Below are 115,343 nucleotides of genomic sequence, written 5' to 3'. Positions count from 1 at the left end.
ACCACTGTGACCCCGCGTGTGGTTGAGCCGTCCACCGTCACCCCGAACACCCCGTCCAACACCGCGCACGCGACGCCGACCTCCTCCACAACTCCGGTTGTTCCGGAGCCTGTGAACCCGCAGTTCTCGGTGGAGAAGCTCGGCAACCAGGCCGGCATCGAGCTGAAGCGCAACGAGGACGGCCAGTACGGATACTCCGCCGAGTACACCATCCGTGTGCGCAACACCGGCCCGATTGCCGGTGAGCACGCGAAGGTGTGGGACGTGCCAGTCCGCGGCGTTGGCTTCGACATCGACTCCGTCACCGTCGACGGCACTGAGGTCAAGCCGGAAAACAGCCGTTACCTCATCAGTGAGGAAGCTGAGCTCGCCGTCGGTGAATACAAGGACTTCCAGGTCGTGGTCAACGGCACCGTCTCCGATCAGGCCGCGAACGCGCTGCCGGCAGCCGTCGGCCAGTGTGACGCCGTCACCACGCAGAACCCGGGCGCGGGCTCCGGCCTGGTCAACACCATCGAGATGGAAGGTGACTCGGACGGCCGCGAGAACAACATCGTCTGTGAGCCGGTTGAGCTGCGCCGCCTGAACATTGAAAAGCGCATCGACGGCCGCGAGAACGCCCCGGTCACCCCGGGCGATGAGATGGAGATCTGGTACCGCGTCCGCAACACCGGCAACGTGACCCTGTCCGGTATCACGCTGGCGGACCAGATCAAGGAGGACAACCCGGACCTCCAGAAGGAGATCGACGCCGCGATCGCCAAGATCGAGGCCTTCGACCTCGCGCCGGGCGAAGTCAAGGACATCACGTTCCCGGTCACCGCCCACGCTGGCGAGCACACCAACGAGGTGCGCGCCCAGGTGCCGGAAACCACTATTCCGGGTACGACCCGTCCGGAGACCTCCATCCCGGAGACCACCGTCCCGCCGGTGACCGTCCCGGGCACCACCAACCCGGAGACCACGGTGCCGGGCACCACCATCCCGGGCTCGACCGTCCCGGCGACGACCATCCCGGGCACCACCGTGCCGGGCCGTTCGGTCCCGCCGACCACGGTCACTGCCACCGCGCACGCGGGCTCCCCGTCGCTGGCCATCAAGAAGTACATCAACGGCTACGACAACGGCACCCAGGTCGCGCCGGGCGAGGACATGGAGATCCTCTACCGCGTCTCCAACACGGGCTCCGTGCGTATCGACGGCATCCGCCTCGCCGACGAAGTCACCGAGGCCGCCGACGAGAACACCTCCAAGGCGCTGCAGCGCGACATCGACGCCAAGCTCAACGGCATCGACCAGTTCGCGCTGGAGCCGGGCGAGGTCCGCGAGTTCCGCATCACGGTGCCGGCGCCGGCTGGCGGCCACGTGAACGTCGCTAAGCCGATCGTGCCTCCGGTGACCGTGCCGGGCACCACGATCCCGGGCACGACGAACCCGAACACCACCATCCCTGCCTCCACCGTGCCGTCGACCGTGGTCACCGTGACCACCCCGTCGGACGATGCCCGCTCGGATTCGCCGATCCTGGACATCAAGAAGTACATCAACAACCTCGACGACGGCGACATCGTCAACCCGGGCGACGACATGGTGATCACCTACCGTGTCTTCAACAAGGGCAACGTCGACGCCAAGGGCGTGACCGTCGCCGACGAGGTCACCGAGGGCTCCGACGAGACCAAGACGGATCTGACCAAGCAGATCGAGGCCGAGCTGGCCAAGGTCGAGCCGTTCGACGTCCCGGCCGGCGGATTCCACGACGTGGAAATCACGGTCAAGGCGCCGGCAGGCGGCCACGTGAACGTCGCAAAGCCGAACGTTCCGCCGGTGACCGTGCCCGCGACCACGATCCCGGGCACGACGAACCCGCGCACCACGATCCCGGAGACCACCGTCCCTGAGCGCGTGGTCACGCAGACGACCACCCCGTCCGACGACGCCCGCTCCGACTCCCTCAAGCTGGAAATCCTCAAGGACATCTTCAGCCTGAAGGACAACACGTGGCACGCCGCGGATACCGAGGACGACGCCGCTGTTGTGGACGCCAACGGCCAGATGCGCGTGCGCTACACGGTCACCAACACCGGTTCCGTCACGCTGGGCGGCATCGACATCGTCGACAACGTCACCCGTCTGGACGGGGGCGACCAGCAGGCGCTCACCGACGCGCTCAACGCCGCGCTCGAGGCAGAGGGCCGCGGCTTCACCCTGAAGCCGGGCGAGAAGAAGGTCGTCGAAATTACTGTCGACGCACCGAAGGGCTACCACGTCAACGAGGCCATCGCGACGGCCCCGGCGGTGCCCACCACCCAGACGCAGGTCTCCTCGGTACCGGGCACCACCGACGCCACGACGACGGTGCCGGGCTCGCTGACCACCACCGTGGTCACCACCGAGAAGACGCCGAACGTGCCGACGAACACCGCACAGGCAACGCCGACCACCTCGGCGACCACCCCGGTGCCGCCGCCGGTCACGGAGACGACGACTGCGCCGGCGCCTGAGCGGCCGCAGTTTGCCGTCGAGAAGCTTGGCGCCCGTGCGGGCAACGTTGCGCTGACCCGCAACGACGAGGGCACCTACGACTACTCCAACGAGTACGTCATCCGCGTGCGCAACTCCGGCCTGGTCAACGGCGAGCACGCCACCATCTGGGATGTGCCGCTGCGCGGCGCCGGCTTCACGGTCACCGAGGTGGCCGTCGATGAGAAGGCTGTGGCAGTGGAGAACGGCCGCTACAAGGTCGCCGACGCTGCAGAGCTGCCGGCCGGCGAATACAAGGACTACAAGGTCACCGTCACCGGCACGCTGGCTGAGGCCGCGGCGAACAACCTGCCGGAGGCTGTCGGCCAGTGCACCGCCGAGGGCGCGAACCCGGGTGCGGATTCCGGCCTGGTCAACGTCGCCAACATGAACGGCGACTTGGACGGCCCGGCGAACAACGTTGTCTGCACTCCGGTTGAGCTGCGCCGCCTGAACATTGAAAAGCGCATCAACGGCCGCGAGGACGCTTCCGTCACTCCGGGCGAGAAGATGGAGATCTGGTACCGCGTCCGCAACACCGGCAACGTGGAACTGAACGACATCGCACTCGCGGATCAGATCCGCGAGGACGACCCGGAGCTGCAGGAGGAGATCAACGCGGAGCTGGCCGAGAAGGCCAAGCCGTTCAACCTCGCGCCGGGCACCTTCCAGGACATCCGCATCGAGGTCACCGCGCCGGAGGGCGAGCACGTCAACGAGGCTCGCGCCGAGGTGCCGGAGACCACGGTTCCGGAATCCACCCGTCCGGGCACCACGATCCCGGGCACGACCGGCCCGTCCACGTCGGTGCCGCCGGTAACCATCCCGGGCACGACACTGCCGGGCACCACCCGTCCGGGCACGACGGTCTCCACCACCGCGCGCGCGAACTCGCCGCTGCTTGAGGTGAAGAAGTTCATCAACGGCCGCGACGAGCACGCCCTAGTCAACGCCGGCGAGGACATGGACATCACCTACCGGGTGACCAACAAGGGCACTCTGCCTATCGACGGCATCCGCCTCACCGACGAGGTGAAGGAAGACAACGCCGAGCTGCAGCAGGCCATCGACGCCCAGCTGGGCAAGGTCGCTCCGTTCGCGCTCGAGCCGGGCGAGTCCATGGACGTGACCGTGACGGTGAAGGCCCCGGCCGGCCGCCACGACAACGTCGCGGGCGTGACCGTGCCGCCGGTGACCATCCCGGCCACCACGATCCCGGGCACCACGAACCCGCACACGACTGTGCCGGGCACCACGGTGCCGTCGACAGTGGTGACCGTGACCGCGCCGCCGGATGACGCCTCCTCCGACTCCCCGCAGCTGGAGATCCTCAAGGAGATCAAGCGCGCGGATGAGGGCGACGACGCATGGCGCGACGCCGAGACCGAGGGCGACGCCCTGCCGATCGGCGAGGGCGAGACGATGGAGCTGCGCTACACGGTGACCAACACCGGTTCCGTGAAGCTGGACGGCGTCGACATCGTGGACAACGTCACCCGCCTGGACGGCGGCGACGCCGACGAGTTCACCGCCGAGATCAACAAGGCGCTGGAGTCTGCAGGCCGCGGCCTGTCCCTGGAGCCGGGCGAGTCCGTGGAGATCGTGATCGAGGTCTCCGCGCCGGCGGGCTACCACGTCAACGAGGCGATCGCGACCGCACCGCCGGTCACCGCCACCGAGACCGTGGTGTCCTCCGTGCCGGGCACGACCAACGAGACGACGACGGTTCCGGGCAGCTTCGTCACCGAGACCACGGTGGTGGAGCGCACCCCGAACACGCCGACGAACAAGGCGCAGTCCACCCCGACCACGGGTGTGGCACCGTGCGACTGCGAGGTCAAGACCACCACGATCATCCCGGCGCCGGTGACCACCACCGTGTCCGGCGAGGTCACCACGGTCACGCCGGACCCGGTCACCTCCGAGGTCACCATCACGGAGACTCCGGAGCCGGTCACCTCTGAGGTCACCACTACGGAGACCCCGGAGCCGATCGTCACCACTGTGGTGCAGACGCAGGATCCGATCACGGTCACTCGCACCACGCCGGTCACCACCGTGCAGACGGTGACGCCGGAGCCGCAGACGGTGGTCACCACCGTTGAGGGTCCGGAAGTGACCACCACGCCGGATGTTCCGGGCCAGGTGGTTGTGGTTGTGGACGACTCCGGCAAGACCGTCACCGAGGTCGCACCGACCCCGGTGGATGGCTACACCCCGCCGGTGACCGCGACGGCAACGTACACGCTGCCGCCGGTGGTCACGGAGACGCTGCCGCAGATCACGGTCACCGAAGTGCCGACCACCCTGGTCACCACCAAGGCCACCGTGGATGAAGGCACCGACATCCTCGGCCGTTGTGTCGCCAACGCGGTGCGCTCGCCGATCCTGTACATGGTGCCGCTGCTGCTGGCGGGCCAGGTGCTGGGAGAGGTCGCTGCCCCGTACGTCAACGCGGTGAACGAGCAGTTCAACCAGATCTCCGCGGAGATCCAGGATGAGATCCGCCGCAAGACGCCGAACTTCGGTTACGGCCGCCGCGGCCAGGAGAACGAGCAGGTCGCCGAGCTGCGCGCGAAGGCCGAGGCCGCGAACCGCATGCTGCAGGAGCTGGCAATGCGTCCGGACGTGCAGCAGTACGGCCAGTGGGCAGCTATCGCCGCCGGCGTGGTTGTCGCGGGCTCCGTCCTCTACGACTGGTGCTCCAACGAGGCCGGCGAGGCGTTCACCGCCATCGGCCCGAAGAAGTCGACCTCCGTCGACGAGGTGCGCGTGGGCGGTTCCTCCCTCGGGGGTGACCGCGTGACGACGGTCGTCCCGCCCGTCACCAACACCCCCGGCCGCGACGAAACCGCCGAGGACGCAGGCGAGGCCGCTGGTGAGGCTGGCTCCGAGGCCGGCTCCGCTGACGGCTCCTCCGCGGGTTCCTCGGAGGGCAGCTCGAACTAACGCTCCTCTGAGCTAGGCGCGAAACCCCGGCAGGCTGGAACCCCAGCCCGCCGGGGTTTTCCGCTGCGCGGCCAGTCGAAAAAGTTTAAGCCCCGGGCGCATGCTTTCGCAGAGGCGACACCGAGGCGTACGGCTCCCTAGTGTACTCGCAACCTCGACGGCAAGGCGTATCTCTCGGAGATGGGAGCGTCTCACCTGTTAGCGACTCGACTGGCGGGCGTCGGGACATACCCCGAGTAACAAACCCCTATTAAGGCCCAAAAATGGCCATACTAGGGAGGGCTTACTAGGGGTTTGTGGAGATGGGGGACAGGGCAGGCAAAACCAGCCGCCAAAACCACCCACCCAGAACCAGCCACGCCCCGTTAGGGTGGTGGTGTGTTTAGGGAACGTGAGATCGTCGTAAGGCAAACGAAGGCCCTGGGCCGCGACACGTTCGCGATCGAGGGCCCGGGCGGGGAGCTGCTGGGCACGGCCAGGCAGACGCTGAAGATGAGCGACCTGGTCAAGGCGTCGCGCGGGGTGGAGGTGTTCGACGCGGCCGGCGCGCACGTGCTGAGCATCGAGGACCCGGTGAACTTCATCCGCGACAAGTACGTCGTGCACCAGGTCAACCCGCCGCTGGAGCTCGCGCGGCTGACGCAGCGGTTCGCCTGGATCGGCGCGAAGTTCGACGTGCAGGTCGCGGGCTTTCCGGACGTGCAGATCCAGGGCCAGGCGTTCCAGCTGAACTACACGCTGACCAGCCAGGGCCGCCCGCTCGCGACCGTGGACGCGGAGTATTCCGGCATGGGGCGGATGCTGATGGGCAAGTCCAGCTACCGCGTGCGCATCGAGCCCGGCCTGGACGAACGCCAGCACGCGGCGGTGATCGGCATCGCGTTGGCCATTGATATGCGCCGCGCGAAGATGCGCAGGAACTCGGGTTAGAGGGGGCTTTTTGCTTTGCGACGGCCCCTTGCCGCCGCATCGGGGGTAAAAACGGGGGTAGTGGGGGTTTCCGGATTGCTGAACAATCTGTGGATCTTTGAACAATCCAGGGAGTTTCGGGGGTTCCTGAGGGAAAACCACCGAATCTGAGAGTGTATGAATTGTATGGTTAACCGGAACATGCAGGTAGATGCGGAATTGCCGGGATCCATGCTGGAAAACACCTTAAGGTGCATAAAATGCGGTGATAGTGGATTGTTCAACCATCCGCGAGCGTTGCCGGATTGATCGTTGAACAATGCTGACGAAACCCCGGACCGCGCCCCCGGATTGATGAACAATCCGCAGGCCAAAACGGGTGGAAACGTTGAACAATCCGGACGGAATGTTCAACGATTTAGGGTATTTTTCAGCCTGGGCCAAAGCGTTTTACCTGCGCATACTCGGTGCATAAACTCATGGATGTAACAAAGAGAAAAACACACACCAAGGAGTCACCGAGATGCGAGCAGCATTCCGAAACACCATCGCCGCAGCAGTTGCCGCCGCCATCGCGGTTTCCGGCGCGAACGTCGCACACGCCCAGCAGGACGTTGAGCTGGCACCGGTGCTGACCAACACCGCCACCCTCGTTGACTCCGACGGCGACGGCCTGCCCGACATCTGGGAAGAGCAAGGCGTCGTCCTCGCAGACGGCACGGAAATCCCCCTGCCGGACTGGGGTGCCGACCCTAACCGCCCGGATGTCTTCCTCCAGCTGAACTGGATGGCCTCCGAATACGACACCCTCGGCTGCGACACGTCTGCTGCCCGCGAGTGCGCAAACGCCAACCGCACCTCTTACGCCCCGTCGACGCAGAGCCTGGATGATTTAGTGGACCTGTTTGCTGACCACGGCATTAGCCTGCACATCGATGCCGGCGAGCACTACACCAACATCCCTAACTACTCCGACGTCCACGGCGGCGAGACGCTGGAGTACCGCGACTCGTACTTCGACCCGAGCAAGTTTGAGGCGTTCCAGCTCATTAACACCATCAACAACCTTGGGGATCGCGCCAACATCTTCCGCCCCGGCGTCCTGGGCGACCGGATGCGCGCCGGCTCCAACGCCACGGGCCTGTCGCTGGTGGGCGACAGCTCCTTCTACGTTGCCAACCCCGGCGGGCGTGCGAACGACGAGCAGGTGCGCAACACCATCCTGCACGAGTTCGGCCACACCCTGGGTCTGCGCCACTGGGGTGCTCAGCAGTACGTCACCGACATCGCTGAAGGCTCCCCGATGCAGGCCGGTTACCAGTCGGTGATGAACTACGACCGCCAGTTCGACTACTTCAACTACTCCGAAAAGCCGTACTTCGCCGACACCCCGGCGGGCAAGGTCCTCGTCCCCGCCGACTGGGACTCCCTGGTACTCGACAACCCGCGTATCGGCGCGTACGCCGAGTCCATCGGTGCCCGCGCAAAGGCTGAGGTCGAGGAGATCGAGCAGCCGGAGGAGGTCGTCGAGGTGGAACAGCCGGAGCCCGTCGAGGTCGCCGAAGAGCACCCCCTGACCGCGCTCGTGCCGGCGGAAGAAATCCCCGCCCAGCCGGGTGAAGTCCCCGCCGAGCAGCCCAAGGCTGAGCAGAAGGTGGAAGCCAAGGCCAAGGCCGAGGCCCCGAAGCAGGCTAACAACCAGATCAACATCGCAGCCATCATCGGCGGCGTCGTCGCAGCCCTGGCAGTCCTCGGCATCGGCGCAGCATTCCTCGCAATGCGCTAAGCCCGCCAACTAAACACAGTGCGTCCCGCAACCGGGGCGCACTTTTTGCGCGCGGTACCATCTGCCCATGACTAAGGCGCAGCGCTGGGGATTTTTCGCGGTGGTCTCGCTCGGGCTGCTCATGATCGGCCTGGACAACTCCATCCTGTACACCGCGCTGCCGGCGCTGGAGCATTCCCTTGACGCCTCCCCGGAGCAGGGCCTGTGGATCATCAACGCCTACCCGCTGGTGCTCGCCGGACTGCTTTTGGGCACCGGCGCGCTGGGCGACAGGGTGGGCCACCGCCTGATGTTCATCGTGGGCCTGGCCATCTTCGGCCTGGCGTCGCTGGGCGCGGCGTTCGCGCCCGGCCCCTTAGAGCTGATCCTGGCGCGCGGCATGCTCGGCATGGGCGCTGCGGTGATGATGCCGGCCACGCTCGCGCTGATCCGCCTGACGTTTCCGGACGAGCGCGAGCGCAACACCGCCATCGGCATCTGGGGCTCGGTGGCGGTGGCGGGCGGCGCGCTCGGACCGGTGGTCGGCGGCGCGCTGATCCAGCATTTCTGGGTCGGCTCCGTCTTCCTCATCAACGTGCCCATCGTCATCGTCGCCCTCGTGCTCACCATCGCGCTCGCACCGGAAAACCTGCCCAACCTAGACAAACAGTGGGACGTGGTCTCCTCGTTCTACGCTCTAGTCGCGCTGTCTGGCCTGACCATGGCCATCAAGCAGGCCGCCAACAGCCCCGCCATCACCCTCGCGGCACTCGCCGCCACCGCCGTCGGTTCCTGGCTGTTCGTGCGCCGCCAAAACCGCCTGGACGACCCGCTGCTCACCTTCGACATCTTCCGCTCCCGCCTGTTCACCGGCGGCGTCCTCGCGGCGGCCGGCGGCATGTTCGTCCTGGCCGGCGCCGAACTCATGACCACGCAGAAGCTGCAGCTTGTCGACGAGCTCACGCCCCTTCACGCCGGCGCCACCGTCGCCGTGATGGCCCTGTCCGCCATCCCGGCCTCCACACTCGGCGGGGCATATCTGCACAAGGTCGGCTTCCTGCCGTTGATCGCCGGCGGGTTCCTCGGCGCGGTAGTGGGGGCGGTGGCGTTGGCGGCCGGATGGACGTCGATAGGCATGGTGCTTCTGGGCCTGTCCGCGGGCTCGGTGATGAGTGTCTCCTCGATCGCGATCATCGGCTCGGCCCCGATGCACCGCTCCGGGATGGCCGCGGGTGTGGAGGAGGTGTCCTACGAGCTGGGCACGCTGGTTACTGTGGCGCTGACGGGGTCGCTGCTGCAGGCGGCGCTGGACCGCGGGGTGGACTACACGGACGCCTACAACGGTGTGATCGGCGTGCTGGCCGCGGGTGCGGCGTGTTTTGCTGCGGCCACCTGGTGGTGTTTCCGCGACAACCCGAAGTCTGGAGGAGTCAATGCCTGACATGAACCCCCGCGCGTGGCACCGCAAAGCCTCGCGCCCGGTGAGCATCTGGATGGCGGTGTTCATCCTCGCCGGCCTTGCGCACCCGTTCATCCCGGACGGGTCGTGGCTGCTCATCCACATTTTCACGCTGGGGATTTTGACCAACTCGATCATGTTGTGGTCCCAAAACCTTACCGAGCGCTTCTTGGGGCACAAGCTTGACGACGCCTCCCGGCCCGCCCAACTTTCCCGCACCTACCTCCTCAACGCCGGCACCGTCGCCGTGCTGGCCGGGCAGCTGATCCGGTGGTACTGGCTGACGTGGGCGGGCGCGCTGGTGGTCGCGGTGGCGCTGGCGTGGCACGCGGCGGTGCTCTTTAAACAGGTGCGCTCGGCGCCGCGCCGTCATGCCGGGGTAATCGGTTTCCTCGCCTCCGCGTGCTGCCTGCCCGTGGGCGCGCTGTTCGGCGCGGCGCTGTCTGCAGGCCTGCCGGGGCAGTGGCACGGTGCGGTGCGCCAGGCCCACATGTTCACCAACGTGGGCGGCTTCGTCGGGTTCGCGGCGATGGGCGCACTGAGCGTGCTGTTCCCGGCGATGTGGCGCACCCGCGGGCAGGACCGCGTCGGCGTGGCGCTCGCGCTGGCCGGCATCGGTGTTGCCGTGGCGGTGGCCGGTTCGCTGCTGCGCCTGCCCGTGGTGGCGGGCGCGGGCACCGTGCTGATCCTGGCGGGCTGGGTGTGGCTCTACCAAGGGTTTGTGGCCAGCGCGCTGACGGTGATGAAGGATCCCCGCGGGCGCGTGACCTACCCGGCGCTGTCCGCACTGTTCGCGGTGACCTGGCTCATCGGCGGGCTGACCTGGTACGCGGTGCGGATGTTCGGCGGGGCAGGGGAGATCCCCACGCTGCCGTTGTTGCTCGGGTTCGCGGGCCAGCTGCTGATTGGCACCATGAGCTACCTCATGCCCACCACCATGGGCGGCGGCCCGGCGGCGGTGAAGGCGGGTCTGCGTGAGCTCAACCGGGCCGCCTACCTGCGCGCCGGGCTGTTCAACGCGGCGCTTCTGGCCTGGCTGGTGGTGGGCAACTCCTATGCCCGCATCGTGCTGTCCTTTATCGCGTTCGGCGTGCTGGCGGCGTTCCTGCCCCTGATGGCGCGCGCGGTGAAGGCCCAGGTGGCGGTGATCAAATCACATCGACCTTAAAGGTCATGCCCATCGTCTTGTGCCCGGCGATGGTGCACCACCCGCGGGTGTCCTTGTTGAACTCCCCGAAGTAGGCCGTGCTGGTCTCGCCGGGGGAGAGCCGGCCGGAGTTGGCCTCCCCGATTTTCAGGTCGTGTTCTTTCTCGCCGTCGTTGACCAGGTTGACCACCAGCTTGGTGCCGCGCGGGACCTCGATCCGGTCGGGGATGTAGCGCATGCGCTCAATGCGCACGTCGGCGGTGACGACATCGTCACCGGTGGGTAGTTCGCCCTCCTGGGACTGCGTGAGCGCGGAGGCGGACGCTACCCCGATAATGCCGGCGGCGACGATCGCCCACGCAGCAGTCTGTATCCGGCGGGTCATGGGCCTCACTCCTTTCCCCTCCACCTTAAGTCACGGGTTGAGAAGCCCCGCTGTTTATGGGCGACACCTGTGGATATGGTGATAGGATTCCCGTGTCTTACCCAGGTTGTCGCAGCGTAGGGAGTAGCAGGTGGCCGACACTTTCGACCCTAACGGTCTAAAGAAGTACCTCAGCAATTCATCGGTGGCGCAAAAATGGAACAAAGTCGTTGCAGCCGTCGCGCAAGACGATGAGGCGGCGGTGGATTCCGCGCTGGTAGATGCCGAAATCCATGAGCTGTTCCAATTCGACACCGTCCCCGCCGGGCGCGAGGTGTTGCAGCAGCGTTTCGACGAGCTCCGCAACGCCACCACCAAACAACTGCGCCACGCCCGCCTGGGCAGCAACGCTGAGGCAGTGCGCGCCGGACTGGAAAAGCTTGCCACGGCGGACACCAACATCAACCCGACCATGTCTAGCGTGTGGCAGCGCTACTTCCACCGACTCACTGCGCACGAGGCTGAAAAGATTGAACGTGTATCCTCTCAGGTGATCGCCTCCGCAGGCGCGGTTGGCGCGGTGGAGGCGCAGGATCTGTACCGACGTCTAGACGGTATGCAGTTGAGCGAATCCGGCAAACAGTCCGTGATTGCCACCCTGCGGGACAACGACGTGCGCGTGGTGGGGGCGCCGGCGCCGGACGTGATGGCGAAAATTGAGCACGCCAACGCGAAAAACATCGTGGCACTGGTACGCCCGCGCCCGTGGCTGAATAACGAGGACCTGGGCTACTCCGCGTTCAAGGCGCAGCCGGAGGGCCAGGCGCCGGTCAAGCGCGCGGAGCTGGAAGACGCGATCTCGTTCTACGACTCGCGCAACCAGCAGGCCAACAAGGACGCCGCGATCAAGCTGCTCAGCCTGTGCGACACGGACGCCCAGCTTCACGACGTCATCCTGGCCTACCACCTGCACAAAGTGAACCAGGCGCGCCTGACATCCTTCCCGGAGCCGGTGGTGGACCAGTTCGTGCTCAACGGCCTAGACAAGGAAGAAGGCCACAAGCTCCTCGGCAGCGGCGGCAGCACCGCAGCCCCGCGCGTGGATGAGGAGGCGGAGCGCCGCGCCTCCGCCCACCTGGGACTGGAGGAGAAGGCGTTCGGCGAGGTCGAGCGCATGATGGAGCGGCGCGAGCTGTACGGCGCTTTCGATCGAATGCACTCTATCGACGGCTGGCAGAACCCGGTCAGCGACCTTGGTAAAAAGGTCTTGCCTGAGATGAGAAATCGACTGTTCCAGCTGAACACCGCAGTGGACAAAGGTCTAGCGGCCGTGAACAATTGGGACCTGCCCACCGCCGAGCGCGAACTGGAAAACGCCACAAACCTCTCCTACGATGCACCGCAGTTGCAGGACCTGCAGCAAAAAATGGTGCAGCTGGTGCACAACCCGCAATACATCGACCGGGAACTCTCCCGCGTGGGCCTGGACCCGGAAGGGGAGCGGGCCGACGACAGCAACGGGGTGAATAGTCCGCCGTTTTGGTCCTACGTGCTCAAGATTATGGGGCCAACCACCGTGGTGGATTACCTCAGGTCCAGCACTCGCGACAAGGGCTTCGGCGATTTCATAGATACTTACCTCGTCATCCTGATTGGTATGGGGCTGCTGTACTGGGTGGCTCGTGTGGGGCTGAAGCGTGGCAAGAAGTGGCCACTCGTTGTGGCGGCAATCGTCGTCTTTATCGCACTGTTCTTCCAGCTCTCCGGCATCGCCATCGCACCGTTCGGCTCCGAGTTCCGGCTCTCCGGCATCGCCGCCGTGGTGTACGCGTTTCGCATTAACAGCTTCCAGGGCCGGCGAAACCCCGCTTCCAACGCCGAGCGAAAGTCGTTCATCTTCCGTGCCCGCGACTACTTTGCCAACCAGGGCCTGACCCCGCAGAGCGGGTTGATCGTGCGCTACATCGGCGACGGCCGAGGCCAGATCATGCTGCCGCCCACCCCGAACAGCGACTTCACCATCAACGGCAAAGTGGAGTTCGCTGGCGACACCCGCACCCCGGAACCGGGCGACCTGTACCTCTTCGACGGCGGCGGCAACATCCAAGCAATAGCGAAGTCCGTCGGCGGCGAAAACTCTCTGCTGACGACTAAACCCAAAGAGCTGACACAGTAACTACAAAGCAGACTTACGGAAGAACCAAACAATGAGCATTCGTCAGTGGGACAATATCGCGGACACACACGTCGCAGACGAAGCCCCGGCCCAACCAGCACCCCCTGAGCCGACAGCACCGGCCGCACCCGAGAACACCAGCACCGAGCTGCGTGAACTTCGCGAGTCTCTGGACGCCCTGCAAGCCATGATGGTGCCCAAGCGCCTCATGCAAGACGTCATGGAAGGCCTCGGCGCGCTGAGCGCCCAGGTGGAAACCCAGCAGGCGGAGCGCGCCCAGCTGCACGGGGATTTGCAAGAGGCGCGCCGGGACCAGGTGGCGTTGCTGCTAAACCCGGGCGTGAAGCGTCTTTTAGCATTGCAGGCGTTTCTCAACGACCTGCCGCAAACCCCGGAGCTCGAACACGCAGGCGAGTTGCTCGTGGATGCGATCGAGGCCTTCGGCTACGAGCCCGTCGAGGCCGATCCGGGCACGGACTTTGACAAGAAAGTGCACAACAGCGTGGGTGTTGAGGAAACTGACGACGAAGCGTTGGACGGCAAAGTGGTCCGCGAAGTCAGCCCCGGCTACATCTACGCCAACGCGAAGCGGGCAGCGTTTCCCGCTCGTGTCGTGGTGCACAAGTACGTTTAGTGGTTGGTTTAGCCAAGGGGAAGGAAGAGCATGGCTGACAATAAGAAAGTCTTTGGCATCGATCTGGGCACCACCTACTCGGCTGTCGCCCACGTGGACGAGTACGGCGTAGCGCAGGTCATTGAAAACGAGGACGGCCAGCCCACCACGCCGTCTGTGGTCTACTTCGAGGACGACAGCAGCTTCGTCGTGGGCCAGGAGGCCAAAAACGGCCAGAAGCTGTACCCGGACGACACGGTCTCTTTGATCAAGCGCAACATGGGCGACCGCATCACCCTGAACTTCCACGGCAACGACTACACCCCGGAATCCATCTCCGCGCTAATCTTGCGCCAGCTGGTTGAGGTGGCGCAGGAGATGGAGGACGAGGACACCAACGCGGTTGTCATCACCGTCCCAGCGTACTTCGGCACTGTGCAGAAGCAGGCCACCAAAGACGCAGGCGAGATTGCAGGCCTGGACGTTCGTGGCATCATTGCTGAGCCGGTGGCCGCAGCCTTGTCCGCAGGCTTCGAGCCGGGCGAGCACCAGACCATCTTCGTCTACGACTTAGGCGGTGGCACCATGGACTGCACTGTCATGGAACTCAACGAAAACGGTGTGGAAGTCCTAGCCACGGACGGCGACCGCAGGCTCGGCGGCGCGGACTGGGACGCGGAGCTTTTAAACATGGTGGCGGCGAAGTTTATGTTGGAGACCGGCCTGACCGAGGACCCCACCTTCGACGACGAGTTTTACCAAGACCTGCTTTCCAACGTGGAGCAGGCGAAGATTTCCCTGTCACGCAAGAAGAAGGCGAAGATCCGCTGCTCCTACCGCAACGAGGCCTCCGCCATGATCGAGGTCACCCGCGAGGAGTTCGAGGAACGCACCCGCGACAAGGTGGAGCAGACCCTGCGCATCGTGGACCGCACTCTGGAGAAGGCCCGAGAGAAGCGCCCGAACCTGGAGATTGAGAAGTACCTGCTGGTCGGCGGTTCCTCGAAGATGCCGATGATCCCGGCGGCGCTGGAGGAGCGCTACGGCTGGGAGCTCACGCCCACCGAATACGACCTTGCCGTGGCCAAGGGTGCAGCGATCTACGGCCAGGGTGAGATGGATTTCGCCGTGGACAACGAGGAGGGTACTGAAAGCACCGACGCCGCCCCGGAGCCGAGCTCGAAGCACTTCGTGCTCGGCGGCAGCGCGGGCGGCGCTGCCACCACCCAGACCATCACCAATGTGCTGCCGAAGTCTGTCGGCGTGCTGTTCTTCGACCCGAAGCGCCAGGAAGAGTACGTCGGCCACATTCTGCACGCGGGCGAGTCTTTGCCTGCCGAGGGCACCACGCAGGCGAGGACGGTGCAGGACGGGACGACATCGCTACGCTTCCGCATCTTCGAGCAGCTGGGCGAGGTGGAGTCCCGCGACCTTGAGGCGAACGAGGAGATCTCGCCCGAGGGTGGCGCGCTGCTGGACAACCTGCCGCACTTGCCCGCGCATTCCGAGGTGAACCTGATCATGTCCGTGGACGCGGACGGCATTGTCACCCTGCAGGGCCACGAGCCGAAGTCCAACCAGTTCTTCCGCCTCGAGGCGCAGGTTTCCGCCCTGGACAAGGAAGAGGTCGCCGCAGCGAAGCAGCAGGTTGGCCTCATGATGCGCGGGGACTAGGGAATGTCGCTGGCCCCCTTCGACCAAAGCCGAATTGCCAGCTACGCCTCCCGCCCCGACATCGCGCGGACGTGGGATGCCATCCAGCGCGCCCAGGGTGGCGAGCTGGAGCGATTGCTCGTCGAGGCCCACCTGGACGACCTGCTCCAAATCACCGCAATGCCTGCCAACTCCGGCGAGGCGGGCGAGCGCGTCCGCGAGGTGACGAACGTGCTGGCCAAGCGCCGCAACCGCCAGTCTTTCGACGCCATCCGCGCAGGCCTCGAGCGCTTGGACCGCGAGGCGATGCAGCTCAACCCCTCCAACCTGTCCTTTTGGGGCTGGTACCTGCCGCTGCAGGCGGAGCAGGCGAAGCAGCGCAACGCCGGGATCGTGGAGGCAATCGTGGCGCACGCGGGTGCCCGTGGCGCGATCACGGACGCTGAGCTGCGCAAACGCCTGACGCGCTACCGCCTCAGCGACGCGGAGCTGGACCAGGTGGCGAACGAGCTCGCCGGTAGCGGCATCCGCGTGGTGGGGGAAGTGCGCAGCGACGTCACCCGTCTGATCGACGCTGCAACCGCGCCCAACCTCGTCGCCCTGTTGCAGCCCAAGGCGTGGCAGGACGGCGCCGAGTACTCGGCCTACGACGCTGCGGTGACCGGCCGCACCCCCGTCACCCTGGCGGACGCGGAGCGCGCCATCGCGTTCTACGACTCCCGCAACGACCAGCGCAACAAAGACGCCGTGGTCAAGGTCGCGGCGGCCGCACAGTCTGACCAGGAGCTTCGCGACCTCGTGCTGGCTTACCACCTGGAGCGAATGACCAGCGAGGAGCACATTCCAGCCGAGGTCGCACGCGGCTTCGTCGACGCGGGCCTCGATCCCGCCGAGGCGACGAAGCTGCAGGGTGGCGGCACTGGTTCGAGCGTCCAGGCTTCTGCGGGCCCCGTTGCCGGTTCCGACCGCGAGCACAAGATCTACCAGGAGATTGAGTCCTTGCTGGAGGAAGGCCAGCTTCGCGCTGCGCTGGTCGAGCATGATCGGGTTGTTGCCGCTGTGGGCAAGCCTAATGGTGACTATGCCAAGGATGTCGTGTTACTTCTCCTTGGAAATACGCGTCGTTTCGAGGATCTTGTCGCTGAGACAAGGAGCCACCTGAAGGAGAAGAACCTTTCTGCGGCACAGGTAAGTCTTCAAGCGGCGGAAAACATTGGGGCGGACAGGCCCGAGATGAGGTCGTTGCGTGAAACCGTCGGACGTGGCATGCGTGCGTTGGAATTCGATCGAGCAGACCAGGATTATTACAGTCCGGCGCTCGACGCAATTAATAACAAGGACCTGTCAAAGGCACGCAACATACTCGAAGTAGCGAAAACCAACGGTGCTCCCTCTACTTCTTTGGGTGGCACAGTCCTTGATTATTATCAGACCGCAAGCAGAGACGCAGCCGAAGCGCACGCGCGGATCCTTGACGGCTTACAGAAGCGCGACTTTTGGCGTGCTTTTGATGGGGTCGAAATGCTGGAAGCAGTCGATCTCACCAGCACTGACTTGGCAGGACTAAGAGGTCGTGTTGACGACTTGGGACGTGATGAAGACGTCATCCGGGATGCGATTTTCGATCAAGGTCTGGGAGAACGCACAGTTGCAGTTCGAGCTCAGGCATTAGCTCCCGCAGAGGCCGGCCCTTTACTCTATTTGTTGACGTTTTTCCCTCTGGGATTGCTGGTAGACCTTTGGCGCACCGAAAACTTCAGCAGTCCACTTGCCCCCGCAATCGCGGCCGTGGGGGTTTGGTTCGTGCAAGCCTTAGTGGCGTGGAATCTTTCTACTCGCGGCATCGCAATATCTATTCTGGCGTTCTTAATTAGTTTGGTGCTTTGGATTGGGCTTGCGCTTGATGGGTTCTACTTCACGGCAATTGCCGCAGTACTCCTATACGCGAGCGGCGCTGCAATGAGAGAGAACCACGATACCGCCAATGAACTGGAAGACTTCGTTGCGGGCCGTGAATCTCTCGTACAACAACTACGCAATGATGGCCTAGCTGGCACCACACTAGAGCTACGAGGAGAATCATTCCGACTGGGTAAATCGGAGGGCCCGGACCTCGACAGCGTCGCGGGCCGGGTAATCGTTCGAAATGCTCAGGGGAAACGAGTAAGCACTATTGACCTTGCCTCCGCCAAGGGACAGGGGGCGCAAAAATGAGAAAGTGGAACGCTTACATTCGAGCGGTTCTCGCTATAGCTATAGCGGCCTGTGTGCTGAATTCAGCCGTCATTTTCGGCAAGGAGGATTTGGAGCAGGGCGGGCCACTCGAGCGAGCAATCTTGAGCGGGGACAATTCCCTTGTGGAATATGGTAATCCTCCATATACACCGTGGGAGCTTGAAAGCGGCGAATTTCGCATCGTGCCGGGCACCGAAGGGATTGCTGCAGATCCGACTTGTGAGGATCGAATCGCCGTTGGCACTCACGTGTCGACGGAAGCTTTTGCTCAACGAGTTAGTCGGATAACCGACTCGGAGAGTCTTGTTATGCCCGAACTGGACGGCATGCTCTCAATAGGCATATTAGCGTCACCAGAGGCGGGGTCCAGTAACCCAATTGGTTCGTACCTCAGCGGGTTAGGTCATGCCTGCAAGGGAGTGGTGATGAACCCTGGCAGTGAAACGCCTTTTACCGGCATAGCTGTGAGCGAGCACGAGTTTGGGACAGTGGCGCACACGGAGGCGGGCGATATAGCCGATTATTACTCCGCTTATGCGGTACCGGGCTACATCGTTCTGGTGTACGGCTTTAATACGTCGCCCGAGTATGTCCGCGAGGTTTCGGCAGCGCAGAGTAAGGCGGTCGAGGAGTCGATTTGGCTCACTCCAGAGGGGCAGACCAGCCCGTGGACCTTTGGAATCGTGAGCTGGCTGCGTCACTTCCTGGGTGACGGGGCGAGCGAAACCGCCTCCGCCTAAACGGCCGGCTCGCCCTCCGCCGGGGCGTCCACGGTGGTGGTCTCGTCCACGATGCTGGTGGCCACCGTCGTCTCGGGGGCCGTGGTGCCCTCCGGGATGTCCGGCACGGTGTTCCACGGGGCGCTGGTCCACAGCCAGATCATGCCGGCGACCACCGCGGCGATAGCCAGGATGATGGTCACAATGCCGGTGATGATCGCGGTGCGGCGCTTCTTCGCCCGGCGCTCGCGCTCAGCCAGCGCCTCCTGCTCGCGCTGGACGTGATCCTGGGAGACCTGCTGCTGCGGGTCAACAAAAGGTGAAGCCATGATTTCAGTCCTTAATCTTCCTAGAACAAGCCGTAGTTGTTGAATACCCGGCGCATCGGGTCGAGTACGCGGAACGGGGCGATGCCGTAGTCGCTGATGGAATCGCCAGAAGGCGGCGCACCTAGCGACGACACCACGTGGCAGTGGTAATTGTGCGGCGGGCCGAGCGGCTGCTCCAGCGCGTTGAACATCTCCTGGGCGCCCAGGCTGTGCAGCATCGAGCGGGTCTCTTCGTGCACGAGCTCGGAATCAGCGCGGTCGAAGGGGCGGGACGCGCCCGAGCCGGCACGCCGGAACGCTGCGCCCAAGTTGTTCATCACCTCAGGCCAGGAGGTGGAACCGGAGCCGGTGGCGGCAAACCCGCCGGTTTCCAGGCGGTCGATCTCCTGCAGGATGTCGAACTTCGCCAGTGTCAAAGAGATGTCCGGACGGGCAGGGCCGAGGACTTCGATGACGTTCTTCAGCACGTCGGCAGGCGAGGCTTCCGAACGCGAATCGGTGGGTACCAACCCCTCCACCAGCGAACGAATCTGGGACACCGCCAGCGGGTCGTACAGGTAGATCACCGAGTCCGCGTGCTGCAAAAAGTCCAGGTGTTCGGACTTGGCGCGGATGTCGCGGGCCTCCAGGTCCTCGCCGGCGATGTCGCGGAACACCACGAAAATTTGCTGCGGGTTGGGCTGGTTAAAGCGCTTCGGGCGGCCCAGGCGGTAGATCAGCGGGCGACGCTGGTAGGCGTCCGGGTTATCAATCGGGGCGGTGGGGCTGAGCACGCGCGGGCGGGACTCGTCGCTGCCGAACAGGGGCACTTCGTAGTTCTCGCGGAAGGAGTTCTCGGTGAACTCGTCCGCCGGGTCGAACGTGCCACCGAAGTTGATGGTCAGCTGCTCCAGGAGCTTGATCGCCATGGCGATGTAGATGCTCTTGCCGGACGTGCGCGCGCCAGCGAGGGCGAACGTGATCACGCCGGAATTCTGCCAGCCGGCGGGCAGCTCGGCGCCGGGCGGGGCGAACTCCGAGTGCTGCTGGTCCGGGTCCATCTGCCGGAAGCTGTACGGGCACTTCGTGGGAATCATGGGGTAATTCGGTTGCGTCATCGTCTTCTCCTAGCTGCGCGCCGTCAGTGCGTTGTACATGGACTCGGTGGCTTTGCGCAGCTGCGTGCCGTCGCCACGCAGCACCTCGCTCACGAATGCGTCGTTGAACTCGGTGTAGGTGACGTTGTCCGGCAGCGGGCCGGCCGGCTCGCGCGTGGCCAGGATGTGCATCGGGCGTGGAAGCTGCGCCAGCTGGCCGGGCAGGTCGTCGGAGACGACCAGCACGGCGTTGGCGGCTGCGAGGCCGTCGGAAATCAGCTGGTCAGTGCTGCGGGTCCAGTCCACCTCGGCGAGCTGGGCGGCGTCCTCAAGCGCGGCCTTGAAGTCCGAGGCGCTGGTGAAGTTCTTCGCCTGGCTGCCTGCAGAGGTGCCCACGATGCGCGTTTCAAACTGCGAGCTGCTGAACAGCCCGGCCACCACCTGCGCGATGGCGTCGCGCTGCTGCTCGGTGAGGTTGCGCTGGAAGGACGCGGAGTGGTCCACAACCACCACCACCTTGCGCGGGCCTTCCTCCTGCGCGGTCGGGACGGCGGACTTCTGCAGCGACTTGGTCACCGAATGCACCGTCGAAGATGCGCCGTCAAGGTGCTCACTGCCGGTCGCCTCTGGGGCGATGATGCGTACGGACGCCCCTTCGGGCTGCAACCGCAGCACCGCAGCATTCGGCTGCTCACCAACCGCCAGCGGCGGCAGAGTGATGCGCTTGCCGGTGTCCTTCGAAACCACCGTGGCGTACACCAACGCGCCGGAGGGGAACCGCTCCTGGCCCTTGGGCGCAACGCTGATCTCGGTGGTGTCGCTCACGTCGCGGACAAGCACCGTGCCCTGGAAAACGCGCATCTTGGCACCCGTCGGTTTCTTTGCCGGGTCCAGGTCCCATGCGCAATCGGGGCGAAACTGCAGCTGCACCTGTAGGTCCAGGCCGTCTTTGGCGAGGTCATGGCCCTCGCCAGGTGCCAGGCTGATCTGTTGGCTCATGACTTAAATATTCCTTTGCTGGTTGTGGGGGTAGTCGGGCAGGGGCTGAGTGGGGCGGCCAAGCACGTTGAAAACGCGCTGCGCCCGCGGGAATTCTTGCGGCCAGCCGGACAACGAGCGGATGCGTGACTGAGCAACCTCATCGGTGGCAAAATCGGCCGGCACCCGCGCTTCTAAGGGCGTGCATCCGGCCTCCTCCTCGAGGGTGAGCAGCGCCTCCAGCACCGACAGCAAGCTCTTCGGCGCTACGCAGCGCACGTGCATCATTAGATCGAGCACGCGTCTCGACGCCTTCTGCAACACCGCCGCATCCGCAAACATCTCGTGGAAGTAGTCAGTGTCCAGGATGTCTGCGGTCGGCATTGCGGGTGCTCTGCGGTTCAGGAGTTTGGGAAACCCGGACGGGTCGTTCAGCACCAGAAGGTAGGAGAACATGTTCTGGTGCACACGTGCCTCGAAGCACTGGCGCTGCAACTCTGGGTGGCGCGGAGCCCAGCCCTGCCGCAACGTATCTGCAAACGCGCGGTTGGGAAGCCCGTTGGCTTGCAGGGTGTAGCGCTCCACGACCTGTAAATCGCCTGCGCTGGCTTCGTTGGTGATCGCCTGCGCGTCGATACGACGCAGGTCCGCCTGGAGGTCGGTGGACTGGCGCAAGATCCCCGCGACCTCATCTGCGAACGGCGCGGCGGCCTGTTCGCTGGGCAGCGGCAGGTCCAACTCCGGGCTGATCAGCCCGCCGAGCTCCTGTTCATCTGTGCCTTCCTCGATGAGCTGTGCGGTGCGTACCGCCCACCACGACTGGGGGCCTTCCGCGGTCGGCTCGGCCGGGTCCACCACGCACCCCGCGAACTGGGCGGGGACTTCGGCGCGCTGGTCCTTCGGCATCGCCACCACCGTGCACACCTCGCCGATGGGAAACGCCTCAAGCTCGGCGGCGCGCAAATAGGTGGAAAACTGCAGCGACGTGGCAGCCTGCTCGCGCGACATGGTGGACGACAGGGCGGCGATCCACCGGGCGGCGTCATCCGTGACGTCCACAAGCAAAATTGCCAAACGTGGCGGTGCGGACAACAGATCCTGGACCCGCAGCAGCACGTCAAGCTTGTCGCGGTCGTCCTCGCCGCCGCTCATGCCGCGCACCATCATCCAGGCGACAAACAGCTCTCCGTACTGGTTCGGCTTCGGCTCCGCCAGCCCCGCGGGCAACGACGAATCATTCACCGCCCGGTGGCCAAACGGCTGCAGCAGGTCGTCCGAGCGGTACCACTGAATCGGGTGCGCCTCGGCCGGTTCGGCGGGGGAGTGGTCGATGACCACGTGCGAAAACACGTTGCCCGGGCGCTTCGTGGCATCACGGCCGGAAGGCATCGCCTGCACGAACACACCGCAGCCACTATCAAGCACATAGTCGCAGCGGCGCGGCAGGTTGTTGATCTCCTGCGCGGAAAGAAAGACGTCAATTTCCTGGGGCGTAACAAGACGAGTAACCGCGTGCTGCTTCGCCATCTCGCGGTCCTTCTGGGACGCATGCTGCGCATCGCCCACCTGCCAGCCGCCACCCGAAGCCGCCTGGAAGGACGAGTACGTCAGGTGCGCCCAACGGTTGTCGGTCATACCCCCATCACTTCCCAAACATCCTCTTGAACAGGCTCTTCTTCTCCGGCTCCGGCTGCGGGGCCGGGGTTGGAGCAGGCTGCGGCTGGTTTTGCGGGAGGAACTCCACCAGGGACAACTTCCTCGGGTGCGGGTCCAGCAGAGCGCGACGCGGCATGTGCTCCGGACGGTGTTCCTGCTGCAGGAACAGGCGGATGAAGTCCTCATGGAACGTGAAACGCTGCCAGAGGGAAGGATCCAGCTTGTACCACTGGGAATTGCCGTTTTCGTCGAAACGCGGCGAGATACTCGTCTCGCCCTCCGACGCACCAACTGGCTGGTTCGGATCCATCCGCATAGTCAGCGACACAAACTGGCCGTCGGACTGGGAAAGCGGCAGGCGGCCGGAACAGTGCACGAGCACGAAGTGCGGGTTGTTCTCTTGGAACGCGTCGTGTGGCTGGTGCGAATGAATCTGCAGGAAAATCTCGCCTCTGTCCAGAGCCAGGTCATAGGAGTATTTCTCCAACCCGGGGTAATCCACCACTGCGGGATCACCGACGATCGCCTTGCCCTCTTGCATCCGCTGCGGGTACAGGGCGAGCGACGCCGCCCCGGCCTGCGTCTGCGTGCGATGCAGGTTTAACGGCAGGTTGCCTGTCTTCTTAAAGTCCTCGGCCGAGATCACCGTCTTGCTTGCGGTGGGCTGGTACTCCGTCTCGTGCGCGCCGTTGGGCTCGCCGATGAACACGTGCACCGAGCTGGCGTGCTTGGGCCAGCCGAAGCTGAGCACCTGCTCGTCCACACGCTCCAGCAGGCGCGGGTTCTCAATCTCACCCACGCGGGTAAACGGCACCGAGTTGCCGATGCGGGCGTGGCCACCGACCACACTCACCGCAGTGATGTGCATCGTGTACCAGTCATCCGGCCACGTCACATCAAACTCGTTTTTATCGGTGCTGGTGCTGTTCACCCACGCCTGCTCCGGCAGGCCGTACTGGTCTAGAAGCTCCAGGTCCAGGGTGCGCTGCTTGTCCGCGCCGTCCTCGATGCGGGACTCGGTGCGGTAAATACGCACCGTCCCGGAAAGCGGCGCCGGCCAGCTCACGTGCACCGTGCGCGGGGAGGTCTGCTCCGTCGTGGCAAAAATATCCTCGAGCTCCGCGCCGACTTCCACGGTAGCTTCTTCGGACAGGGCAGAGCCGACCAGGTTGCCGTCAACAAGCACAAAGCGCTTCGCAGCGATGCGGTAGGTGTAACCGCGCTCCTGCGGCACGAAGCGCACACCGGAACGGTTGCCCTCCTGATTCACCACATTCGCGGAGACATCGAGCTTGCCGCGCGGCTTGATGGAGCGGTACACCTCCACCTTTTCTGTGCCATCCAGCCCGGACCACTGTGCAGAGATGTGGGCGCCATCGTAGACTGGGTTTTTAATCTCCACCGGCTCAATGAAGTAGGTCTGGCCCAGCAGCCGCGGCTGGGTCTGCTTCGCCTCCTCCTCTGTCGCGCCCGTGTGCACCCACACCTGGTAGAAGCGGGCTGCGGTGTATAGCGGCTCGTCATCCACGAACGAGGTGCCCGTGGTGATCTCACGCAGCGCATCCGGGTCCAGAATGTCCGGCCACGGCGTCTCCGAGCTGTATATGCGGTAGATGCGCGCGCCGCCGCGTGGCATGGACCACTGCACGTTCAGCTGCTCACCGTCCTGGGCGACGCGGATTTCGCCGCACGGCTCCTCGCTGTCGATGCTCCAGGGATCAATCTCCACCAGCTGGTCTGCGGTGAAGGAGCGTGCTGCTTGGCGACGCACCTCCGGCCGCTCCGGTTCTGGCTTCGGCTCCTGCTCCGGTTCGGTGCGGCGCGTCGGCTTGGACTTGCGGCGCAGCTTCATCGCGTCGCTGAGCGGCTTCTTCGGCTCCTTCTCCGCGGCGGGAGCGGGCTTGGTGGAGGCGTCGAAGTGCGCTTCGGTAAACGCTTGGCCCGGGCGCAGCTCGCCCGCCTCGTACAGGGAGCGGATGTGGCGCAGCACCGACGCCCACTCAACCAGACCCGGGTAGTTGGAGTCGGTGTCCAGGTCCGGGTTGGTCACGTACTGGGCGAGCTGGATCGGCTCCGGCACCGGACGGTCCGGGAAGCGGGTGCGGGCGTCCGTAGTCCAGTCAAGAAAGATCTGGTAAAGCTCTTTTTTGTTCATTAGAAATCACCGCCCTCGTAGAAGTCAGACAGCTTTTCCTCCGCGTTAGAGGCCGTCGACTGCGCGGCAGTGGGGGCGCTGGAGACGAGCTTGATGTCTTCCAGCGACGCACCCGGGCTGCCGGCGTGCAGGGTGATAGAGCTGCTGCTCAGATCCTGGCCGCGGGCAGATTCCGCGTGCACGGTGGTGTTTTCCACCACGTCGTGCAGGTTCCGGTTCACACCCAGCGGGGTGAGGATGTCCTGGCGGAAGTAGCCCGGGGACTGCAGCTTGTGGCGCGGCTGCAACTTGGCCTTCACCGCGTCGTCTTTACGCAACGCGTCCACGACCTCCGCCCAGGTGCGGGTGGAACGGTCCTGGTTGAGGAAGCTCTCATCCGACACGCGCGATGCCAGGCGCGACAGGCTCGACGGGCTGCCCAACACGTCGTCCAGGTCGATCTGCAGCGGGTTCACCGGGTCGTTGGCGATGTCGCGCGCTGCCTGCTCCAGGGTGGTGCGCAGTTGCTCGGTGAGCCAGCCTTCGTCGAAGAAGCGGCGGCGGTACACGGACGCGGTGTGGTCGATGTCCTGCTTGTCCACCTCAACCTCGCCCAGGTTGATCGCTTCAGGCAGCGCGTTGGTGGGCTGCAGCGTCTGGGTGGCCACGTTGGAGATATCGCCGAACGGCTTCTCTAGCAGCGCACCGTAGAGGTCAGAGACCTTGATGAACTGCGGGTACGCAACCTCGATGCACCGCAGCGCAACCTGCGCCTCCGCAACGGCGCGCTCTGCATTCTCGATCTTTTTTTGCTGGTCCATCCGCAGCTTCTGCGAGCGGATGGAATGCAGCGTGGAAACCAGGATCTGCAGCATGTAGACGATCAGCCACAGGGCAAACCAGATGCCGAACATCCAGCCGTAAGTCTTGCCGGAAGCGTTGTTGAGGTTTTCCACCCACTGCCAACGCGGCGCAGCGTCACCGGAGTTGCCGATCCACCAGGCAATGAGGAACACGGCCAGCGACCAGAACGTCACCCAGCCCAACCAGCGCAAAATGCCGTGCCACGGGGACATCTGGCTCGCCTTGTGCTCCTGCGCTTTTAGGTGTTGGAGCTCCGCCTGCTTCTGGTTGAGAATGGTCTGCTGCTCGTCGTACAGGCCGCGCAAACCAGCGCCGACGTTCGCAGCAAACGAGTGCTGGTGCTTGCGCTGCCAGCGCTCGAAGTTCGCCTTCGCAGTCATGAACTCCGGGTCCGCGGCCTTGGCGTTCAAGTCGCGGTAGACCTCGCGCTGACGCTCAATGTCGTAGGGAGCGACGTTCTCGCTGCCCAGCACTTGACGCACCTTGAGCGTCTCCTGCGGGCCGAATCTCTCGCTCGGGCCCGGGATGGAATCGCTGGGAGACTGCACGATTGTGAGCCCATCCTGCTTCTGCATCGCGTTGGGGCGCTCACCGCTGGCGCGGTACGGCTTCGCGTCCACCAGCCCGGAGGCGATGCCGGCGTAATCGCTCCACAGCGGGCGCAGACCGGCGGTCAGTTCATCGTCGGACTTGTGCACCACGGTGACAGCCCGCTTGCCCTGGTCCTGGGCTACGTCGACGCGACCCACGGTCACGCTCGAATCGTTGCCGTAAATGCTGGACTGCACCGCGGCATCTGCAGAGGCGGCAAGGTCGGAGCCCAGCTCGGACCAGAACTCGCCCATCCTGCCAAACAGGTTCTTTGCCCACTGGCCGAACGCATTGCCCAGCGCCTGACCGCGGGTCTGGCGCTCGTTGCGCTGGACCATGGTCTCGCGCGGCTTGGTCACCAGGTGGTCGCGAGCGTGGGTTTCAATGAACTCCTGTGCCGCGCGCTGCGGCAGCGTGCCTCGCTCCGCGTCGCGGGAGACGTTCACCGGAGTCTTATTCACCACCACCTGCGGCAGGGGAGTGGTGGACAGATCGAAGATGGCGTTTTGCAGCTCCTGCTGGAACTTTTCGCCGGACACGCGCTGGGTGTAGCAGCGCACCAGGCGCGCAGACGAGTTTGGCTCCAGCTGCGCTGCCGGGGCGGCGTCGAAGCCGACCCACAGGCCCGCCAGGCTGGCAATGGAGGTTGCCACCCACAGGGAAAAGGATGGGCCAGCGTTCGTGGAATCGTCCGCATGGAAGATCGTCGCGCCCGAGTCCGGGGACTTCGAATCCTCCGGCGCCACCAGCAGGTTGCGGTAGCCGTTGAAGGTTGGCAGCGACTCCTCGTCGAACGACGCGTTGACCTCCGTGAACATGAGGTTATTGGCGGTGCCTGTGGGAGCCGCGTTGACCGCGTGCAGTCGCTCGGTGACCTCGTTGACGTTCCTGCTAGTGAGCAGGCCAGACTGTTCGCTTTCGCCAATGATGTTGATGCCATGCAGCTGCACCGCAGCGCCCTCTCGCGCACCAACCGCCTGCTCAAGGCGCATCTGCTGCGGTGCTTCACCGCAGCGCACCACCGTGGCCTTCGGGTCGGAGCCGCTCAGAACGTCAACGTCGATCCAGATGAAGTCGCGCAACAGGTTCAGCGCGGCCAGGTCTTCGAGCGCTTGGCGTGCCATGCGAGCGTTCGTGCCGCGCGCCGCAAAAATCGGAAAATCCATGGTGTACCCGCCTGCCTTTTAGAAGCCGCCGAAAATATCGTTGATCTGGCCGTTTGCGGAGCTGGAGCCGCCAGTGTCCTTCGAGTCCAGGAAGTCCAGACCGGTCTCGCCGTACACGGTGTCCTGCTCCGGCGGGCCAGCCTCGTAGGCCTCGCGGACCGCACCGATCAAGTCCTCGGCCATCTTCAGCACGCCGTTCGCGATGTCGATCAAAAGCGGCACACGCATAGCCACGTTGCGGTCGGAGATGTCCGCCAGCTCGCGCTGCGGGCCCCCCGGAGGGGTGGTGGAGGGCAGCCACTTCGTCGGTACCAGCTGCAGGGCGCGCTTGCCTTCCTCCTGCAGCCACGCAATTGCAGCGTCTCGACGTTCCTCCGGCGAAACCTCGGGCCCAGTGCCCTTCACGAGCGTGTGCTTGGTCTGCTCGCCGCCGATGCGGATGCCGTCGAAAAGCCACTTGCGCAACAGGTCGTAGCCGCGCGTAGCGTTGATGGCAGCCGCAGGCTCGCTTTCGGTGGCGTCCCAGTTGCGGCGCAGCGCGCGGTAGGGGTTCAGCGAGGACAGCGCGGGCGACTCGTCCGCCTTCGCCCACGCCATGGGCAGCGACTCCAGGATGGCCGGGAGCCAGTCGTAGTTCGTGCGCATCTTCGACGGCGGAGTGAGCAGCGGAGTATCGAAATCCTCCCAGCTCTGCGTCACCGGGTCGAACACGTGGATGCTATCCTGGCCGGTTGCGCGGTTCTTGTCGCCCGGGAAGATGGTGGTGCCGATCAGGCGGCCCACGTACCAGCCGTTGATCATGGCCTGGCGTTCCTCATTAGTCAGCGGGATCGCCGCGTTGATCGGGCGTGCGCGGCGCAACTGCCAGAAATTCGTGCGCGCATTCGGCAGGGTCAGCTTGTCCCACTGACGCGCCGCGGACGGCAGAATCGAATCGAACACCACCGGCAGGTAGTTCGGGTAAGCCCCGTAAATGCTAATCTCGCGCTGCTCACCGTTGGTTTCCAATGCGCCGCCCAGCGGGTTTTTCGGGTTGGAGTACGCGTTGGGGTAGTCGCGCTCCACGCGCGCCAGGCGGTCCGCCATCGCGCTATCGCCCGCGAACGGCACGGTGGAGAAGTTGAACTTGTATTTCGCGTTCGAGTCGTCTGGATACAGTGCGTGCAGCAAGCTGGAGTTGATCTGTGCCAGCGGCAGCGCCTTCGTCATCGCCTGGGCGAACTTGCCGGCGATATCCTCGCGGCGGGCCGCGCGGGTCGGCTCGTCCGGCGCGTCCAGGATGTAGGAGCGCAGCGAAGTTTCAATGAAGCGGGAGAAGGAGAAACCGGCGCGGCCCACGAACTTGCGGGAGCGGTCCAGCACGTGCTCCGAGCGGATCTTCAGCTCTACCTTGCCGTTGGTCTCATTGCGCAGGTCTGCAGAGTCCGGCACGGATGTCAGTGCGCGCGGCACCCACGGCTGTACCAGGGTGAGCAGGTCACGCGGGGCGTCGTCGGCGTCCGCTTCGGAGCGCCAGTCGCCGGCCACAATCTGGCGGGCGGCTTCCACCAGTGCTTCGTCGAAACGCAGCTGACGGTTCTCGTCCGTGATCACGGATTGGATCACGTCTTCCTCGAACTGGCCGGGGTAGTGCTTCGGCTCCGTGATCATGACCTCGTTGGCCGCGTTGCTGAAGCGGTCCGGCACCACGTCGACCCCTTCGCTCGGCCACATGCGCGGCACGTTTGTTTTCATTTGTGCTACGCCCACGTCCGGGTCGTTGTCCACGCTCAAATCGTGGTTGAGGTTGCTGTGAGCCGCCTGAATCTCCTTGTCGAAGTCCACCAGGAAATAGCGGGCGAAATCCTCCAGCACGTTACCGGCCAGGCGCGCCATGTTGCCCATCGCGATTGACCAGAGCTGTTCGCGCACGCTGCCGTAGATGCGGTCCCGGTAGCCGTCGCCGACGATCTTGCCGCGCTGGCCGCGGATCTCCGCGCCGAGCTGGCCGTCCAGGAACAGCCCCTCAGCCGGCTGGGTCTGACGCAGGCGGGCAGCAGCGTCGGAGACGTGCTGGCGGATGGTCTTGAGCAGCTTGGAGCCGAACGCCACACCGTAGCGGCCGATCTCCTCCGAGAGCACCTCGAGCACCTCGCGCTGCAGCTCATCCGCACCAGCCCATTGGTACACGGCGCGGTAGAGCGGGCCGCTGCCGTTGGTGACACCCTGCACGTCATCTGCCACCAGCTGGCGGTTGCGGTACGCGGTGGACAAGCTGGACTCCACGTCGTTTGCCCACTCCGCGCCCTTGCGGCTTTCCGGAGCCGGGACAATGTTCTTGCTCTTCATCATGTCCACGCGGCTCTGTGCCCACGCCACGGCAGTGTCGCTGAAGCGGTTTGACGCCCACGTGTGGTCTGTCTCCGTGGCGTTGGCTGCGGTCTGGTGCTCGTCCGCCGGCAGCGGCAGCGTGTTGGCCAGGCGGCGCTGGATGTTCTTCCAGGACTTTTCCAGGCGCTGGTCCAACTGATCGTCGTCGGAATCGGCGCTGCCTTCGAACTTGAAACCGCTCTTCAGAGTGTTCACGGCGGAGGAAGCGAGGCGCTGCGCGGCGTACTCGCCATAGCGGTCGCGGCCCATGGCAAGACGTCCGTAGCCGAAGGTGCCCCACGGCGCAGTATTGGAGCGGTCCTCGCTCAGACCCCAGCCGTAGAAGTCCCGGTCGTAGGGCAGGCTGCCAGAGTTGGTGAGTTGATAGGAGACGAAGTTACCCATCATCTTGGTATCCGTGGTCAGGGCGGCCAGGCCGCGGCCGAGCGCGCGGTACACCGTGGAGGAGTCGGCACCGTCAGAGATGGGGACGGCGTTCACACCGGCCGAGATACCCACTGGGAACACGCGGGTAACAAGAGTCTCGTTTAGATTGCCCTGGTAACCCAACGCTTCGTACAGCAGCTCGTCTGACTTCAGACCCGTGCCGAACTGGCTCGCCGCCAGCTCGCCGAACATGGCCAGCGCGTTCGGGCTCGTGCCCCCGAAGGAATCCGCAGAACCCGTGGTCTTGAACACGTCAGGGGTGACCATGAACAGTGCGGAACGGCCCTGGTAGTTGTTCAGGCCCAGGCCGGACAGCAGACGGCATACATCCAGCGCCATCGACGCGCCAGCGCCGCCGGCCATGGAGGAGACCACGAACACGATCGGGTCTGCCGCCTGCTCGCCTTTCGCAGGGCCCTGGCCCATTTCTCTGCGGATCGCGTCCAGCTGGGTGGCGGACCGCGGGCTGTACAGGCGATCCTTCGCCTGCTTGAGCTGGTCTTCCACGTCCGTGAGCTTGTTCAGGATCAGCATGCGACCCACGCTGCGAAACTGGCCCGCACCGGCGTCCACACCGACTTCGATATCTCCCGGGGTCGGAGAGACCCACGTAGCGATGGACCCCAGGGCCCTGTTGCGGCTGAGCTGCACGGACACCGCGCGGTCCACGAAGGAGTAGCTGGAGGAAGCACCGGTGGAAATGTACTGCCCGCCTGCATTCGGCACGTTCGGTACCGGCTCCTTATCCTCAGGCTCGGTGGGCACGTCGATGGAGACGAACTGCCACGCGTCCGGCAGTTTGCGGCCGTTGCCCTCGAACCAGACCGGAGCGTTCTCCGCGAGCGTAGTTTTGATCTGGTCCATCATGTAGGCCAGCGACTTTGCGCCAGATCCGCCACAACCGACAACGAGAACTTTATACATCAGATTGTTTCCTTTGCGTGGTGGGAGTTACTTACCGCTAAACGGACTGTTGCCAGGCCCGAAGGGGGAATTGGTGTTACCGGGACCGAACGGGGAATTGGAACCACCGCCGAAGTTCGGGCCGAAGCCCTGCGGCTGCTCCGGCGCTGCAGGCTCAGACGCTGCAGGCGCCGCCGGTTCCAGCGACTTCAGCTTTTCAATGCGGCTGAGCATCTCGGTGGAGATCTCGCCTTCCAGGAGGGTCTTCTCCTCCTCGCTCATGGGCAGGCGCGGCAGCGCGATGACCTCGTAGCGGTCGCCGCCGAGGCCTGCGACCATCCACTCGCCCTGCACCGCCAGCGGCAGCTTGGCCTTGCCCTTGATGTGGGCGCCGTCGCCACCGCTTACAGACGGCGCAACGTCCGCCACCACCGGCGACGCCGCCAGCGGGTTGGGGTTGCCGTTGCGCACGCTGAACTGGCGGCCGCCAGCGCTGAAGGAGCGGGTCGGCTCCGGGATGGAGTTGGAGTTGACGTCCAGGATGTTGATGTTCGGCTGCGGTGCGCCGTCGTAGGTGAGGCGGCCGTTGTGGTCGTCCACCACCATGCGGTAGTAGCCGAAGCGCTGGCGCGGGATGGTGCTGGTGATCCAGCGGATCGCGTACAGGATCGCAAGCGGGATCAGCAGCGCGCCGAGCAGCGCCAGGATGAAGCCGAGGGCGAAGCCGCCCTTGCTCAGCGGCACGGTGTAGGACCCCTCTACCGGCACCGCCACCGACGTCTCGTCCGCACCGTCCAGGGCAGAGATGCTCAGCGGCACGGAACCGTTGACCAGGCCGTCTGACAGCTCGTTGATAGACAGCGTCACCGGCAGGGTCTTCTCCTCGCCGGCCTGCAACTCAAGGGCGTTGTCCGGGGAGTTGTGGTCCGAGGCCACCTGCACGGTGCCGATATTGTCCGGCAGCTGCTCCGCGGCGACGGTGGAGCCTTCCGGCAGCCACACCTTGCCCGGGCCCTTCACCGGGACCTCCGTGGTCACGGTGGTCTCTTCCGCGTTGTAGGCGATGCCGCCGTTGATCTTGGGCAGGTTCTGCAGGCCCACCGACAGGGCAGAGGCGTTGAGGAACGGGGTGAGCTTGGTGCCCGGCTCACCCTTCGTGGTCACCGCGGTTTCCACCTCGAGGCGGCCGAACGCCGGCAGCTTCGCAATCTTCGCGGCCGGGATCGCCGCTGAGCCGGAGGAAAGATCCAGGTTCTCCTCCAGCACCTGCGGCTCCCCGTTCTCCGGGTGGAAGGTCACGCGCGAATTTGCGGTGCCTTGCATGGGGCGGGGGTTTCCGGAGGCGTCGACAAGCTGCAGCTCAATGTCCTGCTCGTTGTTGCGCTCGACGGTGCCTTCCTCGCCGCCGCCTACGCGCACCGCAAGGCCCGGCTGCAGCTCAGCGACGGTAAACACGTCCTGGCCAGCGGCGTTCGGGTCGATGTCCGCGAACTTCAGGGCCCAATTGCCGGCCCAGGACTGGCCGTCCGCGAGCGTCATGCGCGCGTTGGTCTTCAGCACCGGATCGGTGATGGTTTCCCACTCCACCTCAGCGCCCTGGAGGGTGGCGGAGCCGGACTCGCTCAGCTTCAGCTCCTCGCCGCTCGGAGCGGTAAGGGTGAGCACCGCGTTGTCGCCCAGATCCTCCTGTTCGATTGCGGCGAAGCGTAGCTGGCTGATGGAATCGTCGAGAGCGATGTTGAATGCGTCGTCCGCCTTGGACATCGTGCTCACAGCGTTGCCGGTGGAAAGTGCGCTGTGGAACGCGGCGAACAGGCCGCCGACATTGGAGGCTTCGAAGAACGCACCGTTCGGTGCTGCGGTGCCGCACGGGCCGCCACCCTGGGTCAGGGAGCGGAACAGCGAGAAATCGCTGGGCAGATGGGGCGCGGAAAGGCCAATGCCCACGTTGGTCACTCCGGCGGCGCGGAGGCGGTCCGTCACACCGCCGGGACGGCACAGCTCCTCCTCGGCGCCGTCGCGGCCGTCCGCCGCGGTGAGGTCGCCGTCGGTGAATGTGACCACCATGCGGCACGGGTCCTGGCTGCCGGAGCGGGTCAGGTCCTGGTACGCACCGGACAGGGCGTTGGTGTAGTTGGTGTAGTCCTCGCCCGTGCGTTCTTTGAACGCGGCGATCTCGTCCTTCGCCTTGGAGGCACTGCCACCGTCCAGGTTGATCCACTCGCCGTACTCGCCGGGCAGGGTGGCGCCGGACTTGTAGTCCTGGCCGAAGCCGGCGATGCGCACGTTCACGTCCACGCCGGTGTCTTCCTGGCGAGTGACCAGCTCGTCGATAAAGCTTTGCGCGGCGTCCACGCGGTTGCCCTCAACGTCGGTGCCCGGCTTGTTCTTGTCCACTTGGCCGTCTTTGGCCTCGTACTCCAGGCTGCCGGATTCGTCCATGAGCAGCACGATGTCGAGGGTGTTCTTCTGCGCCAGGCAGGAGCCGAGCTGCGGTAGCGAGCTCTCCTGCGCTGGGGCCTGCGCGGCGGCGCCGAGTATGCTCGTGCCCGCCACCAGGGCTGCGGTGGCCGAGGCGGCCAGGATGCGGTTGATCTGCATAGTTTTACTCCCGCTCTCCTAGAAGTTCTTGCCCACGTACAGGCCAGCGTGGATGGCGGAGAGCAGCACACCCAAGCCAAGCACCACGATGGTGGCCCAGTACAGCGCTTCTTTCCACCCGACGGAGACGAACATGCCGCTCGCGCGGGCGTCGGCGTCACCTTTGAAGTACATGCCGAGTGCGCCGATGCCCAGCACGCCGGCGAGCACCCAGGCAACCAGCGTCAGTGGCAGGTAGGACGAGTCCGTGGCCGTAGTGGAGGAGAGGAACAAAAAGACGGAGAGCACAACGCTGATAACCCCCATGACCAGGCTTGGCACCAGGCGGGCAACGGGAGCGGACGTAATGGCCAGCGCCGTCGTGCCGGCTTCGGGGCCGGTGGGTGCAGGGGGTGCGAAGGGGGACTGTGTGCCGCCGAAAGGTGATTGGGTCATGAGCCGATCTATCTTCTGTAGCTGGTAGGGGGCCTTTAGTCGCTATTACTGTATCGTCTCGCGCGACATCCGTCTCCGAATGCTGTGAAATACCTGGTATTGGCCGGAATTAATGTGTTGTAGCAGCGTATTGAGGTCAGCTTCGTTGTTTCCAAGTTGTCAAGCCTTTAAAGCTGAAATATAATCCTGATGTAACCAAGACACTTCCAGGAGAACGCGTATGGAACGCCCTCACGCGCCCCGTCCCGCCGGTGAATTGCTCAACGCGGTCGGCCACCTCAGCCTAAAGCAGCTCGAGGTGTTTCACGTGATCCAGGAAAACCCGGACGGCATCCAGGTCGCAGAGATCGGCAAAGCCCTGGGCATGCACCCGAACACCGTGCGCGGGCACTTGGAGGAGCTCCTGTCCGCGGGTGTGGTCTCCCGCCGCGTCGCCCCCGGCACCGGCCGCGGCCGCCCCTCGCACATCTACACCGCCCGCGTGGCGCGCACGAACCTGGCCTCCCACTCCATGATCGCCCTGGTGGAGGTGCTGGCCAGCACCCTGGCCGACCAGGACACCGACAGCGCGAAGCGCCTCGGCCGCCAGTGGGCGGAGCGGGTGAACACCCGCCGCCACGACAACCTGCGCGTGGACCTGGACACCGCGGAGCGCCACACATGCCAGACCCTGCGCGAGATGGGCTTCGACCCGGCGCCGCGCCCAGACGCCGCCACCGCCAAGGTGCGCGAGGTGGGGCTCAACGCCTGCCCCTTCATCGCCGAAGTGGGCACCCGCCCCGCCCCAGTGGTGTGCGCACTGCACGAGGGCTTCTTGGACCAGGGCGCCGGCGACGTGAAGGTGCAGCTCATCCCGCACGACCGCCCCGGCCAGTGCGGGGCGCGCCTGACCAAGCAGGAGGGTTAGGCAACCAGCCAGTCGTTCGGGCTGAACAGCTCGTAGTACACGTTGGCCGGGGCCTTGTCGGCGGGCAGCTGCGCGAGGTCGTCGCGCAGCGACTGGAGGAAGCCGGTGCCGCCGCAGAGGTACACATCCGCGCCGGCGACGTCGAGCTCGCCGACGTTGACGCGCTGGTCATCGCCGCGGAAGTAGGTCTTCAGCGCCCCGTCGCCCAGCTTTTCCACCAGCTCGCGGGTTTCCTGCGCCTGCGCCCAGGAGTCCTCGGTGGCGTCGGCGTGGACGTACGTCACGCGGCGGGGATCATTGTTCTGCGCCAGGTGGCGGAGAATGCCGGTCAGGGGAGTAGAGCCGATGCCGGAGGAGATCAGCACGACGGGGCGCTCGCCCGGCTGCAGCACCAGGTCACCCGCGGCCAAGGTGACGTCCACGGTGTCGCCGACGTCGATACGCTCCTGCAAGAAGGAGGAGACCTCGCCGTCTTTCTGCACCGCGATGCGGTAGCGCGACGCGTCGCCTTCGATGATGGAGTACTGGCGCAGCTGCCGTGCGCCGTCGTCGAGCTTGACGCCTATGGACGTGTACTGCCCCGGCCTCGGCTGCGTGAATTCGCCCTCCACGGTGAAGGCGGTCACCGCGCTGGAAAGCTCCGTCTTCTCCACGACCTTGCCGCGGCGGAACACGTCGCCGTCCGTCACGCCGTCGGAGGCGTAGAGGTCCTTCTCGGCCTTGATCAGCACGTCCGCCATGAGCCAGTACACCGCGCTCCAGGCCTCGGCCACCTCGGGCGTGACGGCGTCGCCGAGCACCTCTGCGATCGCGGCCATCAAGTTCTCGTACACGATCTTGTACTGCGCCTCGGTCACGCCGAGGGAGACGTGCTTGTGCGCGATGCGGTTGAGCATGATCACCGGGTCGGGCGCGGAGTCGTCCACAAGATGCGACGCGAACTTCACCACCGAGGCCGCAAGCGCCTTCTGCTGCGCCTGCTGCTTCTGGTTGCCGCGGTTGAACAGGTCGGAGATGAGCTCGGGGTGGGCGGCGAACATCTTGGAGTAGAAGGTGTTCGCGATGGTCTGGATGTTCTCGCCCACCGGCCCGAGCGTCGCCTTGACGGTCTCGGCGTGGGCGTCGGAGAGGTGGGTGTTCTTGGAATCGGGGAGCGTGTCGTTGTACATAAATCCGATTATATCCGGTGTAAATGGCTTCGCAGCGCACACCTCTACACTGGCACCATGCTCTCGTCAGTGACCGAACACCTCCAAGCCATCGTGGACGACGTCCGCGACCAAGACAGCGGCGAACTCGCCGACTACATCGACGTGCTCAAAAACGCCGACCCGGACAAACTCGCCCTGGCCATGTGCACCACCGACGGCCACCTCTACACCGTCGGCGACGCAGACTACGAGTTTTCCATCCAATCCATCTCCAAGCCCTTCGTCTACGCGCTCGCACTGGACATGTACGGCCCCGACGAGGTGCACAAACACGTGGGCGTGGAGCCTTCCGGCGAGGCATTCAATGAGCTTTCGCTTGACGACGACGGCCGCCCCGCCAACCCCCTGATCAACGCCGGCGCCATCACGGTGAACCAACTCATCGGCGGCCCCGACATCCCGGTGGAGCAGCGCAGCGAGAAACTGCGCGACTACTTCTCCCGCCTCGCTGGCCGCGACCTTGCCGTGGACCAGCGCGTGCTCGATTCCGAACTCGACAGCGCCGACCGCAACAAGGCGCTCGCCCACATGCTTCGCGACGGCGGCATGATCACCGACGACGCCCACGACGCCGTGGCCAGCTACATCGCCCAGTGCGCAGTGCTAGTCACCGTCGGCGACCTCGCCGCCATGGCCGCCACCCTGGCCAACGGCGGCACCCAACCCGTCACCGGCGAAAAGGTGCTCTCCACGGAAGCCGCCCGCCTCGCCCAGGCCGTGATGGTCTCCTCCGGCATGTACGACGCCTCCGGCCAGTGGATGGTCAACGTGGGCATCCCCGCCAAGTCCGGTGTAGCCGGCGGGCTGATCGGCACGCTGCCCGGGCAGCTCGGGATCGCGTCGCTAAGCCCCCGCTTGAACAAACAAGGCAACTCCGTGCGCGGCGTGAAAATCTTCCGCGAACTGTCCAGCTCGCTGGGGCTGAACCTGCTGTCCTCCAACTTCTACATCGCGCCGGGCATCAAGTCCGTGCAGCGGCGCGAGGGCGCGGACGTGGTGGAGCTGCAGGGCATGATCAACTTCACCGCCGCCGAGAAGATCCTGCGCGGGCTGGCGCAGCGCCGGCTGCACGGCGATAAGCTGATCTTCGACGTCTCCGGCGTGACCGGCTTCAACAAGGCCGGCCGCGACCTGATCAAGGACGGGCTGATGAAGTACAAGGACGACGGCGTCGAGGTGGCCATCTACGACCCGGACCACACCCTGTCCGACTGGACCTTCGCCGACGGCACCACCGCCCAGGCCATCCGCGACTTCACCGCCTCCTTCTCCGTGCCCGCCACCCGCGAAGAGGTCTACCGCGCGATCACCAAACCCAACAGCTGGTGGGACCAGAAAGCGGAAGGCAACGCCAGCGAGAAGGGCGGCGAGTTCCACGTCGAGGACCGCGACTTCTCCGTGCGCGAAGCCGACGACGGCAAGCGCGTGGTCTGGAACGTCGAACCCACCGACGACAACGACCACGAATGGGACGACACCTCCCTGATCTTCGACATCTCCGAGGACGACGACGGCGAAACCAAGGTCAACTTCACCCACCGCGGCATCCGCCCGCACGACCGCGGCTACGACGAGATCGCCAAAACCTGGAAGGACCGCATCGCCAAGGGCTTGCAGCCTTTGATCAACCGTGCGGAAAATTCGTAGCGTAGGGAGCGGAAAAGTCGACCGATAGCGAACGTTTTCGCAGCTAGGAGGTAGGCTCGGGCGCATGCTGGACCGCACAATCTGGTGGCACGTCTACCCGCTGGCCGCCCTCGGCGCGCCGATCCGCGAGGAGCATGACACCGCCCACCGCCTCCGCACCCTTGAGCCGTGGCTGGACTACCTGGTCGAACTCGGCTGCAACGGGCTGCTCCTCGGCCCCATCTTCGCCTCCGCCACCCACGGCTACGACACCCTCGACCACTTCCGCATCGACCCCCGCCTCGGGGACGAAGAGGACTTCGCTTGGCTTATCGACGAATGCTCCGCCCGCGGCATCCACATCATGTTGGACGGGGTCTTCAACCACGTCGCCCGCACGCACCCGTGGGTTGAGCAGGGGCTTGCCGGCGACACGGACTGGGAGGGCCACGGCGAGCTGGCCGCCCTGCACCATTCGGACCCCGCTGTCCGCGACACCGTGGCGGAGATCATGCTGCACTGGCTGCGTCGCGGCATCGCGGGCTGGCGCCTCGACGTCGCATACGCCGTGCCCGCCGACTTCTGGGCCGACGTGCTTGCGCGGGTCCGTTCGGAGTTCCCCGACGCGATGTTCTTGGGGGAGGTCATTCACGGGGACTATGCGTCGATAGGCAAGGCAGGCTCCCTGGACGCCGTGACCCAGTACGAGCTGTGGAAGGCGACCTGGTCCTCGCTGGTGGACGTGAACTTCTGGGAGCTCGCCCACGCGCTGGAGCGGCATCCTATTGATGTTTTGCCCAACACGTTTGTGGGCAACCACGACGTGGACCGCATCGCCTCCAAGGTGGGGCCGGAGAAAGCCGTCCTGGCCGCGGCGGTGCTGATGACGGTGCCGGGCATGCCGTCGATCTACTACGGCGACGAGCAAGGGTTTACCGGCGTGCGCGGCGAAAGCTGGTCCGCCGACGACGCCGTGCGCCCCGCCCTGCCCGCCTCACCTGCGGAACTGTCGCCTTTAGGGGGCTGGCTATTCACCGAGTATCAGCGGCTGATCGGGGTGCGCCGCCGCAACGCGTGGCTCACCCGCGCGACGGTTCAGGTGCTGGACAAGACCAACGAGACCATCTCGTTTCTGTGCAGCGACGGCGAGCACTCGCTGCAGACCGATATGTGGCTCACGCCCACCCCCGGCGTGCGCATCCACGCCAGCGGGGAAGAGCTCTACAGCTGGATGTTGAAGTAAGCCAGGATCTGCGCCAGCGCCTGCTGGATCATCTTGATGATGTCCGGCAGCTGCAGCGTGGTGATATTCGCCACCGGCACGTCGAAGCTCGGCGCACCCGCCGGGGCGAGGTTGATCCGCTCCGGGAACTGCGGGCGGACGTTCAAGTTCTGGGGGTTCTGGTTGTTCTGCTTCGGCTGCTGGTTCTGTGCTGGCTGGTTCTGCTTCGGCTGCTGCTGGGGCTGCTGCTGGTTCTGCTTCGGCTGGGTGTTCTGGGCCGGCTTCGCGCCGCCTTGGGTGCCCTTGAGGCCGCAGCGGTTCGCGGCTTCGTCGACACGCGAAAGTGCGTCGAGGATCTGCGGGCCGCGACGGTCGAACGCGGCGACCGCGCGGGCCTGGCGGACTTTCTGCTGGTAGTCGGCGTCGTTGGTCCAGTAGCGGGAGGCCTGGTCGCAGGAGATCGGGCCGGACGGCAGCTTGGCCAGGGTGTCGTCGATGGCGTCGGCGCCAGCGGTCGGCGCAAGCGCGACGGTGCCGGCGAGGGTGGCGGTCATTGCAAGGGTGCGGATCTTCATGCAGGCCAGTATGTCACGGATGGGGCAATTGTGACAGGTGGGATTTGCCGTGGGTTATTGACACTTCTGCAAAATTCGGGAGCGTAAGTCAGCGAGCTTTGCGGTTCTGGCTCTGAAAGACGGAACCCCGACCGCATCGACGCAATTTGGGTCTGCGTGTTTGCGAATCGGGGGCGGATTAAAGGCTACTTCGGACGCTTCTCGCAGCCGACTCCGTCGCCGTCCCGATCTAGGTGTGGGCCGTAACCAGCGTCGCCGCGGTGAATCGGGCCACCCAGGTCGTTCCACACTGCGCGACAGTTGGGGTACGTCTTAGCGGCGGGAGCAGGCCGCGGTGCGGGTGCCGGTGCCGGAGCGGGGGCTGGGCGCGGTGCGGGTGCCGGTGCCGGAGCGGGGGCCGGGCGCGGCGCGGGAGCAGGCGCAGACTTCGGTGCTGGGTTGCACGGGATGAGTTTTGGTGCGGGGTTCGGGATGAAGCCCTTCTGCATTGCCCAGCACGCGCCGCCAGCCGCCACTGCGACAAAAGCGAGCGAGCCGACGATAGCGCCCACAATCTCCAGGGTGGACGGTTCATCTTCCCGAGTCTGGGGCTGTGCCTTGGCGGGCGACGTCGTCGTGGCGGTCGTGGGTTCCGCCGCGTGGGTGGCGGGCACGGTCAGTGCCCCGGCAGTGACCGCGATGGCGGCGGTCGTAGCTACGAAGGTCTTCCTCATAAAGCAAGTATTGCACAGTTAATTGCAAGGTTTTACTACGCGCCCACGAAGCGGCGGATCAGGGAGCGGTACGCGCGCACGGTGAGGTCCACGTCCTCCACGGCGACGGATTCGTCGTGGCTGTGCAGCTGGCCCAGCACGGACCCGAGCGTCTCCTCGCGCGCGTGCAGGGCGAACCCGTAGCCGACGCCTCCCTTGCGGCGGGCAAAGCGCAGGTCCGACCCGCCGGCCGCAATGGTGGGCACGACGGGGACGCCGGGGAAGAATTCGTCGAAGGTCTGGCAGATGGCGTCGTAAAGCGGGCCGGAGGTGGGGGAGACTGTGCCGTCCTCGGTGATGAGGTGGGTGATCTCCACCTCGTCGGCGAGCTCGCCCAACGCAGAACGCAACAACGAGTCGATCTCCTCCTGCGTCTGGCCGGGAAGGGGGCGGATGTCCAGCTCCAGCCACGCCTCGGACGGCAGGACGTTGATGCCGTTTCCGGCGCGCAGCACGGTCGGGGAGATGGTCAGGTGGCTCATGGCGTGGGAGTAACTCTCCAGCTGGCCGAAAGCCTCGTAGCCTTCGCCGCGCAACAGCGCCTCCTCGGTCGCGGGGTCGAACTTCCAGGCGCGGACATAGCCTTCCCAGATCTCGTCGGCGCGCACCTCGGGCTCGATCGCGGCGACGCGCCGGGCCACCTCCGCGATCTTCGCCACGGCGAGGTCCCGGCCGTACGGGGCGGAGCCGTGCCCGGCGTCGCCGTGGACGGTCAACCGCCGCTGGCCTGCGCCCTTTTCGCCGACGACGACCGCCAGCGCGTCGGAGCCATCGGCGGCAGGGATGTGGGAGCCGCCTTCCTCGGACAGGCAGTTTTTCCAGGAGAACTTCCCGTGCTCGGCCAGCCACTTTGCGCCGAGCCCGCCGCGGGCCTCCTCGTCGGCGCAGCCCACAAACGTCAGGGAGCCGCGCGGCCGCTCCCCACGAGCAACGTCGCGCACGCACGCCGCCATCGCCGCGGTGATGTAGAGCATGTCGGTGGCGCCGCGGCCGAACACGCGCCCGTCGATAAGCTCGCCCCCAAACGGGGCGGTGGTCCACTTGTCCTCGTCCACGGGCACGACGTCGGTGTGGCCGAGGAGCGTCAGCGGCTCGGCGGAGGGGTCGGTGCCCTCCACGGTGAAGCTGATGGACACGCGTCCAGGGTGCGGCTCATAACGCTCCACTAGTACGTCTGTACCTGCGAAGAAGGCCTCCAACGTGTCGGCGTTAGTTGCCTCCTGTCCAGAATCTGCCGAAAAATAGTTGACGCATCCATTCTGGATGAGGTTCTGCAATAATGCGATGGTGTCATCAGTTAGGCTCATATCACAAAAGCCTAACGTCCAAAGTCTTTGGAGAGTCCAGGATGAACCACGACCTGCCCGGCCGCCGGTCTGACAGCACCGACCCGCGCGCCCTTCGTACCCGCAAGGCACTTGTCGACGCAGTGCTCCGCCTCCTCAACGACCATGAGGTGTCCGACCTCAATGTGTCCCAAATCGTGAAAGAGGCTGGGGTGAGCCGCCAGGTGTTCTACCAGCACTTCGCGGACCGCGACGCGGTGATCCTCGCCGCCGCCATGGACTGGGTGCTGGACGCCTACGAGCACTTCGCGGAGCGATTCAGCATCGACAAAAACTTCGAGGCGTCCGTCGTCGAGCTGGCCAGCGTCGTCGACGGCAAGAACGAGGCCGCCGTGCGCCTGATCGACTCCCCGGTGCACACCGTGTTCGACAACGAGGTGCAGCGCGTCATGAAGGACACGATGCGCGAGCAGCTGCTGCCGCGCTCGAAGGAGTGGGGAGACGCGGACGCAGAGCTCATCGACGACATGTCCCGCGTCTACGTCGCCGGCATGCAACGCCTCATTGAGCAGTGCGTCCGCGAAGGCTGCACCGCGGAGGAAATCGGCCGTCGCGCCGAAGCCGTGCGCCGTGTGCTCATTCGTGAGTAGCCTGGCTGCATGTGTGAGGTACCGGAGGTCGTCGCAAAGCTAAAAGCCCTCTACGAGCAGTCGTGCGAAATCGCGCGCTCGGGGGAGTTCGACCGGTACGGGGAGGTGCGCTACCCCAAACTCACGGTGGAGGTGGAGCAGTGGCGGCCGATCGACCGCTCCGAGCCCTTCGGCTACGTCGACGAGGCCGGCACCTACTCCGCCGTCATCTCGCGCCCGGACCTCATGGAGGGCTACCTCACGGCGCAGCTTGAGGCGCTGACCTCGAACTATCCATGTTCGGTGGATGTCGGGTACTCCGATGTGGCGATCCCGCCCGCCTACATCAAGGGCATGCCGCCTATCGACGAAACCGCGAACCTGCCCCGCCCCACCCTGGATGAGGTGCACGACGCGATTGTCGACGGCCACTGGGACGCGTTCAACGGCGCCGAGAAGCCGTTGTTCCACTTCGGGCCGCAGCGCTTCGACCTCGCGCTGGCCCGGCTGGAGCACTACACCGGCATCGAAGCCGACTCGCTGCAGCGCTTCATCCTGTTCACGAACTACGCCATGCATGTGACCGAGTTTGTGAAGTTCGGGCTGCGCGAGCTGTCTGATCCTGACTCGCGCTACACGCGCCTGGTGCTGCCGAGCGGGGAGACCGTCTCCGACACGGTCGCGCTGGAGGACCTGGAGCTGGGCTCGAAGTTCCAGATGCCGCGCTACGACCTGGTCACCGAAAACGGCGACGGCATCACCATGATCAACATCGGTGTCGGGCCGTCCAACGCCAAGACCATCACCGACTCGCTGGCGGTGCTGCGCCCGGAGGCGTGGATCATGATCGGCCACTGCGCCGGCCTGGACGCCCGCATGCGCATCGGCGACCTGATTCTGGGCAACGCGTACGAGCGCCACGACCACGTTTTGGACGACTACCTGCGCCGCGAGCTGCCCATCCCCGCCGTGCCGGAGATCCAGCGCACCCTGGAAAAGGCGGTGTCCAAGGTCTACGGCTCGGATGCGTCGCTGATGCGCACCGGCACTGTGCTGTCAACGGGCGACCGGAACTGGGAGTGGAAGGACCCGCGCGATTTGTGGGAGTGGCTGCGCGGCTCCACCGCGGCGGCCGTGGACATGGAGTCCTGCACCATCGCCGCGAACGGCTACCGCTACCGCGTTCCTTACGGCACCCTGCTGGCGGTGTCCGACCTGCCGCTGCACGCCGTGCCGAAACTGCCCGCCGGCGCCCAGGCGTTCTACTCCAACTCGAAGGAAGCCCACGTCATGTGCGCCGTGAGGGCCGTGGAGAAGCTCGCGCGGCACCCGGAGAGACTGCGCACCCGCAAGTTGCGCCGCGCGATCGGCGAGGTGCCGTTTAGGTAGGCCCTACCAGCGGGACTCGTCGAGGATCTTCTCGCGCTTCGCCACCACCGTCGCCACGACGGACTGGCCGGTGACGTTGACGGCGGTGCGGCCCATGTCCACGATCGGGTCCACCGCCAGCAGCAGGCCCACGCCGGCGAGCGGCAGGCCCAGGGTGGACAGGGTCAGGGTGAGCATGACGGTCGCGCCGGTGGTGCCGGCGGTGGCCGCGGACCCCAGCACGGACACGATGACGATAAGCACGTAGTCCGAGATGGACAGGTCGATGCCGTAGAACTGCGCCACGAACAGGGCGGCGATGGCGGGGTAGATGGAGGCGCAGCCGTCCATTTTGGTGGTTGCGCCGAGCGGGATGGCAAAGGAGGCGTACTCGCTGGGCACGCCCATGGCTTCCTCGGTGGTGCGCTGGGTTACCGGCATCACGCCCATAGAAGAACGCGTGGCAAAGCCCAGCGTGGTCACGGGCCACACGCGGCGGAAGAACTCCAGCACCGGGATGCGGTGCGCGGCCAGCACAATCGGGTAGAGCACGAAAATCACCAGCGCCAGGCCGATGTAGATGGCCAGCACGAACTTGCCCAGTGAGCCGAGCGCGTCCCAGCCATACGACGCCACCGCGTTGCCGATCAGCGCGGCGGTGCCGATCGGGGCGAGGCGGATGATCCACCACAGCACCTCCTGGACCACCTTGAGCAGGGAACCGGAGAACTCGATGAACGGCTCGGCGGCCTTGCCCACGCGCACCGCGGCGATGCCGAGCAGCAGGGAAACCACCAGGATCTGCAGCACGTTGAACTTCACGGACTCGCCGGAGACACCCAGGCCGAGGATGTTTGCGGGCACCACGGAGTTCAAAAAGCCCATCCACGAGCCTGTCGACGAAGGCTCCGCCGCCGTCGCCGCATCCACCGAGGTGTTCGCGCCGGGCTTGATCACCAGGCCGACGAGGATGCCGATGACCACGGAGAAGAACGCGGTGATGGCGAACCACACCAGGGTCTGCACGGCCAGGCGCGCGGCGTTGGTGACCTGGCGCAGGTTGGCAATCGAGGTGACCACCGCGGTGAACACCAGCGGCGGGATCAGCAGTTTGAGCAGTTTGACGTAGGTGGATCCCACCCAGTCCAGGGTGTCGGCCAGGGGTTGAACGTCCACGGCGATAAACCCGAGGATGAGGCCGATGATCAGGCCGTAGATGACCTGCGCGCCGAAGCTTGTTGCCCACTTAGGCATGAGCGGCTCCTTCTAGACAGAATTGTTCACTTGTGTAGTAAAGACGTGGATAAACTACTCCTTCGGCCTGAAAACGCAAACCGGATATATAGACAACACGGTCTGTTGTGGTGCTAGGGGATACACTTCCGGTTTAATGGAACCCCACTTCGACGACCCCGCAATCGCCATGGCGCACCGCTCCGCCGTGCGCTCCATCGAGCGGGTCGTCACCGAAACCACCCCTCCCACGCCAGACGCAAAAGAGAAAATCCTCGAGCAACTAGGAAACCCGAAAACGCTCATCATCACCGGCGCGGGCATCTCCACCGATTCGGGGATTCCGGATTACCGCAGCAAAAACGGCCGCCTGACCAAGGGCCGCCCGATGACGTTCCAGGAGTTCGCGCATTCGCCGAGACAGGTGCACCGCTACTGGGCCCGCGCATTCGTGGGCATGCGCTACATGCGCCAGGCGCAGCCCAACCGCGCGCATTTCGCGCTCGTCGAGCTGGAACGCGCGGGCCTGATCCGCGGCATCATCACGCAAAACGTTGACGGGCTGCACACCCAGGCCGGCTCCGACAACGTCATTGCGCTGCACGGGGACATGGAGCATGTCGTCTGCCTCGACTGCAAGACGCTGCACGAGCGTTCGCTTATCGACGCCCTCCTCACCGCCGCCAACCCCACCTACTTCGACTCCGTGGAAGTGGAGGGCTCCATGTTGAACCCGGACGGCGACGTGGAGCTCAAACCCGACGACGTCGCCCGTTTCCGCATGATCGCCTGCCCCACGTGCCAAAGCCACCGGCTCAAACCGCATGTGGTGTACTTCGGCGAGGGGGTGCCGAAGAAACGCAGACAGGCTGCAGATGCCTGGCTGCGCGAATCGGAGAGCGTGATCGCGATCGGCACCTCGCTGGCGGTGATGAGCGGCTACAAGTTCATCCTCGACGCGAAAAAGCAGGGCAAACCCACCGCCGTGATCAACGGCGGGCCGGGCCGCGCCGACGCCAAAGTGGATACGCTCTGGCGCGCACAGGTCGCCGACGCGCTCGACGAGATCCTGGACGGGCTCGACCTGTGATCGGCCTCATTTTCCTGCTGGCGTTTGCGATCTGGCGCTACATCGACACCGGGCTGCCCAACGCGTTCACCACCGCCTTCCCCAGCGACCTCAAGGTCTACCTCCTGGGCGGCGAGAAGGTCGCCACACACCAGCCGCTCTACGACGCCGACTTGCTTCCCGGCCTGCCGTTTACCTACCCGCCGTTCGCCGGCGTGGTGTTTTCGTGGCTGACGGAAAGTGAAACCCTCGGGGTGGTGTGGAAGCTACTCTCCGTGCTGGTGGTCCTGCTCGTGGTGCGGGCGTCCACAAGCAAAGATGCCCTCCTGCTCACCGCCGTGTTCGTGCTGTGCCTCTCGCCGGTGCAGGGCACCCTGTTTTTCGGCCAGATCAACCTGCTGCTCATGGGGCTGGTGTGCCTGGATTTCCTGCCGCGCCACAAACTCCCCGGCATCGGCGTCGGGCTCGCCGCGGGCATCAAGCTCACGCCGGCGTTCTTCGTCCTCCTGCTCATCCAGCAGCGCCGCTGGGGCGCGGTGTTTATCGCCGCGTTCACGTTCCTGTGCACCGTCGCCACCGGTTTTTCCGAGGTCACAGACGCGAAAAGCTTTTGGACCGACGCCATTTTCACCACCACCCGCATCGGCGCCGACGACAACCCGGGCGCGCAGTCCATCCGCCAGGTCCTCGCCCGCGCCGGCCACGACGAGCTGTGGCTCTGGCTTATCCTCTGCGCCCTGGTCACCGCCCTTGCGCTTTTAGCTTCTCGACGAGCTCCCGCCCCGCTTGCCGCCTCCTTCATCGGCATGACGGCCTGCCTGGTCAGCCCGTTTTCCTGGTACCACCACTGGGTGTGGGTCCTGCCGATGCTGGCCTACGTCTACAGTCGCTGGGGCGCGATCGTGCTCGCGCTGTTTATGGTGCCGTTCGCCTCGGTGAACATCTCGTTCAGTTTGTTCCACGTCCCGGAGCTGCTGTTCACCCTGGTCCCAGTCGGCTTTATGCTCTGGTACACGCTACGCTCAGGTTATGCGTACCCGTTTACTCGCCGCGACGACCGCGGCCGCCACAGCTCTGACCCTCGCCCCGTTCGCCGCCGCTGACCCGGCACCCGTCACCGGGGTGGAGCTGAACCAGCCCGCCGACCAGGTCATCGCCGTGGAGGCGAAATTCAACCTCACCTCCGACCAAGAAATCGCCATGCGTGAGCTGCGCAAGCTGCGCGGGGACATGTGGGACCGCAACGTGCCTTTCAACGGCACCACCCTGCGCCAGGCCGCCGCCAAGCACGGCCTGACCACCCGCGATGCCTATGTGGGCGCAGCCAAGTACGACGCGGGCCTGTCCCGCATCGCGCTGCAGCGCGGCGCCGAGGCTGCGAAGTTCTTCCGCCACGAGCGCCCGTACAACTCCACCTGCACGAACAACTGCGGCGACATCAAAACCGCCACGTACAAGGGCAAGGCCGCGCCGGGGGAGAACCTGCACTCCACCGCCAGCATGGACAAGGCGATGCAGGGCTGGGGCTACGACGAGGTCAACGACCTCGTCCGGGCGAACGGTCACTTCAACAACAGCAACGGCCACCTGTACAACCTGCTCAACCCGCGCATGCGCTACTACGGGTTCGCCAGCGTGGTCACCGCTGAGGGTGAGGCCAGCGTGACCTCCACCTGCGGCGTCGGCGCCGGCAACGAGGGCATCGAGGGCGAGCAGAACACCGTGCTGCACCGCCCAGCGAACGGGCGCGAAAAGCCCAGCACCACCCCGAAGAAGCTCATCTTCGGCGGTGCCGGCTCGTCCTCCTCACCCAAGGAGATCCTCAGCATCATCGCCACCGTGCTGACGGTGCTGTCAGTGCTGCAGACCCTGTACAAGTTCGTCGAGCCGCAGATCCAGCAGTTTCGCCACCTTGTCTAAGGCGTCCATGGTGTCGTCGTAGCTGCCATCCTCGCTGCGGGCGCCGATGGCCACCCCGTAGCCGTCGAACCAGCCGAACTGGCGGGTGTGCCATGAGCCGTCGGTTTTGTCGTCGGACCAGCCGCCCTTGAACGGCACGGTCTCCAGCGTGCCTAGCCCGTAGGACTGGTCTTCGGCGATGTGGTGCATCTCCATGATCACCGGGTCGTCCTCGTCCTGCTGGCTTAGGTAGTACGCGTAGCGGGCCTGCCCGGGGAAGGACCAGCTCGTGGTGCCGAAGGCTCCTTCCACTTTCACCTGGGAGCCGGACTTGGCAATCTCCTCGCGGACCATTTCTCCGGCCTTTTCGTCGCTGCCCATGCAGTCCCACAGGGCGCGGGCGGAGTCGTTGTCGGACCACTCGATGGAGGCTTCGGTCAGCTCCTCGACGTAGTCCGCGCCGTAGTCGCAGTGCTCCACCGCCGCGCGGGCGATGGGGATCTTGATGGTGGACCAGGCCGGCAGCGCGTAGAGGGAGCCGGATTGCGTCATCTCGGAGCCGTCGAAAAGCGCGACGCCCACCTCAGTGCCCGTTTCCTCCTCGATGGCGGCCACCGCCTCGTCCAGACCCTCGAAGGGGTCGGGCGCGGGCTGGGTGGTCACCTCGGTGTGCAACGGCTCGGCCTCCTCCTGGGCGGCGCAACCGGCCAGGAGCAGCACACAAGCCCAAGCGGCGCGCTTCATCTACGACCCCGCCACCTGGAGAGGCTCGCGCAGCACGTGGTCCAGGGCCACGGCGCGGGCGATGTCGCGCACCACCTCGCGGTGGGTGGGGATCAGGCGCAGCTCCGGGCTGCAGTTCGCCTCCGAGCGCACGGTGCGGGCGAACGGGGCGGAGGCCAGCGGATCGTCGATGAACGCGCTGCCCGCCACCACCACCGTGGCTGGGGAGTAGTTACTGCACAGCCCCGCCACCAGCGCACCCAAGCCGCGGGCGCGGCGGTCCAGCGCGTAGCGGGTGTCCTCACGCGAATCGGTCACCGCGTCCTTGAGCGTGCGGATATTCTCCACGCCGATGGCGTTGATCAGGCCCTGGGTGGTCAGCTCGCCCTGCTCCACCTCGATCGGCTCCACCCCGTCCGGGTGGGAGATGGCGCAGGCGATGGAGTCGTCGGCGAACAGCGCCATCACCGACGGGTTGTTCAGCGAGGCGGCGGACTGCATCTCCGAGCCCACGATCGCGCTGGAGATGGAGGAGACCTCCACCGGCACAGAGAACTGCTCGCGCAGCTGGTCGCCGATGTCCACGCCGTCCCACCCCAGGTTCGGCGCGAAGACTTTGCCGCCCTCGCGCACCGTGCCGGAGGTGGTCACACCCACGGTGCGGATGGGGCGCTCCAGCTTGGTGGTCATCTGGTTCAGCTCCGCCATCATGGACTGGATGAAGTCGTCCTCGCTGACCTTTTTCACGGTGATGTCCATGTCGCGGCACAGTAGCGTACGGCCCTTCAGGTCGAACAGCGCCACGTAGGTGGACTCAGTGCCCACCGCGACGCCCGCGTGCACGCCGGGCATGTCCGCCAGTTCTAGCGGGATGGTGGGCCGCCCGCGCCCCTTCGACTGCGTCAGGTCGTTGCGCTCTGTGACGTAGCCGGCGTCCACCAGCGCGGAAATGGCGCGGGTGACGGTGGGTTGGGACAGCCCGGTTGCCTTCACAAGATCGCTTCTCGACGTCGTTTCTTGCAGCCGTATCAGGTGCAGACACTTGGCTGCCGGTGTGCGTGGACGCGAGAAGATCATATGAATATATTTACCTGGCCCTTGATAGAATTGTCCATTTGGCCAGGTCGGATACAATCGTTCGGCATGACCAACGAACGCTGGCGCGAGCCGTCCCTTTTGGACGCTACCTGTGAGGATTTCGTCTACGACCTCGCGGAGATCAGCCCCACCCTGGCCACCCAAATCGGCATTGACGGCCACGACGGGGAGCTGCAGGACTTTTCCCGGACTACTGGGGGCGCCTGGCGGACAGGATGCGCGACCTGGTCGCTGACGTGGACGCGCTCAACGACTCCACGGACGCCTCCGACGACGAGGACGACTTCGACGACGTGGACAACCTCACCGCCGCGATCCTGCGCGACCGCATGAGCGCGGAGCTGGAGTTCCACCACCGCGGCGAGCTTCTGTGCCGGCTGAACAACATCGATTCGCCGGTGCAGACCATCCGCGACTCCTTCGCCCTGATGCCGAAGGTGACCGAAGAGGACTTCGACAACATCGCCTCGCGCATGTCCCGCATCCCGAGTGCGTTGGCGGGCTACCGGGAGTCGCTGAGCGAGGCGGCGTCGACAGGCGATGTTGCTTCCCACCGCCAGATCGACGCGGTGATCAACCAGTGCGAGCTGTTGGGCGACACCGAATCCCAGCTGGACCACCTGGGGCTGTCGCCCGATTCGCACGTGGTGGGGCACGCCAAGGAGGCGTTTTTGCAGATGGCGGACTGGCTGTCCACCGAGCTGTCGCCGCAGGCCTCCCACAACGACGGCGTGGGCCGCGAGCGCTACCAGCTGTTCGCGGAGTTCTTCCACGGCCGCGAGGTGGACTTGGACGCCAGCTACGAGTGGGCGCAGGAGGAACTGGCCACGACCGTCGAGGAGCAGCGCGCCATCGCGCACGAGCTCTACGGCGACGTCTCCGTGGCGGGCGCCTACCGCAACCTGAACCAGGACGAGCGCTACATCCTCCACGGCACCGACGCGCTGATCGAGTGGATGTCCGGCATCAACGACAAGGCCGCCGACGCGTTCCACGTGCCGGACGGCCTGCACAAAGTGGAGTGCGACATCGACCGCGCCGGCTCCGGCGGCATCTTCTACACCCCGCCCAGCGACGACATGATCCGCCCCGGCACCATGTGGTGGTCCGTGCCGGAGGGCCAGGAGACGTTCCACACCTGGCAGGAGCTGTCCACCGTCTTCCACGAGGGCATCCCCGGCCACCACCTGCAGCACGGCTACGCCCTGCTCAACCGCAGCGAGCTGAACCTGTGGCGCCGATCCGTGTGCTGGAACTCCGCCCACGGCGAGGGCTGGGCGCTCTACGCCGAGCACCTCATGGAGGACCACGGCTTCTTCGAAGATCCCGGCTACCGTATGGGCCTGCTCGACTCACGACGTCTCCGCCTCGCCCGCGTGATGGTGGACATCGGCGTCCACCTGGGCAAGACCACCCCGGAGGGCACCGGCACCTGGGACGCCCAATACGCCAAGGCCTTCCTGCGCGACAACACCGCCATGCCAGAGGCGAACCTCGCCTTCGAGCTGGACCGCTACATGGGCTGGCCGGGCCAGGCGCCGTCGTACGCCCTGGGCTACAAGGACTGGGTGGACCTGCGCCGCCAGGCGCTCGCCCAGGGAATGAGCGAGCACGAGTTCCACGTCAAGGCGCTCAAGCTCGGCTCCATGCCTATGGACATGCTCACCAACGAGGTGCTGCACCACTAGAGGCGCTTGAGGATTCTGGGCAGCCACCCGGCGAACAGGATCACCATGATCAGCCGGATCACCTGCAGCGCCACCACGGCCGGGCTGGTCGCCAGCACCAGCACGGTCTCCAGCGCGCCGGGGCTGGTGGCGAGGTAGCCCTCGTAGAAGCTCAAGCCCAGCCATTTGGCCATGAGCCACCCCATGCCGGCGCACGCCAGCATCAGCCCGGCGATGTACGCCAGGGTGGCGGGCAGCAGGCGGGAGAACCGGCGCAGCGCGGGCACGTTCAGCCCGCCGCCGCACATCCATCCGATAGCCAAAAAGCCCACGATGGACAGCAGCCGCGGCGGCACGATGGTCACGTCAACCAGCACGCCCACCAGCACCGTCAACGCCATCGGGCCAAACACTGAGGGGTTGGGGAACTTCAACAGCTTGCCCGCGAACACCCCGGCGACAATCAGCGCCGGGACCAGCAGCCACATCCACCAGTAGGGATCCAACTCAGTGCGGGTCACTGAAGTAAACTGCGACGCCACCAGCGGCAACGACACGGACACGATGAGCAGCCTCAGGTACTGGCTGAGGCTGACGTAGCGGATGTCCGCGCCCACGTCGCGCGCGATCGCCGGCATCAGCGACGCCCCGCCGGGCAACAGCGACAGCACGCCTGTTTCCCGTGAAACGCCGTGGTTGGCCAGAATTAGGCCGCCAACAAACCCCATGCCGATCACCACCGCGCCCGCCACCACGCCCGGCAGCAGGTAGGGCAGCGGGTTCATCCCCACCAGCGGCAGCGCCGCAAACACGCCGACAGTGCCGCGGGCGAAGGTGAACAGGTGCTCATTGACGGGCAGGTCTTCCTCCGTCACCAGCGCCACCGACCCGGCCCCCAGAATCCCGGCCAGGATCCACGCTGCCGGAACCCCCAGAAAAGAAAACAGCAGCCCGAGCGCCACCGAGAGAGGTGCAGCGACAAGCCAACGGTTCATGTGGGGCATAGTAGTCCCGTGATCGTTTTCCTCCTCGCCGCGTCCGCGTTCGCCGGCTGGATCGACGCGGTGATCGGCGGCGGCGGGCTCGTGCTCATCCCGGTGCTGATGTCGGCCACGGCGATGCCAGCGGCGTCCGTGCTGGCGACGAACAAGGTCGCGGCGATTTCGGGCACCGCGTCCGCCGCCGCCACCCTCGTGCGCCGCGTCGGGGTGCCGCGCATCACGTGGGTCTACGCGTTCATCGCGGGGGTCGCGGCAGCGCTAGGCGCCAGGGCGGTCTCGCTTATCGACGACTCCGTGGCCACCCCCATCATCCTCATCCTGCTCGTCGGGGTGGGCATCTTCGTGGCGCTGAACCCGAAGTTTGGGCAGGAAGGCGCCGGGGTGTTTTCCGGCAAGCGCCTCGCCCTCGCCGCGCTTGTTGTCGCCGTCATCGGCGGCTATGACGGCGTGTTCGGCCCCGGCACCGGCATGTTCCTCATCATGGCGTTCACCGCCGTGTTCACCCAGGGGTTCGTGCGTTCGGCGGCGATGGCGAAGGTGGTCAACACCGCCACGAATTTAGGCGCACTGTTCGTGTTCGGGCTCGGCGGCTTCATCAACTGGAAGCTCGCGCTCGCGCTCGCAGTCGCCAACGTCGTGGGTGCGCAGTTGGGTGCGCGGACGGTGCTCAAGGGTGGGTCGACGCTGGTGCGCGTGGCACTCCTTGGGCTCGTCGTCACGCTATGTGCGAAGTTGGGCTGGGAGTTACTCCAAAGTTAGAGACCCGTTGAGCAACCCAAAGATGGCAATCACCGCCGCGACCAGCACCACCGTCACCACGACCCACTCGAAGGCGTTGAAGAGCTTGTCGCCGTGCTTGCGGCGCGTCCAGATGTAGGGCACCAGGCCCGGCACCACGGCAAGGGCGCCGAGCAGCACGTACACCGGGTCCGCGGCGTAGATCAGCCACAGCGAGTACACGGAGCCGATCAGGCCCACGAAGAGGTGCTTGCGGTTGTCGCGGCGGGAAACTTCGGGCCCGGAGTCGTCGAAACGCGTGCCGGCGTGCGGGTGGGTCAGGCCCTTGCCCCTGATTGCCAGCAGCACCAGGTAGATGGAGGAGAAGATGTAGGGCAGCAGGTACATGATGGTGGCCAGCTGCACCATGGCGTTGTAGGACGCGGAGGAGAGGAAGAACACCACCACGAAGAACTGGATCGCCAGCGTCGATAGAAGCTGCGCGCGCACTGGGGAACCGTTTTCGTTGTGGCTGCCCATGGAGTGCGGCAGCAGCCCGTCCTGCGCCATCAGCACGATCGGCTCGGCGCACAGCATCTGCCACGAGACGTACGCGCCCAAAACAGACAGGCACAGGCCGACGGAGATCAGCACGCCGCCCCACGGGCCGACCACTTCCTCGAGCACCGCGCCCATGGAGTTGTCCGGCAGCGCCGCCAGCTCCTCCTGGCTGAGCACGCCGTAGGACAGGGTGGACACCGCCACCAGCAGGCCCAAAACAGAAAGGAAGCCGATGATCGTGGCCTTGCCCACGTCGCTACGCACGCGCGCCTGCTTCGAGTACACCGAGGCGCCCTCGATGCCGATGAACACCCAGACGGTGTAGAGCATGATGCCTTTGAGCTGGTCCGCAAACGGCAGGTTGGAGCCCCAGAAGTCCATGGTGAAGCGGTCCCAGGAGAAGCCGAGGAACGCCACCAGCACAATGAACGCCAGGATGGGCAGCAGTTTTGCCACGGTCGTGACCGCGTTCATCACCGCCGCCTGCCTCAGGCCCCGCGTCAGGCCGAAGAAGATCAGCCAGCTCAGCGCACTCACTGAGATAGCCAGCACCCAGCGGTTGGAAAAGGCCGGGAAGTAGTAGCCGAGGGTGTTGAAGAACAGTGTGGCGTACCCCACCTGGGCCATCACCGAGCCGAGCCAGTAGCCCATGCCGGAGGTAAACCCGATGAAGTCGCCCAGCCCCGCCCGGACGTAGGAGTAGACGCCGGAATCAAGATGCGGTTTCCTCACCGCCAGGATTTGGAAGACGAAGGCGACGGAGAGCATTCCCACGCCCGCGATGGCCCAGCCGGTGAGCATGGCGCCCGGGCTGGCCACGGATCCGATGTTTTGGGGCAGCGCGAAAATGCCGGACCCGATGGTGGATCCGATAATGAGTGAGACCAAGGTCCACACGGAGACAGTGCGCTTTGACATGGCGAGTAACACTACATCAGGAGTTGTCTACTACAATCATCCATTATTCAAAGCCATATAAACATCTACAACTGAGGGAACCGTAGAAATGCGCACCAAACTTATTGCACTCACGAGCGCCATCGCGCTCGCCTGCGCGTCCGTTTCCCCAGCTCAGGCCGAGGATGGGTACGAGCCCACCACCGTGGTTCCGGGGCTGACCGCCACCGTCGAACCCCCGCTGCCGCGCGGCGCGGCGTGGTACGAGGCGGACTCCATGCCTAGCTGGGCGATGATCACACCAGACGGCACCATCCGCCTCGAACCGGGGGAGGACATTACCCCCGGTGTGTACGAGTGGCCGGTGACCGCGACGTTTTCGGACGAGACCACCCAGGTCTTCCCCGTCCACGTCACCGTGGGAACTGAGACCGAGGATGAGGCGTCCCAGGAAGGCGCCGTCATCGACGCGTTTGTCCAGTACGCCCCGGAGGTCTCCCACCGCTGCTCCGCCACCGCCCTCGGCGTCGGCCTGCCGCTGCTGGTGCTGCTGCCGCTCGGGTTCGCGTCCCAGATGAGCATCCCGTTCGTGGCGCGCCAGAACCACCTGCAGCTGCAGGTGGACGGCATTCCGTTCCAGTTAGACGTGAAGCTCCGCGACCTCAACTCCAGGGACGTGGACATGGGCATCGCCGCCATTCTCGCCGCCGCGGGTCTCGCCGGTGCCGGCGCCATCATTTCCCAGTGCCAGTAGGGTCCTCCGGCCACGCGTGCTTGGGGTAGCGGCCCCGCATCTCCTTGCGCACCTGCTGGTACGGCCCTTCCCAGAAGCTATCCAGGTCGTCCGTCACCGCGAGCGGGCGCCCGGCGGGGGAGAGCAGGTGGTACAACACCTTCACGCCCGAGACCGTCTGCCCCCTTTGGCCGAACATGTGCTGCAGCTTCACGCGCTTCACCGGCCTGCCACTGTCGTACTGGTACTCCTTCGGCGCCGCCGCATCCAGCTCCGCCACCTGCTGCCAATCCAGTTGGCGCAGCATCGCCTGCCTCATGTCGCAACTGCCTATCGACGCACCTTCGGCCACCCCACGCACCTCCGGCGAATAATCGCCCTGGCTGACATCCGGCCAACCCAGAGTCTCGTGCAGGAAGTCCAGCCGCTCTTTTAGGTGCTGCTCCTCCTTGGTCAGCGGGAAGCTGGCGAAGTCCACGTCCGTCAGCGCCTCCGCCGCCTCGTCCGGGGTGAGTTTGACCGGCGTGGAGCTGAGCTCGATCGCGCCGATCCTGGCCACCTTCCGGCCCCTGACCTTGCCGTCCTCCAGGTAGGCCACCTTTTCCTCCACCACGCGGTGCTCCGGGAACGCGATCGGCTCCGCCTCGCGGATGACCGCCCCGTTGTGCGTCCGTTGCACCTCCGCGGCCGCGATCCACTCGGCGTTCGAGTTGAACTTCGCCCTTGTGCCGGACGCCAGCTGGTATTCCTCGCCCACCTTCTTGGCTATCCACTGCGGGAAAGCAGACGCGATCACCTCGCCCGGGTCCACCGGGCCCTTGTCTTCCACCAGCCTGCGCAGCCTTTTGGCGTCAGCTTCGCCCGCAAGCCTCGCGACGATCGGCGCCGCCTGGGCTCCCCACTCCAAAAGCGCCGCGCCGAGTCTTGGGTCCAGGGGCAGGCTCGCCAGTTTCTTGCCGAAGTCCGTGATCGTGCCGTTTCGTGTCGCCCCGAGCTGTTCGAGGTTGGTTTCGGCTTCGGTGAGGTCCTTTGGTTCGTCGATAAGCGGTAAGTCCGGCGACCCCCACGCCTTCATGGTCAAAAGCGCGCCGGTGAGGTCCGCGGTGAGGATTTCCGGGGTGATGTCCGGCTGCATTTTCGCGTACTCGTCGCGGGTGAAAACGCGCACGACCTCGCCGGGGCCCTCGCGGCCCGCGCGGCCCGCCCGCTGGTCGGCGCTGGTTTTCGCCTCCGAGACCGTGACCAGGCCCGTCATGCCCCGGTTGTCGCGCTTGGGCACCCTGGACAGCCCGGCGTCCACCACCTTGCGCACACCCGGCACAGTTATCGACGACTCCGCCACCGACGTCGCCACCACCACCCGGTTGTCGCCCCTCAAGGCTTCGTCCTGCTCCTTGCTGGTCTGGCGGCCGTGGAGCGGTCTCGCGTCATCCAGGAACCCGCACACCAGATCCACCTCGCGCACCCCGGGCACGAACACGAGCGTCCGGTGCTCGCTTGTGGTCTGCGCCGCGACGTGACGATAAAACTCCCTCGTCCCCTGAATCCTTTCCGCGTGAGGCGCGTACTGGATGTCCAGCGGGTGCGTCACCGCCTCCGTCGACAGGATCTGCGCGCCCATGTGGTCCGCGAACTTTTTGGCGTCGAGGGTGGCAGACATGGCGGTGAGGTACAGGTCATCGCGCAACAGGGCGACCTCCATGCACATCGCCAGCACCAGGTCGGTGTCCATCTGGCGCTCGTGCACCTCGTCGATGACCACCGCGTTGACGCCCTCGAGGCCGGGGTCCTTGAGCAAGCGGTTGAGCAGCACGCCCGGCGTGACAAATTCGACCAGCTCGCCGTCCTTGTGCTCGCCGCGGATGCTGTAGCCGACTTTGGTGCTGTCGCTCAGCTGCGCGAGCCTGTGTGCCGCGGACCGCACCGCCACCCTCCTGGGGGCCGTGACCAGCGTTTTTCCCACCTTGTTCGCGATCGCCGGCGGCACCAGCGTGGTCTTGCCCGTGCCGGGCGGCGCCTCCACCACCAGCGGGCCTTTGTCCGGCAACTGGTCGATGACGCGCGACACGGGCAAATCCCGTCCGATTTTCGCGAGGTCAAACATGGCAATTAAGGGTAGCGTGTGGGCCATGAGACGCCTCTTCGCAGCGATCGTCCCTCCGGCCGATGTTCGCGAACACCTCATCACCGCCCTGCGGCCCATCCGCGACTTCTCGGGCACAGAAGTGCGCTGGGTCGACCCCGACAACTGGCACATCACGGTCGCCTTCTACGGGTCACAGCCCAACGACGCCGCCGCGGTCACCGACCACCTGGCCCAAGCCACCGCCTTCACCCGGCCCCTGAGGTTGCACCTCCGAGGAGCCGGGTGTTTTGATCGGCGCACCATGTGGATCGGGGTCGGCGGCGACAAGGCGCCGCTGAAAGACCTGATGGCGGATTGCCAGCTCGACCCGGACATGCGCCGCCGCCAGCGCGCGCACCTCACCGTCGCGCGGACAGGCACTCGCACAAGGGATCCATGGCTTCTCGACGACCACGCCCACGCCCTCGCCATCTACACCGGCCCCGAATTCGCGGCCGATGAAGTGCTGCTGCTGGAGTCGCACCTGGGCAAGGGCCGAAGTGGCGGCCCGAAGTACGAGGTGGTGGACAAGTTCTACCTGCGTTAGTGTTCCTCCTCTTCCGGGTCGGGGAATGGGGCGTCAACCGGTTCTTCGGGCAAGGGTTCCACGTACGGCATCTCTGGGGTGAACCCGAACTTCATGCCGTATTCCTGCTCCAGGTCGGCGATTGCGGCGGTGGCCTGTTCGAGGTCCAAGTCCTGGTCGAAAGTGTCCAGGATTTTGTGGCCTTTGGCGAAAAACTCCGCTGCGCGCGCCCGGTTTTTGCGCACGGCGGACATGCTGGACTGCCACCTGGGGCCGTCAGGCGTGAACTGGTCGCGGAGGAGGCCATCTTCCACGGTGACCACGTAGGAACCGTCGGCGAACAGCCAGATGATGTCCCCGGTGTACGGGTCTGGGATGTAGAACGCCGTCCGGTCGGTCTTCATGTTGTGGTGGTGCTGGCACAGGGGGAACAGATTGTCCGCCTCTGTTGGTCCGCCCTCGTCGTACGGGATGCGGTGGTCCAGCTGGCACTGCTCGGCGGGGCGGTTGCACTCCGGGTAGATGCAGGTGCGGTTGCGGGCGTACACGGCGTGGCGCATTCCCTCGCTGGGGACGTAGCCCCGCAGTCGTTTTTGCAGTTCGGCGTCGAGGTCGCGCTCGTCGATGAATGTGTCGGCGATCCAGCGCTCGAAGGCGGTGGCGGCCTCCGGCTCGGTCCAGCCGCAGCCGGGGATGAAGATCGGGTCGCCGTTTCCGCGGTTCTTCGGGCTGTACACGTTCAGCACCGGCGTGATCTCGATGCCGATGGCTTCTCCGGAGAGCAGCTTGATGGCAGCGTCGGAGGTGCTGATGCCGAGTTCGCGCGCAACTTCGGCGACGTTGGCTTGGATCCTCCGGCCGTCCAGTGAGTTGGTGTCCAGCTGCACGATGGCGCGATCGCGGTACTCGTGGACGCCGAACTTCTCTGAGTTGTCCTGCTCGCGCTTTTCTCGTTTGCGCTTGTCGTAGGCGCGGCCTTTGTCCATGCGCTTGATCGCGGCACGGATGCGGTCTGTGACGGTTTTACGCTGGGGAACAGCCTGGTCGTGGCGGGTGGGGGTGAACGTGTTTACCAGGATGCCGTCGATAAGCATGAGTGCTTCCTCGTCCACATCCTCCCCGAGCTCCTCAATCGCGGTGTAGACCGCGGTCAAGTGCCCCACATCCATCAGGCGTGTTTCCTGCTGCAGCTCGCGCAGGCGGGGGAGGTCCTGCAGTGCGGCGTGGCCGAGGATAGCGTTTTTGACAAACCCCTTGTGCCAGCCGGTGGCGAGCTGCAGTTGGGTCACTGTGGCGTCGAAATCCTCGACATCGAAACCGGGGTACGCGTAGTGCCCAAACATGGTCCAATACGTGTCCCGGATGGCCTGGGCACATTCGCTATCCGGGTCGTGTTCTCGCTGGTTACGGAATCTTTTCGGTGCTGTGGTGGCGGTGGTCACGGGCGCCCCTCTCGTCGTGGTACGCTCCACAATATAGAACACACGAACGACTGTCAAGGGGTATGCCAGGGAAAAGATAAAGAAAACCACTTACAAATTCGACAGTGACGGGCCAATGCGCTACATTATTCCCGTGCTCGTCATTCCGCGGCCGCCCGCCCGCATCATCCCTGGTGCGGTCCATTTGCCTGCCTTTTTCACGCCGGCCGAGCAGGAGGAACTGGTCAACCAAGCGCGCGAGCTGGTCAGGAAGGCGGCAGGGACGCCTGTTGCTATGCGACGACCAAAGGTCGGCCACGGCCAAATGGATGCCTGGCTGCTCTCGCTGGGCTGGTTCTGGGCAACGAACCCGTACCGCATGGTCAGGGAGGTCGACGGCCACCCGGTGCCGCAGATCCCGGAGAACTTCCAGGTCATCGCGGATAACGTCATGGCGAAGGCGCGGGAAATAGACCCGCTTGTCGGTCCGACCCCGAGGATCGAGACGGCGCTGGTGAACTTCTACCCGCCGGGTAAGGGCATGGGGCAGCACGTGGACGCGGAGGAAGATTCCGAAAACGCGGTGGTCAGCCTGTCGTTCGGTCAAGACACGATCTTCCGCATCGCAGGGCGCGATACGCTGCTGCTGTCCGGCGACGTTGTAGTCTTTGGCGGGCCGGCCAGGAGGGCGAAACACGGCGTGCTCGGCGCGAGGAAAGGCACGTCCGACCTGCTCGAAGGCCGGCTGAACATCACCATGCGGCAAATGGAGGCGACATGATTGCGCTACTCGGCGTGTGGCTGGCGGCGATCGCGAGCCCCGGCCCGGACCTCGTGCAGATCATCCGCGTGGGGTCAAAGGACCGTAGAGCCGGCGTGATGTGCGCGCTAGGCATCATGCTCGGCAACACCATCTGGATTGTGGCGTCCCTGGCGGGGTTAAGCGCGCTGATCCAGGCATTTCCGCAGGTCCTGTCAGTGCTGCAGATCGTGGGCGGCGCCTACCTGCTGTGGATGGGCATCGGCGCCATCCGCGCCTCCGACCCGGAAATCCCCGCCACGCAACAGGTGCCAAGGCCGCTGCTCACGGGCCTGCTCACCAACCTGTCCAACCCGAAGGCGATCCTCTTCTTCGGCGCCATCTTCGCCCAGTTCGCGCACCTCGGGTGGGTCGCAGCACCGGTCATGGTCGTCACCGGCACCATCTGGTTCGTGGGCTTTGCGCTGGCAGTCCGTGCGATGTCGCGGGTGATCACCAAGTACAGCAAGCTTATCGACGTCATCACGGGCAGCATCTTCATCGCGTTAGCCATCTGGATGCTGTGGGAGGGCCTACACTTCGGCTCATGAGCGAGCAGAAGGTAGCAGTAGTCACTGGCGGATCGGCAGGCATCGGGGAGGCCACCTGCAGGGCGCTGGCCAAGGACGGCTGGAAGGTCGTCGTGGCGGCGCGTCGCCTGGAGAAGTGCCAGCAAATCGCGGACGAAATTGGTGGGGTGGCGATGGAGTTGGACGTGGTGGACCGGGGGAGCGTCGAGAAGCTTGCGGCTCTTGAACGCGTGGACCTGCTGGTCAACAACGCCGGCGGCGCGAAGGAGCTGGACTTTCTGCGCGACGCGGACGACGCGGACTGGGAATGGATGTTCCAGACCAACGTGATGGGCACGATGCGCGTCACCCGCGCGCTGTACACGCAGCTCAAGGCGTCGAAAGGCCTGGTGGTCAACATCGGTTCGGTGGCTGGCACGGACGCGTACAAGGGCGGCTCCGGCTACAACGCGGCCAAGCACGGGCTCCGCGGCGTGACCAGGGCGTTTCGGCGCGAGGAGGCGGAGAACGACATCCGCGTGTGCGAGATCGACCCCGGCCGGGTGAAGACGGACTTCTCACTGAACAGATTCAAAGGCGATGAGGAGCGCGCGAGCAAGGTCTACGAGGGCAAACAGAACCTCACCGCGGACGACATCGCCGAGGCGGTCCGGTGGGTGGCCAGCCTGCCGGCGCACGTGAACATCGACACGATGAGCATCATGCCGGTGGACCAGGCGGAACGCTAGAGGTAGTCCACCACCTCGACGTTCAGGCGCTCGTGCAGGTCCGCCATCCATCTATGAACATCCAGGTACTCGGCGGCCTCCACGAGCGGGATCACGTGGTGGTCGTAGCTGATCGGCGGGCCAACGGTGTAGGTGGGCATGAACCGGGCGCCGCTAAACGTGAACTCGCCAATCCCGCCGACCTTGGTCGGCTCCTCCCACTGGCCGTGCAGGAAGTTGCCGTGGGAGTACCAGACGGGCCCGGCAAACGGCTCCACCACGTGCGGATGCCCGCCGAGCACCAGGTCAGCGCCGGCGTCCAAAGCAGTCGCGGCAGTCTCCTCCTGGAAGTCATTGGGCAGGGGCGCATACTCGTCGCCCATGTGCAGCATCACCACCGCGACGTCGACCTGTGAATCGAGGGCGGCGACTTGGTCGGCCAGGGTGTCGTCGATAAGCGATGCGAAATGCTCCTGCTCAACTGGCAGGCCGTTGGTGCCGTAGGTGAAGCCGAGGAAGCCGACGGTGATGCCGTTGGCCTCGATGATGCGGGGGACGGATTTGTCCTGATCAGAGGCGTAACTGCCGGTGTAGAGCATGCCGCGCTCGCGCATGTTGCCTGTCGACGCCACCACGCCCCCGCCACCCCCTGTCCATCGAGTGGTTCGTGGCGTTGTTGACGATGTCCACGCCTGCTCCGGCGAGTGCATCGATGATCTCAGGCGGGGCGTTGAATTGGGGATACCCGGACAGCCCGAACTCCTCGCCGGCGACCGGGACCTCCATGTTGGCGGTGGTGATGTCCGCGTCCTGCATGTATTCGCTGACCGGCTCGAACATGCGCGAGAAGTCGAAGCCGGTGTCCGTGCGCGCGGTGGTGTACACGTCGGAGTGGACCAGGATGTCGCCGATGGAGCGGATGGTCACGGTGGACTCTTCTTCAACGACCTCGACTTCCTGTACACAGCCAACAAGCAGGAGGGGCAGGGTAAACGCCCAGATTCTTCGCATGCCTTAGACTAACCGCTATGCATATCGACGTGCCCATTTCCGGCGACACGATCAAACTCGGACAATTTCTCAAACTGGCCAACCTCGCCGAATCCGGCGGCCACGCCAAGGAGGCCATCAGCTCCGGCGAGGTCACCGTCAACAACGCGGTGGTCACCTCGCGGGGGCACTCGCTTATCGACGGCGATACCGTCGGCCTTGGCGCAGATTCAGCCACGGTAGTAGTCGACGGCGACGACGGCGACTACTTCGACGAACGCACCGCCAACGACGACTTCGACCCCGAGAAGTGGAGGAACCTGTAATGCCCGCATTCGAAGGCAGGGAAGGCATGCCGTTCTGGCAGGACCTGGTCACCCAGAACCAGCTCAAGTCCACCCACTTCTACTCCCAGCTTCTGGGCTGGGAGATCGTGGACGGCACTGCCCGCAAGGAGGGCCTGCCGGTGGCCGGCATCGTGCCGGCACAGATGGACATGTGGGTGACGTCGTTCATCGGCAGCCCGGAGAACGTGGAGAAGCTGGGCGGCAAGGTGCTCAGCTCGGACGAGACCGTGACCCTGTGCCAGGACCCGGCCGGCGGCCTGTTCGGGCTGAAGGACCCGGAGGAGCGCTTCCTCGCCGCAGGTGAGCCGGGTGTTCCGGTGTGGTACGAGTACTCGGCTCCGAGCATGGACGCCATCGACTTCTACGGAGAGCTCTTCGACTGGGAGATCCGCGAGGAAGACGGCTACTTCATCGCCGTGGAGGACGGCGCGCCGTTCTTGGGCATGTTCGTCGGCGAGCACGCCCAGTGGTTCAGCTACTTCGGCGTGCGCGACGTGGACGCGGCCTGCACACAGGTGGAAAACCTCGGCGGCGGGGTGGAGTTCGGCCCCGAAAATGGCACCGCGGGCGTGCACGACGCCAACGGCGCCCAGTTCTTCCTCGCCGAGGTGGACGAACCCACCTTCGACGAGGTCGACGAAGCCGATTCCGTGCTGGGCTAGAGGGCGTCGGCGGCGTCTGTGACCCGGCGGCGGATCTCCGCCGGCGTGGAGATGAACCCGTCGGCGTGGTACTCGGTGCCCTCGAGGCCAGAGCCTGCCCTGACCTGGATCAACCCGTCCACTGAGGGCTGAGTGGTGGGGAAGGTGACGATGTAGCGGTCTGCCTGCGGCAACTCTGCATCCCCGAGCGCCCACACCACCTCGGCGCCGGTTTCTTTCACTGCCTGAGCAGCATCTGCCACTGAGTCCACGTCCAAGATCGTGGTGCCGGACAGCTCCGCGGCGGCGGCGACGTCCGGGCGCCAGAGCATGTCTTTGGCGTTTGCGGGGCCGTCCCAAAGCGAGACTGCCCACCTGCCGTTCGGCTCCGACGGACGGAACACGACGCCCAGCTCGTGGGGCTCCACCGTGACTCCATCGGCCCACTTTGTCGCTGGCAGGGCGTGGTCGACGGCAGTGCCGAGCATGAGCATCGCCGCGTGGGTGATGCGGTCCGGCAGCAGCGCCAGGTAATTCGGCCCGTCCTCGTAGGTGGCGTGCATGTAGGACGCCAGCTGCTCCAGCTGCAGCTCCGGCGGCATGTCGCGTTTGATGCCGCCGACGTTGAAGTCCGGGTCGCCCTGCTCGTTGATGTGCTCTACCAAATCGTCACCCTGTCCTCGGGGTCGATCCACATCGTGGAGCCCTGCTCCACCTCGAACGCCTCGTAGAACTCGGCGATGTTCGCGGCGATGACGTTGCAGCGGAACTCGTTCGGCGCGTGTGGGTCAATGGCCAAGAGTTGCGCGGCCATCTCCGGGCGTGCCTTGGAGCGCCACACCCGCGCCCACGCCAGAAACAGTCGCTGGAAACCGGTGTACTCAGAGTTTAGGTCGCCGAACTTCTGGGGTTTTTCGTCGTCGATGCCGTTATCCTCCAGGTACTTCTTGTACGCCACCACGGCGATGCCCAGGCCGCCGAGGTCGCCGATGTTCTCGCCGAGGGTGAACTCGCCGTTGACGCCCTTCGTCTTCGTGCCCTCCAGCACGGACGGCACCAGGCCGTTGAACTGGCCGACCAGCTTGGCGGTCAGCTGCTCAAAGTTGGCGCGGTCCTCGTCGGTCCACCAGGAGTTGAGGTTGCCCAGCCCGTCGTAACGCGAGCCCTGGTCGTCGAAGCCGTGGCCGATCTCGTGGCCGATCACCGCGCCGATCGCGCCGAAGTTCTCCGCGGCGTCAGCGTCCGGGTCGAAGAACGGCGGCTGCAGGATCGCGGCGGGGAAGGTGATGTCGTTGACCACCGGGTTGTAAAACGCGTTCACCGTCTGCGGGGAAGACACCCATTCCTGCCGGTCGGAGGCCTTGCCGATCTTGGACAGCTGGTAGTCGTGCTCGAACGCGGCGCCGCGGCGGACATTCTCCACCAGATCCTCGCCGAACTCCAGGCCCGCGTAGTTGCGCCACTTCTCCGGGTAGCCGATCTTGGCGTTGAACTGCGCGAGCTTCTCCAGCGCGCGCTGCTTCGTCGGCTCGCTCATCCACTCCAGATGTTGGATGCGGGAGCGGTAGGCGGCGATCAGGTACTCCACCAGCTCCAGCATCTGCTCCTTGGAGGAGGGCGGGAAATGCTTCTCGACGTAGCTCCGCCCAATATCCTCGCCAACCAGGCTCTCCGCGAGTCCCACACCACGCTTCCAGCGGTCGCGCTGCTCGGTGGCGCCGGAGAGATGCTTTCCATAAAACTCGAAGTTGGCCTTGCCGATCTCCTCGGAGAGCACGCCGGCGCGGGAGCGCAGGATGTTCCACGCGGCCCACAGCTGCCAGTCCGCGAGTGTTTCCCGGCGCAGCATGCCGTCCAGGTCCTCAGTAAACGACGGCATCATGTTGACAACTTTGCCGGAAAGACCGGAGGCGTCGAGAAGCGCGCGCACCAAAGGCGGCATCTCTGCAAGGTCGGTGGGGTTGTACGTGGCCACCGCGTCGCGCGCCTTGACCACGTCCCAGTGGCTGGCGGCCAGCTGGGTTTCCAGGTTGACGATGCGCTCGGCGGCGATCTCAGGTGTCAGGCCCTGCAGGTACTTCGGCTCGAGGAAGCCGAGCATCTTCTCCACGTGCTTCTTGTAGGCGGCGAGGGTCTCCGCGTGGTCCTCGTCGCGGTAGTAGGCCTCGTCCGGCAGCCCCAGGCCGGCCTGGAAAACGTAGGCGACGGACTCCTCGCCCTGCGAGTCCTTCTCCACCCAGTAGCTCACCGGCCCGCCGACGCCGACGCGCTCCAGCTCGCCCAGGCCCCGCACGAACTCGTCTACGTCCGCGACCTCGATCTTGGCCAGGTCAGGGTCGAGAGAGCTGATGTCGCCGGGGTTGTCCATGAAGGACTTGAACAAGTCGCCGCCCAAACCGACGCCGTCCTCAAGAATGGCGCGGACGTCTTCTTCCGACTTATCGCGCAGGACGTAGAACGCGCCGTCAATGCCGCGGTCAGCGGGGATTTCGTGGGATTTCGCCCACGTGCCGTTTACAAGCTCAAAGAGGTCATTCATGCCCCAACTCTACCGCCGGAACGGGAATTTGGATGGGGGCTTGGGACTGCTCGATGATCCAGTTGGAGGCCTCGCGCTGCTGCGCCAGGGTGTAGCCGCCGTGGGAGCCGATGTCGGAGAAAATTCCCAGGGACTTCAGGCCCATGGCGCGGAACAGCACGTTGAACTCGGCGAGCGGCACGCGGCCGGCCGCCAGGTTGGTGCGCATGGCGGGGGCGACCAGGCCGCGGTGGGATTCCTGCATGGAGCACACCAGGTCGTCGACGCGGCAGATCTCCAGCACGCGCGGGCCGAGCACGCCGTAGCCGCCCGGCAGCGAGCCCAGCGAGCCGCGCGAGTGCGGGGACGTACCGGCGGAGAGCACCGCGCCGTTGCCGCCCTGGTGCGGGTTGGCAAACAGCGCCACGCCGGAGACGCGCTCCGGCTCGATCGGGCCGCGGCCGTTGGCGATGTCGCTGGTGATGGTGGCAGCGATGTCCGCGCCGAGGGAGTAGCCGGTGAAGCTGAACTTCGCGTCCGGGCAGGCGCGCGCAAGCTTATTGACGGTGGCGCGTGCTCGCTTGAGCCCGCCCGCCTTGGACTTCTCGTACTCCGAGGTGGCAAACGGGGTGGACCGGTAGGACACCCACAGCGGGTGGATCTCCCCGCCGGTGCCCAGGCGGGTGAGCACGCCGGTCATGAACACGTTGCCGCCGTGCGGCACGTAGTCCGGGATGCCCTCTGCCGTGTTGGCGCCGCCTGGCACCGCGACCAGGTAGTGGGCTGCGCAGCTCTGCTGTGCCTGGGCCTGCACAGGGGCGGCGACCAGGGAAAACAGCAGGGCAGCGGCAGCGGCAATTTTGGGCAGTTTCATGGCGTTATTCCTCCGGGTCGCGCACCTTCATCGGACCAGGAGTGTACAGGCCCCACCTAGTGTTCTCAGCGATGTCCACCTGCGCCAGCGCCGGCGCCTCGCCTGCGGAGTTGGTGCGGCGCTCGTACTTGGCCACGGAGCCCCAGTCGCGCTGCCAGTCGCCCTTGAGGTAGCCCGGCACCTCGTAGGAGGTGTTCACGGCCTCCACCGGGGCGAGCGAGCCACCGCCGAGGAAGTCCATGAAGCCGGACAGCTTCGCCTTGCCCGGGGCATCCGGCATGATGCGGTACTCCGGGATCTCGTCCACGCCAGCGTGGTGGTAGAAGGGGCGCTGGCAGGGGTATTGGAACGCCACGGTCCAGTCCAACAACCCCGGGGTTTCGGAGTCGAACATGGTGTTCAGCTCCACCAGCTTCGGGTTGCGCAGCGGGGTCACCGCCACCCAGTCCTTCTCCGCCAGGGAGGTGTCCTTGGCCACCAGGCGCACCACGTCGGCCTCCTCGGGCAGGTCAGCGATGGGGTAGCGCAGGTTGCGCCACTGCGGGGTCGGGCCCTGGTCCAGCATCTCCACCGCGCCGAGCTTCTGCACGCCGCCAGAAGTCTTGCGGCCGTACTGCAGCTCCAGCTCGCTGCCCTCCTGCTCGATGCCGTTGATGTCGTGGTGCTTGATGCGGCCGGCCACGGACGCCACCAGCAGCGGACGCTCCTCGGAAACCTCAGGCAGGTCGAACCAGGAGGTTTCCAGCTCGGCGGACTGCGTCGGCTCGTCCTCGAAGGTGCCCAGCACCGGCACACGGGTGTAGTCCAGGCCGAACGGCAGGCGCACCGTCGAGCCGTTCACGCCGCGCATGGAGCGCGGGCGGTTGCCCTGCGTGTTCACGCGGGAGGTGGACTGCGCCTCGTCGGAGCCCGGGTCCACGTCGGCGGTGTCGTCGGACTGCACCTGCTGGTTGCTCGAGTCCGACGTGTCGGCGTTTTCGCTGGCGATGAAGGCGGGCACTCCGTCGGGGTGGAAGCCGTAGTTGTCGCCCGAATCTAGGGAGCGGCCGAGCGGGACGCCGTCGATAGGCGAAAGGAATGCGTCGTTGGTGTCCTCCTCCAGCAGCACGTCCGCGCCCTGGGCGCAGCGCTCGCCCGCGAAGGTGCGCACGTTGCCCATGCCCACGGAGTAGTCCGGCGCCTGGGAGATGAAGGACTTCACAAACGTCAGGCAGGACAGCGCCACAATCAGCGCTGCCGCCACGGCGATCGGGGCGGACATGACGCCGGCCCAGCGGGAGGCGTCGACAGGCTTCGGCGGGCGCATGGACTGCACCACGCCCACCACAAACACCACGAGTGCGATGGCCAGGACGACGGTGTTGAACTCCACGGCCTTCAGCTGCGGGGTGCGGTCCCACCACGGCACCGCGTAGGAAGACACGTACCACCAGCCGTTCCAGCCCGCCAGCGTCAGGGCCAGCAGGAACAGCACCGCGGCCGTGGCAAACGAGCGGTTGCGCTTGGACTGCAGCGCGATCCGCGAGAGCACCACCGAGCCGTAGGCCGCGATCGCCGCGCCAAGGCCGGCGTAGATGCCGAAGTGGTGCGTCCACTTCGTCGGCGTGAACATGAGGAAGAAGGTGGAAAAACCGATGATCAGCATCATGCGCTGCGCGGTCTTGGTCCTTTCGCCGCCGCGGGCGAACCACCACAGGGTCAGGCCGATGCACATCAGCAGCACGAACATGGGGAAGCGGCGCGCCAGCGAACCGTCCACCGTCTGCTCGAACAGCACGGAGTAGCGGCTCCACTCCTCGAACCAGTGCATCGCGGGGCCCACCTCGGAGCGCACCGCGGTCGCCTCCAGCACAGTCGCCAGCGTCTGGTCCTTGAACACCGGCACCATCACAGCCATGCCGGCGCCCATGAACGGCGCGATCGAAGCGAGCTTTGCCTCTCGACGCCCAATGGTCCCCAACACCCAGGGCAAAGAAATCAGGAACACGCCCACAGCGGCGAGGCCGGTCGGGCCGCACGCCAGGGTCAGCGCCGCCACGACGGTGCCCCACGCGGCGGGGACCAAGCGGTCGGTCTCCATGGCGCGCTCGAACAGCGCCCAGGTGGCCATCAGGCCGAACGCGATGATCGGCTCCGGGCGGGTGCCGTTGTTGTACGGCAGCCAGAACGTCAAAAACACCAGCGCCGCGGTCCAGTGGGCGACGCGCCTGTTTGCAATCTCGGGGCCGAGCTTCGGCAGGATCTCGCGCGAGAGCAGCCACCACGTGCCCAGCCCCGCAAACAGCGCCGGCAGGCGCATCCACATCGACGCCGTGGTGACCTGCGACATCAACGCCAGCAGGTCGTAGAACGGGGAGCCGAACGGGGCCTCCGGCACGCCGTACCAGCGGTAGTAGTTGGCCATGTAGTCCGTGTTGGCGGCCACGCGCGCCATGGTGAGCAGGAAGCCGTCGTCGGACGTGTTGGCGCCGAAGACGTGCCAGAAGCCGAGGACGGCGGCCACCAGGCCGTCGAGAGGCTTCAGCCCCTGGCGGCGCAGGCGCGGGGCGGGTTTATCTAGCTTCCGCAGCGCGGCCAGGGAGATCAGGGCGCTGATCAGGCCGAGCACCATCGCCAGCGTCTTGATCAGCGTCGGCTTCGAGGTGAATCGCGAGTTGATGTCGACGTGGGCGGACAGGCCTGCGTCGATAAGCTTTTGCTCATCCTTGAGCTCGGTGTAGATGCCGGTGAGCTGCGGGCGGTAATCCTCCTCGTCGTCCTCCTCGGCGTAATCGGTGCCCGGGATCTCCACGGTGGTTAAGTCGTGCGCGAGGTGGGCCTCGAGCTTCGCATCGTCGGGCAGCTTTGCCACCTGCGCCGGGGTGAGCTGCAGCAGCACCTCGTTCAGGGAGCTGACCACCAGGCCGCCGTCGGGGGAGGTGACAAAGAAGCCGCGGTCGCTGGCCTTCGGGGAGCCCTCAGGCAGCGTGCCAAGGAGCAACGACTGGTCCTCGCGGAGCTCGTCGATAGCCGAAAGCGGCACGGTGACATCGAGCTGCTGCGGCGCGAGCGAAATCAGCGGCGCGTTGACGGACGCCACCGAGCCGTTCTGCGGCCACGACACGGAGGATTCCGTCTGCTTGACCGGCAGGAACGGCACGAGCAGCAGCAGGACAAACGCGATCAAACCCGCGACAGTCGCGGTGGTCTGGACTCTTTTCACAGCGGACACCTTACTTCCTCACCGCCACAGCGAACGGGCCGAACTGCTCGAGGTCCCAGTCCTTCTCGAATGCGTCCGGGTTGAAGAACAGGCCCTCGTAGCGCACGTTCGGCTGGCTCGGGTAAATGTCGTGCGCAATGTGGGTTTTCAGCCCGTCCTTGCCGTTGTCGCGGAACACGAACGCGACCGGCGGCTCCCACTGCGAGTTATCCACGGCCTCGGTGAACTTCTCCGGGTCCTCGTAGGAGAGCTCCGCCCACTGCTTCAGCTCGTCGTTGCGGTGCTCGAACTCGCCCAGCGGGTTGGCGTAGTGGCTGGTGTAGGCGTTGAACGCGTAGAAGGGCTGGAAAGCCATGAAGTTGATCTCGTCGGTGTAGATCACCGCGTCGTTCTTCATGTGGCCGTGATCCTCGATGAAGTCGGCCATCTCCTGGTAGTAGCGGCCCGCGTCCGGCGGGAAGCGGTCCGCGCGCTCGCCGTTGCCGTCGGTGTCGGCGTAGGCCTGGTCGATGTAGTCCTCGTTTTCCACCGGGATGTTCTGCACCATCTGCAGCGCGCCCACCGCCAGGACCGCGGCGACGGCGGTGGTGTACTTGTTCAGCCCGAACTCGGCGATCGCGATCACGCCGAGGGTGGCAAACAGCGCCACAATCAGCACCTCGAGGCGGAAGCCCAAAAGGGAGGTGCCCAGTAGCGTGACCGCCATCGAGGCCAGGGCCCACAGGTAGCACACGCCTATCGACGCACCAAGGGCCGCCAACTCCGGCTCCTTGATCCTGTAAATCAGGTAGATCAAGCCGATCATGGACAACAGCCCGATCAGCGAGAACGACAGGAACGGTAGCGGGAAGTACGTGCCCTCGATGGGCAGGAAGTGGTTCGCGGTGGACTCCAGCGGTTCGTCGCCGGTGATCACGCGCCAGACGTACGGCCCCCAGGAAATCGCGGCGATGGCCATTGACCCCAGGCCGGTGACCAGCAGGTGCACCAGCGGTTGGACCGAGCGCTTGGTGAAGGTGTGGATGACGGCCAGAACAACCATGGTCAGCGCCGCAATCGCGGTGAACAGGGTGTAGAAGCTGGCGGAAATGCCCAGGTAGACGGCCAGCGCGATGGTGGACGCCCACGAGCCGTTGACCGCCCGGTACGACATCACGGCCGCCGCTGGCACGAACATGGCCACTACTGCCGCATACGGCTCCTCCGGCACCTCCGTGAGCACAACCGCGGTGGTCACGGTGGCAATGGCGAGCGCGGTGGGCAGCGAGCCGGTGAGCCGGCGCCACACCGGGGTGAGCATCGCCGCTGCCGCCGCCAGCGTGGCGATCGCGAACGGCTGGTACACCTCCCAGCCCGGCATGCCCAGCACGTTGGCGGTGCGCCCGCCCAACCAGAACCAGCCCATGGGGTAGAAGGTGGGCAGGCCCTTGTACGCCATGTCGGCGTGGCCGAGGTTCTCCGTCATGCGCGACAGGAACTGGGTGCGGAAGCCCTGGTCCACCTGGATGCCGTCCAGGTAGAGCCGGGTCGCGCCCAGCGGGATGCCGATGGAGGACACCACCAGCCCCGCCGGCACCAACGTCATCGCGGCCGCGGAAATCCAGGGCTTCTTGCCCTTGGTCCACAGCACGGCCAAAACGACGCCGACGCCGATGCAGACGAAGGAGGCGGCGGTGGCCAAAGACCTGGTCACCATCGACGTGTTGAACGCCGGCAGCGAGATCTTGTGCAGCACGAACCAGGCGGCTAGGGCGATCACGCCGCCGGCGAGCCCGGCCGCGACAGTCCGGGCAGCGGTTTGCCCAACCGACTGCTCGTCGGGGTGGTAAGCGGTAGTCATACGTAACAGTTTCGCATACGCTACCCAACTCCACGTTCTGCCAGGTACATCAGGATCGCGCGTACTCGACGGTTGTCCTCGTCGGGGGTGAGCCCCAGTTTGGAGAAGATGCTGGAGACGTGCTTCGCCACCGCAGCGCCGGAGAGGTAGAGCTGCTCGGAGATCTGCGCGTTGGACAGGCCCTCCGCCATGTGTTCGAGTACTTCCATCTCGCGCGGCGTGAGCGTGGTTAGCCAGCGCGAGCTCGCGGCCATGAGCGCGCTGGCCACGTCCGGGTCGATGACCACCCCGCCGGACGCCACGGTTTCGCACGCCTGGATGAAGTCTTTCACCTCGGCGACACGATCCTTGAGCAGGTAACCGGTGCCGCCGTCGCCGCCGGAGAACAGTTCCCGCGCGTAGGCGGGCGCGACGTACTGCGACAACACCAGCACGTTGACCGGGCCCCGGTGGCGCAGCTCCAGTGCTGCTTGCAGGCCGTCGTCGCGCATGTTCGGCGGCATGCGCACGTCCGTGATCACCAGGTCGGGCGCATGCGTATCGACGACCCCCTGCACCCGATCCGCACTATCCACCTGCGCCACAACCTCGTGGCCGCGCCGGGTGAGTAGGCCGGCGACGCCTTCCCGCAGCAGTGCGGAGTCGTCCGCGATAACAATTCTCATGGCGCAATCCCACTTTCTCCCCGGAACAACAGCAACGGAATACGGGCGGTGACGGTGGTTGGCCCGCCGTCGGGCGAGTGGAGTTCCAGCTCGCCGCCGAACGCCGCGACTCGTTCCTGCATCCCGTCGAGCCCACCGCCGGGGGTGATGCGCGCGTTGCCGCCGCCCTGGTCGGTCACGGAGATGTTCAGGGTGTGGTCACAGGTCACGAGCACGCTGACAGGTTCTTGGGGTGCGTGCTTCGCGGCGTTGGTGAGTGCTTCGGCGGTGAAGAAGTAGGCGGCGGCGGTGACGGAGCCGTCGATACGCGGCAGCTCGTGCGGCGCGCGGACCGTGACGTGCGGGCCGTACTGCGCGGCGGCCGTCTCGATCGCGGCGATGAGCCCGTGGTCCGATAGCTCGCGAGGGTGGATGCCGCGCACGGTTCTCCTGAGTGCGTCGAGGCCGTTGTGGAGGTCGCGGGCGGCGTCGTCGAGAAGCGGCGAATCGACATCCAGCCTGGCCTCGCCCAGCTTCATCGCCGCGGCCACGAAATGCTGCTGCGCGCCGTCGTGCAGGTCGCGCTCGATGCGCAGGCGTTCCACCTCGTAGGCCTCCGCAATCTTGCGCCGCGATGCGGTGAGCTGGTGAATTTTTGCCGCTGCCCGCTGTTCGTGGTTTATTCTTCGCCGCATGTCCGAAAGCGTAGCGGGGTAGAGCTAGCACTACCCATATTCGGGAGTCAGGACCATAGTGCTTAGCCGCGACCACCTGTGAAATAGAAACCATGCTTGAACTCAGAGACATCACAAAGTCATTCCCCCAGCAGCGGGTCCTCGAAGGCATCAGCCTTTCGGTGAGCAACGGCGAATCCGTGGCCATCATGGGGCCCTCGGGCTCTGGTAAATCGACGCTGCTGCACTGCATGTCCGGCGTGCTCGTACCCGACCAGGGCGAGGTGCTTTTCGACGGCCACGATGTGGCCGCAATGAGCGACGCCGAACGCTCGCGCCTGCGCCTGGAGCACTTCGGCTTCATCTTCCAAGACGGCCAGTTGCTGCCAGAGCTGACCGCCACCGAAAACGTCGCCCTGCCGCAGATCATGCGCGGAGTGCCGCGGTCGCAAGCACACGACGAAGCCATTGACATGCTCACTCGCCTAGGCCTGGGTGCCTATGTGGACCGGTACCCGGGGCAGCTCTCCGGCGGGCAGGGACAGCGCGTAGCCATCGCGCGTGCCTTGGCCGGGCCGCCGTCTGTGGTCTTCGCTGACGAGCCGACGGCGGCGTTGGACCAGGCCACCGGCCACGAAGTTATGCAGCAAATCGTGGCCGTGTGCCAGAAATTCGGAGTGGCACTCGTGGTGGTCACGCACGACCCGAAGATCGCCGACTGGTGCAGCCGCCGCGTTGAAATCCGCGACGGCCTGATCCACTCGGAGGTGGCGCTATGAGTTCGGTGACGTTGATGCGGTCGGCGGTGTCGCAGACAAGCGAAGGGCGCTCGCAGCGGCAGATCGGCGAGCGCTGGGTTCGTGCGCTGTCGCTGGTTGCGGTGACGGTGGCGAGCTGGATGATGTGCACCCTTATGGGCGGCACCTGGATGTTCGTGGCGCGCGACAGACACCCGCACGAGGCGCTCGTGGAAGTCTCGAAAGACCTGGGCGGGCCGATCTCCATCACGTATATCTTCCTCGCGCTATTCGCGTGCGTGCTGCTCGTGCCGAGCCTGTTGGGTCTGCTCACCCAGGCCGCGCGCGCGAACCTGGGCGGGCGCGAGGAGCACCTGGCGGTGCTTCGCCTCATCGGCGCGACCGCCGGCGAGGTACGCGGGATGATGATCCTGGAATCGCTGCGCCAGGCGCTTGTCGGGTTGGTGCTGGGCTCGGTGCTGTACATAGTTACGTGCCCGGCGTGGAGTTTGCTGACGTTCCAGGAAAAGCGCGTCGACACCTGGGAAATGCTCACCTGGTGGGTCATCCCCATCGCCTGGATCGTCGTGCTGGTGTTGGCTGCGTGCTCAGTGTGGCTTGCTTTGCGACGAGTCTCCGTCACCCCACTCGGCGTCACCAAGAAAATCCCACCAAAGGGACAGAACATGATCACGCTGGTGCTCTCACTGGTTGGTGCGGTGGTGCTGTACCGCTACCTAAGCTCGCTGAGCATCGCTCCGCAGGCAGACGCGTTGGAGTTCGTGGTGGTGCTGGTCGTAGCCGGCGGCATTCTCAACGTCAACGCACTGATCGCCGTCGGCGTGATCCAACTCCTCGCACGCCTGAGCTACCGGGTCCCCGGGGCCGCAAACTACGTTGCCACGCGTCGGGTCGGCCGAGGCGCGAGAACCACCTGGAAGCGAGTGACCGCCCTGTACTTCGTGGCGTTCATTGGCGGTATTGGCGCCTGGATCTCCGCAGTACCGGAAGTCGAGGAAGAGCCCGTCCTGAAGATGATCACGGGTGATACTCCCCCCGGTGTGGCTATCACCGCCGTCTTCGCGGCGGTCTTGCTGGTGTCATCCACCCTGCTCACTCAGGCACTGGCCGTGGTGGAGCAGAAGCAACTGACCAAATCGCTCTACTTCATTGGCGCGCCGGCCGCGTTCCACACCAAGGTGGCCGTGCGCGAGGTTGGGGTTCCAATGCTGGTGGTGGCCCTGCTGGGATTCGGCATGGGCAGCCTGATGGGCACCATCATGGTCATGATCCACGTCAACGTGCTGGACAAGGTGGCCCTGTTCGGCGGGCTTGTTGCGGTCGCGCTGGTTGGCTGTGTCCTGGCGGTGGTGGGGACCGGTCGGCTTCGCGAGCAGGTGCTGCTCGGCATGGGCCGCGCCAAGGACTAGGTGGTCCTGATACTTTCAGACAGAAAAGTCAGGGTCCTGGGGATATAGGGCCGGTCTGACAAATTCAGCCGCGATCCGTCAGCGGGGACGGGTCGCGGCTGAATTATGCGCGCAGTACTAGAAGTTCAGCTTGCTCATGATCGGCGCCGGGATGGCCTTCAGCACCAGAGAGATCGGGCCGAAGAGCTTGTGCACAAACACGGAGGGTTTGCCGGCCAGGGCGGCGTCGACGGCGGCCTCGGCGACGTCTTCCTTGTTCACGGTGAGCGGGGCCTCGTCGAGGCCGTCGGTCATCTTGGTGCGCACCTGGCCGGGGCGAACCACGGTGACGGTCACGCCGTCGTCCTTCAGGGCCTCGCCGAGCTGCAGGTAGAACCCGTCGATGCCCGCCTTGGAGGCGCCGTAGACGAAGTTGGAGCGGCGCACGCGCTGGCCCGCCACGGAGGACAGGGCGATGATCGTGCCGTGGCCCTGGCGCTTCATGTGCTGGCCCAGCAGGACGCCGACGGACATCGGGGCGGTGAAGTTGGTCTGCGCGGACGCGACTGCCGCCGCCTGGTCCTGCCAGAGCTGCTCCTGGTCACCGAGGGTGCCAAAGGCGACCACGGCAACGTCGACGTCGCCGTCTGCAAACGCGGCGTCGATGACGGCCGGGTGGGAGGCGAAATCGAGCGCGTCGAAGTCCACGAGACGCACGTGGCCTGCGCCGGCGCGCTGGACGGCCGAGATCGCGCCGTCGATACGCGGGGAGTCCTTGCGCGCACACAGGGTGACGGTGGGGTTGCCGCCGCGGGAGGCGAGCTCGGCGACGATGGCGAGGCCGATCTCGCTGGTGCCGCCGAGGAGCAGGATGTGCTGGGCTTGGCCTACTGCATTCAACATGGTCGGTTCTCCTTAGTTCAGCTCAAGTCGGCGGGACATGTCGGACGCGAACACGCCGGTCGGGTCGATCTCGCGGCGGGTCTTCAGCCAGCCGGCCATCCCCGGGTACATGGCGTGGAACTTCTCGGCGGAGGTGCGGGACTCTTTGGCCAGGTAGAGGCGGCCGCCGAACTGCATGACCTGGTCGTCCAGGCGGTCCAGGAACTCGTTCAGGCCCGGGCGGATGGGGAAGTCCACGCACACGTTCCAGCCCTTCATCGGGTAAGACAGCGGCGCCTGGTTACCCTCGCCGAACAGCTTGAACACGTTCAGGGCGGTGTAGTGGCCGGAAGACTGGATGTCGTAGATGATGTCCTTGAACGGCTCCACGGCGTCGGTGGGTACGACGAACTGGTACTGCAGGAAGCCGGCCTTGCCGTAGCCACGGTTCCACTCGCCGATGAGATCCAGCGGCTGGTAGAACTGCGTGAGGTTTTTCACGTCGTTGCGGGAAGGCGAACCCATCAGGTAGTACGCCTCGCCGATGGCCATCAGCGACAGCTTGTTCATGGTCCAGGACGGGAAGATGTCCGGCACCGTCATCAGCTGCGGGGCCTTGAACTTCAGCGGGTCCTTGGCCAGCTTCGGCGCGTACTCCTTGAGCTGGTCCAGGGTGGCCAAGGAACCGCGGGAGATGGTGGAGCGGCCGGTCTTCGGCGGCGCGGAGATCGCGTCGAACCAGGCCGACGAGTAGGTGTAGTTCACCTCGGAGCCGTCGGAGTGGGCCGCGATCGTCTCGTCGAGCGTGTCGGTGCGGTCGGTGTCCGCGATGAAGTAGGCGGTTTCCGTGAACGTCATCTGGATGCGGGCGCGCAGGATGATGCCGGTCAGGCCCATGCCGCCGACGGTGGCCCAGAACAGCTCGGCTGTCTCGCCGGTCGGCTCCAGGTGCAGCACGCGGCCGTCCGCGACGAGAAGCTCCATGGAGAGCACGTGGTCGCCGAAGGAGCCTGCGGAGTGGTGGTTCTTGCCGTGGATGTCCGGGCCGATGGCGCCGCCGATGGTCACCTGGCGGGTGCCGGGCAGCACCGGGACCCACAGGCCGTAGGGCAGCGCGGCCTTCATCAGCTGGTCGAGGGTGACGCCGGCGTCCACGTCGACGATGCCGGTGTCCGGGTCGATGGAGTGGATGCGGTTCAGCGGGGTCATGTCGACGACGAGGCCGCCGCCGTTTTGGGCCGGGTCGCCGTAGGAACGGCCCATGCCGCGGGCGATGATGCCGCGGCGCCTGTGTTCTGGAAGCTCGGAGTTTTCGTCTGCCACCTGCTTGACAGCCTGAGCGATGGTGTCAACGTCGGCGGTGGAGAGGACCTGCGCGGTTGAGGGGGCGGTGCGGCCCCATCCGTAAAGGGATTGGGTTGTCAGTTCCATGCCCTCAACCATAGTCATACTAAAGGTCCATAATCGCGCGAATCTCCGCGGGCAGCTCCTCCTGACTGGAAATCACAGGTTTGCCGGCTGCCTTGTGCTCGCGCAGGATCTCGTAGATCCGGGTGCGGCCTTTGGAGTCCACGAAGGGCAGTTCCTCTGCCATGAGGCGGACCATGAAGTCGGACAACGGGGCGTCGATACGCTGTGCTGCCTCGTGGATCGCGTTGGGGTCGTCACCTTTGTAATGCTTCCTCATGGAAAGAAAGCCTATATTGGGCGCCATGTCCAGCACCCTCTACCGCTCAGACCACCTCGCGCCGGTGATCCGCCTCACCGAGCGCCGGGCTGGTGCGACGCTGCTTGTGCGCGTCGGCCTGGTGTCGGATGAGGTTGTGTACCGGTGGGTGGGCATCGACGAGGACGCGACCATCGCGGATTGCTGCGAGATCGTGGGGGAGGTCTTCGGCGTCGAGGATGTGGGTGCGGATGCGCCGCAGGGGCGTTTGCTTTGCGACGTCCTAAAGTCCCCCGGCGATTCCACCCACTTTTCCCACGGCTTGTGGTCCTTTGAAATGCAGTTGGCCAACGTGTACCCGCGCGACGAGTCCACGCCGCCGTCCGTGTGCGTGGCGGGCTCCGGTTCGTTCGGGTCCCATTCCTTCGACATCGGCGCAGTCAACGCCCGGCTGATGGGGGAGGTCGAAGTGCCGGGGCTGCGCGCCGAGGTGCGCGAGTTCATGGCGCGGGCGCGCGGCCACGACTTCGCCCCGCTGCTGCAGGCCCTGGATGTCGGTGCGGGGGAGCGGATCGAGGCGCTGCCGGTGGAGACCGGGCGCGTGGAGAGGGACGCCTTTTGGTCCCTGGTGTTCGCCCTGACCTGCTGCGCGGGTGCGGAGACCGCGCACATCGCCGAGAGTATCTTCGCCTCGCTCGGGCATGAGGAGTTGGGTATCGGGGAGATCCGGGGGCTGTGCGCGGAATCGCTGGCTTCGCTGGATGAAATTGGCGGCGAAAGGACCCCGGCGGAGATGTTGGATATCTACCGCCAGCTCATGCGCGGGTAGGGTATTCGCCCGTGGCTTCAAGTTCTACCCTGAAACAGCAGCTCGTGCCCTTCCTCTTGGTCGGCGTCGGCTGCGCCGTCCTCGACTTCGGCATCACCTACACCCTGGACGTGCCGTTGGGGTGGCAGCGCGACGTTGCCAAGGCCGTCGGCTGGGTCTTCGGCACGCTCGCCGCGTACGTGCTCAACTCCAAGTTCTCCTTCCAATCCAAGATCAACGCGAAGAAGGCCGGGGCAGTCTTCGTGCTCTACGCCGTGACGTTCGCGGTGCAGATGGTGCTGTGGCGCGTGACGGACTCGCCGCTGACGTCGCTGGGCCTGGTCAACCCGTGGAAGAACGTCGTGTCCTTTGTCATCGCCCAGGGCGTGGCCACCGTAGTCAACTTTGAGCTGCAGCGGCACCTGATCTTCCGCGAAGCCAAGAAAACTATGGCCGCCTAAAGTCCTCTTTGGCTCCCCGCCGAAGTAGCTTCAGCCACTCGATGAACGCCTTCGGGTCCTTCTTCTCCAGCAGGAAGAACCAGCCGAAGCGCACCACCTCCTGCAGCTGCATCTTCTTCATGCCGCGCTGGTTAATGATGTAGCCGCGGTTCCGGTACGTGAAATACCGCTTGGTGGGGTTGTCCGGGAACTGGGCGTGGGCGCGGCCGCCCATGATCGGGTGGAACTCGCCCGAGCCGTCCGGGTGCAGGTAGAACGTGGTCAGCGCCGTGCCGTAGGGAAGTCCGGATTGTGCCAGACGACGGTGGTACTCCACCTCGTCGCCCCGGATAAACAGACGGTAATCCGGCACGCCGATGCGCTCCATCGCCTTTGCCGAGATCAGCGCGCCGTTGAACAGGCTGGCGTACTGGGGCAGGAAGTCGCCTTCGAGCTCATCGACGCGGCGGTGCCAGGTCGTTCCCTGGCGTAGCGGGAACGCCAGCTTCTCAGGGTCGTCGATGTTCGCCACCACCGGGGAGACCTCCGCCAACTGGTGCTTTTCTGCGACCCGATACAGCTCTTTGAGCACGTGCTCATCCTTGGGGCGGCCGTCGTCGTCCGCGCACCAGATGGCGTCCGCGCCCAGGGCCAGGGCGTGCAGGAATCCGTAGGCGAACCCGCCCGCGCCGCCCAGGTTGGTTTTGGATGGGAGGTAGACGGCGCGGTCGGCCGCGAGGTCGTCGAGAAGCATTTGCACCTCGTGTTGCGCCCCGTTGTCCACCACAATCACCCAATCCACCGGATGCGTCTGGTTAACCACCTGCTTCAACGAGTGTTTCAGCAGGTCAACGCGGCGGTGGGTGACAATCACGGCGGCGGTCGTGCCGTTCGGATTCAACGCAGTCATGCTTTTTATTGTGCCCGAGGGATCCAAACGCGCATTCTTCACGTCTAAGTAGGCATGGCGAATTTGTATGACGGGATGAATGTCGGTCCAGAGAACAGCCTGCTCCCCGCCGGGAACCTGCCCCAGGGGATGCAAACGGTGCAGGTGAGCGTGCGATTCCACATGCTCGCGCGGGAACAGAGATCCTACGAGCTAGCCCGGGCGGACTCGCGAAGCCACCCGCGGGGAGTGATCTACCAAGTCCCCGCCGCGTACCGTGCCGCCGCCTTCGGGATAGAGAACCCCTCCAACGTGGTCCTCGCCCATGGCGCGCTTGCGCTGTACGGGCTCAAGTACCGAGTCGAGGGCAAAGACACCGTGCTCATGGACCCATCGGCGGAACGCAACTCACACGGCAACATCTACAAGCCGTCGATCGTGCGCCGCGGATGCAAGCCTGAGCACGTTTGGCAGGTCCGGCACTACGGGCATGCGTTTCAGGTTGCTAGCCCGGCGGCGGCGACGGCGCAGGTGCTGAGGGAGATCCGGAGGACGTCGCAAAGCAATGGCGCCACCTTCGCCGGCCACAGCATGGACCTTGTGGAAGCGGTCACGCTCATCGACTGCGTGCGGCGCCACCTGGGCATTGACCCGGTGGACATCCTGCAAGCGAGCTCAGGGACGGTGTGCCAGCGGTGGCTCACCCGCGCGCTTGCGAAGTCGAGCAAGCTGGCGGACTCGCCGAAAGAGACCGAAATGCGCCTGCTCGCCCAGATGGTGTGCGACAAGTTTGGGTTGCGGCTGGAGGAGCAGGTCGTTGTCCGGGACGGCGGCAAGATCGTGACCACGTTTGACCTGGCCATTCCGGAGCTCGGGATCGGGATCATGTACGACGGTGCCCACCACGGCGAGGCGAAGCAGTGGCACAAAGACACGGAGATCAACACCGACCTCACCATTTGTGGGTGGCGGGTGCTGCGCTTCACCTCGGCGTCGTTGCACAAGTTTGTGGAGAAGCTCGTGGCGCTGATCCACAAGCTCCAGTCCTGACAGATTACGGCAGCCATATGTGCCGACCTGGGGGTTTGAGACCAGCCTGACAGATTCGGCCACGATGTGCCGGGAGGGGAGGGGTGCTCCTGACAGATTACGGTGGCCGTTTGGGGCGACCTGGGGGTTTGAGACCTGCCTGACAGATTCGGCCACGATGTGTCGGGAGAGAGGGGGGCTAGGGCTTTTCGACGTCAGCGTCGCCGTGGAAGCGCTCGACCAGCTCCGCGACGTACTCGCCGGTCTCGGGGCCCTCGTAGGCGCCCACGACGTCGGCGACCAGGCCGGCCTCTCTAATTTCGCCCTTGTCCACCCACAGGGCGGTGTTGCAGAGCTGTGCCAAGAAGTCGTTGGAGTGGGAGGCGAAGACCAGGATGCCGGAGCGCTCCACCATCTCGGCGAGCCTCACGCGGGCTTTGGCCATGAAGGCGGCGTCGACGGCGCCGATGCCCTCGTCGAGCAGCAGGATCTCCGGCTCGATGGAGGTGACCACGCCGAGTGCCAACCTGACTCGCATGCCGGTGGAGTAGGTGCGAAGGGGCATGCTGAGGTAGTCGCCGAGCTCGGAAAACTCGGCGATCTCGTCCATCTTCGCCTTCATCTGTTTGCGGGTCTGGCCCAAGAACAGGCCGCGGATGATGATGTTTTCGTAGCCGGAGATCTCCGGGTCCATGCCCACACCCAGGTCGAATACGGGGGCGACGCGGCCGCGGACGTCGGCGACGCCGCGGGTCGGCTCGTAAATGCCCGAGAGCAGGCGCAGCAGGGTGGACTTGCCGGCGCCGTTGTGGCCGACCAGGCCGACGCGGTCGCCTTCCCGCAGGTGCAGGTTGATGTCGCGCAGCGCCTCCACGACCACGGTGTTGGAGGCGTTCTGGCCGATCTTGCCGCCGGCGGACGACATCACGGCCTTCTTCAGGGAGCGGGACTTGGCGTCGAAGATGGGGAAGTCGACGCAGGCGTTGTAGGTGTCGATGGAAACCATGTGAAACTCCTAAACTCCTAAACCCAGTACGGCACGCGGAAGCGCCAGCGCTTCATGGCAAGCAGGGTGATCAGGACGCCGGCGACGGTGCAGGCAAGGACGATGCCCCAGTGGTAGGCGGCCAACGGTTCGTCGATAAGCGGGGCCCTCACGATCTCAAGGTAGTGGTAGAGGGGGTTGACCTCGGCGAGCATGGCGCGCTGGGCGACCTCGCCGCTCTGGTCCTTGAGGGTGCGGGTGGTCCAGACGATCGGGGTGACGTAGAACAGCAGCTGCACCAGCGCTTCCAGCAGCGGGGCGACGTCGCGGAAGCGGGTGGCAACCATGCCGAAGAACATGGCCACCCACACGCCGTTGACCACGAGCAGGGCCAGGCCGGGGATGAACAGCAGGGTGTGCAGGGTCAGCGGGATGCGGAAAATCAGCACCAAAAGCAGCCAGATCACCATGTTGTGGGCCAAAAACAGCAGCTGGCGCCACACCAGGCGGTACACGTGCACCGACAGAGCAGATGGGAGCTGTTTGATCAGGCCTTCGTTTTCGATGAAGACGTTCGCGCCGTCCTTGATGCAGCCGGAGATGAAGCCCCAGACGATGAAGCCGACGGTGACGTGCGGGAGGAACTCCGCGACATCGATTTGGAACAGCATGGAGTACAGCAGGCCCAGCGCCAGCGACATCACGCCGGTGGCGATGGTGATCCACAGCGGGCCGAGGGTGGACCTCCGGTACCGCTGTTTGATGTCCTGCCATCCCAGTTGCAGCCAGAGCTCGTGTTGGCCCCAGCCGCGGATGAGGTCGTCGAACGCGCGCCGGAAGGTCTTGGACTTCGACGGCGGCGTGTCTTCGCCCGGAGGGCTGGTCATGCGGGCGACGTCTTGGCGCAGCTGATCTTCGTTGTGCACGCAGATCACCCTAGTGCACTGTATTTGCGCACCCGAGCTGGCGGTGTGCGCCGTGTCGGACGGGCGTGCATAATTGGGGCATTCTTGCCTGAAGGGAGGTCGGCCGTGGCGTATGACGTGTGGGGAGTGCGTGGACTCTACACATCGCTCGGTAGCGGCTGGACGTACCTGAACGCCCACACGCAGCCGCAGGTGCCGGAGAAGGTGGCGACGGCGGTCTCGCGAAGCTTCCGCAGCGCGGCGCTGGTGCCGCCGCCGGAGCCGGTGCTGGGATCGCACTCGAAGGAGGCGCTGGGCCAGCCGGAGGGCGTGCAGTACCCGGAGATGGCGCGGGTGGCCATCGCGGACCTGACCGGTGTGGCGGCGGACCAGGTGGTGCTGGGCCCGAGCGTGCCTGCGCTGTACTCGGCGCTGGTCAACGCGATGAAGCCGATGCTGCGCCGTAATTCTTCTATCGTGCTCAACCCGCTGGACCGGCCGCATTTGACCAAGCGGCTGCAGCGCGCCGGGCTGGATGAGGTCTGGGCGCAGGCGGATCTGGCCACCGGCGATCTGCCGGCGTGGCAGTACAGCGAGATCGCGGACGGCTCCACCCGCCTGGTGTCCGTGCCGGCGGCGCACCGGGAGCTGGGCAACGTGGTGCGGGTGGCCGACATCGCGGAGGCTGTGCGCGCGAAGTCGAGGGCGTGGGTGCTTGTGGACACCACCGCGTACGCCCCCTACCGGCCCGTAGACCTGGAGGCCTGGGGCGCGGACGTGGCCGCGGTGGACATCGCCCAGCTGGGCGGGCCGGACATCGCCGCGCTGATCTTCCGCGATTCCGCCATGTTCAAGCGCCTGGACATGGAGGCGCTGGACCTGGAGGTTTCCCAGGGGCTGGCGGGTGCGGTGCCGGCGGTGGTGGACCACTACGCCTCCCTGGTCGAGGGCTTTACCGGCCGCGCTACCCGCCGCAACCGCCTGAAGTACTCCCTGGACGCGACCACCGCCTACCTCAACGGCCTGCGGGATGACCTGCACACGTTCTTGGGCACCCTGCCCGCCGTGCACATCGTCGGCGTCAGCGGCGAGGCGGCCGAGGACGCGCGCGTGGAGCGCATCCCGCGCCTGGCGTTCGGCGTGACCGGCGTGCCGTCCGAAACCGTGCTGCGCCGCCTGTTGGCCAACGGCATCGTGGCCACCCAGACGTGCGCCACACCGCTTCTCGACGACATGGGCGTCGCCGACATGGGCGGCGCCGTGACCATCGCCATGTCGCCGTTCAACACCCAGAACGACATCGAGCAGCTGGTGCGCACCGTGGCGTCGCTGGCTTAAACCACCAAAAGGATCTTCCCGGTGTTGTCGCCGGAATCCAGGTGCTCGTGGGCCTTCTTGGCGTCTGCGAGCGGGAAGCGCGCGGAGATGTTCGGGGCGATCTTGCCGGACTCGATCAGCGGCCACACATTTTCCACCGTGGAGGCGACAATCGCCGCCTTCATCGGCCGGGGGCGTGCGCGCAGGGTGGTGGCGGTGACGGACAGGCGCCGCGGCATCATCCGGCCCAGCGACAGGGTGCCCTTCGGCCCGCCCTGCACCGCGATGACGATGAGGTGCCCGTCCGTGTTCAGCGTCTTGATGTTCTGCTCCAGGTACGGCCCGCCAACCACGTCCAGGATCGCGTCCGCCCACCCGGGCAGCTCCTCAGCGAAGTTCTGCTCCTTGTAGTTGATCAGGATGTCCGCGCCGAGCTCGCGGCAGTACTCGAGCTTCTCCTGGCTTCCGGCGGTCACCGCCACCTCGCAGCCGAGCGCCTTGCACATCTGGATGGCGAAGGAGCCGATGCCGCCCGCGCCGCCGTGGATGAGCACTTTGTCGCCCTCAGAGATCCCGGCGATCATGCCCAGGTTCGACCACACCGTGCACGCCACCTCGACCACGCCCGCGGTCTCCTCCACGGTCAGGCCCGACGGGATCGGCGTGAGCTGGCCTTCCGGCACCGCCACGTACTCCGCGTAGCCGCCGCCGGCGAGCAGGCAGCCGACCTCATCGCCCTCCTTGCGGCCAGTCGTGCCCGGATCCACGATCACCCCCGCGCACTCCAGCCCCATAATCTCGGACTCGCCCTTCGGCGGCGGGTACTTCCCGGCGGCCTGCATCAGGTCGCCTCGGTTCACGCCGGCGGCCACAACCTTGACCAGGACTTCGCCGTCTTGCGGGGTGGGCCTTTGGGCGTCGTAAAGCATGAGCTCATCATTGATTGCTTTCATGCGGCAAGGCTACGTTAGACTGCTCTGAGTTGGAGACGTGGCAGAGCGGCCGAATGCACCGGTCTTGAAAACCGGCGAGGTTAATCCCTCCAGGGGTTCAAATCCCCTCGTCTCCGCCAACTTCTTTTCGGGGGCATTTGCTTATCGACGCCTCCGGTTTCCCTCCCTTCCTTAAATCTCGGTGAATTTATTGGGAGGGGGTTTGGGCTGGGTCGTGAGGCGGCGTAACAGCTAGGTGACACACGAAAAACCGGTCAGGTTATCCATCTGGTCGGTTTTGCGTTGCGGATGTCGTACGGCCGATTTCTGATAAGTCCAAACAGCTGCTGAAACTTTGGTAAATAAATCAAAAACTCTGACAGCAAGCTTATTGACGCGTGTAGTGTGCGAACCATCCCTGCCGTCGTAGCGTTGCTTTTCCTGGATGCTGAAGGCGGGATTTCCCTTTATCAACGCTCTCCACGCGGAGGTACATATGAGCGAAAATTTGACCAGGAAAAACAGTTTGCGCCGCAACATTGCGGCGGTTATTGGAGCAGTATCGCTAGCGTGCGGGAGCGTCGCGGTGCCAGTGGTGGCACCGGAGTACGCGCCGGTGGCGCGTGCGGCTGATACGAGTGTGAATTGGGATTCGGTCGAGGCCCCGAGCTACAACCCGAAGATTGAAGTAACCGTCGATGAAACAAATCCAACTGGGGATTTTAATTACCTGTTAACTTTCGACGCTGTTCCGCCGAGGCCCACATCGCGCCCCAGCGAAGCAGGGCAGTCCAATCTTCGCAACCTTAAGGTCTGGGTTATTCCCGATGACGGGAAGACGGAACTGAGGCGAGATCCAGAACCGACGGACTTCAAATGGGCGAGCAGGCAAACACACCCTATCTACGACATCCAACACATAGGTAAGGAAACGCTGATCCTTTTCGGTGAGCCCGCCGGAGTAGATGGAGATGGGAATACCATCCTGGAGATTCCAGATGGTGATTACCCGATTAGCGCAAAACTGCCTGCGCGAGTTTCGGAGGGCAGTTCCGTGCCTTTCCACGCGTTCGCTGGAATGTATGCGCAGCTTCGACCGAAGGTGGGTTGGCAAAAAGACTTTACTTACCTGCTCCGAGAGCCGGAGAAAGACTCCCAGTTCCACACTTACCCGGATGCCTGCAGGTCGGAAAACTGGAGCAAGTATACGCTCCACGGTGACGGTTACGGTCAGCAGTTGGTCCAGTTATATGTGGGTACAGAATTGCCGTGGATGGCTCTAGGGGCAGAGCAGACGAACCTTGCCGCAGATAAAAGGCAAGAGCTCGAGCAGCAAGGATTCTTTTTTGGGCCTGGCTACAGTATCCGAATTACGGATCCGAACGGAAATGTCATCACTGAAGAGGTGATGGATAAAGCTTCCGCCGGCGATCCCAAACAAGATCCACGGGACCCTTACCCCTATTCCGTCAACCAGAACTGGTTGCAGGCATGGGAGTGGAATTTTAATGCGACAAGCATCGCGGACTCCGATCAGATCGATGAAAGCGAAGTTTGGCTCCGTTCTGGAACTACGATCGAGTTCCACCAACTCAACCTGATCCAACCGGATGAAAACGGCGAATGCAGCCTGGGCAGCAAGGACGAAGCGCAGGCATGGGCCAACCGCTCACTCACGCACATCGTCAGCTATCGCAAAGATGTGGAGCGAGAAATTGAGGACGAAATTCAATTTGGTTCCCCGTTCATCGGCGACCGCGTCTGGGTCGACGCCAACGGCGACGGCATTCAAAACGAGGATGAGACCACCGGCGTCCCCAATGTCAAGGTGATCGTTTCTCGCGAGGGCGAACCGGATCGCACCGCTACCACGGACGCTGATGGCAAATGGCTTGTGCAGGACTTGACTCCTGACGCCCAGTACAACGTGCGTTTCGTCTTGCCTGCAGGTGGTGACTACAAGGATTACTTGGTCACCAAGACTGGTACGGGTGACGGTGACGTCGACTCGAATGGCTTGAGCTTTACGACGGATCCGGTGCCCGCGACAGGCGATCTCACCTACGACCTCGGCATTACGCCGCCGGCCTCGGTTGGTGATTTCGTGTGGGAGGACACCAACGGCAACGGTATCCAGGACGATGGTGAGCCGCCGGTGCCGAACACAACCGTTCGAGTGAATGGTCCGAACGGTGAGGAGCACACGACCTCGACTGACGAGGACGGTAAGTGGAGTGTGGACGGGTTGACTCCGGGTGTGGAGTACACCGTGGAGTTCACCCCGCCGGCTGGGTACCAGGTGACTAAGACTGAGCAAGGTGAGGATCGCGGCAAGGACTCGAACCCGCAGTCTTCGAAGGTCACGTTGGAACCGGGCGAGAACAACACCAGCTACGACCTCGGACTTGTGAAGGCAGCGTCTGTTGGCGATCGGGTGTGGCTCGATTCGAACAATAACGGTGTACAGGACGAGGGCGAGACGAACGTCGCTGGAGTGACCGTGACGGTGACCGGCAATGGAGAAACTCACACTGCCACAACGGATTCCAACGGCCAGTGGCGTGTTGATGGTCTGACTCCGGGGGTGGAATACACCGTGGAGTTCACCCCTCCGGCTGGGTACCAGGTCACGAAGACGGGGCAGGGCGATGAGGCTACGGACTCCAACCCGCTTTCGTCCACAGTGACTCTGACGACTGGGGAGTACAACGAGACGTATGACCTTGGGCTCGTCGGAAAGCCCGCTTCTGTTGGTGATCGCGTATGGATCGATGCGAACCGCAATGGTGTGCAGGATGAGGGCGAGGAGAATCTCGCTGGTGTGACTGTCACCGTCACCCCGCCTGCTGGTTCGGACGAGCAGCCGCGTACTGCGACGACGGATGCGGACGGCAAGTGGCGCATTGACGAACTGACTCCGGGTGTGGAGTACACTGTTTCGTTCGAATTGCCCGAGGGGTACAAGGCCACGGATGCGTTGGTTGGCGAAGACCGCGGGGTTGATTCCAACGGTTTGCGTTCGACGGTGACGCTCAAGCCGGGTGAGTACAACGACACCTACGACTTGGGTGTTTACCAACCAGCATCGATTGGTGACTTCGTGTGGGAGGACACCAACGGCGACGGCATCCAGGATGAAGGCGAACCGCCGGTGCCGAACACTATCGTTCGAGTGACTGGCCCGAATGGTGAGACGCACACGACCGCGACCGACAAGGACGGTAAGTGGAGTGTTGATGGGTTGACTCCGGGTGTGGAGTACACCGTGGAGTTCACCCCGCCGGCTGGGTACAAGGTCACGAAGGCGGAGCAGGGTGAGGATCGCGGCAAGGACTCGAACCCGCTGAGTTCGACGGTTTCGCTGAAGCCGGGCGAGAACAACACCACCTATGATCTCGGGCTCATCAAGCCTGCCTCCGTCGGCGACCGCGTCTGGGTCGACGAAAACGCAGACGGTATCCAAGACGAGAATGAAAAGAACGGCGTGCCGAACGCCAAGGTCACGGTGACCGCGCCGGAGGGCGTCGATGAGCAACCGCGCACAACCACCACGGATGACAAGGGTAACTGGCGTATCGACGGGCTGACACCGGGTGTCGAGTACACAGTCACGTTCGAGCTCCCCGAGGGCGTATCGGCCACCAAGTCACTGGTTGGCGATGATCGCGGCGTGGATTCCAACGAGCTTTCGACCAAGATCACCCTCGAGTCTGGCCAGCACGACCCGACCATCGACCTCGGTGTGGTCCCCGCATCGATCGGCGACCGCGTGTGGCTGGATGAAGGCGACGAAGAAAAGGTCGGCAGAGCCGACGGCATCCAGGATGACGGCGAGGGCGGCATTCCAGATGTCGTAGTGCGAGTCTCCCGCCCGGGTGAGGAAGTCCGCGAGACGAAGACCGGCGCAGGCGGTACATGGAAGATCGAGGGCCTTACACCTGGAGTGGATGACTACCGCGTGGAGTTTGATGCTCCAGACGGTTTCCGCATTTCGCCGACGAAGGCGGGCGACGCCGCTGTGGACTCCAACGGTCTGTCCGACAAGGTTGCAGCTCTGAAGTCCGGTGAATTCAACGACACGTACGACCTTGGGCTGTTTATTGACGTGCCGGAGACTGAGACGACCACCGTTCCAACCCCGGTTACCGTAGAGAAGACGACTACGGTGTCAACTCCGTGTGATTGCTCGTCGACGACGGTGCCGACAACCACTACCCAGGTCGTGTCGACGACGAAGACCCAGTCGGTGCCGACGACGCTGACGACTCAGGTTCCGGTGCCGACGACCACTACCCAGGCAGTGCCGACGACGCTGAAGACTCAGGTTCCGGTGCCGACGACCACTACCCAGGCAGTGCCGACGACCACTACCCAGGCAGTGCCGACGACGCTGACGACTCAGGTGCCTGTGCCGACCACGGTCCACTCCACGACCACTGCTGAGGCGCCGAAGCGAGGCACGATCGGTGATCGTGTCTGGGTTGATGAGAACGGTGACGGCAAGGAGGACCCGGGTGAGAAGACGGGTGTTCCGGGTGTGACTGTGATTGTGAAGGATCCGGAAGGCAACGAAGTCACCCGCACTGTCACGGATGAAAGCGGCAATTGGAAGGTTGACGTTGAGCCGGGCGAGTACACCGTCCGCTACGAGCCGGGCGATCGTACTCCAAGTGATCCGGAGCTGGTCGAGCGCACGATCGTCATTGAGCCGGGCGAGGAAAACTTCGAGGTTGACCTTGGCATCCTGCCGTCTGGTTCCGTCGGCGATCGTGTCTGGAATGATGAGGACGGCGACGGCGAGCAGGGTGAGGACGAGAAGGGTCTCGAGAACGTCGTGGTGTTGGTCTCCCGCGAGGGTGAGCCGACCCGTTCCGCAGTGACCGATGCAAACGGTGATTGGAAGATTGAGGGTCTGAACCCGAACGCTGAGTACGACATCCGCTTTATCAAGCCTGAGGGCTGGGAGGTCACCGGGAAGGTTCCGGGTTCGGATGAGTCTGGTCTGGTTTCGAAGGTGACGGTGAAGCCGAACGAGTACAACGACTCCTACGATCTCGGTTTGAAGAAGGTCGATCCGGGTTGCGACTGCGAGCCGGTGAAGCCGGGCACGATCGGTGATCGTGTGTGGGTCGATGAGAACGGCGACGGCAAGGAAGACCCGGATGAGAAGACGGGTGTTCCGAACGTGACTGTGATTGTGAAGGACCCGGAGGGCAATGAGATCACCCGTACGGTGACCGACGAGAACGGCAACTGGAAGGTTGACGTGGAACCGGGCGAGTACACCGTCCGCTACGAGCCGGGTGAGCGCACCCCAGCGACAAGGAGCAGGTCGAGCGCACCATCGTCATCGAGCCGGGCAAGGACAATTTCGATGTTGATCTTGGCATTCTGCCGTCTGGTTCTGTCGGCGATCGCGTCTGGCACGACGAGGACGGCGACGGCAAGCAGGGTGATGACGAGAAGGGCCTTGAAAACGTCGTGGTGTTGGTGTCCCGTGAGGGTGAGCCGACGCGTTCTGCAGTCACCGACGAGAACGGTGACTGGAAGATTGAGGGGTTGACCCCGAACGCTGAGTACGACATCCGCTTTATCAAGCCTGAGGGCTGGGAGGTCACCGGCAAGGTTCCGGGCTCGGATGAGTCTGGTCTGGTCTCGAAGGTGACGGTGAAGCCGAATGAATACAACGACTCCTACGACCTGGGTCTGAAGAAGACCGACGTGACGTGCGACTGTGAGCCGATCAAGCCGGGCCGCATCGGCGACCGCGTGTGGATCGACCTCAATGGCAACGGCAAGCAGGATCCGAACGAGACTGAGGGTGCACCGGATGTGACCGTGATCGTCCGCGATAAGGACGGCAATGAGGTCACCCGTACCGTCACCGACGAGGACGGCAACTGGAAGGTCACCGTCGAGCCGGGCGACTACGAGATTGAGTACCGTCCGCGCGACTGGAAGCCGACTGACCCGAAGCGCGTGACCCAGAAGGTCACGGTGGAAGAGGGCAAGGAGTACCTGGACCTCGATCTCGGCGTGCAGAAGCCGAAGCCGGGTGAGCCGACTCCGCCGACTGGTGAGCCGCAGCCGCAGCCGGAGAAGGGCTCGTCGACTGAGACCCTCGACCGCTGTGTGGCTAACGCGGTGCGCTCGCCGCTGCTGTACTTGGTGCCGGTGGCACTGCTGGGCGCGTTCGGCGGCGAGATCGCCCGTCCGTACATGGGTGCGATCAATGAGCAGGTCAACCAGATCAACGCGCAGTTCCAGGAGGCCATGCGCCGTAACAGCCCGGATTGGGGTCAGGGTGGCCGTGGCGGCCGCGATGATGACCAGTTCGCTGAGCTGCGTGGCCAGATCGACGCGGCGAACCGTCGCATCGCGGAGCTTGGCCAGGACCCGAACGTCCAGCGCTTCGGCACCGTCGCCGCTGGCGTCATCGGCCTGATCGCCGCTGGCGGCGTGCTCTACGACTGGTGCTCCAACGAAAAGGGTGAGGCCTTCACCTCCATCGGCGGATCCTCCAGCAAGGACGCGGCGTAATCGCTAGCTAATCGACGAAAACCGGCCAGGTTATCCACCTGGCCGGTTTTTTCTATTGCTGGTGTTGGTTAGGCGATCTCGTCCGGGAAAAGCTCTGGCATGGTGTGGAATTGGCGGGTGCCGGGGAAGTCCGAAGGGACGTCGATAAGCAAATCCTTTGCTCGCTTCGTATCCGGACGATTCTGGCCGGCGACGACCTGCACCTTCTCAATCGGGAACTCGCCGCGCAGCTGCACAACCGCGGCGCCGTCGTTGCGGTACGCGAAGTTCTCGCCGAGCAGACCGGCGATCTCCGAAATGGACTCGGCGGAGCTGCCGAGGTTGTCCGCGCGCCACGAGCCTTCCAAATCGCCGAGGGGGACGCCGAGGAGGACAATGCCGTCCGCGGACTTAGCCAGCGCGGAAGTCTTCGGGGTGAAATAGAACGGCACGGACGCGCTCTCGCCGACCAATGGGCCAACAGTGAGCGAATCCAGCTTGGCAGGGAACCAAACTAGGTAATCAGACGGGTCATTCGAAGTGTCGCGGGCGGCGAGGCCGGAGGTGAGCCAGGTGTGGATTTTCATGTGGCCGAGTATACGGATTTCGCCCAGGGCGTTTCGGGGTGTATTTGGACGCGCGGGGCCGACAGAGTAATGTGGAGCAAGGTCTGGAGATGTGCCAGAGTGGCCGAATGGGGCTCCCTGCTAAGGAGTTGCCCCCTTGACGGGGGCCGCAGGTTCAAATCCTGTCATCTCCGCCACTGTCATGAGTCGCGTCATGCTTGACGCCTGAGTCGCGACATGCTGGACGGACCGGCATCCCAGTTGTTTTTATTCTGGGGTGCCGGTTTTGTTCATTTGGGGCGAAGTGGTGGGTCACCGTGTTTCCAGTAGGCCTTTTGGTAGTCGCGGGCGGTGTCGATGTAGTGCTCGGTGATGACTTCTCCGGTTTCGGCTAGTGATGTGATGACGTGGTTGTCGGTGATGACCATGAGAATTTTCTTGTGTTTGTAGGCGCGTCCGATGCCGAGGTGGAAGAGTTTGCCGGCGTAGCGCACGGTGACTTTGCCGTTTTTGTCGACTGTGTCGTTTCGGGTTCGCCATTCTTCTTTGGGGTTGTCGTTGGGTGTGGCTTTGACTCCGGTGGTGTATGCCTGCTGCGGGGTGCGTCTGCCCAGGGCGCGGTGGGGCCGGGTGCAGTTGTAGTATTGGCGAAACTCATTGAGGAGTTGTTGCAGCTCAGCAACTGTTTGTGCTGTGGGTCGGGCCTTGATCCATTTTTTGAGGGTTTGGTGGAACCGCTCAATTTTTCCTTGGGTTTGGGGGTGGCCGGGCCGGCCGTTTTTCTGTTGGATTTTGTGTGCGACGAGCACTTTTTCAAACGCGTTTCTTCCACCTTTGCGCCCGGCTAGGCGGGCGGTGAACACCAAACCGTTGTCCGTCAGCGTGGATGCTGGTGGGCCGTACGCGCCGATCAGGCGGGTGAGTTCGGCGGCGACGGCGGGGCCTGTAAATGCGGCGGCCGCGGTGATTGACAGCAAGTATCGCGAGTGGTCGTCGAGGAAGTCGAGGACTTCGACTCGTGTGTTGTCGGCGAGGAAGAGGTGGGTGATGTCGGCTTGCCAGCATTCGTTGGGCATTGCGGCTTCGAAGCGGATGTAGGAGCTTTTTGGCTTCTTTTGCGGCTGCGGGGTGATCAAGCCTTCTTTGGTGAGGATGCGGCGGATCGTTGAAGTTGACGGGGCACGTTTGCCGGCCTGTTCGAGGTGGTAGGCGATGGTTTCGGGTCCTGCGTCGAGTCCGTGCCGGGTGAGTTGCTTGCGGATGCTGATGATGTCGTTGCTTAGTGCTTCCGGGATGGCGTGCGGGTGGGTGTGAGGGGCACGCGATTTCGGTGCGATTGCCTCGGCGCCGCCTGCGTCGTAGGCGTTGAGGATCTGGTGGACACGTTGGCGTGAGATGCCAAAGCGCTTGGCGACGCTGGTGGGTGTGCCGCCTTGGTCTCTGACGGCTCTGACGATGGCGAGGTTGCGGTTGGGACTGTTCATAGCGTCAAACATGTCCCGACTCACCAGTCAAGCGTCACCGACACGGCTGAGGTAACCCTAAGTGTCAACAATGACGCGACTCACCTGTCAAGGATCACAACGCCTTCCGCAGGCACACCCCGTCAAATATGTCGTGACCTCAGGCACTGTCATCTCCGCCACCGCGCCCGTAGCTCAACGGATAGAGCATCTGACTACGGATCAGAAGGTTGGGGGTTCGAATCCCTCCGGGCGCACTCTAGTTTTTGTGTGGAAACCCCTGCTTGTCGAGGGTTTTCGGCGTTTGTGGGGAAAGTTCACTCGGCGGGGCGGCGACGGTGAATTTTTCCGCACGGGGCTTTGCGCGACTTGCGACGAACGAATGATTCTGCAGGCGGAGGTAGGGAGATTCATTCGGTAGTGAACTTTGCCGCACGGGTGCCGATCCTGACAGATCACGGCGGGCGTTTGTGGCGACCTGGGGCGATGGGGCGCTCTGACAGATTCCGCCGCGATGTGTCGGGGGATATAGCGAAAAAGCCCCGCCGGCGGGGCGGGGCTCGGGTGTTGGGAGCTTAGGCCTGGCGGGTGTCCACCACCGGGGCGGCGACGGTCTCAGCCGGCTTGTTGTTGCCGTTGCTGCTGCGGCCGATGGTGACATCGACGCCGTTGACCTGCGGGATGCAGGTGCGGACGGCGCCGGTCACAAGCAGGGCCGCGACGACGCCAACGGCGGCGCCACCAGCGGCGGTGAGCTGCGCGGGCTCGACGTTGAACTGACGGGCAGCGTCGTTGAATGCGCGCTCAGCCTGCTTGGCGGTGTCGTTGAGGCCCGGGACGTTCACCTGGCCGGCCAGCGCGAGCGGGATCAGAGCAACCAGCGGCAGGCCCAGGCCCACCAGGGAAGCGATGCAACGCGGGTCGGAGGAACCGCCCTCGATACCCACGGTGGCGTCCAGGAGGCTGGAGCCGCCGTTCTCGGCTTGGCCTTCGTTGCCCGGGGCAGGCTCGCCGTTCTGGCCACCACGGCGGGAGGAACCGACGCCCACCAGGCCGCCGTTGGCGTTTCCGGTGACCACCGGGTTGGCATTGCCAGTGATGAGCACGGACGGGTTCGCATTACCGGTGGCGACGACGCTGTTGTTCGAGCCGTTGTTGTTGCCGATGTTCGACGGGTTCGCATTGTCAGTGATGACCACGGACGGGTTCGCATTACCGGTCACCACCGCGGAGTTGTTCGAACCAGCCTCGCGGAGGTTGTCGTTGGCGTTGCCCGTCACCACCACGGAGTTATTGGACCCGTTGTTGTTGGCATTGTCCGTGACTACGGGGTTTGCGTTGTTGGTGACCACGACCGAGTTGTTCGATCCTGCCTCGCGGAGGTTGTCGTTTGCGTTGCCGGTGATGACCGGGTTCGCATTGCCGGTCACGACTGCGGAGTTGTTGGACCCGTTGTCGCGGAAGTTGTCATTGCCGTTGTTGTTGGCGTTGTTCGTGACCACGGGATTCGCATTGTCGGTGACCAAGACAGAGTTGTTCGAACCGTTGTCATTCGCATTGCCCGTAATCACCGGGTTCGCATTGCCCGTGATGACCGGATTGGCATTGCCAGTAATCACTGCGGAGTTGTTCGAACCGTTGTCGGAGATGTTCACCGTCGGGTTCGCATTGCCCGTGATCACCGGGTTGGCGTTGCCGGTGACGACCACGGACGGGTTGCCGTTATTGGACAGGTTGTCCTTGATTTCGACGGTCGGGTTGGCATTGCCGGTGATCACCACCGACGGGTTCGCATTGTTCGTGACAACCACGGATGGATTGCCATTATTAGAAAAGTTGTCCCGCGGGTTGACGTTGTCGGTGATGATCACGTTCGGGTTGGCGTTATTCGTGATGATCACGTTCGGGCTGCCATTGTTGTTGCCGATGTTCGACGGGTTCGCGTTGTTGGTAATCACCACGTTGATCAGGCGACCAGCACCGCCGCCGCCACCGTTGGTTCCACCTTCACCGCCACCGGTTCCGCCGTCGCTACCGCCGCTAGTGATACCGCCGAGGATGTCGCCCAAGCCACCAAGCAGACCGCCGCCGGTGCCAGCACCGATCAGGCTGCCCAGGATGGGGCCGAGGATGCCAGCGACGGTGCCCGCCGTTTCTGCGGGGGTTTTCGACGGGTTCTTGGCCGCGATCTTCAGGGTGGCATCGAACGTGTCAGTGCCGTCGTTCACCTTGATGGGAAGGTCGAAGTCGCCTTCCTTGAACGTGGTCGGCGGGGTGACGCGGATGGTGGTGCCGTCGTTGGAGACGGTCCAGCCAGTGGGCAGAGCGGCACCGTTCTTGGATACAGTGACGCCTTCCGGCAGCGTGATTCCCTCGACGGACTGCGCGGACGTGGACTTCTCAAAGTCCATCGGGTAGCGGGTGGTCAGCTGGTTTTCCCATTCGGCGCCCGGACGCTCGTCGATGATGTTGACGCGCAGCGTCGTCTCAAAGGTCTTTCCCGCGGCGGTGGTCACGCGCACCGGGATGTCCTTTTCGCCCGTGGCGAAGGCAGTCGAGGACTGCGGGCGGATCAGGGTCAGCGTGCCGTCGTCGTTGCGGAAGTTCCAGTTGAAGATGGTTTTCGCGCGCGGGGCGACGGTGTCGCCGGGCTGAAGCTGCAGCCCTTCAACTACAGCTTCATCGGCGTTCCAAAAGTTCGCGGTGTCGAAGCGCGGCTCGAATGTGGCGGCTGTGGTGCCTTCGCTTGTCGACGGCTGCTCCGCCGGTTCCGGTTCAGCTTCACTCGTCGGCGTGGTGGTCTCCTGGGCCTGAACCGGGGAGATGAACGGGGCCACGAGGGCAAGGGATAGGGCGCCCGCCGCGATGGCGGTGCGGCGGGAACGAACGGGCTTTGCCATGGTGGCTCCTTTTAGGATTCAGCGGATTGTCAGCGATGTATGACATCTATCGCAGAATACGCGTAGATCTTTACATACAACCGCCAAGAATCTGCCCTTTCTCGCGCAAAAATTTTCAGCCTGGGTACCCTCGCCGTGTGACTACGGCCAACGCGGCGGCGATCGCGCACCTGGAAAAGCAACTGAACCGGCACCGGTTGGACTCCGACGACTTGGACGGGCTCCACGAGGAGCTGGCGGAAATCCCGTTGCACGATGTGGTGCACGTGGTGGAGCGGCAGCCGTCGAAACGCGGTGCTGTGCTTATCCGCCTGCTGCCGCCGGAGCGCGCGGCCGCGGCGTTTGATGCGCTGGATCCCGCCCACCAGGCGGAAATTGTGGAGGCGCTCGGGCGCGAGGACGTCGCCGGGCTGTTCAGCGCGCTGGGTGCCGAGGACCGCGTGCGCATGCTGGACAACCTGCCCGCGGAGATCGCGGAGCGGTTCCTGGGGGATCTGGACGAGGATGCCCGCGCGGACACCGACCTGATTCTGGGCTACGAGAAGGGCTCGGTCGGTCGCGCGATGAGTCCCAACGTGGCGGCGGTTGGTCCTGGTGAGGGGGTGCGGGAGGTCGTCGAGAAGCTTCGTGCGAATGCGGACCGCTTTGAGACGGTGTACACCATTGCCGTGGTGGACCCGGAGCGCACGCTGTGCGGCGTGGTGGGGCTTCGCGACCTGTTCAAGGCGGCGCCGGACGCGCGCGTCGGCGACGTGATGCGCGAGCGGCCGTCGGTGCAAGTCAGCGACGATGCCGAGGACGCCGCGCGACGCCTGCTCTCCTCCGGGCTGCTGGCGTTTCCCGTGGTGGATGCCGGCAACCGTGTGGTGGGCATCTTCACCCACGACGAGGCCGCCGACATCGTCGAGCACGCCGACAGTGAGGACACCGCGCGCCAGGGCGGCTCCGAGTCCCTGAAGCAGCCGTACCTGTCCACCCCGGTGCTGAAGCTGGTGCGCTCGCGCATCGTGTGGCTGCTGGTGCTCGCACTCTCCGCGATCCTGACCGTGCAGGTCCTCGGGGTGTTTGAAGGCACGCTCGCACAGGTGACCGTGCTGTCGCTGTTCATCCCACTGCTCACCGGCACCGGCGGCAACACAGGCAACCAGGCGGCAACGACGGTGACAAGGGCACTTGCGCTTCACGACGTCACCAAAGGAGACATCCTGAAAGTGATGTGGCGCGAATTCCGCGTCGGCGCGACACTCGGAGCAGTGTTGGGCGTGCTCGGATTGGGCATCGCGTGGGCGGTTTTCGGCCGAGAAATCGGGATTGTGATAGGAAGCACACTATTTTGTGTCTGCGCCATGTCCGCGACCGTGGGCGGCATGATGCCGATTGTTGCCAAGACCGTCGGCGCGGACCCCGCCGTATTTTCCAACCCGTTCATCTCCACCTTCTGCGACGCGACCGGTCTGGTGATCTACTTCGCGATTGCCAAGGCGGTGCTTGGGTTGTAGTTGGGGTTCGGTTTGGGCGATGTTTGCCGGTTTGGCCTGGGGTTTTGGCTGTGAGTTCACCTGGGTGTAATGTTCTTTTTCGTTGTCCGCACGGCAACGAACTGAATACGCGCCCGTAGCTCAACGGATAGAGCATCTGACTACGGATCAGAAGGTTGGGGGTTCGAATCCCTCCGGGCGCACCAATTTTTAACGCCCCGAGCGTACCGCTCGGGGCGTTTTGTGTTTCTCTCAGGATTAGGTGGCGCCTGAGCGCTCATTGTTAGGAACTTTAGAAAACCTTTTAAAACTGGAAAAGGCCTGATTAACTGCGTTTTCAAGGTTGGTGCTTGCTTGAAAGCGACTGTCCAAATTGGTAGGTTTTACGGCAGTTCCGCGGGAGAAGTGTGTTCTATGTACTTCTTCCTCGAATTTCTCCCATTTACAAAAACAACCATTGGAGCCATCTTGAAGAACGCTTCCTCCCCGTTCGAGTTCAACTCGGACTCTGCCGCCCAGGGACCCTTGAACCCTGGGCGTTACAACGCAATGTCCTCCGCGGACCGCAACCCGCGCCGCCACTCCGGCAAGCGCTCCGTCATCGCCGGCATGACGTCCGTCTCCCTGGCGCTGGCCGGTTTGACGGTGCCGAGCGTTGTTGGGGGTTCATCGCCATTTGCCGTAGCTCAGGTTGCAGTTCAGGTCGCTAACACTTCCAATCTTGAGGCTCTTTCCTATTCCCAGGAGCGAAAGGAAAAGGTAGGGGGGGAAACTATTGAGCACGATGACTGGCGCCATGTGATACGTTACCGAGGTTCTGGCGTTAACCAGCCATTGAAACTTCAGGGCTACACGATGCGCATTCTCGAGAACCCTGGTACGTCGGTCACGGGCGATCGGAAATTCGAAGATGCCAAAGTGGTTGCAACCGTTTACAAGAGCGGAGCTACCGCACCGGAAAACGTGGTCGAAACAGTAGGCGCCACCTTGACGGCAGACCCCAATAACCCTCTACGTGTGGCTGTAAGGCTGGACCGTGAGGTGACTATTCCTGCATCCGGGCGCCTCCAATTTGATGTTGCGGACAAGGGGGGCGCCTGGCCATTATCGGGAGACAGTGAAACTCATGCTCGTCGTGACGTAGGAAACACTGTCATTGAAGACGCAACCGGCATATCTACTGGTTCGGTGTCTGGTCGTGTGATTGATCCGGACGGCAGTGGTGTTGAGGGTGTCACTGTCGAGGCTGGCGGCAAGACTGCTGTGACTGACCGCGGTGGTGTGTATTCGATTGCTGGTGTGCCGACGGGGGATACTGAGGTCAAGGTTGTCGATGGTGTGCCGGCTGGGTACTCGGTGTCTGGTGCGCAGCAGAAGAATGTGACGACGTCGGGTGTGACTGGGGTGGATTTCTCCACGACGCGTGAGACTGGTTCGGTGTCTGGTCGTGTGATTGATCCGGACGGCAGTGGTGTTGAGGGTGTCACTGTCGAGGCTGGCGGCAAGACTGCTGTGACTGACCGCGGTGGTGTGTATTCGATTGCTGGTGTGCCGACGGGGGATACTGAGGTCAAGGTTGTCGATGGTGTGCCGGCTGGGTACTCGGTGTCTGGTGCGCAGCAGAAGAATGTGACGACGTCGGGTGTGACTGGGGTGGATTTCTCCACGACGCGTGAGACTGGTTCGGTGTCTGGTCGTGTGATTGATCCGGACGGCAGTGGTGTTGAGGGTGTCACTGTCGAGGCTGGCGGCAAGACTGCTGTGACTGACCGCGGTGGTGTGTATTCGATTGCTGGTGTGCCGACGGGGGATACTGAGGTCAAGGTTGTCGATGGTGTGCCGGCTGGGTACTCGGTGTCTGGTGCGCAGCAGAAGAATGTGACGACGTCGGGTGTGACTGGGGTGGATTTCTCCACGACGCGTGAGACTGGTTCGGTGTCTGGTCGTGTGATTGATCCGGACGGCAGTGGTGTTGAGGGTGTCACTGTCGAGGCTGGCGGCAAGACTGCTGTGACTGACCGCGGTGGTGTGTATTCGATTGCTGGTGTGCCGACGGGGGATACTGAGGTCAAGGTTGTCGATGGTGTGCCGGCTGGGTACTCGGTGTCTGGTGCGCAGCAGAAGAATGTGACGACGTCGGGTGTGACTGGGGTGGATTTCTCCACGACGCGTGAGACTGGTTCGGTGTCTGGTTCGGTTAAGGGCGCTGATGGCGAGCGGGTTAAGAATCCGACGGTGACGTTGGAGGGTATTAACGGCAATGATGATTCGTTGGAGGTGCCGGTCAAGGCTGACGGTTCGATTGATACCTCGAAGGTGCCCACTGGTGATTACAAGGTCACGGTGACTGCTCCTGGTTATGACGACAAGGTGCTTCCGAAGGTCACGGTGACCGAGGAGGGGCCGAACACCATTGAGGTTGAGCTGGATCGTTCGACTGGTTCGGTGTCTGGTTCGGTTAAGGGCGCTGATGGCGAGCGGGTTAAGAATCCGACGGTGACGTTGGAGGGTATTAACGGCAATGATGATTCGTTGGAGGTGCCGGTCAAGGCTGACGGTTCGATTGATACCTCGAAGGTGCCCACTGGTGATTACAAGGTCACGGTGACTGCTCCTGGTTATGACGACAAGGTGCTTCCGAAGGTCACGGTGACCGAGGAGGGGCCGAACACCATTGAGGTTGAGCTGGATCGTTCGACTGGTTCGGTGTCTGGTTCGGTTAAGGGCGCTGATGGCGAGCGGGTTAAGAATCCGACGGTGACGTTGGAGGGTATTAACGGCAATGATGATTCGTTGGAGGTGCCGGTCAAGGCTGACGGTTCGATTGATACCTCGAAGGTGCCCACTGGTGATTACAAGGTCACGGTGACTGCTCCTGGTTATGACGACAAGGTACTTCCGAAGGTCACGGTGACCAAGGAGACACCGGGTCGCATTGACGTGGTGCTTACCCCGGCGGAAGCACCGGCCCCAGAAAACCCGGCAGAGCCGACAACTACCACGCCGAATCCGGCCACGTCGACCACGACGAAGGTGACCACCTCGAAGCAGGTCACTAAGCCGTCCGAGCCGACGACTATGACGCCGAATCCGGCCACGTCGACCACGACGAAGGTGACCACCTCGAAGCAGGTCACTAAGCCGTCCGAGCCGACGACTATGACGCCGAATCCGGCCACGTCGACCACGACGAAGGTGACCACCTCGAAGCAGGTCACTAAGCCGTCCGAGCCGACGACTATGACGCCGAATCCGGCCACGTCGACCACGACGAAGGTGACCACCTCGAAGCAGGTCACTAAGCCGTCCGAGCCGACGACTATGACGCCGAATCCGGCCACGTCGACCACGACGAAGGTGACCACCTCGAAGCAGGTCACTAAGCCGTCCGAGCCGACGACGCCGAAGACTGCCGTGCCGGCAACGACCGCGCCTTCCTCGACCCCCAAGTCGGATGAGAAGAACCCGAGCATCATTGGCACTGTCACCGACCCGGAGGGCAACCCGCTTCCGCCCACGAAGGATAAGGACGGCAAGCCGCAGCCGCCGACGGTGATCGTCAAGGACAAGGACGGCAACCAGGTTGGCGACCCGATTAAGGTCGACGAGAACGGCAACTTCGAGGTGCCGGAGCTGCCGAAGGACGGCGACTACGTGGTAATCGTCGACGCGCCGGACGGCTTCAACGATCCGAAGCCGCAGGTTGTGCCGGTAAAGAAGGGCGAGACCTCCAAGCTGCCGCCGATCGAGGTGACCAAGCCGAACGCTGATCTGGATAAGAACAAGCCGGCTGCGAAGCCGGGCTCTGTCCACGGCTGGTTGGTCGATGAGTCCAACCGTCCTATCACTGGCTCTGACATCAAGCTGGTGAAGAAGGGCGTTACCGACCCGGAGACCGGTGAGACGTTCGATTACGAGGTCCCGATCGAGGTCGACGCGGATGGCTACTTTGTCACCCCGCCGATCGACTTCAAGTACTTCCCGGAGGGTGTCGCCGACTTCGATCTTGAGGTCACCCTGCCTGAGGGCTGGCCGGATGTCGACATCAAGGGCGACAAGATCAACCGCACCGTGACTGTCAAGCAAGGCGAGTCCACCCCGGTTGAGATCAAGGTTGAGGCACCGAAGACGCAGTCCATCGTCGGCCGCATCGACGACGGCAACGGCAAGGCTGTGCCGGGTACCACCGTTGTGGTGACCGATCCGCGCGGCAACTCCCGCGTCATTCCGGTCGAGGATGACGGCTCCTTCGCGATCGACGACGTCATTCCGGGTGTCCACGAAGTGGAGATCCTCACCCCGGGTCGCGGCAACGATGTTGATCCGATCAAGGTGCCGGTCCGCGCTGGCGAGGATGTCGAGCTGCCGGAGATCCACCTGACCCAGAACAAGTCCCTGAAGCTTGAGAAGCGAGTTTGGGGCCGTGACGCCGACAACAACGGCAAGGTCAAGAACAAGGACGGCGAGCTCGTCGACGATGTGATGACCGTCAAGGACGGTGAGGACCTCCTCTATGCCCTGATCGTCACCAACGATGGCGACGAGCCGATCAAGAACATCACGTTCGACGATCCGGAGCTGGATAAGCGCAACATCGAGCTGACCATGCCGGAAGGCTGGACCGCTGAGTCTGAGCTGGCCCCGGGTGACTCGAAGGTCTTCAATGCCAAGATGAAGGCGCCGGAGGACGCGTTCGACTTCAACAACGTCGCAACCGCAAGTGGTGTCACCTCCAAGGGTGAGAAGGTCAGCTCCCTGCCGGATTCCGCCTACACCAAGTTCCTGCGTGGCGCTGTGGAGAAGAAGGTCAATGCCCGCTTCGCCACCAACAAGGACAAGCCGGTGAAGGCATCGGCGAACTCCCCGCTGGGCTTCACCTACGAGGTGAAGAACACTGGTTCCACGCCGATGGTCAACGTCAAGCTCACCGACATCGTCTACGAGGACGGCGTGGATGAGGACAACTGCAAGCCGGTCAAGGCGTCCGAAAAGGCAGAGGACGGCCAGTGCTACCAGCTCGACGTGAAGGAGCCGGAAGGCTTCACCGGCACGCTGCTGCCGGGCGAGCGCGTCGTCTTCAGCGCTGAGTTGCCGGAGGGCCTCAACCCGGGTGCGAAGCACCACAACGCCGCTGAGGCTCGTGGCGAGCTGCCGGCACGTCCGGGCCGCGGCGACGGCTACACGGGTGAGCCGGAGTACGGCGAGGATCCGTCGTCCGTGCTGATCATCTCCCCGAAGGACAACATCAAGGGCAACGCCCACGTTGTGGTCTCCGAGGGTGCAGAGCTGGACGCTAGCGATGTCCAGGTGGTTGCTTGGGTCGACGAGAACGGCAACGGCAAGCAGGACCCGGACGAGGGCCTGTCTGGCCTGAAGATCTCGCTGGCACCGACCGACGGCACCCCGTCCTTCGCCGGTGAGTCCAATGAGGACGGCAATGTCCTGTTCGAAGGCTCGCCGTACGGCAAGTACACGCTGAAGATTGACAGCCCGGGCAACCTGCGCCTGGTCGATCCGAAGGATCCGGAGAACAACTCCTTCGATCCGGGTGCGGTCCTCGAGTCCAAGGAATTCGAGGTCAACAAGGCCGAGCAGGTGATCAACCTGCAGCTTGAGACCCCGCGCACCGCTGGTATCTCCGAGGGCGGCGCTCAGGGCGAAGAGGAAGACAGCTCCCTGGGCAAGTGCCTGGCGTCTGCGTCCTCCGTGTCCAACCCGGTGGCGTGGTTGGTCCCGCTCGGCCTGCTTGGTGCCGTCATGGGCGGCATCGGTGTGATGTTCGAGGACGAGCTGAACCAGATTTCCGCTCAGGCCAACGCGGCAATCCGCGAGGCTATGCCGAACGTCGACCTTGGCATCGGCTTCCAGCAGCCGGAGTGGGTCACTGAGATCCAGGGCCAGTGGCAGGCGCAGATCGACCAGGTGAACCGTCAGCTGGCACAGATCAACCCCGCAGCCCCGGCTGCTGCGGGCGGCGTCGCTCTGCTGGCTATTGCTGGTTTGCTTACCGGTATCTTCTACGCCGGCTGTGAGGCTGGCTGGTTCGAGCCGAGCGAGGAGGGCAGCTCCGCTGGTAGCTCCTCCAAGGCAGACGCTGAGGGCACTGAAGATGTTGCTGGCTCCAGCAGCTCCAGCTCCGAGGGTGGCAGCTCCAAGAAGGCTGAGGCCGACGCCCAGCCGGAGGCAAAGCCGGAAGAGGCCGCCAACTAAGGCCCCGAGGGCTCTAGTCCATGGCTGAGTTATAGAACGTGCCCCGGTCTCGTCGATACGCATCGGCGAGACCGGGGCGCTGTGTTTTTACAGGCAATAAATATTGAGACAGCGCGATGAAACGTATACATTCGTAGGTGCTTTTTGGGCTTTCGCGCGCTTTTTCACATTCGAGAGGTAATAATGGCTGCAAACTCCAAGGTCAACCGCATCGCCGGGCTGTCGCTCGCCGCTGCTGTCGCGGGCACGCTGACGCTCGTGCCCGTTGCGAAGGCGGAAACCACGTCTCCGTCCTCGGAGTCCACGACGTCGAAGGCTCCGGTCGTCTCCACGGAGGACAAAAGCTCCGCCGCCCCGGCATCCTCTTCCACCGCCGCGCCGGTAACGACGTCGGTGAAGTCGGCTGAGGGGTCACCGAAGGCGTCGGCAAGCAATGTTGCCCCCACGACCAAGGCGGACACCACGCAGGAGTGGGCCGACATCCTCAAGGGCTTCGCCTCCCTGATCGTCTCGGCGACGGCCGCCGGCTCTGGCACCTCGGGTGTGCAGCTCACCTCTGACAACCACACCTACAGCGCCATGGCCAGCAACCCGACCAACGGCCGTCTTTACGCCGTGTCCGACGAGGGCCACCTGCTGCGCATCCACCCGCAGACCGGCAACCTGAAGGACCTGGGCGAGATCCCGGGCGTCGAGGCGAAGGAGATCACCTCCGCAGCCTTTACTCAGGACGGCACGCTCGTGCTTTTCGACGGCGAAACCGTCTACGCCAAAGACCTCGCCGACGACGAAACCGGTCCGAAGAGCAAACCGGAAAACCTCGAATTTGTGAAGAAGCCCGTCGAGGGTGTGCGCGACCTGCCGGAGCTTGCGTGGGCTCCGACCGACAATGACGGCGAGCTGGTCGCCCTGGCCACCAAGGACGGCAAGGCGACGCGCTACACCCTGAACGTGAAGGACGCGAAGGTCGCTGAGGCTCCGGCGGAGGTGAGCAAGGGCGTCGACCTGGCCGACGTCGCCGCGTTCGAGTATGCCTACCTCGCCGACGACGCCACCTTCTTCGCTGACGGCGAAGGCAACGCTGTCAAGCTTGTCGACGGCAAGATCGTCGACGTTGAGACCGACCGCACCGAAGAGGACAACTACAAGGCCGTGGCCGGCCTGGAGGCGAAGCCGGAGTCCGCCGCTGGCGAGACCCCGGCCTCCGGTGAGCCGACCACCACGGCTGCTGATGCGTCTGCCGGCGCTGGCTCCGCGACGGTTTCTGCTACCACCACCGCTGAGCCGACTCCGTCCAAGAAGGCCCCGAGCGTTGGTCAGCGGGACGCTGAGGTCGTCGAGCTTGACGTGGAGGTTGTCACCGCGGATGGCGGCCTGGTGCGGGACGCCAGCTTTGTGAGCGCAGACGGCACCGTCGACGGCGCGACCGACGAGTCCGGCAAGGGCAAGGTTTCCCTGAAGCTGGACGATGCGTCCCGCGGCAAGGACACCTTTAACCTGGCGATCGACCAGGCGCCGGAAAACTGGGGCGTGGCTGTCGCCGAGGTTCAGCGCGGTGCCAAGTCCGTGAAGTTCGTCCTCCCGAAGGGGGAGGATGCTTCCGCGACCACCACCGTCGCGGCGCCGAAGGACACCACGTCCTCGACCACTACGAAGACCGCTGCGCAGGGCGATGACGGCCTCATCGAGGTGGACGTCCTGGTCAAGACCGCCGACGACAAGCTCGTCGAGGGCGCCGAGTTCAAGAGCGAGGATGGCCGCGTCTTCGGCACCACCGATGCGAACGGCCGCGGCAAGGTCACTATCGACCCGAAGAAGGACAACGCGAAGCTCGTCCAGCTCACGCTGAAGGAAGCTCCGAAGGGCTACAAGAACGCTGACGTGGTTATCCGCCGCGGCGACACTGAGGCCGAGCTCGTCCTTCCGCGCGACCCGAACGCGACCCCGTCCTCCACGCTGAGCAAGCCGGACCAGGTGCTCAAGGTCCTCGACCAGGTCCGTCCGGTGGCGTCGTCCTTCCTCGCCCCGGCGGCCGCTCTGGCTGGCGCTGGCGGACTGGCGGGTGCCGCGGGCGCGGGCGGCTCGAAGAGCACCAAGAGCACCAACACCACGTTCGGCGGCACGAAGGTCACTTCCAGCAGCACCACGGGTCGTTCCACGGGCCGCTCCACCAGCGTGACCCCGTCCGCGAAGGTGGTCACCCGCAACGGCAACTCCACCAAGGTGGCCAAGGCGAACACGTCCACCCGCGCAACCTCCTCCGACGAGGACACGGAGCGCGACGGTGATCTCGCGGATACCGGTACCCCGATGCGCGCAATTATCGCGATCGGCGTGCTGTCCGTGCTCATCGGCGGTGCTTACCTGGCCCTGGGCCGTCGCCGCGAGAACCAGTAAGCCCGCGTAGAACACAAAAGGCGGCTCCCAAACACAGGGGAGCCGCCTTTTGCGTTGCTACGTCAGCCGAAACTAGAACACCTCGACGCGCCCGCCCACGGACTCGATCTGCACCAGCTGTTTCTCCCAGCCCGGGGTGCCCGGGTGCACGCGCATGATCGGGCGTGAAGAGATCTCCACGGGCGAGACGGACTCGCGCCGCGCCCCCTTGCGCGCCGCCATGCGCAGGTGGGCGCGGTGGCCAGACTTGGTCAGGTCCTCGAGCGACCTGCTCTCGCCGGACAGGGAATCGCGGGCGCCCTGGAGGAGGTCGATGAACTCATCCAGCACCGGCACCAGGGATTCCGCGTTGGTCTCGCACATGTTGCGCACGAGCTCCGGGTCGGTGCTGGCCACGCGCGTGGCGCCGCGGAAGGACCCGGCGGACAGGGATTGCGCCAGGGTGCCGCCGTGGTCGCCGACAAGCGCCAGCGCCTCGGCGATCACGTGGGGCAGGTGGGACACGCGGGCGACGGCCTCGTCGTGGCGGTCCACGGACACCGGCACCGCCTCCGCGCCGACCACCGCGGCCATGCGGCACACCACGGTGAACAGTGAGGCCCACTCGGGGTCGCCGGGGTGCTCGCGGGCGTAATCGAAGGTGACGGCCCACGCGGCGCTTGCGAACAGCCCTTCCTGGGAGGCGGTCCACCCGGAAAACTCAGTGCCGGCCATGGGGTGACCGCCCACGTAGCGCGACTCCATTCCGCGTTCGACCACCAGGTCGTAGACCGGCTTTTTCACGCTGACCACGTCGGTGATGCCGCACGACGGCGCGAGCTCGGCCACCTGGTCCAGCACCGAGGCCACGGCCCGCATGGGCACGGCCACGACCACCAGGGCGCCGTCGTCTTCGGCGCGGCGCAGCACTTCTTCCACGGAGTCGGACACGTCGAAGCCGTCCCTGCGCGCGGCACCCGCGCCGTGCAGCGTGAACCCGTAGACGCGCTCGCCGCGCGAGTGCAGGTCGCGCATGAGCGATCCGCCGATGAGTCCGAGGCCGACGATGCACACTGGGGGCAGCTGATGTGTAGTCACCGCACACAGTCTAGTGACACCTCCGCGGACGCGGACTACGCTTCGACACCATGAGCCAGGATTTCCCGGACGGGTACGCAGTCACCGTCGAGCGCACCGGCGGCACGTGGCGTGTGCGCGAGTTCGACGACGATTTTTCGGACCTTTCCACATCCGTCACCGCGGTGCGCAACCTGCGCGCGGAGGGGCCGGCGTTTGCGCTGCTCAATGTGGAGGAGGACTACCTGGTCATCGTGCGCCCGGGGCCGTCGCAAACCCGCGTGCTCATCTCGGATGCGACGATGGCGGTGGACGACGATTTCGCCGCCGACATCTTGGATGAGGCGGGCGCCGAGATCCCGGACATCGACCCGGACGAGCTGGACAATGTGGACGCGTGGGCGGACGGGGACTTCGACATCCTCACGGACCTCGGCCTGTCCGAGGAGCAGATGAGCATTTTGCTTGACGACGACGCGGACCCGGCCGACCTCGCCCAGTCAATCGCCGACGAACTCGGCTTCGGCGACGAGTTGGACGACGTTGTCGGCTAGCCTGCGGCGCGCCGAGGAGCGCATGCGCGTCGCGCTCGAGACCGCCAAACAGACACCCGCCGGCGACGTGCCGGTGGGTGCTGTCGTGTTTGATGCTGGCGGGGAGGTGGTGGGCAGGGGCGTGAACCGTCGAGAAGCGAACTGCGATCCCACTGCCCACGCCGAGGTGGAAGCGATCCGCGACGCCGCGCGGACGTTGGGGACGTGGCGGTTGGACGGCTGCGAGCTGGTGGTGACGCTGGAGCCGTGCACGATGTGCGCCGGCGCGATCCTGGGGGCGCGGGTGTCCTCGCTGGTCTTCGGTGCGTGGGAGCCGAAAACCGGCGCTGTGGGCAGTGTGCTGGACGCGATCCGGGACCCGCGACACCTGCACACCCCGGAGGTGCGAGCGGGCGTGCTGGAGGCGGAAGCTGCCGGAATGCTGGGCGAGTTCTTTGAAGGTCTGAGGAGTAATTGAATCGTTACCCAACGCCGCGCCGTTCGCACCTATAGTGGGGCACCTAACTGATTCCAACGAACAAAGGAGAACATCATGGGTATTGAGGACAAGGCAGACCAGCTCAAGGGCGGCGCTAAGGAAGCTCTGGGCAACCTCACCGACAACGAGAGCCTGGCCAACGAGGGCAAGGCTGACCAGCTGGCTGGCGCAGCCAAGGAGAAGCTCTCCGAGGCTGGCGACGCGATCAAGGACAAGGCCAACGAGGTCGCGGCAAAGGTCGAGGACAAGCGCGACGAGGCTGAGAACGAGGCTGACCGCTAATTTGGTTATCCGGCAGCGCTGCCGTTAATCTGTTCGGCGGTAGCGTGTCCGAGCGGCCGAAGGTACTCGCCTCGAAAGCGAGTGTGGGTAAAACCACCGCGGGTTCAAATCCCGCCGCTACCGCCAAAGTGTCAAGCCCCCGGAAACGGGGGCTTTTCGCATGTCGGGGGTGCCCACTAGGATGGGCCGGGTTACGCTCGCGCGGCCGCGGGCGGGAAGGAACGGGTCTTTTACGTGGCGAAACTGCTGTACAAACTCGGGCGCTGGTCGTACCTGCACAAGTGGCGGGTGGTCGTCGCCTGGCTGTTGCTGCTCGGGGCGACGGCCGCCGGCGCGTTGTCGCTGATGAGGCCGTTCACGGACGAGTTCGCCATCGAGAACACCCCGGCCATTGACGCGCTGGACACCATGGCGGAGAACTTCCCCGACGCGGGCAACGTGGCCACCGCGCCGAGCGTGAACCTGGTCTTCGCCGCGCCGGAAGGGCAGCGGCTGGACACCCCGGAGCACATGGCGGCGATGGACAAAACCGTCGACTACATCCGCGACCACCTGGGCGTGGAGGGGCAGCGCTTCGGCAACCCGGTGCAGGTCAACGATGAGTTGCAGCGCACCATCATCGACCAGATGTCGCAGATGGGCATGCCGCCCGAGCGCGCTGAGGCCGATGCGCACAACATGCGGATGCTTTCCGACGACGCACGCATCGGCTACACCACCTTCGACTTCGATGCCCCGTCTTCGATGTCCGTGGACCAAGCGGACCGCGACGTGGTGACAGAGGCCATGCAGCTGGGCCGCGACGCCGGGCTGCAGGTGGAGGCCGGCGGCGCCGGCTTCGGCGACCCGATCGCGGTGAAGACCACCTCCGAGCTGGTGGGCCTGGGCGTGGCGTTTGTGGTGCTGGTGGTCACGTTCGGCTCGCTTGCCGCGTCCGTGATCCCGCTGATCTCCGCCGTAGTGGGCGTGGGCATCGGCGCACTTTTGGTGCTGTTGACCACGCACTGGGTGGAGCTGAACAACGTCACCCCGGTGCTGGCCGTGATGATCGGCCTGGCCGTGGGCATCGACTACGCCCTGTTCATCCTCTCCCGCTACCGCCAAGAATCGCGGGACCTGCCGCCGGACGAGGCCGCGGGCATGGCGGTGGGCACCGCCGGCTCCTCCGTGGTCTTCGCCGGCACGACCGTGTTTACGGCGTTGGTTGCGCTGGCGCTGGCGGGCATCGAGTTCCTCACCTGGATGGGCCTGGCGGCCGCGGCCACCGTCGCGATCTCGGTGCTGGTGGCGCTCACGCTCGTGCCCGCGCTGCTGGGCCTGTGGGGCTCGAAGGCGTTCGCCGGCAAGATCCCGGGCCTGGCCGGCAACCCCGGGCCCGGCAAGCGCCCGGGCAAGGACCTGGACGAAAACTCCATGGGTCGGCGCTGGGTCCGCTTCGTGGAAAAGGCCCCCGGCCTGGTCATGGCCGTGGTCGTGCTGGGCCTCAGCGCCCTGAGTATCCCGGTGCTGAACCTGGAGATGGCGCTGCCGTCTGACACCACCTCCAACCTGGACACCACCCAGCGCAAGTCCGCCGACCTGATGGCGGAGGGCTTCGGCCCCGGCGTCAACGCCCCGCTGCTGTTGGTGGTGGACGCACACAGCGTCAACCCGGATTCGGAGATCCTGCAGCCGTACATGGACGCCATCCCGGACGAGGCCGGCGGCGACGCCGAGAAGGCCGCGATGGCCAGCTTCATCTACACCGTGGGCGAGGTCGGTGCCGTCGGCGGCATCACCCACGCCCAACTCATCGGCGCCAACGATGACCTCACCGCCGCACAGATCCTGGCTACCCCGGACGGCGGCCCCGAGGAGCAGCGCACCCTCGCCGTCGCCCACGGCGTGCGCGACGTGGTCGGCCAGGTGGAGGATGCCACCGGCACCGACATCGGCCTGACCGGCCTGACCGCGGTGCAAATGGACATCACCGAAGAGCTCGCCGAGGCTATGCCGCTGTACTTGACCATCGTGGTGGGCCTGGCCATCGTGCTGCTGATGGTGGTGTTCCGCTCCATCCTCGTGCCGCTCGTGGCAGGCTTGGGCTTTTTGCTCTCGGTCGGCGCCGCGTTCGGCGTGACCGTCCTGGTCTTCCAGGAGGGCCTGTTCGGCCTGGTCAACACCCCGGGACCCATCCTGTCGTTCCTGCCCATCTTCATGATCGGCGTGACCTTCGGCCTGGCCATGGACTACCAGGTCTTCCTGGTCACTCGCATTCGTGAGGCGTATCTGAAACGTGGAAACGTCGATAAGCTTCGCGCCGTCCACGAATCCACCGTCGACGGCTTCGCGCAGGGCGCACGCGTGGTCACCGCCGCCGCGATCATCATGATCGCCGTGTTCATCGCCTTTTTGGACCAGCCGCTGCCGTTCATCCAAATCTTCGGCTTCGCCCTCGGTGTCGCCGTGCTTTTCGACGCCTTCTTCATCCGCATGGCGCTCGTCCCCGCCACCATGTACATCCTGGGCCGCTCCACCTGGTGGATGCCCACATGGCTCGACCGCCTCCTGCCCGAAGTGGACGTCGAGGGCACCGATCTAGAAAAGGAACACGCATGACCGACGTGACGTTTGAGGCCCGCACCCAACTCGAGCCCGCGCCGGGCCGCCACGGCCGCACCGGTGTGATCCACACCCCGCACGGCGACATCCAGACCCCGGCGTTCATCCCCGTGGCCACGAAGGCGACCGTGAAAACGCTCACGCCGGAGCAGATCCGACAGACCGGCGCGCAGGCGATTCTGTCCAACGCGTACCACCTGTACCTGCAGCCCGGCCCCGACATCGTGGACGAGGCCGGGGGCGTGGCCGCCTTTGAAAACTGGCACGGGCCCACATACACCGACTCCGGCGGCTTTCAGGTGATGAGCCTCGGCGTCGGCTTCAAGAAGGTCCTGGCCATGGACACCGCCGGGCTGACCGAGGGTGATATCCGCGCCGCCAACAAAGACCGCATGGCGCGCGTGGACGACGACGGCGTGGACTTCAAATCCGTCATCGACGGCTCGTCCCACCGCTTCACGCCCGAGGTGTCCATGCAAATCCAGCACCAGCTGGGCGCCGACATCATGTTCGCCTTCGACGAGCTGACCACCCTCGTGGATACCCGCGCCTACCAGGAACATTCAGTCGAGCGCACGCGCCGCTGGGCCCGCAGGTGCCTGCTGGAGCATGACCGCTTGACGACGGCACGTTCCGACAAACCCCTCCAATCCCTCTGGGGCGTGGTCCAAGGCGCCCAATACGAGGACCTGCGCCGGCAGGCGGTGCGTGGTTTGCTGGACCTGGATAAGGAGGCCCGCGACGAGGGCCGCCGTGGCTTCGGCGGCTTCGGCATCGGCGGCGCGCTGGAGAAGGAGAACCTGGGCACCATCGTCGGTTGGGTCACCGATGAGCTGCCCGTTTCGATGCCGCGGCACCTGCTTGGCATATCCGAACCCGACGACATCTTCACCGCCGTCGAAGCCGGCGCCGACACCTTCGACTGCGTCGCGCCCACCCGCCTGGGCCGCCGCGGCGGGGTGTACACCCTGGACGGGCGCCTGAACCTCGCCGGCGCCCGGTTCAAGCGCGACTTCGCCGGGGTGGACGAGGAGTTCGGCGGCTACGTCTCCGAGAACTACTCCCGCGCCTACATCCACCACCTGCTCAAAGCAAAGGAGTATTTGGCCGGCACGCTGTGTACCATGCACAACCTGGAGTTCATGATCCGGCTGGTGGACAACATCCGCGCCGCCATCGACGCCGGCGACTACGAGGCCTACCGTGACGAGTTCCTTGGCCGCTACTACGCGGGGAAGTAGCAGACACAAAAGCGGGCCCTTCCCTTTTTCGGGAGGGCCCGCTTGTTGGTTTATACCTACCTGCTGGCCTTAGCTTTCAAGCCTTAGCGCATTGCGAGGAATGCTGCGCCGATGCCGAGGGCTGCCAGGGCCGCGACGACGCCGCCGATGATGGCCGCGACGTTGACCTGGTTGTTAGCCTGCTTCGGGGCCTCGGCCTTGGCCTTGGCTTCCACCTTCTGCTCGGCCTTGGGCTGCTCGGCGGGGACGACGCCGGGTTGTGCCTCAGCCTCTTCAGCCTCGTCGACCTCAGCTACTTCTGCTTCGATCTCGGCGGGGACTTCGGGTTCTGCGACCTCGACGGGTGCCGGGGTTTCGATTTCGATGTCTTCTTCGACCTTTTCGGCTTCGACTGGTGCGGTGACGCGGGCGCCGATGGATTCGGCGTAGGCACCGATGCGCGGGTTGTCGAGTACCAGGGAGTCCCAGTCGGCGGGGACGAGGACCTTGCCCGCCGGGGTGTCGGCGAAGTACGGCTTTTCGGAGTAGTTGAAGTAGTCGAACTGGCGGTCGTAGTTCATCACCGACTGGTAACCGGCCTGCATCGGGGAACCTTCAGCGATGTCGGTGACGTACTGCTGAGCACCCCAGTGGCGCAGACCCAGGGTGTGGCCGAACTCGTGCAGGATGGTGTTGCGCACCTGCTCCTCGTTGGCGCGGCCATCCGGGTTAGCCACGTAGAAGGAGTTATCGCCCACCAGCGACAGGCCCGTGGCGTTGGAGCCAGCGCGCATCCTATCGCCCAGCACGCCGGGGCGGAAGATGTTGGCGCGGTCACCAAGGTTGTTGATGGTGTTAATGAGCTGGAACGCCTCAAACTTGCTCGGGTCAAAGTACGAATCGCGGTACTCTAGCGTCTCGCCGCCGTGGGCGTCGGAGTAGTTGGGGATGTTGGTGTAGTGCTCGCCAGCGTCGATGTGCAGGCTAATGCCGTGGTCGGCAAACAGGTCCACTAAATCGTCCAGGCTCTGCGTCGACGGGGCGTAGGAGGTGCGGTTGGCGTTGGCGCACTCGCGTGCCGCGTGGGTGTCGCACTTCAAGGTGTCGTATTCCGACGACATCCAGTTCAGCTGCATGAACAGATCCGGGCGTTCGGGGTCCGCGCCCCAATCCGGCAGGGGGATCTCGGTGCCGTCGGCGAGGACGACGCCTTGCTCTTCCCAGATGTCCGGCAGGCCGTCGCCGTCGGAGTCAACGAGGGTGGCGGTGTTGGTGCGCACCGGTGCGAGCTCGATCTCTTGGGCGGCGTGTGCGACGTCGGCGCCGGAGATGGCGATGGCTGCGGCAACTGCTGCGGCGATGGTGTTTCGGAATGCTGCTCGCATCTCGGTGACTCCTTGGTGTGTGTTTTTCTCTTTGTGACATCCATGAGTTTATGCACCGAATATGCGCAGGTAAACCGCTCGCCGCCAGGCTGAAAAATTCCGTAAATCGTTGAGCATTCTTTCCGGATTGTTCAACGTTTCCACCCGTTTTGGCCTGCGGATTGTTCATCAATCCGGGGGCGCGGTCCGGGGTTTCGTCAGTATTGTTCAACGATCAATCCGGCAACGCTCGCGGATGGTTGAACAATCCACTATCACCGCATTTTATGCACCTTAAGGTGTTTTCCAGCATGGATTTCGGCAATTCCGCATCTACCTGCATGTTCCGGTTGACCATACAATTCATACTCTCTCAGATTTGGTGGTTTCCCCCCCCCAGAAACCCCCGAAAACCCCTGGATTGTTCAATGATCCGCAGATTGTTCAGCAATCCGGAAACCCCCACTACCCCCGTTCTTTACCCCCGCTGCGGCGGCAGGACGCCGTCGCAAAGCAAAAAGCCCGCAACCACAACGGCTGCGGGCGGAAGAAGCCTGGTTTAAACGGACGCCTCCGCGCGGCGTACTGCCGCGATGGTCGGGTAGGTCACCGGCAGGAGGAGCACTTCCATCAGCGTCTTCCACAGGAAGCCGACCGCCACGTAGTTCGCAAACGCGCCGGCCGAGTCGATGCCAATCACAGCTGCGGCAATCGAGCAGAACAATAAGGTGTCCGCGAATTCGCCGACCACGGTGGAGCCGATCAGACGAGCCCACAGATGCCCAGCACCAAACCGGTCCTTCATCCGCTGCAGCACCCACGCGTTGAGCAGTTGCCCCACCACGTAGCCGGTCAGCGAGGCCACCACGATCCGCGGAAGCAGGCCGAGGACGGCGGCGAAGGTGTCGTTCATGTCGTAGAAATCCGCGGCCGGCAGCCAGATCGCTATATAGAAGGACAACACTGCAATGACGGCGATGGCGAAGCCGGTGAACACGGCGCGCCTCGCCGCGCGAAACCCGTAGACCTCCGCGATCACGTCGCCGATGACGTAGGAGATGGGGAAGAGGAAGAACGCGCCGTCGGTGATCAGCGGCCCGAGCGCGACGCCTTTTTGCGCGGTGATGTTGGAGATCAAAAACACTGCGCAGAACAGGGCGAGCAGGTACGGGTACGGGGAGCGGGAAACGCGGGGTGACATGC

Annotated in this window: 84 protein-coding genes, 5 tRNA genes and 2 pseudogenes (1 of these 91 cut by a window edge); 48 read left to right on the top strand and 43 right to left on the bottom strand. The window is 64.7% G+C overall.

From position 1 onward, the window contains the following. The 5 genes from ACF3NP_RS10040 to ACF3NP_RS10020 form a co-directional block, all read left to right on the top strand. A protein-coding gene (locus ACF3NP_RS10040) for a hypothetical protein (protein ID WP_392399151.1) crosses the window boundary here: on the top strand, positions 1 to 5,472 show its 3' portion. The gene continues 2,373 nt to the left of window position 1, outside the view; only the last 5,472 of its 7,845 coding nucleotides appear in the window; its start codon lies off the left edge, out of view; the stop codon is at positions 5,470 to 5,472. A gap of 378 nt (positions 5,473 to 5,850) precedes the next feature. Continuing rightward, on the top strand, positions 5,851 to 6,402 hold the full coding sequence (locus ACF3NP_RS10035; protein WP_181889447.1) for a phospholipid scramblase-related protein: 552 nt from the start codon (positions 5,851 to 5,853) through the stop codon (positions 6,400 to 6,402). 502 nt (positions 6,403 to 6,904) lie between these two features. Next, complete coding sequence (locus tag ACF3NP_RS10030) at positions 6,905 to 8,167, top strand: zinc metalloprotease (protein ID WP_181889448.1); 1,263 nt, start codon at positions 6,905 to 6,907, stop codon at positions 8,165 to 8,167. Positions 8,168 to 8,234: 67 nt separating this feature from the next. Next, entirely contained in the window at positions 8,235 to 9,587 is a 1,353-nt protein-coding gene (locus tag ACF3NP_RS10025) for an MFS transporter (RefSeq protein ID WP_181889449.1), read from the top strand. Then, complete coding sequence (locus ACF3NP_RS10020; protein WP_181889450.1) at positions 9,580 to 10,773, top strand: copper oxidase; 1,194 nt, start codon at positions 9,580 to 9,582, stop codon at positions 10,771 to 10,773. Before ACF3NP_RS10025 ends, ACF3NP_RS10020 begins: the two co-directional genes overlap by 8 nt. On the opposite strand, the gene ACF3NP_RS10015 is transcribed toward ACF3NP_RS10020, so the two are convergent. After that, positions 10,754 to 11,137, bottom strand: coding sequence for a cupredoxin domain-containing protein (locus ACF3NP_RS10015; RefSeq protein WP_181889451.1), 384 nt, complete (start codon positions 11,135 to 11,137; stop codon positions 10,754 to 10,756). The genes ACF3NP_RS10020 and ACF3NP_RS10015 overlap by 20 nt on opposite strands. A 130-nt stretch (positions 11,138 to 11,267) precedes the next feature. On the opposite strand from ACF3NP_RS10015, the gene ACF3NP_RS10010 reads away from it, so the two are divergent. The 5 genes from ACF3NP_RS10010 to ACF3NP_RS09990 are packed head-to-tail and all read left to right on the top strand — an operon-like array spanning position 11,268 to position 18,533. Continuing rightward, positions 11,268 to 13,292, top strand: coding sequence for a hypothetical protein (locus tag ACF3NP_RS10010; protein ID WP_181889452.1), 2,025 nt, complete (start codon positions 11,268 to 11,270; stop codon positions 13,290 to 13,292). 31 nt (positions 13,293 to 13,323) lie between these two features. Beyond that, complete coding sequence (gene grpE, locus ACF3NP_RS10005; protein ID WP_181889453.1) at positions 13,324 to 13,926, top strand: nucleotide exchange factor GrpE; 603 nt, start codon at positions 13,324 to 13,326, stop codon at positions 13,924 to 13,926. Positions 13,927 to 13,956: 30 nt separating this feature from the next. Then, complete coding sequence (locus tag ACF3NP_RS10000) at positions 13,957 to 15,579, top strand: Hsp70 family protein (protein WP_181889454.1); 1,623 nt, start codon at positions 13,957 to 13,959, stop codon at positions 15,577 to 15,579. Between the two features lie 3 nt (positions 15,580 to 15,582). Continuing rightward, positions 15,583 to 17,772 (top strand): hypothetical protein, encoded by a 2,190-nt coding sequence (locus ACF3NP_RS09995; RefSeq protein ID WP_181889455.1) that lies wholly within the window; start codon positions 15,583 to 15,585, stop codon positions 17,770 to 17,772. After that, positions 17,769 to 18,533 carry a hypothetical protein gene (locus ACF3NP_RS09990; RefSeq protein WP_392398656.1) on the top strand — a complete coding sequence of 255 codons (765 nt, stop codon included), beginning with the start codon at positions 17,769 to 17,771 and terminating at the stop codon, positions 18,531 to 18,533. The genes ACF3NP_RS09995 and ACF3NP_RS09990 overlap by 4 nt, the downstream gene beginning before the upstream one ends. Here ACF3NP_RS09990 and ACF3NP_RS09985 read toward each other — a convergent pair. The 9 genes from ACF3NP_RS09985 to ACF3NP_RS09945 are packed head-to-tail and all read right to left on the bottom strand — an operon-like array spanning position 18,530 to position 34,041. Continuing rightward, positions 18,530 to 18,841, bottom strand: a complete 312-nt coding sequence (locus ACF3NP_RS09985) for a hypothetical protein (RefSeq protein ID WP_063938663.1) — start codon at positions 18,839 to 18,841, stop codon at positions 18,530 to 18,532. The two genes, ACF3NP_RS09990 and ACF3NP_RS09985, sit on opposite strands and share 4 nt — an antisense overlap. A 20-nt stretch (positions 18,842 to 18,861) precedes the next feature. After that, positions 18,862 to 19,938: a hypothetical protein gene (locus ACF3NP_RS09980; protein ID WP_181889457.1), complete on the bottom strand. Its 1,077-nt coding sequence runs from the start codon at positions 19,936 to 19,938 to the stop codon at positions 18,862 to 18,864. A 9-nt stretch (positions 19,939 to 19,947) separates the two neighbouring features. Next, positions 19,948 to 20,916, bottom strand: coding sequence for a hypothetical protein (locus ACF3NP_RS09975; protein WP_181889458.1), 969 nt, complete (start codon positions 20,914 to 20,916; stop codon positions 19,948 to 19,950). A gap of 3 nt (positions 20,917 to 20,919) precedes the next feature. After that, positions 20,920 to 22,530 carry a GAP1-N2 domain-containing protein gene (locus tag ACF3NP_RS09970; RefSeq protein WP_181889459.1) on the bottom strand — a complete coding sequence of 537 codons (1,611 nt, stop codon included), beginning with the start codon at positions 22,528 to 22,530 and terminating at the stop codon, positions 20,920 to 20,922. A gap of 7 nt (positions 22,531 to 22,537) precedes the next feature. Continuing rightward, a complete protein-coding gene (locus ACF3NP_RS09965; RefSeq protein ID WP_181889460.1) occupies positions 22,538 to 24,706 on the bottom strand; it encodes a hypothetical protein in 2,169 nt (722 codons plus the stop codon). After that, positions 24,706 to 27,306, bottom strand: a complete 2,601-nt coding sequence (locus ACF3NP_RS09960) for a hypothetical protein (RefSeq protein WP_181889461.1) — start codon at positions 27,304 to 27,306, stop codon at positions 24,706 to 24,708. Before ACF3NP_RS09960 ends, ACF3NP_RS09965 begins: the two co-directional genes overlap by 1 nt. An 18-nt stretch (positions 27,307 to 27,324) precedes the next feature. Further along, positions 27,325 to 31,026: a tubulin-like doman-containing protein gene (locus ACF3NP_RS09955; protein WP_181889462.1), complete on the bottom strand. Its 3,702-nt coding sequence runs from the start codon at positions 31,024 to 31,026 to the stop codon at positions 27,325 to 27,327. A gap of 27 nt (positions 31,027 to 31,053) precedes the next feature. Beyond that, positions 31,054 to 33,606, bottom strand: a complete 2,553-nt coding sequence (locus ACF3NP_RS09950) for a vWA domain-containing protein (protein WP_181889463.1) — start codon at positions 33,604 to 33,606, stop codon at positions 31,054 to 31,056. An 18-nt stretch (positions 33,607 to 33,624) separates the two neighbouring features. Next, complete coding sequence (locus ACF3NP_RS09945) at positions 33,625 to 34,041, bottom strand: hypothetical protein (RefSeq protein ID WP_181889464.1); 417 nt, start codon at positions 34,039 to 34,041, stop codon at positions 33,625 to 33,627. A gap of 220 nt (positions 34,042 to 34,261) precedes the next feature. Here ACF3NP_RS09945 and ACF3NP_RS09940 point away from each other — a divergent pair, with 220 nt between their 5' ends. Continuing rightward, complete coding sequence (locus tag ACF3NP_RS09940) at positions 34,262 to 34,948, top strand: helix-turn-helix transcriptional regulator (RefSeq protein WP_181889465.1); 687 nt, start codon at positions 34,262 to 34,264, stop codon at positions 34,946 to 34,948. Here ACF3NP_RS09940 and ACF3NP_RS09935 read toward each other — a convergent pair. Next, a complete protein-coding gene (locus ACF3NP_RS09935; RefSeq protein WP_181889466.1) occupies positions 34,945 to 36,117 on the bottom strand; it encodes a globin domain-containing protein in 1,173 nt (390 codons plus the stop codon). The two genes, ACF3NP_RS09940 and ACF3NP_RS09935, sit on opposite strands and share 4 nt — an antisense overlap. Positions 36,118 to 36,174: 57 nt before the next feature. Between ACF3NP_RS09935 and ACF3NP_RS09930 the strand changes: the two genes are divergently transcribed. Continuing rightward, the gene (locus tag ACF3NP_RS09930; RefSeq protein WP_181889467.1) at positions 36,175 to 37,806 is read left to right on the top strand and encodes a glutaminase; all 1,632 of its coding nucleotides are present in this window, start codon (positions 36,175 to 36,177) and stop codon (positions 37,804 to 37,806) included. A gap of 64 nt (positions 37,807 to 37,870) precedes the next feature. Further along, entirely contained in the window at positions 37,871 to 39,028 is a 1,158-nt protein-coding gene (locus ACF3NP_RS09925) for an alpha-amylase family protein (protein WP_181889468.1), read from the top strand. On the opposite strand, the gene ACF3NP_RS09920 is transcribed toward ACF3NP_RS09925, so the two are convergent. From ACF3NP_RS09920 to ACF3NP_RS09910, 3 genes are all read right to left on the bottom strand, one after another. After that, positions 39,007 to 39,582, bottom strand: a complete 576-nt coding sequence (locus tag ACF3NP_RS09920; RefSeq protein ID WP_181889469.1) for a hypothetical protein — start codon at positions 39,580 to 39,582, stop codon at positions 39,007 to 39,009. The genes ACF3NP_RS09925 and ACF3NP_RS09920 overlap by 22 nt on opposite strands. 185 nt (positions 39,583 to 39,767) lie before the next feature. Continuing rightward, positions 39,768 to 40,295 carry an excalibur calcium-binding domain-containing protein gene (locus tag ACF3NP_RS09915; RefSeq protein WP_181889470.1) on the bottom strand — a complete coding sequence of 176 codons (528 nt, stop codon included), beginning with the start codon at positions 40,293 to 40,295 and terminating at the stop codon, positions 39,768 to 39,770. Positions 40,296 to 40,330: 35 nt separating this feature from the next. Continuing rightward, positions 40,331 to 41,641, bottom strand: coding sequence for a M20/M25/M40 family metallo-hydrolase (locus tag ACF3NP_RS09910; RefSeq protein ID WP_181889471.1), 1,311 nt, complete (start codon positions 41,639 to 41,641; stop codon positions 40,331 to 40,333). Positions 41,642 to 41,682: 41 nt separating this feature from the next. Here ACF3NP_RS09910 and ACF3NP_RS09905 point away from each other — a divergent pair, with 41 nt between their 5' ends. After that, the gene (locus ACF3NP_RS09905; RefSeq protein WP_181889472.1) at positions 41,683 to 42,270 is read left to right on the top strand and encodes a TetR/AcrR family transcriptional regulator; all 588 of its coding nucleotides are present in this window, start codon (positions 41,683 to 41,685) and stop codon (positions 42,268 to 42,270) included. 9 nt (positions 42,271 to 42,279) lie between these two features. Beyond that, positions 42,280 to 43,638, top strand: a complete 1,359-nt coding sequence (gene amn, locus ACF3NP_RS09900; protein WP_181889473.1) for an AMP nucleosidase — start codon at positions 42,280 to 42,282, stop codon at positions 43,636 to 43,638. A 3-nt stretch (positions 43,639 to 43,641) separates the two neighbouring features. Here amn and ACF3NP_RS09895 read toward each other — a convergent pair whose 3' ends face one another. After that, complete coding sequence (locus tag ACF3NP_RS09895; protein ID WP_181889474.1) at positions 43,642 to 44,871, bottom strand: dicarboxylate/amino acid:cation symporter; 1,230 nt, start codon at positions 44,869 to 44,871, stop codon at positions 43,642 to 43,644. A 136-nt stretch (positions 44,872 to 45,007) separates the two neighbouring features. On the opposite strand from ACF3NP_RS09895, the gene ACF3NP_RS09890 reads away from it, so the two are divergent. The 3 genes from ACF3NP_RS09890 to ACF3NP_RS09880 are packed head-to-tail and all read left to right on the top strand — an operon-like array spanning position 45,008 to position 47,839. Then, complete coding sequence (locus ACF3NP_RS09890; RefSeq protein WP_392398655.1) at positions 45,008 to 45,940, top strand: Sir2 family NAD-dependent protein deacetylase; 933 nt, start codon at positions 45,008 to 45,010, stop codon at positions 45,938 to 45,940. Continuing rightward, complete coding sequence (locus tag ACF3NP_RS09885; RefSeq protein ID WP_181889476.1) at positions 45,937 to 47,022, top strand: glycosyltransferase 87 family protein; 1,086 nt, start codon at positions 45,937 to 45,939, stop codon at positions 47,020 to 47,022. The genes ACF3NP_RS09890 and ACF3NP_RS09885 overlap by 4 nt, the downstream gene beginning before the upstream one ends. Continuing rightward, positions 46,949 to 47,839 carry a CAP domain-containing protein gene (locus ACF3NP_RS09880; RefSeq protein ID WP_181889477.1) on the top strand — a complete coding sequence of 297 codons (891 nt, stop codon included), beginning with the start codon at positions 46,949 to 46,951 and terminating at the stop codon, positions 47,837 to 47,839. The genes ACF3NP_RS09885 and ACF3NP_RS09880 overlap by 74 nt, the downstream gene beginning before the upstream one ends. Here the strand turns inward: ACF3NP_RS09880 and ACF3NP_RS09875 are convergent. After that, entirely contained in the window at positions 47,774 to 48,562 is a 789-nt protein-coding gene (locus ACF3NP_RS09875; RefSeq protein WP_181889478.1) for a serine hydrolase, read from the bottom strand. The genes ACF3NP_RS09880 and ACF3NP_RS09875 overlap by 66 nt on opposite strands. Then, positions 48,563 to 49,534 carry an ROK family protein gene (locus ACF3NP_RS09870; protein ID WP_392398654.1) on the bottom strand — a complete coding sequence of 324 codons (972 nt, stop codon included), beginning with the start codon at positions 49,532 to 49,534 and terminating at the stop codon, positions 48,563 to 48,565. Positions 49,535 to 49,684: 150 nt separating this feature from the next. Here ACF3NP_RS09870 and ACF3NP_RS09865 point away from each other — a divergent pair. Beyond that, a pseudogene (locus ACF3NP_RS09865) lies at positions 49,685 to 51,327 on the top strand (DUF885 domain-containing protein). On the opposite strand, the gene ACF3NP_RS09860 reads toward ACF3NP_RS09865, so the two are convergent. Beyond that, complete coding sequence (locus ACF3NP_RS09860) at positions 51,324 to 52,301, bottom strand: AbrB family transcriptional regulator (RefSeq protein ID WP_181889481.1); 978 nt, start codon at positions 52,299 to 52,301, stop codon at positions 51,324 to 51,326. The pseudogene ACF3NP_RS09865 and the gene ACF3NP_RS09860 sit on opposite strands and share 4 nt — an antisense overlap. Positions 52,302 to 52,319: 18 nt before the next feature. Between ACF3NP_RS09860 and ACF3NP_RS09855 the strand changes: the two genes are divergently transcribed. Next, complete coding sequence (locus tag ACF3NP_RS09855) at positions 52,320 to 53,066, top strand: TSUP family transporter (protein ID WP_239306484.1); 747 nt, start codon at positions 52,320 to 52,322, stop codon at positions 53,064 to 53,066. Here ACF3NP_RS09855 and ACF3NP_RS09850 read toward each other — a convergent pair. After that, on the bottom strand, positions 53,052 to 54,503 hold the full coding sequence (locus tag ACF3NP_RS09850) for an amino acid permease (protein ID WP_181889483.1): 1,452 nt from the start codon (positions 54,501 to 54,503) through the stop codon (positions 53,052 to 53,054). The two genes, ACF3NP_RS09855 and ACF3NP_RS09850, sit on opposite strands and share 15 nt — an antisense overlap. 88 nt (positions 54,504 to 54,591) lie before the next feature. On the opposite strand from ACF3NP_RS09850, the gene ACF3NP_RS09845 reads away from it, so the two are divergent. Further along, entirely contained in the window at positions 54,592 to 55,236 is a 645-nt protein-coding gene (locus tag ACF3NP_RS09845) for a Rib/alpha-like domain-containing protein (RefSeq protein WP_181889484.1), read from the top strand. Here ACF3NP_RS09845 and ACF3NP_RS09840 read toward each other — a convergent pair. Further along, positions 55,217 to 57,319, bottom strand: coding sequence for an ATP-dependent RNA helicase (locus ACF3NP_RS09840; RefSeq protein ID WP_181889485.1), 2,103 nt, complete (start codon positions 57,317 to 57,319; stop codon positions 55,217 to 55,219). The genes ACF3NP_RS09845 and ACF3NP_RS09840 overlap by 20 nt on opposite strands. Before the next feature lie 25 nt (positions 57,320 to 57,344). Between ACF3NP_RS09840 and thpR the strand changes: the two genes are divergently transcribed. Continuing rightward, complete coding sequence (gene thpR, locus ACF3NP_RS09835) at positions 57,345 to 57,887, top strand: RNA 2',3'-cyclic phosphodiesterase (RefSeq protein ID WP_181889486.1); 543 nt, start codon at positions 57,345 to 57,347, stop codon at positions 57,885 to 57,887. Here thpR and ACF3NP_RS09830 read toward each other — a convergent pair. Continuing rightward, positions 57,884 to 59,209, bottom strand: a complete 1,326-nt coding sequence (locus ACF3NP_RS09830; protein WP_181889487.1) for an HNH endonuclease signature motif containing protein — start codon at positions 59,207 to 59,209, stop codon at positions 57,884 to 57,886. The two genes, thpR and ACF3NP_RS09830, sit on opposite strands and share 4 nt — an antisense overlap. A gap of 232 nt (positions 59,210 to 59,441) precedes the next feature. On the opposite strand from ACF3NP_RS09830, the gene ACF3NP_RS09825 reads away from it, so the two are divergent. Genes ACF3NP_RS09825 through ACF3NP_RS09815 form a run of 3 tightly spaced genes read left to right on the top strand, consistent with a single transcriptional unit; the run spans position 59,442 to position 61,344 of the window. Next, complete coding sequence (locus ACF3NP_RS09825; RefSeq protein ID WP_338026635.1) at positions 59,442 to 60,068, top strand: alpha-ketoglutarate-dependent dioxygenase AlkB; 627 nt, start codon at positions 59,442 to 59,444, stop codon at positions 60,066 to 60,068. Then, complete coding sequence (locus ACF3NP_RS09820) at positions 60,065 to 60,637, top strand: LysE family translocator (protein WP_181889489.1); 573 nt, start codon at positions 60,065 to 60,067, stop codon at positions 60,635 to 60,637. Before ACF3NP_RS09825 ends, ACF3NP_RS09820 begins: the two co-directional genes overlap by 4 nt. Then, positions 60,634 to 61,344, top strand: a complete 711-nt coding sequence (locus ACF3NP_RS09815; RefSeq protein WP_181889490.1) for an SDR family oxidoreductase — start codon at positions 60,634 to 60,636, stop codon at positions 61,342 to 61,344. Before ACF3NP_RS09820 ends, ACF3NP_RS09815 begins: the two co-directional genes overlap by 4 nt. On the opposite strand, the gene ACF3NP_RS09810 is transcribed toward ACF3NP_RS09815, so the two are convergent. After that, complete coding sequence (locus ACF3NP_RS09810; protein ID WP_181889491.1) at positions 61,341 to 61,958, bottom strand: CapA family protein; 618 nt, start codon at positions 61,956 to 61,958, stop codon at positions 61,341 to 61,343. The two genes, ACF3NP_RS09815 and ACF3NP_RS09810, sit on opposite strands and share 4 nt — an antisense overlap. After that, positions 61,894 to 62,334, bottom strand: a complete 441-nt coding sequence (locus tag ACF3NP_RS09805) for a CapA family protein (RefSeq protein ID WP_181889492.1) — start codon at positions 62,332 to 62,334, stop codon at positions 61,894 to 61,896. The genes ACF3NP_RS09810 and ACF3NP_RS09805 overlap by 65 nt, the downstream gene beginning before the upstream one ends. Before the next feature lie 17 nt (positions 62,335 to 62,351). Here ACF3NP_RS09805 and ACF3NP_RS09800 point away from each other — a divergent pair, with 17 nt between their 5' ends. Then, positions 62,352 to 62,639: an RNA-binding S4 domain-containing protein gene (locus ACF3NP_RS09800; RefSeq protein WP_202032108.1), complete on the top strand. Its 288-nt coding sequence runs from the start codon at positions 62,352 to 62,354 to the stop codon at positions 62,637 to 62,639. Next, on the top strand, positions 62,639 to 63,322 hold the full coding sequence (locus ACF3NP_RS09795; RefSeq protein WP_181889493.1) for a VOC family protein: 684 nt from the start codon (positions 62,639 to 62,641) through the stop codon (positions 63,320 to 63,322). The genes ACF3NP_RS09800 and ACF3NP_RS09795 overlap by 1 nt, the downstream gene beginning before the upstream one ends. On the opposite strand, the gene ACF3NP_RS09790 is transcribed toward ACF3NP_RS09795, so the two are convergent. From ACF3NP_RS09790 to ACF3NP_RS09760, 7 genes are read right to left on the bottom strand one after another with little or no spacing between them, the layout of a single operon-like run. Beyond that, positions 63,319 to 63,966, bottom strand: a complete 648-nt coding sequence (locus ACF3NP_RS09790; RefSeq protein ID WP_181889494.1) for a hypothetical protein — start codon at positions 63,964 to 63,966, stop codon at positions 63,319 to 63,321. The genes ACF3NP_RS09795 and ACF3NP_RS09790 overlap by 4 nt on opposite strands. Beyond that, the gene (locus ACF3NP_RS09785) at positions 63,960 to 65,840 is read right to left on the bottom strand and encodes a M13 family metallopeptidase (protein WP_392398653.1); all 1,881 of its coding nucleotides are present in this window, start codon (positions 65,838 to 65,840) and stop codon (positions 63,960 to 63,962) included. The genes ACF3NP_RS09790 and ACF3NP_RS09785 overlap by 7 nt, the downstream gene beginning before the upstream one ends. After that, entirely contained in the window at positions 65,833 to 66,693 is an 861-nt protein-coding gene (locus ACF3NP_RS09780) for a cutinase family protein (RefSeq protein ID WP_392398652.1), read from the bottom strand. Before ACF3NP_RS09780 ends, ACF3NP_RS09785 begins: the two co-directional genes overlap by 8 nt. A gap of 4 nt (positions 66,694 to 66,697) precedes the next feature. Further along, complete coding sequence (locus ACF3NP_RS09775) at positions 66,698 to 69,895, bottom strand: arabinosyltransferase domain-containing protein (RefSeq protein ID WP_392398651.1); 3,198 nt, start codon at positions 69,893 to 69,895, stop codon at positions 66,698 to 66,700. Between the two features lie 10 nt (positions 69,896 to 69,905). After that, positions 69,906 to 71,735, bottom strand: a complete 1,830-nt coding sequence (locus tag ACF3NP_RS09770; protein WP_392398650.1) for an arabinofuranosyltransferase — start codon at positions 71,733 to 71,735, stop codon at positions 69,906 to 69,908. A gap of 20 nt (positions 71,736 to 71,755) precedes the next feature. Beyond that, complete coding sequence (locus tag ACF3NP_RS09765; RefSeq protein WP_392398649.1) at positions 71,756 to 72,400, bottom strand: response regulator transcription factor; 645 nt, start codon at positions 72,398 to 72,400, stop codon at positions 71,756 to 71,758. Next, positions 72,397 to 73,074 carry a sensor histidine kinase gene (locus tag ACF3NP_RS09760; protein WP_392398648.1) on the bottom strand — a complete coding sequence of 226 codons (678 nt, stop codon included), beginning with the start codon at positions 73,072 to 73,074 and terminating at the stop codon, positions 72,397 to 72,399. Before ACF3NP_RS09760 ends, ACF3NP_RS09765 begins: the two co-directional genes overlap by 4 nt. A 92-nt stretch (positions 73,075 to 73,166) precedes the next feature. Here ACF3NP_RS09760 and ACF3NP_RS09755 point away from each other — a divergent pair, with 92 nt between their 5' ends. Continuing rightward, complete coding sequence (locus ACF3NP_RS09755) at positions 73,167 to 73,832, top strand: ABC transporter ATP-binding protein (protein ID WP_311389141.1); 666 nt, start codon at positions 73,167 to 73,169, stop codon at positions 73,830 to 73,832. Then, positions 73,829 to 75,220: an FtsX-like permease family protein gene (locus ACF3NP_RS09750; RefSeq protein ID WP_181889502.1), complete on the top strand. Its 1,392-nt coding sequence runs from the start codon at positions 73,829 to 73,831 to the stop codon at positions 75,218 to 75,220. The genes ACF3NP_RS09755 and ACF3NP_RS09750 overlap by 4 nt, the downstream gene beginning before the upstream one ends. A 117-nt stretch (positions 75,221 to 75,337) precedes the next feature. Here the strand turns inward: ACF3NP_RS09750 and ACF3NP_RS09745 are convergent, their stop codons facing one another. The 3 genes from ACF3NP_RS09745 to ACF3NP_RS09735 are packed head-to-tail and all read right to left on the bottom strand — an operon-like array spanning position 75,338 to position 77,768. Next, positions 75,338 to 76,102: a decaprenylphospho-beta-D-erythro-pentofuranosid-2-ulose 2-reductase gene (locus ACF3NP_RS09745; RefSeq protein WP_181889503.1), complete on the bottom strand. Its 765-nt coding sequence runs from the start codon at positions 76,100 to 76,102 to the stop codon at positions 75,338 to 75,340. Between the two features lie 12 nt (positions 76,103 to 76,114). Then, positions 76,115 to 77,512 carry an FAD-binding oxidoreductase gene (locus ACF3NP_RS09740; RefSeq protein ID WP_181889504.1) on the bottom strand — a complete coding sequence of 466 codons (1,398 nt, stop codon included), beginning with the start codon at positions 77,510 to 77,512 and terminating at the stop codon, positions 76,115 to 76,117. A 19-nt stretch (positions 77,513 to 77,531) separates the two neighbouring features. Continuing rightward, positions 77,532 to 77,768 carry a hypothetical protein gene (locus ACF3NP_RS09735; RefSeq protein ID WP_181889505.1) on the bottom strand — a complete coding sequence of 79 codons (237 nt, stop codon included), beginning with the start codon at positions 77,766 to 77,768 and terminating at the stop codon, positions 77,532 to 77,534. 25 nt (positions 77,769 to 77,793) lie between these two features. Between ACF3NP_RS09735 and ACF3NP_RS09730 the strand changes: the two genes are divergently transcribed. After that, a complete protein-coding gene (locus ACF3NP_RS09730) occupies positions 77,794 to 78,576 on the top strand; it encodes a hypothetical protein (protein ID WP_181889506.1) in 783 nt (260 codons plus the stop codon). 11 nt (positions 78,577 to 78,587) lie between these two features. After that, positions 78,588 to 79,016: a GtrA family protein gene (locus ACF3NP_RS09725; protein ID WP_338026637.1), complete on the top strand. Its 429-nt coding sequence runs from the start codon at positions 78,588 to 78,590 to the stop codon at positions 79,014 to 79,016. Here ACF3NP_RS09725 and glfT1 read toward each other — a convergent pair. Next, the gene (gene glfT1 / locus ACF3NP_RS09720; protein ID WP_181889507.1) at positions 79,003 to 79,905 is read right to left on the bottom strand and encodes a galactofuranosyltransferase GlfT1; all 903 of its coding nucleotides are present in this window, start codon (positions 79,903 to 79,905) and stop codon (positions 79,003 to 79,005) included. The genes ACF3NP_RS09725 and glfT1 overlap by 14 nt on opposite strands. 54 nt (positions 79,906 to 79,959) lie before the next feature. Here glfT1 and ACF3NP_RS09715 point away from each other — a divergent pair, with 54 nt between their 5' ends. Continuing rightward, positions 79,960 to 80,934: an endonuclease domain-containing protein gene (locus ACF3NP_RS09715; protein WP_181889508.1), complete on the top strand. Its 975-nt coding sequence runs from the start codon at positions 79,960 to 79,962 to the stop codon at positions 80,932 to 80,934. Between the two features lie 178 nt (positions 80,935 to 81,112). On the opposite strand, the gene wzt is transcribed toward ACF3NP_RS09715, so the two are convergent. Then, entirely contained in the window at positions 81,113 to 81,919 is an 807-nt protein-coding gene (gene wzt / locus ACF3NP_RS09710) for a galactan export ABC transporter ATP-binding subunit Wzt/RfbE (RefSeq protein ID WP_181889509.1), read from the bottom strand. Positions 81,920 to 81,936: 17 nt separating this feature from the next. Further along, positions 81,937 to 82,785, bottom strand: coding sequence for a galactan export ABC transporter permease subunit Wzm/RfbD (gene wzm, locus ACF3NP_RS09705; protein WP_181889677.1), 849 nt, complete (start codon positions 82,783 to 82,785; stop codon positions 81,937 to 81,939). 144 nt (positions 82,786 to 82,929) lie between these two features. On the opposite strand from wzm, the gene ACF3NP_RS09700 reads away from it, so the two are divergent. Continuing rightward, a complete protein-coding gene (locus tag ACF3NP_RS09700) occupies positions 82,930 to 84,141 on the top strand; it encodes an aminotransferase class V-fold PLP-dependent enzyme (protein ID WP_181889510.1) in 1,212 nt (403 codons plus the stop codon). Here ACF3NP_RS09700 and ACF3NP_RS09695 read toward each other — a convergent pair. Next, complete coding sequence (locus ACF3NP_RS09695) at positions 84,138 to 85,073, bottom strand: NAD(P)H-quinone oxidoreductase (protein WP_181889511.1); 936 nt, start codon at positions 85,071 to 85,073, stop codon at positions 84,138 to 84,140. The two genes, ACF3NP_RS09700 and ACF3NP_RS09695, sit on opposite strands and share 4 nt — an antisense overlap. Before the next feature lie 31 nt (positions 85,074 to 85,104). On the opposite strand from ACF3NP_RS09695, the gene ACF3NP_RS09690 reads away from it, so the two are divergent. From ACF3NP_RS09690 to ACF3NP_RS09680, 3 genes and pseudogenes are all read left to right on the top strand, one after another. Beyond that, positions 85,105 to 85,192 (top strand) — tRNA-Ser (locus ACF3NP_RS09690). A gap of 305 nt (positions 85,193 to 85,497) precedes the next feature. Then, positions 85,498 to 90,354, top strand: a pseudogene (locus ACF3NP_RS09685) (SdrD B-like domain-containing protein); the annotation flags it as partial. Between the two features lie 41 nt (positions 90,355 to 90,395). Further along, positions 90,396 to 91,592 (top strand): SdrD B-like domain-containing protein, encoded by a 1,197-nt coding sequence (locus tag ACF3NP_RS09680; protein WP_392399146.1) that lies wholly within the window; start codon positions 90,396 to 90,398, stop codon positions 91,590 to 91,592. Positions 91,593 to 91,660: 68 nt separating this feature from the next. Here the strand turns inward: ACF3NP_RS09680 and ACF3NP_RS09675 are convergent, their stop codons facing one another. Continuing rightward, on the bottom strand, positions 91,661 to 92,158 hold the full coding sequence (locus tag ACF3NP_RS09675; protein ID WP_181889513.1) for a hypothetical protein: 498 nt from the start codon (positions 92,156 to 92,158) through the stop codon (positions 91,661 to 91,663). 85 nt (positions 92,159 to 92,243) lie between these two features. Here ACF3NP_RS09675 and ACF3NP_RS09670 point away from each other — a divergent pair. After that, positions 92,244 to 92,334: transfer RNA gene (locus tag ACF3NP_RS09670), tRNA-Ser, on the top strand. 93 nt (positions 92,335 to 92,427) lie between these two features. Here the strand turns inward: ACF3NP_RS09670 and ACF3NP_RS09665 are convergent. Continuing rightward, a complete protein-coding gene (locus tag ACF3NP_RS09665) occupies positions 92,428 to 93,621 on the bottom strand; it encodes an IS481 family transposase (RefSeq protein WP_392398516.1) in 1,194 nt (397 codons plus the stop codon). 163 nt (positions 93,622 to 93,784) lie between these two features. On the opposite strand from ACF3NP_RS09665, the gene ACF3NP_RS09660 reads away from it, so the two are divergent. Continuing rightward, positions 93,785 to 93,857, top strand: a tRNA-Arg gene (locus tag ACF3NP_RS09660). A 318-nt stretch (positions 93,858 to 94,175) separates the two neighbouring features. Here the strand turns inward: ACF3NP_RS09660 and ACF3NP_RS09655 are convergent. Then, on the bottom strand, positions 94,176 to 96,500 hold the full coding sequence (locus tag ACF3NP_RS09655) for a hypothetical protein (RefSeq protein WP_181889514.1): 2,325 nt from the start codon (positions 96,498 to 96,500) through the stop codon (positions 94,176 to 94,178). A 137-nt stretch (positions 96,501 to 96,637) separates the two neighbouring features. Here ACF3NP_RS09655 and mgtE point away from each other — a divergent pair, with 137 nt between their 5' ends. The 4 genes from mgtE to ACF3NP_RS09635 all read left to right on the top strand — a co-directional run bounded on the left by mgtE (position 96,638) and on the right by ACF3NP_RS09635 (position 106,585). Beyond that, on the top strand, positions 96,638 to 97,999 hold the full coding sequence (mgtE, locus tag ACF3NP_RS09650) for a magnesium transporter (RefSeq protein WP_392398647.1): 1,362 nt from the start codon (positions 96,638 to 96,640) through the stop codon (positions 97,997 to 97,999). Positions 98,000 to 98,108: 109 nt separating this feature from the next. Continuing rightward, positions 98,109 to 98,184, top strand: a tRNA-Arg gene (locus ACF3NP_RS09645). Positions 98,185 to 99,166: 982 nt separating this feature from the next. Beyond that, entirely contained in the window at positions 99,167 to 104,188 is a 5,022-nt protein-coding gene (locus tag ACF3NP_RS09640; RefSeq protein ID WP_392398646.1) for a carboxypeptidase regulatory-like domain-containing protein, read from the top strand. A 183-nt stretch (positions 104,189 to 104,371) separates the two neighbouring features. Then, a complete protein-coding gene (locus ACF3NP_RS09635) occupies positions 104,372 to 106,585 on the top strand; it encodes a hypothetical protein (RefSeq protein WP_181889517.1) in 2,214 nt (737 codons plus the stop codon). 72 nt (positions 106,586 to 106,657) lie between these two features. Here ACF3NP_RS09635 and ACF3NP_RS09630 read toward each other — a convergent pair whose 3' ends face one another. Then, positions 106,658 to 107,599: a prephenate dehydrogenase gene (locus tag ACF3NP_RS09630; RefSeq protein ID WP_236883574.1), complete on the bottom strand. Its 942-nt coding sequence runs from the start codon at positions 107,597 to 107,599 to the stop codon at positions 106,658 to 106,660. Positions 107,600 to 107,712: 113 nt separating this feature from the next. Between ACF3NP_RS09630 and ACF3NP_RS09625 the strand changes: the two genes are divergently transcribed. The 6 genes from ACF3NP_RS09625 to tgt all read left to right on the top strand — a co-directional run bounded on the left by ACF3NP_RS09625 (position 107,713) and on the right by tgt (position 112,797). Continuing rightward, the gene (locus ACF3NP_RS09625) at positions 107,713 to 108,195 is read left to right on the top strand and encodes a tRNA adenosine deaminase-associated protein (protein ID WP_181889519.1); all 483 of its coding nucleotides are present in this window, start codon (positions 107,713 to 107,715) and stop codon (positions 108,193 to 108,195) included. A gap of 22 nt (positions 108,196 to 108,217) precedes the next feature. After that, positions 108,218 to 108,652: a nucleoside deaminase gene (locus ACF3NP_RS09620; RefSeq protein WP_181889520.1), complete on the top strand. Its 435-nt coding sequence runs from the start codon at positions 108,218 to 108,220 to the stop codon at positions 108,650 to 108,652. Between the two features lie 75 nt (positions 108,653 to 108,727). Beyond that, positions 108,728 to 108,955 (top strand): CsbD family protein, encoded by a 228-nt coding sequence (locus tag ACF3NP_RS09615; RefSeq protein WP_181889521.1) that lies wholly within the window; start codon positions 108,728 to 108,730, stop codon positions 108,953 to 108,955. 38 nt (positions 108,956 to 108,993) lie between these two features. After that, positions 108,994 to 109,081: transfer RNA gene (locus ACF3NP_RS09610), tRNA-Ser, on the top strand. Positions 109,082 to 109,189: 108 nt separating this feature from the next. Then, positions 109,190 to 111,553, top strand: a complete 2,364-nt coding sequence (locus ACF3NP_RS09605; protein ID WP_181889522.1) for an MMPL family transporter — start codon at positions 109,190 to 109,192, stop codon at positions 111,551 to 111,553. Beyond that, positions 111,550 to 112,797 (top strand): tRNA guanosine(34) transglycosylase Tgt, encoded by a 1,248-nt coding sequence (tgt, locus tag ACF3NP_RS09600; protein ID WP_181889523.1) that lies wholly within the window; start codon positions 111,550 to 111,552, stop codon positions 112,795 to 112,797. The genes ACF3NP_RS09605 and tgt overlap by 4 nt, the downstream gene beginning before the upstream one ends. Before the next feature lie 83 nt (positions 112,798 to 112,880). Here tgt and ACF3NP_RS09595 read toward each other — a convergent pair whose 3' ends face one another. Together ACF3NP_RS09595 and ACF3NP_RS09590 are read right to left on the bottom strand one after the other, a co-directional pair. Then, positions 112,881 to 114,161, bottom strand: a complete 1,281-nt coding sequence (locus ACF3NP_RS09595; RefSeq protein ID WP_181889524.1) for a zinc metalloprotease — start codon at positions 114,159 to 114,161, stop codon at positions 112,881 to 112,883. A 538-nt stretch (positions 114,162 to 114,699) separates the two neighbouring features. Beyond that, positions 114,700 to 115,341: a queuosine precursor transporter gene (locus ACF3NP_RS09590; protein ID WP_236883443.1), complete on the bottom strand. Its 642-nt coding sequence runs from the start codon at positions 115,339 to 115,341 to the stop codon at positions 114,700 to 114,702. Positions 115,342 to 115,343: the final 2 nt, after the last annotated feature.

This window comes from Corynebacterium lehmanniae (genome assembly GCF_043161975.1).
Classification (GTDB): Bacteria; Actinomycetota; Actinomycetes; order Mycobacteriales; family Mycobacteriaceae; genus Corynebacterium; species Corynebacterium lehmanniae.
The sequence above is the reverse complement of the archived record's forward strand: the minus strand, read 5'-3'. Positions and strand labels throughout refer to the sequence as shown.

What these genes read in the sequence shown, in the direction of transcription:
- ACF3NP_RS09980 (WP_181889457.1), bottom strand. Translation starts at nt 19,938, where the DNA reads ATGACGCAACCGAATTACCCCATGATTCCCACGAAGTGCCCGTACAGC.
- ACF3NP_RS09890 (WP_392398655.1), top strand. Translation starts at nt 45,008, where the DNA reads ATGGAACCCCACTTCGACGACCCCGCAATCGCCATGGCGCACCGCTCC.
- ACF3NP_RS09820 (WP_181889489.1), top strand. Translation starts at nt 60,065, where the DNA reads ATGATTGCGCTACTCGGCGTGTGGCTGGCGGCGATCGCGAGCCCCGGC.
- ACF3NP_RS09930 (WP_181889467.1), top strand. Translation starts at nt 36,175, where the DNA reads ATGCTCTCGTCAGTGACCGAACACCTCCAAGCCATCGTGGACGACGTC.
- ACF3NP_RS09875 (WP_181889478.1), bottom strand. Translation starts at nt 48,562, where the DNA reads ATGAAGCGCGCCGCTTGGGCTTGTGTGCTGCTCCTGGCCGGTTGCGCC.
- ACF3NP_RS09665 (WP_392398516.1), bottom strand. Translation starts at nt 93,621, where the DNA reads ATGAACAGTCCCAACCGCAACCTCGCCATCGTCAGAGCCGTCAGAGAC.
- ACF3NP_RS09740 (WP_181889504.1), bottom strand. Translation starts at nt 77,512, where the DNA reads ATGGAACTGACAACCCAATCCCTTTACGGATGGGGCCGCACCGCCCCC.
- ACF3NP_RS09760 (WP_392398648.1), bottom strand. Translation starts at nt 73,074, where the DNA reads ATGCGGCGAAGAATAAACCACGAACAGCGGGCAGCGGCAAAAATTCAC.
- ACF3NP_RS09915 (WP_181889470.1), bottom strand. Translation starts at nt 40,295, where the DNA reads ATGAGGAAGACCTTCGTAGCTACGACCGCCGCCATCGCGGTCACTGCC.
- ACF3NP_RS09715 (WP_181889508.1), top strand. Translation starts at nt 79,960, where the DNA reads ATGGCGAATTTGTATGACGGGATGAATGTCGGTCCAGAGAACAGCCTG.
- ACF3NP_RS10000 (WP_181889454.1), top strand. Translation starts at nt 13,957, where the DNA reads ATGGCTGACAATAAGAAAGTCTTTGGCATCGATCTGGGCACCACCTAC.
- ACF3NP_RS09615 (WP_181889521.1), top strand. Translation starts at nt 108,728, where the DNA reads ATGGGTATTGAGGACAAGGCAGACCAGCTCAAGGGCGGCGCTAAGGAA.
- wzt (WP_181889509.1), bottom strand. Translation starts at nt 81,919, where the DNA reads ATGGTTTCCATCGACACCTACAACGCCTGCGTCGACTTCCCCATCTTC.
- ACF3NP_RS09910 (WP_181889471.1), bottom strand. Translation starts at nt 41,641, where the DNA reads ATGAGCCTAACTGATGACACCATCGCATTATTGCAGAACCTCATCCAG.
- ACF3NP_RS09675 (WP_181889513.1), bottom strand. Translation starts at nt 92,158, where the DNA reads ATGAAAATCCACACCTGGCTCACCTCCGGCCTCGCCGCCCGCGACACT.
- glfT1 (WP_181889507.1), bottom strand. Translation starts at nt 79,905, where the DNA reads ATGACTGCGTTGAATCCGAACGGCACGACCGCCGCCGTGATTGTCACC.
- ACF3NP_RS09940 (WP_181889465.1), top strand. Translation starts at nt 34,262, where the DNA reads ATGGAACGCCCTCACGCGCCCCGTCCCGCCGGTGAATTGCTCAACGCG.
- ACF3NP_RS09965 (WP_181889460.1), bottom strand. Translation starts at nt 24,706, where the DNA reads ATGAACAAAAAAGAGCTTTACCAGATCTTTCTTGACTGGACTACGGAC.
- ACF3NP_RS09985 (WP_063938663.1), bottom strand. Translation starts at nt 18,841, where the DNA reads ATGGCTTCACCTTTTGTTGACCCGCAGCAGCAGGTCTCCCAGGATCAC.
- ACF3NP_RS09815 (WP_181889490.1), top strand. Translation starts at nt 60,634, where the DNA reads ATGAGCGAGCAGAAGGTAGCAGTAGTCACTGGCGGATCGGCAGGCATC.
- ACF3NP_RS10015 (WP_181889451.1), bottom strand. Translation starts at nt 11,137, where the DNA reads ATGACCCGCCGGATACAGACTGCTGCGTGGGCGATCGTCGCCGCCGGC.
- ACF3NP_RS09655 (WP_181889514.1), bottom strand. Translation starts at nt 96,500, where the DNA reads ATGGCAAAGCCCGTTCGTTCCCGCCGCACCGCCATCGCGGCGGGCGCC.
- ACF3NP_RS09955 (WP_181889462.1), bottom strand. Translation starts at nt 31,026, where the DNA reads ATGTATAAAGTTCTCGTTGTCGGTTGTGGCGGATCTGGCGCAAAGTCG.
- wzm (WP_181889677.1), bottom strand. Translation starts at nt 82,785, where the DNA reads ATGACCAGCCCTCCGGGCGAAGACACGCCGCCGTCGAAGTCCAAGACC.
- tgt (WP_181889523.1), top strand. Translation starts at nt 111,550, where the DNA reads ATGACCGACGTGACGTTTGAGGCCCGCACCCAACTCGAGCCCGCGCCG.
- ACF3NP_RS09895 (WP_181889474.1), bottom strand. Translation starts at nt 44,871, where the DNA reads ATGCCTAAGTGGGCAACAAGCTTCGGCGCGCAGGTCATCTACGGCCTG.
- ACF3NP_RS09730 (WP_181889506.1), top strand. Translation starts at nt 77,794, where the DNA reads ATGTCCAGCACCCTCTACCGCTCAGACCACCTCGCGCCGGTGATCCGC.
- ACF3NP_RS09620 (WP_181889520.1), top strand. Translation starts at nt 108,218, where the DNA reads ATGCGCGTCGCGCTCGAGACCGCCAAACAGACACCCGCCGGCGACGTG.
- ACF3NP_RS09945 (WP_181889464.1), bottom strand. Translation starts at nt 34,041, where the DNA reads ATGACCCAATCACCTTTCGGCGGCACACAGTCCCCCTTCGCACCCCCT.
- ACF3NP_RS09795 (WP_181889493.1), top strand. Translation starts at nt 62,639, where the DNA reads ATGCCCGCATTCGAAGGCAGGGAAGGCATGCCGTTCTGGCAGGACCTG.
- ACF3NP_RS09950 (WP_181889463.1), bottom strand. Translation starts at nt 33,606, where the DNA reads ATGCAGATCAACCGCATCCTGGCCGCCTCGGCCACCGCAGCCCTGGTG.
- ACF3NP_RS09805 (WP_181889492.1), bottom strand. Translation starts at nt 62,334, where the DNA reads ATGCGAAGAATCTGGGCGTTTACCCTGCCCCTCCTGCTTGTTGGCTGT.
- ACF3NP_RS09935 (WP_181889466.1), bottom strand. Translation starts at nt 36,117, where the DNA reads ATGTACAACGACACGCTCCCCGATTCCAAGAACACCCACCTCTCCGAC.
- ACF3NP_RS09590 (WP_236883443.1), bottom strand. Translation starts at nt 115,341, where the DNA reads ATGTCACCCCGCGTTTCCCGCTCCCCGTACCCGTACCTGCTCGCCCTG.
- ACF3NP_RS10020 (WP_181889450.1), top strand. Translation starts at nt 9,580, where the DNA reads ATGCCTGACATGAACCCCCGCGCGTGGCACCGCAAAGCCTCGCGCCCG.
- ACF3NP_RS09695 (WP_181889511.1), bottom strand. Translation starts at nt 85,073, where the DNA reads ATGAAAGCAATCAATGATGAGCTCATGCTTTACGACGCCCAAAGGCCC.
- ACF3NP_RS09960 (WP_181889461.1), bottom strand. Translation starts at nt 27,306, where the DNA reads ATGGATTTTCCGATTTTTGCGGCGCGCGGCACGAACGCTCGCATGGCA.
- ACF3NP_RS09595 (WP_181889524.1), bottom strand. Translation starts at nt 114,161, where the DNA reads ATGCGAGCAGCATTCCGAAACACCATCGCCGCAGCAGTTGCCGCAGCC.
- ACF3NP_RS09840 (WP_181889485.1), bottom strand. Translation starts at nt 57,319, where the DNA reads ATGTTTGACCTCGCGAAAATCGGACGGGATTTGCCCGTGTCGCGCGTC.
- ACF3NP_RS09860 (WP_181889481.1), bottom strand. Translation starts at nt 52,301, where the DNA reads ATGAACCGTTGGCTTGTCGCTGCACCTCTCTCGGTGGCGCTCGGGCTG.
- ACF3NP_RS09920 (WP_181889469.1), bottom strand. Translation starts at nt 39,582, where the DNA reads ATGAAGATCCGCACCCTTGCAATGACCGCCACCCTCGCCGGCACCGTC.
- ACF3NP_RS09880 (WP_181889477.1), top strand. Translation starts at nt 46,949, where the DNA reads ATGCGTACCCGTTTACTCGCCGCGACGACCGCGGCCGCCACAGCTCTG.
- ACF3NP_RS09750 (WP_181889502.1), top strand. Translation starts at nt 73,829, where the DNA reads ATGAGTTCGGTGACGTTGATGCGGTCGGCGGTGTCGCAGACAAGCGAA.
- ACF3NP_RS09755 (WP_311389141.1), top strand. Translation starts at nt 73,167, where the DNA reads ATGCTTGAACTCAGAGACATCACAAAGTCATTCCCCCAGCAGCGGGTC.
- ACF3NP_RS09770 (WP_392398650.1), bottom strand. Translation starts at nt 71,735, where the DNA reads ATGACTACCGCTTACCACCCCGACGAGCAGTCGGTTGGGCAAACCGCT.
- ACF3NP_RS09970 (WP_181889459.1), bottom strand. Translation starts at nt 22,530, where the DNA reads ATGACCGACAACCGTTGGGCGCACCTGACGTACTCGTCCTTCCAGGCG.
- ACF3NP_RS09785 (WP_392398653.1), bottom strand. Translation starts at nt 65,840, where the DNA reads ATGAATGACCTCTTTGAGCTTGTAAACGGCACGTGGGCGAAATCCCAC.
- ACF3NP_RS09765 (WP_392398649.1), bottom strand. Translation starts at nt 72,400, where the DNA reads ATGAGAATTGTTATCGCGGACGACTCCGCACTGCTGCGGGAAGGCGTC.
- ACF3NP_RS09625 (WP_181889519.1), top strand. Translation starts at nt 107,713, where the DNA reads ATGAGCCAGGATTTCCCGGACGGGTACGCAGTCACCGTCGAGCGCACC.
- grpE (WP_181889453.1), top strand. Translation starts at nt 13,324, where the DNA reads ATGAGCATTCGTCAGTGGGACAATATCGCGGACACACACGTCGCAGAC.
- ACF3NP_RS09905 (WP_181889472.1), top strand. Translation starts at nt 41,683, where the DNA reads ATGAACCACGACCTGCCCGGCCGCCGGTCTGACAGCACCGACCCGCGC.
- ACF3NP_RS09975 (WP_181889458.1), bottom strand. Translation starts at nt 20,916, where the DNA reads ATGAGCCAACAGATCAGCCTGGCACCTGGCGAGGGCCATGACCTCGCC.
- ACF3NP_RS09800 (WP_202032108.1), top strand. Translation starts at nt 62,352, where the DNA reads ATGCATATCGACGTGCCCATTTCCGGCGACACGATCAAACTCGGACAA.
- amn (WP_181889473.1), top strand. Translation starts at nt 42,280, where the DNA reads ATGTGTGAGGTACCGGAGGTCGTCGCAAAGCTAAAAGCCCTCTACGAG.
- ACF3NP_RS09845 (WP_181889484.1), top strand. Translation starts at nt 54,592, where the DNA reads ATGCGCACCAAACTTATTGCACTCACGAGCGCCATCGCGCTCGCCTGC.
- ACF3NP_RS09850 (WP_181889483.1), bottom strand. Translation starts at nt 54,503, where the DNA reads ATGTCAAAGCGCACTGTCTCCGTGTGGACCTTGGTCTCACTCATTATC.
- ACF3NP_RS09830 (WP_181889487.1), bottom strand. Translation starts at nt 59,209, where the DNA reads ATGTTTGGGCACTACGCGTACCCCGGTTTCGATGTCGAGGATTTCGAC.
- ACF3NP_RS09635 (WP_181889517.1), top strand. Translation starts at nt 104,372, where the DNA reads ATGGCTGCAAACTCCAAGGTCAACCGCATCGCCGGGCTGTCGCTCGCC.
- ACF3NP_RS09990 (WP_392398656.1), top strand. Translation starts at nt 17,769, where the DNA reads ATGAGAAAGTGGAACGCTTACATTCGAGCGGTTCTCGCTATAGCTATA.
- ACF3NP_RS10025 (WP_181889449.1), top strand. Translation starts at nt 8,235, where the DNA reads ATGACTAAGGCGCAGCGCTGGGGATTTTTCGCGGTGGTCTCGCTCGGG.
- ACF3NP_RS09995 (WP_181889455.1), top strand. Translation starts at nt 15,583, where the DNA reads ATGTCGCTGGCCCCCTTCGACCAAAGCCGAATTGCCAGCTACGCCTCC.
- ACF3NP_RS10030 (WP_181889448.1), top strand. Translation starts at nt 6,905, where the DNA reads ATGCGAGCAGCATTCCGAAACACCATCGCCGCAGCAGTTGCCGCCGCC.
- ACF3NP_RS09925 (WP_181889468.1), top strand. Translation starts at nt 37,871, where the DNA reads ATGCTGGACCGCACAATCTGGTGGCACGTCTACCCGCTGGCCGCCCTC.
- ACF3NP_RS09780 (WP_392398652.1), bottom strand. Translation starts at nt 66,693, where the DNA reads ATGAAACTGCCCAAAATTGCCGCTGCCGCTGCCCTGCTGTTTTCCCTG.
- ACF3NP_RS09630 (WP_236883574.1), bottom strand. Translation starts at nt 107,599, where the DNA reads ATGCGCGACCTGCACTCGCGCGGCGAGCGCGTCTACGGGTTCACGCTG.
- ACF3NP_RS09735 (WP_181889505.1), bottom strand. Translation starts at nt 77,768, where the DNA reads ATGAGGAAGCATTACAAAGGTGACGACCCCAACGCGATCCACGAGGCA.
- ACF3NP_RS09745 (WP_181889503.1), bottom strand. Translation starts at nt 76,102, where the DNA reads ATGTTGAATGCAGTAGGCCAAGCCCAGCACATCCTGCTCCTCGGCGGC.
- thpR (WP_181889486.1), top strand. Translation starts at nt 57,345, where the DNA reads ATGAGACGCCTCTTCGCAGCGATCGTCCCTCCGGCCGATGTTCGCGAA.